This window comes from Achromobacter sp. UBA4530 (assembly GCF_002388205.1).
GTDB classification, from domain to species: domain Bacteria; phylum Pseudomonadota; class Gammaproteobacteria; order Burkholderiales; family Burkholderiaceae_B; genus Achromobacter; species Achromobacter animicus.
Genome location: NZ_DGMA01000002.1, coordinates 56,118 through 169,725, shown reverse-complemented (window position 1 = coordinate 169,725; position 113,608 = coordinate 56,118). Strand labels below are relative to the sequence as shown.

The following is a 113,608-nucleotide window of genomic DNA, read 5'->3' as shown; positions in this document are numbered from 1 at the left end:
AGGCCTTGCTGACCGCGGAGTCCAAGCGCTGGGCCGACGTCGTGAAGGCGACGGGGTTCCGCGCCGACTGAAGCATGGAGGGATCTGGCCGGCCATACGTCGCCGGCCACAGCGATTGCTATAGTCTCGCGCTCATCAATCTTCGCGCTTCACTGGAGACCCGCTGCATGTCCGATCCCACGTTCGATCACGTTCTGTCCCACCCGCCACGCTGTCTGGATGGCGTGCGCGTGACACCCGCGCCCTTGATCGTGGAAGACCGTGGCGAGGTTGCGGTCGCATTCCGCCTGCTAGGCGCCGGCGGCGCGCAGACGGGCGAAATCCTGGGCTTTGACCTGCGCGACTACAACGAACACGTCCAGGACTACGAATTCGTGTCGCCGCTGGCCGTGAAATGGGACGGCGCATCGGAGGATGTCGTGGTGTTCGACAGCGACATCCACGGCTATCACGGCGAGCTGGATTGCTCAGCCAAGATCCGCGGCGAGGGGGCGGCGCAGGCCTTTGCCTGCCCCGCCTGCCAGGGCACGCGGTTCAGCGTCTTCGCCCAGTTCGACTACGACGGCACGGACGAACTCTGGGACGAAGATCCGGACACCGTGCAGAACTTCTTCAGCAATCTCATCGTGGCGGGCCAATGCACGTCCTGCGACACGGTGACGCGCGTCCTGGACATGGACCTCTGACCAAATCAAACGTTTGAACGCGGCCGTCTGGAGGCGGCCGATTGCTCGCGCGGATCGCACCTTACAGCCCCTTTGGCACCATCAGTGGAACAGTATGTTCCAGCCAAAGTGCGTTTGAACGGGTATTCGCGTCATGGTCGAGCCGGTAGAATGCCTCCCATCGTCATCTCTATCTACTGGTCGAAAGGTCAAATAATGAGCAACGCATATCTCGAAGCGCTCAAGCAGCGCCGCACGCAGTATTCGCTGGGCCGCAACCTGTCGGCCTCCAAGGAAGAACTGACCACGCTGATCCAGGAAGCGATCAAGCACAGCCCGTCCTCCTTCAACTCGCAAAGCTCGCGCGCCGTGATCCTGTTTGGCGCCGAAAGCGACAAGCTCTGGAACCTGGCTACGGAAGAAGTGCGCAAGGTTGCGCCCGCCGAAGGTTTCGACAAGACCGAAGCCAAGCTCAAGAGCTTTGCCGCCGGCGTGGGCACCATCCTGTTCTTTGAAGACCAGGACGTCGTGCGCAGCCTGCAGGAAAAGTTTGCGCTGTACGCCGACAACTTCCCGGTCTGGTCCGAGCAATCGGGCGGCATGGCCCAGTTGTCCGTGTGGACCGCGCTGGCCAACGCCGGTGTCGGTGCCAGCCTGCAGCACTACAACCCGCTGATCGACGCCGCCGTCGCGCGCGAATGGAACGTTCCCGCCTACTGGAAGCTGCGCGCGCAGATGCCGTTTGGCTCGAACGAAGCCGGTTTCGGCGACAAGGCTTTCATGGACGACGCCGAGCGCTTCCGCGTGTTTGGCTGATCGAATCCGGGGGCGTGCCGCGCACACCCCGCATGACCGCTGTATTCAGGCCCGCATTGCCCCACACGGCAATGCGGGCCTTGTCATTGGCGGGCGGGCTGAATGGGCAAGCCGGCAATGCATCCCGGTGGTATCCGTTTGACCGAGCCCCCATATCGCCTGCAGCGGATGGCGCTATAGTCGACCGATCCCCACCAGGAAGGAGATGTCATGCAGACCAACGAGATCCATCGCGGCCGTCTGATCGATCACATCCAGCTTGTCGTGCGCGATCTGCCGGCCAGTCAGCGCTTCTACCAGGCGGTGTTCGATGCCCTGGAGGTGCCGATGGGCGGCACGGCCGACGACTACTTCTGGGCGGACGAGCTCTTTGTCTCGTCGGCTGACAGCCAGGCCGCACTGGGCCAGTTGACGGGACGCCATCATCTGGCGTTCCAGGCCCGAGATCAGGCGATGGTCGACGCGTTTTACAAAGCGGCGCTGGCTCACGGCGGCAAGGACAACGGCGCGCCGGGATTCCGCGAATACCATCCCGGCTACTACGGCGCCTTCGTGCTGGATCCGGACGGCAACAACATCGAAGCCGTGTTCCATGGCGAGGCCCAGCGCAGCGCGCCGTCAGTCAAGGTGACGTTCTGACCGGAGCGTTTCCGTGCAACTGCGCCATCTCCGGTACTTCGTGAAGATCGTCGAGGCGGGCAGTTTTTCCCGCGCGGCGGCGCTCATTCCGGTGGCGCAGCCGGCGCTCAGCCAGCAGATCGCGGCATTGGAAGAAGAGCTGGGCGTGACGCTGCTGCATCGCAGTGCGCGGGGCGCGCGTCCCACGGCCGCGGGCGCCGCGCTCTACACGGAAGCCGCATCCATCCTGAGCCGCATGGAGCGCATTCCGCAGATCGTGCGCTCGCTCAGCGGCGACATCCAGGGCGTCGTGCGCATCGGCATGTCGTCGACGCTGGCGTCGTTTCTGGCGGGCGAACTGATGGAAAAATGCCGGGCGGCGCTGCCCAAGATCAGCCTGCGTTTCAGCAGCGATGCCAGCGGCCAGCTGGGCGCCCGCATCCGCGACAGCTCGCTGGATCTGGCGCTGGTGTTCGAGGACGAACCGACCACGGGTTTTGCGCGCCAAGCGCTGTTCCGGCAACGGCTTTTCGTGATCAGCCCGCGCAAGCCCGGGCGCCGGCCGTCCGCCATGCGCTTCGAGCAACTGGCCGACATGCCGCTCATCCTGCCCGCGCATCCCAACATGACACGCAATCTGCTCGACCGGCTGTTTTCCGAGGCCGGCATCGCGCCGCAGGTGGTGGCGGAAACCGAGGTCTTTTCCGGCATGCTGTCGGCGGTGCAGGCGGGCATCGGCCACACCATCCTGCCGCTGGGCGATCTCTCGGGGCAGCCGGGAAACGCGATGGTGTCCGCCGTGCTGATCGAGCCGCCCGTCTATCTGACGGCGGCAGTCATCGCGTCCAACGACGTGCCGCTGGCGCCGCCCGCCGAGGCGGTGCGCACACTGCTCAGCGAGTTCGTGATGCAGCAGGTGCAGGAAAAAGGACTGGCCGGCGCGGAGCCGCTTCCTTCCTGACGCGCCGCTAAAGGCCATATCCGCGGCCGATACCCGCATATCGACACAGTATTTTTCCAGCTTCGCCGGCAGGCGCAATCTTCACGCTCATGCAGCAACCGCAATGTCTGCGGCCTGCAGAACTGGAGAGTGATGATGGCAAAGCTGGTTTATCGCGTGGTGTCCGCGTGCGGCGCGTTGGGATATGGTTTTCCCCGTGAATCGCTGCAAAAGGCGCTGGAAGGGCGGATCGATGCCGTGATCTCGGATGCGGGATCGATGGACGCCGGCCCCTATTACCTGGGCACGGGAACCGAGTACTTCGAACGCGAGGCCGTGAAGGCGGACTTTCGCCACATGGTCGAGGCGGGCGAACGCATCGAGGGTCCGGTCATCCTGGGAAGCTGCGGCATGGCGGGCGGCAACCGCAACCTGGACTGGATGATCGACGTCGCCAAGGAAGTGTTTGACGAGCTGGGCGTGAAGGACCGCGCCGTGGCTGTCATCCGGTCCGAGCTGGACCCGGCCAGCGTGATCCGCGAATTTCGCGCGGGTGCGCTTCGGCCCACGGGCGCCGGGCCGGAGCTGGATGCAGCGGCGCTCGAAGAGAGCACCATCGTGGGTCAGATGGGCGTGCATCCGCTCATCACTGCGCTGGAAAGCGGCGCGAAGTACGTGCTGGCAGGCCGCTCGTGCGACATTGCACTGTTCGCGTCCGACATGATCCGCCGCGGTATCGATCCGGGTCTGGCGTATCACGTGGGCCACGTGCTGGAATGCGGCGCGCTGGCCTGCGATCCGGGCTCGCCGTCGGATTGCCTGATTGCCGAGATCTACGACGACGGCACGGCGCTTTTCGTGGCGCCGGACTCCGGACGGCGCTGCACGCCGTATTCGATTGCGGCGCATTCGCTGTACGAGGAAAGCCATCCGCAACTGCAGTTCTATCCCGAAGGTATCCTGGCGATGGAACACACGGAATTCTTCGCGCGCGACGCCCGCACCGCCGGTATCCGCAACAGCCAATTCGTGCATGCGGGCAAGCCTTGGCCGTGGAGCATCAAGCTGGAGGGCGCGCGGCGGCTGGGCAAGCGCAAGGTGTCGCTGGTTCATCTGGATCCCGCGGACCTGCCGCGTGTGCCTGGCGACGTGCTCGTCTATGGCCGCAACGGGGTCCAGGCCGTGCCGCTGCGCGCGGGCGAAAAGGAGCTGGGTCTGATCGTGGAAACGTGCGCGGCGACGCCGCAGGCGGCCGAAACGCTGGCCAGCCTGCTGACCCACTATCTGATTCATTACGGTTACGCGGGGCGCAAGGCCACCGCCGGCAACATTGCCTATCCGCTGTCGCCCAATCTGGTGAGCTTCCGGCGTGAAGATGGGCAGTACGGCGCGGTGGTTCCCAGCGGCACGCGCGATCCGGTGTTCCAGGCCAATTACCCGATGATCAAGGACGCAGTCATCACGCTGGTTCAGGCGGAATTTCCGGACGCGCTGCGCGCCGCCACCTGGAAAATCCATGAGGCCGACGCGAGCCATCCGGTCGCGCTTGTGCGCACCATCGACCGCGATCCCCGTGTGCTCGCCGATCGCCATCACGCCGAGCTGCAACGCCTGCTGTCGCTGGCCGCCGCGCGCGACGGCTCGCGGATGGACATGGATGCCGGCGATGCCTACGAATGGACGCTGTACCACCTGCTGCAGAACGAAGACATCATCAAGAACCGCATGTTCCCGATCACCTACTTCCGCGCCAACGGCGCAACGTGGACGGAAAGCGGATCCGGCAGGCCGCGGTACTACGACATCGGCATCACGGACTACCAGGGCAATCTGGACGACCGCACGCTGTCCCTGATCGCCGACGTGCCGCCTGAAGGCGCGCCCCAGCGCGAACAACCGCTGCTCGACATGGCCGTGGTGGTCCGCAGCAAGGACGCGGGCATCAACCGGCTGACGTTCGACATCGTGTTCAACTCGGCCGCTGATTACGAGGCCGCGTTGCGCTCGAACGTGTTCTGCCCGGCCAATGTGGCGCAGGTGCTGGGCGTGGCGCCCGAGCGCGTGGTCGGCACGTTCTTCGTGGATAGCTGCAACGCCATCAAGCTGACCATCGACCGTCCGAACATTTCTGCTTCGCCGGATGAGCGCGACGTGTTCGGGGCGCAGCAGCAGGCCGTCATCGAGCGTCTGTCGATACCGCATTACGCGGAGCGGCTGGCGATGGCCTCGGCGCTGTAGCGCGTGTTGAGGCCGCCGCCGATCGCGAACGGGAAGGGCGATCGGCGGCGTGCGTTTGTGGGGTCGTCCCCGGTTTCGTGCCAGAATTGCGGGCTGTTCAACCGCCATCGAACCCGAGAAGAAGCCGATGAAACCTGGAATTCCCGCCCTACGATTGTTGTCCCTGGCTGGCTTGTTCTCCTTGTCCGCGCCCGCGCTGGCCATCGATTGCAAGAAGGCATCCACCGGCGTCGAGAAGCTGATCTGCGCCGACCGCGGCGCGGTGTCCGCCGACGCGGAATTGAATCGCAGCTACAGCGCACTGTTGAAAGCCGCGCCCGATGCCGAGATCCGCACCATGCTGATCGACGGCCAGAAGCGTTGGCTGGCGGCGCGCGACAACGCACTGGAAAGATTGATCGAGTCGCCGGAGCTCCTGCCCGACGGCAAGACCCCCGCGCAGGCCGCGCGCAGCCTGATCCAGGCGCGCAGCGCCCAGTTCAAGGAAAAGGCCAAGGGGTCTGATACGCCGGTCCTGATCGCGCGGGCGCTGGATCAGCGCAAGTTCCGGGCGCAGTTCACCGGCGGTCCGTTTGCCGGGTTTGCGTCGTCGTGCGACGTGCTGCCGCCCGACTACAACAACTACTCCTGCTTCGCGACCCGCCACTACCAGCACAATGACCGCGTCTGCTCGGTCGACGAGTACTGGGCTTCCGGCGGCGTCTACACGAAGCGCTACGTGGCCAGCGTGGTGAACGGCAAGCCCAAGGTCATCGCGTCGTGCTCGTTCAGCAGCGCCGACGAGGCGTGCGACGACGGCAATGGCAAGACCCACTGGAACCGGTCGCCGGCAGCGCCCGATTTCAGTTATGCCGACAAGCCTCTGCCGAAGATCGACGGCGAAATCTTCGATACCGACGACTACGAATGGGCGCAGGCTTGCCTGGCAAGCCCGGTGTATCCCGCTGCCAAGTAGCGCGTTCAGGCCTGCGCGGCCGCGCGTGGGCCTGACGGGGAAGGTGTCAGACTGTAATCGCGCCCGCGCTGGCCGTGAGGGCCGGACCGCGCCCGCCGGATGAACATTTCCCATGCGGGGCACACGGCGCGCGGACGGTTCGATCACGATGCCCCGGGCTGGTCGGCCGCAAGATTTGGAAACGGACTGCGCCGCGCAGCGGTAATTTCGTCCACGGCACGGACGTAGAATCCCGCTTTTCGTCAATGCCACGCGGCCGTCAGGAACCAATCATGAAAAAAGCCATCCTTCTTGCATCCGTCTGCGCGGCGCTGCTGTCTGCCTGCGCGCCCACGACCTCACCCCGCGAAGGATCGTCCATGCCTGATTCCGCCACCATGTCCGCCGAAACTCAGGCCGGCCTGAGCGCCTACCACTGGCGCCTGACCGCCGCCACCGATGCCGCGGGCAAGTCCATCGCGGCGCTGCAAAAGGGCGTCGAGCATCAGGTGCGCCTGACCTTCAAGGACGACGGCGTGAACATCCGCGGCGGCTGCAATGCGCAATTTGGCGGGTACACGTACAAGAACGGCGTGCTGACCATCGCGAATCTCGCGTCGACGATGAAGGCCTGCGAACAAAGCCTGATGCAACTCGATGCCGAGATCGCCCAGCGCCTGAAGGGCGATCTGCGCGTGACGATGTCGGGCGACAAGGCCGAGCCGACGCTGGACCTCACGACGCAGGACGGCAGCGTGCTGAAGTTCGTCGGCGAACCCACGCCGGAAACGCTGTACGGCAGCGCGGGCCAGATCATGTTCCTGGAAGTGGCGGCCAAGCGCGCCGAATGCAGCCATCCGATGATTCCGCACTATCAGTGCCTGATGGTGCGCGAACGCAAGTTCAATGACGCGGGCATCGCGCTGCCGGCGCCGGACAAGTGGCAGCCGCTGTACCAGTCGATCGAAGGGTTTGAGCATCAGGAGGGCGTGCGCACCGTGCTGCGCGTCAAGCGTTACGACTGGAAGAACCCGCCCGCCGATGCGCCCTCCAAGGTCTACGTGCTGGACATGGTGGTGGAGCAGGACGCCTCGGGCAAGCGCAAGTAAACGGTGAGGTTCGCGTGGAGGGGCGTTAGCGCGATCCGCGCGGTTATCGCCCTGTTCGCGGTCAGCGCCCTTGGCCCGGTCACCAGGTGACGTAGAACATCGCCTTGGCCAGCACGACGATGGCCAGCATGTGGCAGAACACGCTCAGGTGCAGACGCCCTTGCAGCGCACCGGTGAGCTTGCGCTGCCTGGCCAGCACTAGCGCGGTCGCCACATGAATCAGCACGCTGATGGCCAGCGCGATCTTGATGGACAGCAGCAGGCCGAACGATGAGGCCAGCGGCGCGGACAGCGCGCCGCGGTGCTGCCACGCCAGCCCCAATCCCGCCAGATACAGCACCACCACCGACCACGGCACCACCGAACGCACGCGCGGCCCAAGCTGGCTACCCAGCGCCTTGCGCACCTCGGGCGGCAGGCGGCGGTGCACTGGTTCAAGGAACAGCACCTCAAAAGTGACCGTGCCGACAAACAGGAAGGCCGCAAGCAGGTGCACGATGAGCAGCACGGGATAGAGGGTCATGACGGCATTCTCCGCCCGCAGATGACGGCGCGAAATGACAAACATCAACCGCGCCATCGCAGGGTTGAATCGCCCCAACAACCGGCGCCCGTCGAACCTTGGTGTCAGACACCCGTTGTGACGCCGCCACACGCTCGGCCGTTGGTGTCAGACACCCGTTGTGAAGCCGCCACAAGCTCGGACCCTTGGTGTCAGACACCCGTTGTGATGCCGCCACATGCTGACGACATCTTCGGCGGGTGTCTGACACCGACCCAAGCAAACCGCCCGGCAAACCAGCCGGGAACTCAGGTCACTTGCCCGCCGGCTGCAGCGTCAGCGTATCCGACCGCTGGCTATCCACCTTGGCCCGGCTGAAGGCCATCGGGAAATACTCGCCCGTCGCCCAGCCCTTGATCAGGTCCTGGTAATGCGGGCTGCGCGGATCCGCCGATTGGCCCGGCACGTTCTGCACGCGCGAGTTGTCCCAGTCGGACACGTCGATCACCTGGCGGTACGACGCGCCGCTGGTCACGCGGTAGTCGCTCTTGCGGAACGTCGCGCGATGCACCGTGTCGTTGTCGCCGCCGACCGGATAGCGCGGCGTGCCCCACGCCTTGGCGGTGTCGGGCGGCAGCAGGCTGGCCAGGCTGTGATCGAACTGGATGTGGTGCAGCTTGCCCCACTGCCACTGCTTCGAGTCCGGCCCCATCTTCGCGGTGAGCTTCGTGAGGCCATCGGCCAGCGCCTGCAACAGCAGGGCGTCGCGGCCCTGGTCCGGACGAGGACCAAAGGCGGCATCGGGCGTGGCCAGCTTTTCCAGTGTCTTGCGGGTGGAAAGCTCGCCGAATGCCGCGCGCCCGTTTGCCGGCACATACAGGTCGGTTACGCGTTTGACGACCTCGGGCAGCCAGAACGCATAGACGGTGGCGGCCCGGGAGTCGGTGGCCATGCGGTAGTCCCAGTCCTTCAGCAGGCTCAGCGCTTCGCCGACCTTCGCGTCCGCCGAATTCAACGACTTGGCGTAGCCGCCCAGCGTGCGGGCAGGAATCGACAGATTGTCGAACTGCAGGTCCTGCGACTGCTGCACGGTCAGCCCCTTGCCGTCAGCCACCACCTCGCGGATTCGCTGGATGCGGAAGGGCTCGGCCCAGGTGCGCGCCGACTTGTCCTTGTACGGATAGTTGGCGGGCAGGTTGTACTCGTTGGCCGTGGCGACATAGCCTTCCGGCGGATTGAAGACGCGGGGCAGGGCGTTGCCGGGCAGCACGCCGCGCCATTCGAAGTCGCCATTGCCCGGCACGGGCAGCATGCCGGACCAGTCGTTGCGCGGACGGATGGGCGCGATGCTGCCGCCGAACCAGCCGATGTTGCCGTCCACGTCCGCGTAGACCATGTTCTCGCTGGGCGTGTAGTGCTTTTCCATGCCGGCCACGAACTCGTTCCAGTTCTGGGCCTGATTCAAGCGCAGGCTGGCCAGATAGGCGGCCGTACCCGGGAATTCCAGGTAGGCGGCGCGCAGGGCGTAGGCCTTGCGGCGCACCGGGTCTTCGTGGATAACCGGACCATGACGCGTGAACTTCAGGCTGCGCATGGCAGGCGACGCGCCGCGCACCGGAATGCTCTCGTCGATCTGGCGCATCTTTTCCCAGCGGCCCTGGTAGCGGTATTCGCCGGGGTTCGCGGGGTTGGTGTCGTAGACGTACAGGTCTTCCTCGTCGCCGAACGCGAAGATCGTCAGGCCGAACGCGATGCGGTCGTTGTGGCCCATCGACACCCCGGGCAATGCCGGTTCGCCCGCGCCGATCACGTTCCAGCCCGGCGCATTCAGGTGGACCATGTAGCGCAGCGACGGCATCGTGATGGACCGGTGCGGGTCGCCTGCCAGGATGGGCTTGCCGGTGGCGGTGCGCTCACCGCTGAGCGTCCAGTTGTTGCTTTCGTAGCGCGGCGCCAGCGGATCGAAGGCCGGGTCCAGCGACGCAAGCCGCCCCTCGGACAACGCGCTCGCCAGCTTGGCGCGTTCATCCGCGGCAAGCGGGCTGCGCGGGAAGTCGCCCGCCTCGAACTTCTGGCCGTCACGCGCCAGCCGGTAGGTGGCCAGGACGGACTTGTTGATCTGGCGCACGTCCAGGCCGGCAGGCACCTGCAGCGCCAACGGCGGCTCGAAGGTGCTCAGCCCCTGCACGTTGTTCAGGCCCAATGCGGCGATCTGCTCGGACATCCGCACTTCCTCGCTGACGTTGCGCGTCAGGCCGTAAATGCGGATCAGGGACGTCTCCGGACTCCAGTAGCCCGGCTCGGTGCCGGTCAGCTTGAACTCCGGCGGAAGCTGGTCGGGATTGGCCTTGACCCAGTTCACGTAGGCATTGATGCCGTTGGCGAATGCGGTGAGGATGGCCTGACCTTCGGGGTGGTAGCTGGCGAATTCCGCCTGCATGTCGCCGCGGTACAGGAAGAGGCGCGCGGCGCGATCCTGCTCGATGAAGCGCGGGCCGAACTGTTCGGCCATCTTGCCTTCGCCCTGGCGGCGCCACAGGTCCAGTTGCCACAGACGGTCGCGCGCGGCCGAAAAGCCCTGGGCAAAGAACAGGTCCGCCTGGTTCTTGGCGTAGATGTGAGACACGCCGTGCTTGTCCCTGACGATTTCCACGGGCTGAGAGAGCCCCGGCATGGCAATCGTGTCCTTCTTGCCGCCTGGCGAGGCGCAACCCGCCAGCACTGCGATCAGGCCGCTTGCCAGGAATGCGGCGGCCCTGCGCTTGAACGTACGCATAGACTTCTCCTCCGGTTATTGATCTTTTCTTTGCCGGCAGTACGTCAAACGCTGGAAGCCGCGCCGAACGCAACACCATGCAGCGACTAGAACTAAAGCAGAAGCGTGGGGAGAACTGTTTTATTTGATTAGATCTGGCAGCACTTGTAACGCTTCGTTGAAGTCTGGTCACTAGGGGAAAGCGCACCTGGCTGACATCACGTCGTCTAATGACGCGATCAGGCATGAAATTTTTGGTCACGACATCGCGCGCCGGCCGGTAAACTCGGGCGCCCTGAATACCGCGGGCGCGCTTGCTGTTCGCCGTCCTCACCCATTGCCGTACCTCATGCCGATCTCCGACCTCGCACGCAGCCTGTCCCGTCCCATCCTCGCCGCCGATGACCTGGAGTCGATGGAGCAGTTCTTCAGTCGGCCCGAGGTTGGCGCCTTCCTGACCCATGCCCGCAACCCGGCGAACACTGCTGCGGCCCTGCGGGATTGCGCCCTTCTTCTGCCGCAACTGCATCCTTCCCATGCTGCGGCGCTTGCGCTGATGGGCGGATCGCTGGTGGAGGGCGGCGCCGATCCCGCCATTCTGTTTCCCACGCTGCACGCACTGCTGCGCGATTGGCTGCAACGCCTGCGACCGTTCTGCGCGCAGGAAGTCGAAGAGGACGACGAGGAGGTCGAAGAGACCGACCGCCAGGCTTGGACGGACGCGCAGGCCAGGTTGGCAGCGGTGCCGCAGGACGCATTCTGGGAGGTTGAAGCCCTGCAAGCGGCCGTGGACGTGCTGGTGCTGCCGATGATGACCATGCTCTTGCGCCACCGTGGCAATCATCAGGCGTTCATCGCCGACGACGCGCTGATGGCCTTGCTGTATGCCATGACCTCGCTCAACGACAGCCTGCCGTTCGACCAGCTGCATTTCCTGTGGCTGGCATCGCGCGTCAGCTACGAAGACGAACTGGTAGTCGTGCTGCCGGCGTCCGGAACGGGTTTCATCGCCGAGGCCCACGCCATCAACAACACCTTTCACGCCCTCACGCTGCTGCAGATCCTGATCGGCGAACACGCGCAGGCGCTGCGCGTGCAGCGGGACATCGCCTCGCGCACGCCGGACATGGATGGCGACACGGCCGACTTCCAGTGGTTGCAGGCCGGCGCGTATGCCGGAGGCGAGCTGAAGAACATGCTGAAGTGGGCATGGGGCGAAGCCGCGCTGCGCGACCATCCGTCCCGCCACGGAAAGCGCGTGCTGATCGCGTTGGAAACGGACGAGGGCACCAAGCGCAACTGGTCGGGTTTCAACGGCGCGATCCACGAGGCGCAGCAGCCGTCGATGACGTTCAAGCGCTATCTGACGCCGGAGGAAGTGGCGTCGTATCTGGCGTGAACCGGCGCAGGTTCAGCTGCGTCCGAACAACCCGTCCACGCTGTCCTGCAGGTCGAAGACGTCCGACACGGCATACAGGCCCACCGGCTTGCCCAGTCGGCTGGTGTCCGGCGGCGTTTCCACGCAGGCCTTGATCAGCACGAACTGGCCGGCCGGATCCGGCATGAACTTCATGCCGGCGACCGACATCCGTTCGATCTGTACGCTGCCATCGTTGTAGCGGCGGCCGCGCGCGGGCTTGTCGCGTACTTCGTCGATGGCGGGCACATGGTCGAAGACGGCGTCATAGAACTCGATGACCGGGCTTTGGTTGGTCTGCGCGCAGTGGTGGACATACGCTGCGTGATAGCGGCCGTCGAGCTGGTATGACACCACATCGCCCGCCCGGTAGAACGTCAGGCTGTCGGGCAGGCCGGGCGCGCGCTTGAGCGGTGCGGGCGGCGTGTGCAGGAAGGCGGCCTTGATCGCGGCGGTCTTGCGATGAAAATCGTCGCTCAGGGCTACGGCCTCGTTCAGGGCGTCGATGGCGGCATCCGCGCGGTCGGCGATACCGGCTTCGGCGATGCCGTACTTGTGCAGCAGGATGGCCAGCGCCACGGCGGTTTTGTGGCGATACAGCGGCGAGGCCGCGTCGTCGCTCGCCTGCAGCACGCAGTTCCAACGGCGCAGCAGGCGCGTCAGTACGCTGTCCGATGGGTTGGCCGCAATGGCGGAGTCATGGCGGGCGCGCGCCATGGTGTCTGCCAGCAGGCGCGCAAGGTCTTCGTCCAGCGTCTGGACCAGGATGTCGGCGGCGAGTTTCTTCAGCGCCTGGGCGTGGGTAATGGCGGTCATGGTGTCGGTCGTGGCCGCGCCGCAGGAGCCGGCGCGGGCCGAGCGGGCGGCGGAGGATCAGGCCCGCAGCGTGTCCCGCAGAGGATAAAGGGGGATGGTATCCCCCTCGTTACCAGATGCAAACCGATCCGCCGATCATTTGCCAAATGGCGTCGCGCGGCGGGGCAGGCAGCCCCGTTGCCGCGCGAGGTCATCGTGTTGCAGACATCACCACCTGCGCTCCGACCCGCTTGTGGGCTGCGCTGCCGACTGGCCCATGCCGCCGGTCCGGACGGTGGATTCGTATTTCTTGTAGTCCTCAATGTACGTGGACGAGTTGACGTTCGGGCTTTCCTCGCCAGCCCATTGTTCTTCCAGCCCGGCTTCGCGCCATGCGGCCAGGTCGCGTTCGACGTCGGCCCGGGTGGGCGTGAAGTCCGAGGAAGGCGCCGCGGTGGCCGGCGCGGTTGAGGCGGATTGCGCACCCGCGGGGCTGGACAGCAGGGCAAATGCCGCCAGCGCAGCGGGGATAAGGGCGCGGAATGGCAGGACAGGGTTCATGAAGGGCTCCTTGGGGGTGCGTGGGGGCGCAGCGTTGGGACCGGTGCCGTTCGGGGCGCGCGCGATAGCGCCACGCGGCCGAGGGCAGCTGCGGGACCGGATGGGCGGAGTCATGGTCCGGCGGGCTCAGGCGCCGGTTTGCGGGCCTGCAGATCGCGAGCGCAGACGGGGTGGTGACCCGACAGGCGCTTGGAGGCCCGGGTCTCATGCCTTCGTGCTCATCGTAGAGCCGCATGGGTGCAGGCCGCATACTCAAATCTGAGTACACCAAGCGGCGCACAGGCCTACAACAACGACGCCAGGCGGACCAGTTCGGATTGGCGGCTGCACTCCATCTTGGTCAGCAGAGACGCCACCTGCTTGCGCACCGTCAGGACCGAGGCGTGGCGCAGCGTGGCCACTTCCTCGACGCTGTGACCGGCGGCCAGTCCGGCCAGCACCGCGGCTTCGGCATGCGTGATGGAGAACACCGATTGGAGCTTGGTGACGTCGGGCATCGCGAACGCGCTCTTCTTGCGCATTCGCATCAGCAGCATCCGGCCGCCGATGAGGCTGAGCGCAGGCGGCGCGGCGCTGATGTCGACCCAGAACAGCTCGCCCCAACCCGAGGCCGTGGCCATCGACCGCATCTGGCCGTCACGCGCCACGGCGGCACAGTGCGCATCCAACAGCCGTTGCACCTTGGCTTCCGCATGGCGCAGCCGGCGGCCGTGCAGCGTCCAGCCGTTGACGTCGTCCAGAAAGCCCACGGCCAACGGCGACAGTTTGTCGACGATGCAATCCACGCTGATCAGCAGCACGGCTTCGTTGACATCGGAAAACGCGCTTTCCAGCGACTTCCATCCGATTGCGCGGTTGCGCTCGCGTTGCGACAAGTGGTGGCGCAGCGCGCGGAAATAGCGGGCGTAGTCGCCGGATTGCAGCCGGTCGCTGGCCTTCGCGTCGATGGACGAACGCTGAAAGCCGATCGCGGCGTGCAGCACGGTGTTCGATTCGATGATGAGCGACAGCACCTGCGCCATGCGATGCCGGGCCATGAAGTCCGCATAGAACTCGGTGCGCTGCAACTGCGCGGGTTCGTACATCCGCGTGGTGTCCAACCAGGTGCCGGCGGGTGCATTGCGCCCCTCCTGCTCAACGATGTCGCAGTTGCAGTAGTGCTCCTGGTAATCCGAGACGCACGCGTCGGAAAAACCGATGGCGGTCAGGGTCAGCAGCTTGTTCCTGGCGTCGAACACGATGAGCGCGCCGCTGTCGGCCCCGACAAAATCGCGGGCGGTGCCCAGGATGTCGCGCCACGGCGGTTCGGGGTCGGTCAGGTGGTCGACGGCCTCGACGGCGCGGCGCAATGCGATTCGATGATCGGGCATGGCGAGCCTCCAACTCTGGTTCAAACGTAATCGCTGCTACGTGTCACAGATGGTGGTAGGTGGCGCCGGCCGGCAAGACATGGCGGCGCACCGCTGCTGCGGATCAAAGCGGAGAGCGCGTCGCAGGGAGCGTACAGGGATAGCGGCGGGCCCAGCGCAGATTATCGTCGCAAATTTGCGGGCGATGATGATTTTGCTGTGCTTTCCCGCAAGGAAAATGGCGTGTTGATGCGGCGATACCAGGAAAATTCAACTGGCGCGAAACCCCTGCATATCGCCGCGTGACACCGCCGCGCTTATTGCGCCAGCAGTTGCAGCAGCAGCGCCTTTTTCGGTTCGTCCGCCTTGCGCGCCAGTGCCGCCAGCTTCTTGTCGGATCCGAACAGCCGTTCGCGCACATGCGCCCTCAGGTGCTCGGGCAGTGCGGCCAGTGCGTCAGCCAGCAGCGCAAGCAATGGCGCATCTTCAATCGTGAACCCCGCGGGCGGTTTGAAGGCGTCGGTGCAGACGCACAGGCATGCCACGACGGTGGCAAGGGTCTGCGGCGTCAGCCCATGCTGTTCGAGAAACACGGTGGTGTAGCGGTCCTGCACTGACTGATGTTCGTCGTCCACCAGATCCATGTAGTGGCGCAGCAGCGCAAAGTGGCCGGCGTCGGCCAGACCCAGCGCAAACGTCGCATACGTGCCGGACAGGCAGGCCTTTTCGGCCTCCGCATCCGAATACCATTCGTAGGGCTGGATGGCGGCGTGCGCATAGCGCGCCAGCGCATCGTGCGCCTCGGGATGCTGCGCGGCGTTGGCAAAAAAGCGATGCGTGTCGGACTTGGCCAGGCCCTTGATGGGCAGGTAGTGGCGTGCACGGCTTTTCAGTTCGATGCGGTAGCCGGCCGGAAAGCCCGCGCGCAACAGGCTGGCGAGGAAGTCCAGCGCCAGGCAGTAGGCCGCCGGCGACTCCTGCCGGATCGCAATGGACACGGTGGCCAGTACGTCGTTGGCGGCGCAGGTGACGGTGTCGGTCGCCAGGCGCGTGCAATCGGCGGGAATGGCGCCGCTGCCGCTGGCCAGCATGGTTTCGGCGCGCGCGCTGCCGACATCGCGCGCCAGTTCCAGAAAGGTCAGGCCGAGCGGCCGCGCATAGCCGGGTTCAAAGCGCAGGATCAGCGTTGCCGCATACAGCAGCAGGTCGATGCCGCGGTCGTTGGCATCCAGCGTTGCGCCGGGCTTGAGCTTGTAGGTGTTCGTGCGGAAGGCGTTCTGCGACACGTCGAAATAACGCGGCAGATACTGTTCCTCGGACCAGCGGCGCAGCGCGTGGATGATGGAGCCCCGCTGCTCGGCCAGCGACTCCTGGCCCGCGTTCAGCGCCAGCACGCGCGTGAAGACGGCAATCAGCCAGGGGTAATCGAACTTGGGAAACAGGCGTTCGTTCAGCAGATGGCGGCACAGCAGGCTGATGTGCAGGCGGCCGGTGGATTGGGCGCCGTTCAGCACTTCCTGGTCTACGTATTGCGCAACGCGTTCGCGCAGGCCTTGCTGCTTGGCCTCGTCGGTGTGGTCCACCAGCGTCAGGCGCAGCCGGCCCTCGGTGGTGGGAAACTGCGCGCGAAAGCGGAAGTGGTGGTCCAGGTGCGGTTTGCCGGCAAGCCGGGCGATGCGTTCAAGCACGGCCTCGCGCAGCACGGGCGCCAGCGATTCGTGGACTTCATCGGGACTGAGCGGGCCGTTACGGCCTTCGGCGCGCAGGCCGTCTTCGTCGTCGGGCTCCCAGCTGGGCATGACGTCGAACATGATGCGCGAGGGCTCGTACTCCAGCAGGATCTCGCTGTGGATGCCGGCCTGCAGCGGTGTGCGGGCCACGATCGCGTCGATGTCGTCGCGCGCTTCCAGCTTGTCGAACCAGCCATGAATGGCGGCAAGCGTTTCATCCTGGATCTGCTGGGCGGTCTTGTGATGCAGGCCAATGGCGCGGGACTCGTGGGACATCGTGATTCGTGAGGGTGGCAACAGGTGCGCCGAATGCTACACGATGAGGCGCCGCGCCCGCGTCAGTGCCGGGACGCGAAATCGCCGATGGCGGCCGCGGGCGACAGCGCGAACGACGCCTTCATATCGCGCACTTCCTCCACAGGCGTGCGGCCAAAGAATCGCTTGAACTCGCGGCTGAATTGCGATGCGCTTTCGTAGCCGACGCGGGCCGAGGCCGACGCGGCGGTCAGGCCGTCGCGGATCATCATGAGCCTGGCCTGATGCAGCCGCGTGGACTTGATGTACTGAATGGGCGATGTCTGCGTCACCGCCTTGAAATTGACGTGAAACGCGGGGACGCTCATGCCGGCTTCCTGCGCCAGGTGTGTGACGTCCAGCGGCTGGGAATAGTCAGTATGGATGCGGCGCAGCGCGCGGGCAACGCGGCCGAAGCGGCCCGGATGCGCCAGGGCGGCGCGCAGGGCGCCGCCTTGCTCGCCGCTCAGGACGCGAAAGCAGATTTCGCGCACCAGCGCCGGGCCGAGGATTTCGGCATCGAGCGGATGGCACAGCGCGCGCAAGAGGCGCACGGTGGCGTCGGCCAGTTCATGGGACAGGGGGGTCGAGGCGATGCCGAGCGGCGCGTCGCCGTCGCGGGCGCCCGCTGCGGCTTCGGAACCTTCGCCCGATCGGTTATCGATCGCCACCACCAGATCGGCCACGGTCGCCAGATCCATCCGTATCGATACCGCGAGCATGGGCTCTTCCTTGCTGGCCTGCGTCTCCGTGGAAAAGGGCAGGGGTACGGACAGCACGAGAAAGTGCTGCGCGTCGTAGACGTAGGTCTCGTCGCCCAGAAAGCCGAGCTTGCGGCCCTGGCACACGATGACGATGCCGGGCTCGTAAAGCACCGGCGTTCGGCCCAGCGGCCGGTCCGAGCGCATGAAGCGCACGCCGTCCAGCGCGGACAGGCTGTAGCCCTCGTTGGGCGCCAGGCGGTCGATGAGGGCAATCATTTCGCGCGACAGCGGGTTGGACGGCAGCGTCATGGGGCATCCGTGGTTCGTTTCCGGTGGGGGACATTCTACCGGCGCCCATCGGGGCGGAACAGGGTGCGCAATAGGAATGGGCAAGGGTGCGATAGACGCAGGTATTCGCGCGCGCGGCCGCAATCCTTAGCATTTCAGTCACGTCAACGACTTGGAGAAATGACCATGACTGCAACACAGAACCGGCAATCCAAAGTGGTGCTGATCACCGGCGCCAGCAGCGGCATCGGCGAGGCCACGGCGCGGCTGCTGGCCGCGCAGGGCCACCGCGTGTACGTCGGGGCGCGCCGCACGGACCGGCTGGAAACACTGGTGCAAGAGATTCGGGCAAACGGCGGTACGGCAGCGTTTCGCGCGCTGGACGTCACGTCGGCCGAGGACATGCGGGACTTCGTGCGCGGCGCCGAGGCGGCCTACGGGCAGGTGGACGTGATCGTCAACAACGCGGGCGTGATGCCGCTGTCGCCGCTGAATTCTCTGAAGGTGGACGAGTGGGACCGGATGATCGACGTGAACATCCGCGGCGTGCTGCACGGCATAGCCGCCGTGTTGCCGGGCATGGAGCGCCAGGGGCACGGACAGGTGATCAACGTGTCTTCCATCGGCGGACTCGCCGTGTCGCCGACGGCGGCGGTGTACTGCGCGACCAAGTTTGCGGTGCGCGCGATCTCGGACGGCTTGCGCCAGGAGACCAACAAGATTCGCGTGACGGTGGTTTGCCCCGGCGTCGTTGAATCGGAGTTGGCCGACACGATTACCGACGACACCGCGCGCGTGGCGATGCAGTCGTTCCGCCGCGTGGCCCTGCACCCGGACGCCATCGCCCGCGCCATTGCCTACGCCATCGAACAGCCTGACGACGTGGACGTCAGCGAAGTGGTGGTGCGCCCGACGGCCAGCCCGCATTGAACCTACCACCATAAGGAATCGAACCATGACGGCAACGACTATTTCTGACCAACCCTTTTCAGACCAACCCTTTTCCGGCCGGACGGCCATCGTGACCGGCGCCGCCAGCGGCATCGGCCTGGCCACCCTGGAACTCCTGCACGCGCAGGGCGCCCGCGTCGTGGCGGTGGACCGGGACGAAGCCGTGCGCGCGCTGGCGCGGCCCGGCGTCGAGCCCCTGGTGGCCGATATCTCGCGGGAAGACAGCGCCGAACGGGCGGTCAAGACCGCGATGGACTGCTTCGGCAGGCTGGACATCCTGGTGAACAACGCGGGCGTCATCATCAACAAGCCGGTGATCGACATGACGCTGGACGACTGGGAAGGCATTCTTGCCGTGAACGCCACGGGCGCCTTCCTGTTTTCCCGTGAAGCGATGCGCGTGATGGTGCCGGCGGGCCGTGGCGCGATCGTCAACGTCGGCTCGTACGCCTGCTACCAGGCCTTTCCGACCATCGCGGCCTACGCGGCTTCCAAAGGTGCGCTGGCGCAGCTGACGCGCGCGTTGTCGCTGGAGGCCATCGAGCACGGCATCCGGGTGAACGCCGTGGGGTCGGGCGACGTGGTCACCAACATCACCAACCACATCCATGCGGACGGTCCGGGCTTCCTGGCCGAGCACGGCAAGAACGCGCCGATCCGGCGCGCGGCCGAGCCGCGCGAGATCGCGGAGGTGATTGCGTTCCTGGCATCCGACAAAGCCAGCTATATCGTCGGCGCGGTGGTGATGGCCGACGGCGGCATGAGCGTGGCGCTGCGCTAGGCGCAGAGTGCGTGCGGCCTTAGCGCGGCGGAAAGATCGCCGCGCGCCACAGGTCCAGGAAGTGGCGCTTTTTCAGCGGGTCCAGATACACCAGCAGGCCGACGCCCAATGCCACGGGCCGCACGCCGGCTGCGGGCACGACCGATGCGCTGACCGGCCGCATGCCGGACTCGCGTGCCAGCGCATCCTGCCCGCGCGCCGACAGCAGATAGTCCAGGAACAGCGCGCCCAGGTCGCCGCGCAGCGCCTGCTTCGGAATGATGGCCGAGCGCGACAGCATCAGCGTGTAGTCCTGCGGGTAGATGATGGCGAGCGGCGCGCCGTTGTCGATGCGGTGCCGGGTATAGGACTCCAGCAGGTTGTAGGCCAGCGTGACGTCGCCGCTTTCCAGCTTGTCCAGCGCGTGTTCGGTGGACTCGTGGATGGACACGCCGTTGCGGCCGAAGGCGCCAAGCAGCGCGCCCGCCATGCTGTCCAGCCGCGTGTCCTGCGTAGCCGCCAGATAGCCGATGCCGCTGCCCTGCACGTCGTAGGTGGAGATGCGGCCGGCGAGCGGCTGGTCGGGCGCCTGCAGCAGCGACAGCAGTTCGCGGCGGGTGTGCGGCACGCGCGCCGCATCGAGCTTGCGCGTGTTGTAGACCATCACGATGGGGTCGGTGCCGATGCTGAAGACCTCATCGCGCCAGTTGGCCCAGCCGGGCAGGGCGCGCGTCTGCGGCGATATGTGCACGCGCGCGTAGCCGTCGTTGACCAGCTTGGTCTGCAGGTCCATGGCGCTGCTGATGACGATGTCCGGCCCTGACGGGACGGCGGGCGCTGTGGCTGCGCGGGCCACGGTGTCGCTGTAGAGATCCTGCGTCGACAGCTCGGTGTATTCCAGCCGGACAGATGGGTTCAACCTGCTGAAGTCTTCCAGCACGCCGCGAAACACCTGCACGCTGTTGGACGCGTGCACGACCAGCACGTTGCTGCTGTCGGCCGGTCCCAGCGTGAGGCCGCTGCCGCTCAGTTCGGCGGCGTGGCTGATCGCGGACAGCGTCAGCGCGGCGATCGCGGCCAGGCCGCGCAGGATGGAGCGGGCGTCACGCATGATCGGCTTTCGCGGGCAAAGCGGTTGCGGGCAACGTGATGACGGCGTCCAGCCCGCCGCCCACGCGGTTGCTCAGGCTGAGCGTGCCGCCGTGGATGTCGACGACGCGCTTGATGATGGACAGACCCAGGCCGGCGCCTGGCGAGCGGGGATTGGGGCCGCGCGCAAACCGTTCGAATGCTGTGTTGGCCAGCGCCGGCGGAATCCCCGGCCCCTGATCGGACACCGTGACGCGCCAGCCACCGTCGTGCGGATCCAGCCGCACGTCGATGTGGCCATCGTCATTGGCACCGTGCCGCAAGGCGTTGTCGATGAGGTTCTTGAAGGCCTCGCGCAGCATCAGGTTGTCGCCCATGACGCGCGGCGGATTGCCGCCGTTGGCGGACGGCAGATGCAGCCGGACATCAGGCTGCGGGTCCGCCTGCGGGACGGTGTCGTACACGGCCTGGCTCAGCAGCTCGGCCACGTCGACGGGCTGGAACTGCCGGACGTTGCTGCGATGGATGACGCTGGCGTCGCTGAGCAGCTGATTGACCAGGCGCGACAGCTTTTCGGCGTTGCGCAGCACGGCCAGCAGGCTGCGCCGCTGCTCGGCCGGATCGTCTTCGTCCAGTGCAAGCTCCATCTGCGCGTGCAGCGCGGCCAGCGGGGTGCGCAGCTGGTGCGCGGCCTCGGCGATGAACAGGCGCAGGGTGTCCAGGTTTTCCGACAGCCGCCCCATGAAGCCATCCAGCGAGTGAACCAGCATGTCCAGTTCCTCGGGCACCGGCGCAGCAATGGGATGCAGGTCCGATGCGGTGCGCCCGGCCAGTTCGCGCTCGACCCGCTGGATGGGCGACAGCGACCGCTGCAATCCCCAATACGCCAGCGCCAGCGCGGCGGCGGTAAAACCGATCAACGCCAGCGTGCCTTGCCACAGGATGCGGTCGGCCAGCGCGTTGCGCGCCTCGCGCGTCTGGGCGACCTGGATGATCGCGGTCTCGGTCTCTTGCGGGCCGGCCACCTTGCGTTCCATCCAGGCGACGCGCACCGGTTCGCCCTGGTATTCGGTTGCATAGAGCTGCGGCGTGCTGGCGTCGGCGTTGCCGCGCGCGGGCGGCGCGGGCAGGTCACCGTACCCCGAGATAAGCGCCCCGCGCGCCGAGGCCACCCGGTAGAACACGCGGTCGCGCGGCGCCTGTTCCAGCAGCGCAAGCGCCGCGTAGGGCATGTCCATCTGCCACTCGCCCTGCACGAGCTGCAGGCTGTCGGCCATGGACAGCACGGACGCGCGCAGTAGCTGATCGTAGGTGGTGTCGGCGGTCTGGTGCGCGTAGCCGCGCACCAGCAGGTAGATCGCGCCCAGTCCCACCGCGAACAGCGCGCCGAGCACGGTCAGCAGGCGGCGGCGCACGGAAATGCGGCGAGGCTGCTCGGAACGCGGCAGGTTCATGGCGTGGCGGGCCGCTACGGAAGCGGCGGTGCCGAGGACTCGCCGTCCGCGCCGTCGGCCGCCGTCAGCAGGTAGCCGGTGCCGCGCTGCGTCTCGATGCGCAGCGGCGAGCCTTCCAGCTTGCGGCGCAGCCGGGCGATGTAGACCTCGATGGCGTTGGGCGCGGCGTCGTCGTCAAACGCGAACAGCTTGTTTGCGATCTCCGACTTGCTGACGGCGCGGTTCATGCCGGCCAGCAAAATTTCGAGCAGGCTGAATTCGCGCTTGGGCAGGTCGATGCGCCGGCCGGCCAGCGTGACCTGCCGCGCCGCGCTGTCGATGACCAGGTCGCCAAACCGCAGGATGCCGGTGGCTTGCGGGCTGGGACGGCGCAGCAGCGCGCGGCAGCGGGCTTCCAGTTCACGGAAATCGAAGGGCTTGGCCAGGTAGTCGTCCGCGCCGGTATCCAGGGCGTGCACGCGGTCTTCGATGTCGATGCGCGCGGTCAGCGCCAGGACGGGCGTCTTGCTGCCGCGATCGCGCAGCCGGTGCAGGATGTCAAAGCCCGACATGCGCGGCAGGCCGATGTCCAGGATGACGAGATCGAAGGTCTCGTACTGCAGCACGCCGTCGGCGTTCAGCCCGTCGTTCTGGCTGTCGACGGCATGGCCGAGACGGCGCAGCCGGCGCACAAGTGCGTCGGACAAATCCTCATCGTCTTCGATTACCAGGATGCGCATAGCGCCGATTGTCGCATGATGGACAGCCCCCACGCCGCGCGCGCTTCGCACGCTAGCTGCCCCCCGGGGGGGCGCTTTTCCCTTGGGGCGGCCCGGCGGGAAAAGGACTTCCGAAGCGGCGAATGTCTCGCCGCGGCCAACAAAAACGACAGGTTCCAGACAGCTTTTCTTCCTAGTCTTGCGTACCCGCTTCCCCAGCCGGAGGCAGGCACACATAACAACGACTAACTGGAGATAACCCTCATGCTTCTGACCCTGCTTGGCTTCGGCATGGTGATCACGTTCATGACGCTGATCATGACCAAGCGCCTGTCGCCGCTTGTCGCCCTCATCCTTGTCCCCATTATCTTTGCGCTGCTGGGCGGTTTTGGCGCAGGCATCGACAAGATGATGCTGGACGGCATCCGCAAGATCGCGCCGACCGGCGTGATGCTGATGTTCGCCATCCTGTATTTCGGCGTGATGATCGACGCGGGCCTGTTCGACCCCATCGTCGGCCGCATCCTGCGCGCGGTGAAGGGTGATCCGCTGAAGATCGTGGTGGGCACGACCGTGCTGGCGCTGGTGATCTCGCTGGACGGCGACGGCTCCACTACCTACATGATCGTGGTGGCGTCGATGCTGCCGCTGTACCGCCGCCTGAAGATGAACGCGCTGTCCATGACCTGCCTGGCGATGCTGGCCAGCGGCGTCATGAATCTGACGCCGTGGGGCGGACCCACGGCGCGCGCCGCCAGCGCCCTGCACGTGGACGCGGGCGACATCTTCGTGCCGCTGGTGCCGGTGATGGGCGTGTCCATCGTGGCGATCCTGATCCTGGCGTTCTTCCTGGGCCTGCGCGAGCGCCGCCGTCTGGGCGTGCTGGCGCTGCCGGAGGGCGCGTCGCTGCATGCGGGCTACGACGAAGATGGTCCGAAGAACCTGCCCGAGATCGAGGTCGACCACGACCTGCGCCGCCCCAAGCTGCTGTGGGTGAACGCCGGCCTGACGCTGGCGCTGATGGTGAGCCTGGTGCTGGGCGTGCTGCCGCTGCCCGTGCTGTTCATGATCGCCTTCGCGATTGCGCTGATCATCAACTACCCGAACCTGGCCGAGCAGCGCCGCCGCGTGGCGCAGCATGCCGGCAACGTGCTGTCGGTGGTGTCGCTGATCTTCGCGGCGGGCATCTTCACCGGCATCCTGTCCGGCACCGGCATGGTCGAAGCCATGTCGCGCAGCCTGCTTGCCGTTATTCCCGACGCGCTGGGACCGTATCTGGCGGGCATCACCGCGCTGGTCAGCCTGCCGTTCACGTTCTTCATGTCGAACGACGCCTTCTACTTCGGCGTGCTGCCCATCCTGAGCGAAGCCGCGCAAGGCTACGGCATCACGCCCGTCGAGATGGCGCGCGCCTCGCTGATCGGCCAGCCGGTCCACCTGCTCAGCCCGCTCGTGCCGTCCACCTACTTGCTCGTCGGCCTGGCCGGCGTGGAGTTCGGCGACCACCAGCGTTATGCGCTGAAGTGGGCCACGATGGTCTGCATGGTGATGCTGGCGGCCGCCCTGGCGTTCGGCCTGTTCCCCCTGGTGGGCGCGGCCGCCTGATTCCCCGCGGCGCCAGCCGCATGACTTTGAAAGGAAGCACCATGGCTTTGCGCATCGCTTACGTCACCAGCGGCATGGGCCACACCGGCACCGCGATCTGCCAGGCGCTGCATCGCGCCGGCCATCGCGTGGTCGCCGGCTGCGGTCCGCGCTCGTCCCGCAAGGACCACTGGCTGAAGGAACAGAAGTCGCTGGGTTACGACTTCATCGCCTCGGAAGGCGACGCCACCGACTGGGCGTCGACCGAGGCTGCCTTTGCCAAGGTCCGGCGCGAAGTCGGCCAGATCGACGTGCTGGTCAACAACGCCGGTTCGATGCTGGACATGCGTTTTCGGCAGATGAGCCACGCCGACTGGTCGGCCGTCCTGCGCAGCAATCTGGATACGCTCTTCAACAGCACCAAGCAGGTCGTCGACAGCATGGCGGACCGCGGCTGGGGGCGCATCATCAACATCGGATCGGTGGCAGCCGAGAAAGGCCAGATCGGCCAGATCAACTTTGCGACCGCCAAGGGTGCAGTCATTGGTTTCACGCGCTCGCTCGCGCAGGAAGTGGCGGCGCGCGGCGTGACGGTGAACCTGGTGTCGCCGGGCTTCATCGCCGACGACACGGTCCGCGCGTTCCCGCCGGCGCTGCTGGACCGCATCGTGGAAAGCGTGCCGGTGGGCAGGCTGGGCACCGCGCAGGACCTGGCCGGGTTGTGCGTGTGGCTGGCGTCTGACGAGGCCGCGTTTGTCACCGGCGCCAACTACGCCATCAACGGTGGCGTGTACATGAGCTGATGCCGAGGCGTCAGGCCCGCGCAGGTCAGACGCTGCGGCTTTTCAGGAAGTCGGCGATGGAGGTCGCGGTGCGCTTGCTGTCGGCCAGCCATTCCACGCGCCATTCGGTGATGCGTTCTGCGGTGTGGTGTTCAAAGACGCCCGGCGTAGGCTCGTTGATGGACTCCAGCTGCCGCACCAGCACCAATGGTTGTTCCGCGCCCGGCGTGTCTTGCGAAAACGCCGCGGCGTCTTCGAAGGTGTCAAAGGCGTAGTAGTAATCGTCGCCCTCATGCAGGTCTTCGCCGCCCGCATGCGGGTGCACCCACACGCGATATTCCAGGACGTCGTCGTAGAAATAGCCGCCGCCCGATTTGGTCATGGCGGGGTATTCGCCCACCTGATCAGGATCGATGGCGACGGGGTGGGCGGAGGAAAGAGGTGGCGTCATGGTGAGCGGCGGATAAGGTTGAAGCGCTGCGGATTGTGGCAGGCCGACACCTTAGCGCATTCAGGCGCCACGCCGCTCAATTCGCCAGCTTCACCGCGCCGCTGTCGATCAGGGCCTTCCATTTGGCGTTGTCCGCCTGGATGAATTTCAGCAGGTCTTCCCGCGAACCGCCGCCGGCCAGCATGCCGGCGTTGTCGACCGCCGCCTTGAACGCGGGCGTGGCGACGGCGGCGCGCAGCGCGGCGTTGATGGGTTCAAGCTGGTCGCTCGTGATGGCATTGCTGGCCGCCACCGAAAACCATTGCGTCGCGGCGTAGCCTTTGAATCCTGATTCTTCCACCGTGGGCACGTCGGGCAGGCTGTCCAGGCGATAGGGCGTGGTCACGGCGTAAGCCTTCAGTGCGCCGGACTTGATCTGCGGCATGACCGGCGCGGATCCCAGGATGGCCAGCGGAATCTGTCCGCCGGCAACGTCCGCCACCGCCTGGCCGCCGCCCTTGTACGGCACATGCACGATGCGGGTGCCGGCGTATTGATTCAGCAACTCGCCCGCCAGGTTCTGCGACGTGCCGTTGCCCGAGCTGCCATAGCTCCAGGCTTCGGGTTGGCGGCGGGCATCGGCCAGCACGTCCTGCAGGCTGTTCTTGGCGTTGCGGGCAGGGCCCACGATGACCATGGGGCCCTGCGCCATCAGCATCACGGGGGCCAGCTCGCGGCCGATGTCGGGTTGCGGCGTCGGGTAGATGAGCGGTCCCGGCACGGTGAGCAGATAGCCGTCGGCGGCCTTGCTGCGCGCGACCAGTTGAAGGGCGATCGCACCCGAGGCCCCGGGACGGTTCTCCACGATGACGTTCAGGCCGGTCTGGCGCGCCAGCTCCTGCGCCGCGATGCGGGTCAGCACGTCCGCCGTGCCGCCGGGCACGAAGCCCACCACCCACGTGATCTGTTTGGCCGGCCATTGAGAATTGCTGTCGGCCGCCGTGGCGGCCGCGGCGGGCATGGCGATGCTTAGAAGCATCGCGCAGCATTGGATAGCGAATTTCATGTTTTCCCCTTGATTTCTGCTATCGGTGATTCGTCTTTCGCTCAGCCGGGATCCCGCTTGCCGGGCGGCGTGTTCGGATGTTCGGCGCACGACTGGTTGAACGCCTGCACCATTTTCAGGATGGGGCCGAGCACCCACGTATTGAAAATGAGAATGTCGCTCTCCTCCTTGGGGTCCTGTAGCAGATTGAACAGGTACGGGGATTCCAGTTTGCCCTTGCCCTCGTTGACCTCGGGCTCCCAGTAGAAGTGCAGCTTCCAGTCGCGCCATTTCACGGCACGCAGGTCGCCCTTGATGTAGAACAGGAATCCCTCACGCAGGGATTTCGCGCTGGCTCCGGTAAAGAAGTCGGTCTGGTCGATGCCGTCGATGGGCCGGTCCCGCGGAATGTCGGCGCCGCCGATGCGGGACAGCGTGGTGTACAGATCGGTCACGTGGACCATCTCGTTGGATACTTGCCCCGGCTGCACGCGGCCGGGCCAGCGGATGATGAAGGGCACGCGCAGGCTGCCTTCCATGGCGGTATGGTAGGTGCCGCTCCAGGGACCCGCCGTGCCGCGGTACGGTTTGCGGTATTCGGGGCCGTTGTCGCTGCAGAAGATGAACACGGTGTCCTCGCGCAGGTTCAGCTCGTCTACGGCCTGCACGATCTGGCCGACGCGATGGTCCATTTCGACCATGGAGTCCGCGAAGTCGCCCGCGCCCGTGCGCCCGGCAAAGTCGGGGTGCGGCAGGGTGGGAAAGTGCAGATGCACCAGCGGCAGATACAGGAAGAACGGGCGCGCCGCCTCGGCATGCTTGCGCATGAATCCGATGGACCGGTCCACCAGTTCGGCGTCGATGCCGCGCCGCGTGTCCAGATCGTAGACCTTGACGTTCTCCGACGGCCCGCCGGCTTCGCCTTGCATGATGTGCGGAATGTCCGCCACCGTGGGATCGAAGCCGATCGACGACGTGAACTGGCTTTCGTCGGTGGTGCGCGGGATGCCGTACCACTCGTCAAAACCCCGGTCGCTGGGATACCGGCCGGGGATGTCGCCCAGATGCCATTTGCCGAAATGCGCGGTGGCGTAGCCCTGGCCCGACAGTTGTTGCGCCAGCGTGATCTCGTCGCGCGTAAGCCCTTGCGGCAGGCCGGGCGGGACGGATTGCAGGCAGCCCGTGCGGATGGGGTGACGCCCGCTCATCAGCGCCGAGCGCGTGGGCACGCAGTCGCTTTCCACGTTGAAGTTCTGCAGCAGCAGGCCCTCGGTTGCCAGGCGGTCGATGTTCGGGGTGGGTGCGCCGCGCAGGGCGCCGCCGCCGTAACAGCCAAGTTCTCCCCATCCCAGATTGTCGGCCACGATCAAGACGATGTTCGGCTTGTGTTCCATTGTGCTCTCGCCTCGGTGAATGCTCGGGTTGATCCCAGGATTCTAGGAGGGCGAGGCCGCCGTTATATTCCCGAAAGTACATAAATGAATGAACTTCGGTTATGAATCTGTCGCTGCGGGATATTGAATATTTCCTCGCCGCCGTCGAGTACGGCAACCTGGAACGCGCCGCGGCGTCGTTCGGCGTCAGCCAGCCGGCATTGTCGAAATCGCTGCAGCGGCTGGAGGCCGATACGGGGCTGGCGTTGCTGGACCGCAGCGGCCGTGGGCTGCGCCTGACGTCCGCCGGGCTGGTGTTCCTGGAGCATGCCAAACGGCTTTGGGCCGAGTACCGGGACGCCATGCGCCACGCGGCGGAATTGCGGGTGGGCCAGGCGGGATTGCTGCGCGTGGGGGTAACGGGCGCGACCGTCAACAGCGTGGCGATGCCCGCGATGCGGCACCTGCTGCCGCGCCGACCGGCGCTGCGGGTGCAATTGACGCAGGGGTTATCGGATGACCTGAACGAGCAGGTCGCCAGCGGCAAGCTGGACCTGGCCGTGACGCCCATCTATGCGGACGTGCCTTCGACCCTGCACCATGAACCGATCATGGAAGACCGCCTTTGCGTGGCGGCCAGCCGCCACCATCCGCTGGCCACGCGCCGCAAACTGGCATTGCGCGATCTGGCGGACCTGCGGTGGATTCTGCCCAAGCCTTCCTCGATTGCCCGCAAGGCCCTGGATTCGCGGTACGCGGAAAGCAGCCTGCCGTTGCCCGCCGCGGCGCTGGAGGTCGAGCACTTTTCCAAGGGCACGCTGGAGCTGCTGGCGCAGACGGATCTGCTGGCGCTGCTGCCGCAAAGCGCGCTTGAGACTGAGGCGGACGTCGTCGCGCTACCTGTGGCGCTTGGCCGGCCGCTGCCGCGCGCCATTGCACTGATTTCCCGGCAGGGGACCGCCTGGTCGCCGCTGATGCATGAATTCCGGCGCGCCATTCTGGATTGCGCAGCGGGCATGGCCTGAGCACGGCGACTGGCGCAACGGCGGTTTTCGGCTGTGCCACAATGGTCCGCTTTCAAATCATCAGGAGCGGGGTTCATGGCTGGAACGTCATTGCGGGTTGCGACGGGCGTGGGGCTGCTGTCGCTGGCGGCGCTTGCCGCGTGCGGCAAGAAAGACGCCTATCCGCCCGAGGTCCAGCGCGAGACCTACAGCTCGTGCGTCGCCGGTTTTAAATCCAGGGTCCAGGCGTCGCCGGAAGTCGACGCGAAGGCCGCCAGTTATTGCAATTGCATGGTCGACGGCTTGCAGAAGTCCGTGCCCTACGAGGAATTCAAGCAGTTGGATCAGCTGCTGGCGACCAAGAGCGCCACGCCGGACAGCGAAAGGCTGAGCAAGGGCGTGACCGATGTGGTCAATGCCTGCTTGAAGCGCGAAATGCCCAAGGGCTGACGGCCCTAATGCGGAATGCAGTTGCCGAGCGCGCGTCAGGTGCACTGCCAGAGGTGCCCGCTGACGCGGCAGGCGGCGCACCAGAAGGTGTAGTTGCAGCCGCCGCTGCCCCACAGCCATTCACCACCGTCCTCTTGCGGCAGGCCGGAGTCCAACTGCATGGCCAGAGGCATGTCCTCGCCGCAGTCGGGACACGCCGGGTAGTCGGCGGATTGCACCCAGCTCGGTGCGCCGCCGACCCGGCTGAGGTTCTGGCGGCCATTGGACTCGCCCCAGTCCTGCCAATGCCAGCGCGCCGGCGCCTTGAACAGCGTCACGCCGGCTTCCAGCAGCGGACTCGCGACGAAGTCCGGCGTCAAGGGGGCGTCGCGCTGCTGGCTGGGGTGCATAAGCGGCGCGCCGTCCTCGGCGTGGCGAAAGAAAAGGGCGCCGTCGGTTTCCCAACCCTGGCACGACAGGCAGGTCGCGAATTCGATGGCGCTGTGATTATCGATGCCTGCTGCGGCGGCATCCTGAATCGCCAGCAGCCGGTGCAAGGGGCCGTGGCACAGGCCGCAGCGGTTTGCCGACGTGCCGCCCATGCGCGCTTGCGCGCGGTCCGTTGATTCGGGGTTCCAGGTGGGATGCGCGCGCTGCATCTCGCGCCGCCATGCCGGCTGTTGCGCCAGCATGGATTTTCTTTGCGCAGCGCTAAAACCGATGTGCAGCGGCTGTTCGCCGTGCAACGCGCGCAAGCCCCCTCCGTGTTCCGCATAGCCCGCTTGCTGCAACCACGATGCGGCATCGGGGGCGTCGGCCTCGGGAAACAGGCGACGCCAGGCCGCGTATACCGTCTGCGGCCGGCGCGACCGCAGCAACGCGACTGCGCGCGCGCGTCCTGGACTGCCTTCGGCGAGGTCGTCGTCCAGCCGGTGCAGCCAGTCGAGCAGCGTGGCGTCGTCCAGGGCGCGCCATGCGAGATCGGCCGCGTATTCCGGACCGCCGTCGTCGTCCTGCACGGCGGTCAGCAGCCGCTCCCAGTCTCGGGCAAAGGCTTCAGGGTGCTGGACCGCTGCGGAATCCAGGACCGCGCGCGCCAGTTCGGAATCCGCGCCGCGCCGCCAGACTTCGCCAACCGTGGCCACGTAGGCCGCGTCGTCCATCAGGTCGAGCGCGGCGTCAATGAAGGTGGCGTGCTTGATCGGCCTGTCCAGTGCCTGCAGGACCAGATCGGCCAACGCGGCGGGCGCATCCCGCCGCAATTGCAGCATTTGCGCCATGGGGTCGTTGTTCTTCCAGCCCAGGCGCTCATAGGCGTCAAGAATCTCGGTGGCGGTTTTCATCGGCCGGTCCAGAATTGATCGAGCGGGGAGGATATCCGATGGCATCGCTTGCCGCGGACCGGAGGCGCAGGCCGCGGCCGGACCCAGGGGCGCTGTGCCGGGCCCGCGCTATCGTGACAGCTTCGTCGACACGTCCGTGTGCGTGCCGCGGTCCAGATCCGCGCCAAGCGGCCTGTCCCATGCGGGCAGGGTCCGCAACTCCTGGTTGACTTCGCCCGCTTCGATACGCCGCGCAATGTCGTCCAGCAATTGCGTTCGCGTGGCGAATCCCCGGCCCTGCAGGTCGCGCGCGAACAGCCGGTAACGCAGATTGGGTTCAGCGCCTTTCATAACGCCCAAATTCAGGATGTGGCCTTGCTCGTTGCGCAGTAGCAGATGGCCGGGGCGGGCATAAATGCGGTAAATGCGCCATGGCGACGAAATGGCGGCGTGAATGGGATAGGGATCGCACCCGGGGTCGCAACCCGGGGTGCTCCGGGGATCGCGCCGGATGTCGCCGTGGCCTCCGGGCGGCCGTGGCTTCGAAGGAAGGCGCTTGATGCACGCATTGGCGAATCGGGCGATGGATCTGCTGAAAACGCTCACGCAGCGCCCGCCGTTATCGCGGGAAGATCGACGGGGCGGGGGGCTGGCGGCCGGGGTTGGCGCTGAATGACCACGAGTTGTTCCTCATATGGCGATACGGCGAGGCGACGCGCGTTCAAGCACCAAGCGGCCAGCATACGCGCTTTTGTCAGCCGGCTTGCGCGCTGAGTGGATTGGTTACTCATTAAGCACAAAGCGCGTTGACTTCCCCCCGCACGCCGCCCATAGTGACCTGGAGTCTTTTCGAGCATCGTGATTTTCGTCCGGTCTTGCACCCTCCGCGGGGCGCCTAATTGTTCGCGATCCTTTCCTTGACTGGCCTCATTTCGCGGGTTTGCCCGCATTTAAAGGAAAGCGTCAATGGAAACCGGAATTGTGAAGTGGTTCAACGATGCCAAGGGTTTTGGCTTCATCATGCCCGAGGACGGCGGCAAGGATCTGTTTGCGCACTTCTCGGAGATCGTCAGTGACGGTCACAAGGTGCTCGTTGAGAATCAGCGCGTCAGCTACGTGACCGCGCAAGGCGCCAAGGGTCCGCACGCAACGCAGATCCGCGCATTGTGACCGGTGGCCGCAAGGCCTTTCGGTCAGATATTGGAGGTCCCATGTTTCATAACAATATGGTCTACAAGGGTTATCGGCTGACGGCGAGCGTGTCCCGGGTTCCGGTCGGCAATGCGCGCCGTCCGGCCTTTACCGCAACCGTGGCCGTGGAATTGGCGGGTGATCGGGACCGGCTCGGCGAGCTGCATCCCGTGCCGCTTTTCGTGTCCGGCGGGTTCGTCGCCACGCCCGGCATGGCGGTCGATGCCGCGATCACGCACGGCCGCCTGATGGTGGATGCGCATTCCCGGGTAGATTGACGGCGCGATGCGCGCCGCCGGGCAGCGCGAATCGTTGCCCATGATCGGCGCAATAGCCAGACCGGGCCGCCCGCGTTACGCGAGGCGGCCCATTTCATTTTGGGTAGCGCTGGTTTCACGAATTTCTGATCGGCATACCGGCTGCAGCACAACATTCCGGTGAACCGCCTCAGGCTTTCAGTCCCAGCCGTCTTGCCAACTTATGCAGGTTGCTCGGATCCACATCCAGCGCCCGCGCCGCCACCGCCCAGTTGCCCTGATTGACATCCAGCGCGCGCCGGATGACCTGACGCTGGCAGGCGTCCACCGCGTCCCGCAGCGATTGCAAGGGTGCGCTTGCATCGGGCGCCTCGGCCGCATCATCCTCCAGCGACGCGGGCATGTCGCCATCGGACAAATCCAGCAGCTTGGCCCCCAGCGTGACAATTTCGTTGCGGCTGGCGCCGTGGCTGACGGCCTTGATGGCGGCGCGGCTGATGACGTGTTCCAGTTCGCGCACGTTGCCCGGCCAGCGGTAGCGCCGCATCATTTCCTCGGCCTCGGGCGATAGCCGCAGGCTGCGCAGACCGAGCCGCGCGCGGTTCAGTTCCAGATAACGTCCGGCCAGCAGCAGGATGTCGTTGCCGCGGTCGCGCAGTGGCGGGATGGGAATGGGATAGACCGACAGCCGGTGATAGAGGTCGGCGCGGAAGTCGCCCGCGCGCACCAGGTCGCGCAGGCTGCGGTTGGTGGCCGCCACGATGCGCACGTCCACGGTGCGCGGGCGGTCGTCGCCCAGCCGCTGGATCTCGCCGTTCTGCAGGGTGCGCAGCAGCTTGGCCTGCACCAGCAGCGGGAGTTCGCCGACTTCGTCCAGGAACAGGGTGCCGCCATTGGCGGCTTCGAAGCGGCCGGGGCGGTCGGCGACGGCGCCTGAAAAGGCGCCTTTCGCGTGGCCGAACAGTTCGCTTTCGGCCAGGGATTCCGGGAGTGCGGCGCAGTTCACATGCACCAGGGGCCGGTCGCGGCGGCGCGACAACCCGTGCACGCGATGCGCGAACAGCTCCTTGCCCACACCGGTCTCGCCCAGCAGCAGGATGGGCAGCTCTGAATCGGCCACGACTTCGATCTCGTGCAGCAGCCGGCCGATGGATTCGCTTTGGCCCAGGATGTCGCTGCTGGCCGGAGCGGCGCTGTCCGCCGGCGCCTGCCCGCGCGCCACGCGCAGGGCACGGATCTCGGCTTCAAGGCGCGTGGTGCGGAGCGCCGCTTCGAGCAGCACGATGTAATCGCGCAGGTCGGCCTGCGCCTCCATGTCGAACGTGCCGACCTCCAGCGCGTCCAGCGTCAGCACGCCCCAGGTCTTGCCCTCGATGTGCAGGCTGGTGCCCATGCAGTCGTGCACCGGCAGCGGTTCGCCCGCCATGCCATTGATGAGTCCATCGTAGGGATCCGGCAACGTGCTGTCGTGGTGAAAGCAGGTGACGCCGCGCCGTCCCAGGATGGCCGCCAGCCGCGGATGCTGCTGCACGGCGAAGCGGCGGCCCAGCGCGTCCTGGGTCAGGCCGTCCACCGCGATGGGGCGCAGATGGTCCTCTTCAAGCTGCAAGAGTGCGACCGCGCCGCAACGGAAATGGGTGCGAAGGCTGGAGACCAGTCGCTGAAGCCGGATGGCGGGCGGCAGGTCGGCGACCAGGTCCGCGAGCAGGAGATTTTGCATGGGGTGAATTCTACCGTTGCAAGGTGAATAGAACCCTCCTGTTGAAGGGTGATATCTACCCTTTAAATCGCAGGTGGTTGATAAATCGCAAGTTTTTCCTGGCACGGATTTCGCAAGTAGAGAAGCACCGCAATGATCTTTGGAGAGACGCGATGAGCATGGTTGAGCAATCCCTGGGCCAGTTGGCCCGCAGCATTCCCGGCGCCACGCAGGTGTTTCACGAGTTCGATCTGGACTTCTGCTGTGGCGGCAAGAAGAGCCTGGCCGAGGCGGCGGCCCAGCGTTCGCTGGACCCAGCGCAGATCGAGGCCCGTCTGGAGGCCCTGGCGCAGAATCCGCAACACGAAACCGACTGGGGGCTGGCTTCGCCGGCAGAACTGGTCGACCACATCCTGGCGCGCTACCACGAGGTGCATCGCCAGCAATTTCCGGAACTCATCCGCCTGGCCCTGAAGGTTGAACAGGTGCATGCCGACAGCCCGGACTGCCCGGCCGGCCTGGCCGACCACCTGCGCACCATGCAGCAGGAACTGGAAAGCCACATGCAGAAAGAGGAACAGGTGCTATTCCCCATGCTGGCCCGCGGTCACGGCGCCATGGCGACCATGCCGATCATGGTGATGCGCATGGAACACGACGACCACGGCGTCGCGCTCGAACGCCTGATGGCGCTGACAAACAACGTGACGCTGCCGCGCGCCGCCTGCAATACCTGGCGCGCGCTGTACCTGGGCATCCGGCAGTTCAAGGAAGACCTGATGGCGCACATCCACCTGGAGAACAACATCCTCTTTGAAAACGCAGGCGCGCGCGCGCCGGCCTGACGGGCGCGGCAAGGAAGGGCGGGGCCTGCCGGCCCCGCGGCATCAGCAGGAAAGGTTTGTATGAACATCGACAAATTCAAGCAGCAGCACGTGGATATCCTGGAAGGCATCGCGACGCTGCGCAGGCTGGCCCTGGCGGGCGTGGCGCGCAACGCGGCCGAAATCGCCCAGGGCATCGTGGCCATGAGCGCCACCATCAAGCTGCATCTGGCGGTCGAGGACCGGGCGCTGTATCCGGCCGTGGCGCGCAGCGCCGACGCCGAACTGGCGCGCAAGGGGCGGGAATTCCAGGAAGAGATGGACGCCATCGCCGCCGCCTATGAAGGCTTTGCCAAGCGCTGGAACAACGCGCGCAACCTGGAACTGGACGAGCGCGGTTTCCGGGACGACGCCAACACCGTGCTGCGCCGCGTCCACGAGCGCATGCAGCGCGAAAACCGCGATCTTTACCCGCGCATCGAGGCGATGTAGCAAACCGGCCCGGGCCGGACACAAAAGGAATGAAAAGCGCCATCTCCGTTGCATGAAACCGGCGACCGCCGCCTGTACACTCGGAACACCTTACAGGGCGACAGGGGTTCTTGATGGCCGGAAGCAGTTTCTTCGCGTTGTTCGACGATATCGCCACCATCCTGGATGACGTTTCCGTCATGACGAAGGTGGCCGCCAAGAAGACGGCGGGCGTGCTGGGCGACGACTTGGCGCTCAATGCCCAGCAGGTCAGCGGCGTGCCGGTCAACCGCGAGCTTCCCGTGGTCTGGGCGGTGGCCAAGGGCTCTTTCATCAACAAGCTGATCCTCGTGCCCGCGGCGCTGCTCATCAGCGCATTCGCACCCTGGGCCATCACGCCGCTCCTGATGCTGGGCGGCGCGTTCCTCTGCTACGAGGGCGTCGAGAAACTGGCGCACAAGTACCTGTCTCACGGCGAATCCCCTGAAGGCCACCACGCCGCGCGCGCCGAGGCGCTGCAGAACCAGTCGGTCGACATGGTGGCGTTCGAAAAGACCAAGATCAAAGGCGCGGTGCGCACCGACTTCATCCTGTCGGCGGAAATCATCGTCATCAGCCTGGGTGCCGTGGCCGGCGCCGACTTCACGCGGCAGGTCGCGGTGCTGTCGATCATTGCCATCGGGATGACGGTGGGCGTCTACGGCCTGGTTGCTGGCATCGTCAAGCTGGATGACCTGGGCCTGTACCTCCGCCAGAAATCGTCGCGCGCGCTGGCCTGGATGGGCGAGCGCATCGTGGCCGCGGCGCCTTATCTGATGAAGACGTTGTCGGTGGTGGGCACGGCCGCGATGTTCATGGTCGGCGGCGCCATCCTGACCCACGGCATCCCGCCGGTGCATGCGGCAGTCGAACACGCCGCTGCGGCGGTTGGCGGGGGCGGCGTCGTTCACGCGCTGGTGTCCACGCTGCTCAATGCCTTGTTCGGCATCGTCGCCGGCGCGGTGGTGCTGGGCGTGGTCAGCCTCGTCAAGCGCCTGTTCAAGAAGGGCTGACAGGCAGCGGGGTCCGGCGCGCCGGGCAGGCGGGCGTGACCGGGCAACGGGGGGCGCCCGGAAGACCGCCACGCCGAAAAGGCCCTGGCGTACCGCTACGGCTACCGCGACCGCTACTGCTGCGGCGCGGCGCTCGCCGGCGAGCCCATCGCCTGGAACAACGCCGCCGTTTCCGTCATGCGGGCATTGGCATATTCCAGTTCACGCAGGCGCGCCGCCACGTAATGCTGTTCGGACGCGTACTGGGTGTAAGGCGCCAGCGCACCCAGCCGAACGCGCTTGGCCGTGTTCTGATAGGACAGCTCCGCCGAGCGCCGCGAGGCTTCGGCTGATGCCAGCGCCTGACCGCCGGCATCCAGACGTGACAGCGTGTCGGCCACATCGCGGAATGCGGTCAGCACGGTTTGCTTGTACTGCAACACGGCAGCCTCATAACGCGCCTTGGCGGCGCTGCGCTCGGCAAGCAACTGCCCGCCGTGGAAGATCGGCTGCGTCAGCGACGCGCCGATGGCCCAGATGGAGCCGGCGCCCGACAAGGCATCCGCCCACGCAAACCCACCCTTGCCCATGGAGGCCGTCAGCGACAGGCTCGGAAAGAGCTGCGCGGTCGCCAGGCCCACGTCGGCGGCGGCCGCCACCAGCGCCGCCTCGGCAACCAGCACGTCCGGGCGGGAAGCCAGGAGTTCCGACGGCACCACTACCGGCACCGTATCGGGCACGGCGATCGTGCTGAAGGCCAGATCCGGCGGCGCCTGATCGGGGCTGCGGCCCAGCAGCACGGCCAGCGCGTGACGCGTCGCATGCCACCGCGCGCGCAGGCCGGGCAGCGATGCCTCCAGCGTGGCGGCATCCTGATCCGCGTCCAGCGCGTCGTTCTGCGACGCCGCGCCCAGTTCGTACCGGCGCTGCGTATCGCGCGCGACCTGCCGCAACAGCACCACCTGCTTTTCCGTCAGCGCCACCTGTTCGGCCAGCGAGGCCGAGGTGATCGCACCCGTGACGATGTTGGCCGCCAGCGAACGCCGCGCGGCTTCCAGCTGATAGGCCTGCTGTTCCACCTGCGCGGCGAGCGACGTGTTGGCAAAGCGCGCCGCGCCAAAGAGGTCCAGGTTGTAGCTGGCCTGCACCTGACCTGTGAAGACATTGAAGAGCGCAGTGGGCTGCGGCAGGTTGGGCATCGTCAGCGCACGGTTGCGCGTGGCGCTGACGCCCGCGTCCACCGTGGGCAGCAGCGACGAATTGACCTGTCCGCGCAATTGCTCGCGCGCACCGGCCAGATTGCGTTCGGCGGCGGCCAGGTCCGGGCTGTTGGCCAGGCCTTCTTCGACCAGCGCATTCAGCGCGTCGGACTGGTAACGCGTCCACCATTGCGGGACCGGGTGCGCGCCGCGTTCGAAGCGTTGCGCCACGCCCTGCGCGGCGGCGCCGGCGGCAGGGGCGGCCTCGACCCCGTATTGCGCGGGTTCGGCCATCGCGGGCGGCCTGCTGTCCGGCGCAAAAGCGCAGGCGCCCAGCGCCAGCACCAGCGGCAGCGCGGCAAATCGCAGGCAGACGGAAGGGATGGAATGTTGCATCGTCAGGCTCCTCGTTCCACCGTGTCGCCCGCGTTGGCGCCGGGCGGCACGCCTTCAGGTTCGTCGCGCTCGTCGTGCTTCACGCGGAACCACGCGGCATACAGGGCCGGCAGGAAGAACAGCGTCAGCACCGTGGCGCTGGTGATGCCGCCCATCAGGGCCGTCGCCATGGGGCCGAAGAAGTTGCTGCGCAACAGCGGAATCAGCGCCAGCACGGCGGCAGCCGCCGTCAGCGTGATCGGCCGGAAGCGCCGGACCGTGGCGCCGACGATGGCGTCCACGCGTTTGTGGCCCGCGCTGATGTCCTGATCGATCTGATCCACCAGGATGACCGAGTTGCGCATGATGATGCCGAACATGGCAATCACGCCCAGCATCGCGACAAAGCCGAAGGGCTTGCCGAACAGCAGCAGGGCGGCCACCACGCCGATCAGCCCCAGCGGCGCGGTCAGCACCACCATCAGCACGCGGGCGAAGCTTTGCAGCTGCACCATCAGCAGCGTCAGCACGGCCACCGCCATCAGCGGCATCTGCGCGTTGATGGACGTCTGGCCCTTGGCGCTTTCCTCCACCGGGCCGCCGACTTCGATGCGGAAACCGACCGGCAGCTCGGCGCGCAGCGTGTCCAGCTTCTTGTCGATGGCGCGCGTGACGTCGATGCCTTGCGCGCCGCCGATCACGTCGGCCTGGACGGTGATCGTGGGTTGGCGGTCGCGTTCCCAGATGACGCCGTACTCCAGGTCGTACTTCACCTGGCCGATGCTGCCCAGCGGCACGGGACCGTTCGCCGTGGGCATTGCCAGCGTGGCAAGGCGGGCGGGGTCGACGCGCTCTTCGCGCGGGGCGCGCAGGCTGACGTTGATGAGCTTGTCGCGTTCGCGGTACTGCGTCACGGTGTAGCCCGACAGCGTCATCGCCAGGAAGTCCGAGATGTCGCTGGAGCTGATGCCCAGTTCGCGCGCCTTCTGCTGGTCGACTTCGAAGCGGACCGAGCGCTCGGAAGGCTCGTCCCAGTCGAACTGCACGTTGGCCGAACGTGTGTCGGCGCGGACTTCGGCGGCCACCTTCTCGGTCACCGCTCGCACGTCCGGGATCTTGTCGCCGCTGACGCGGAACTGCACCTGATAGCCGACCGGCGGTCCGTTCTCCAGCCGCGACAGGCGGCTGCGGATGGCGGGGAAGTCGCTGCGCAGCATCGGCTCCATCCACTGCGCAAGCTTTTCGCGATCTTCCACCGAATGTGTCGTGATGACGAGCTGGGCGAAGTTGGGCGTCGCCAACTGCTGGTCCAGCGGCAGGTAGAAGCGCGGGGCGCCCGTGCCCACAAAGCTGACCGAATGCGCGATTTCGGGCCGGCCCTCGATCGCCTTTTCCAGACGCTCGACCTGGCGCAGCGTCGCCGCAAACGACGCGCCTTCCTGCAGCCGCACGTCGACCAGCAGCTCGCTGCGGTCCGAGCTCGGAAAGAACTGCTGCGGCACGAACTTGAAGCCCGCCATGGCCACGGCAAAAACAATTACCGTGCCGGTCAGCACCAGAAAGCGGCGGTCCACGCACCACGCCACCCAGCCGCGCAGGCGCTGGTAGAAGCGTGTGTTGTAGATGTCGTGTTCGTGGTCGTGCGGCAGATGCGCCTCGCGCTTGCGCTCGGGCAAGAGGCGGTAGCCCAGCAACGGAATCAGCACCACGGCCGCGAACCACGAGGTGATCAGCGCAATGGCGGACACCTGGAAGATCGAGCGCGTGTATTCGCCCGTGGCGGACTTGGCCAGCGCAATCGGCAGAAAGCCCGCCACGGTGACCAGCGTGCCGGTCAGCATCGGAAACGCCGTGCTGGTGTAGGCGAACGCGGCAGCGCGTGTGCGGTTCCAGCCTTGTTCCAGCTTCACCGACATCATCTCGACCGCAATGATGGCGTCGTCCACGAGCAGGCCCAGCGCCAGCACCAGCGTGCCCAGCGACACCTTGTGCAGGCCGATGCCGAACATCTCCATGAACAGCGCCGTGATGGCCAGCACCACGGGGATGGAAATCACCACCACCATGCCCGTGCGCAAGCCCAGCGACACCAGGCTCACGGCCAGCACGATCGCCACGGCTTCCGCGACGGAGCGCAGGAATTCGTCAACCGAATGCGACACCGCCGTGGGCATGCTGGAGACTTCCTTCAGCGTGAGGCCCGCAGGCAGTTGGGCCTGCAATTCCTTGAACTTCGCGTCCAGCGACTTGCCCAGGCGCACCACGTCCTGATTCGGCTGCATGGTGATGCCGATGCCCAGCACGGTTTCCCCGCTGAACCGCATCTGCTGCGCGGGCGGATCGTCATAGCCGCGATGAATGGTGGCGATGTCGCCCAGCCGGATCGACTTGTCGTTCACGCGGATCAGCGTGTCCGCCAGCGCCCGGCTGTTGGGAAACTGCCCAGAAGGCCGCACGAAGATGCGGTCGTCGGCCGTGGTCAGCGTGCCCGCGCCCTGCACGGCGTTCTGGCTGTTGATGGCCTGCGCGATCTGTTGCGGCGACACGCCCAGCCGGGTGAGCTGCGTGTTCGTGATCTCGATGTAGATGTGTTCGGGCTGATCCCCGAAGTAATCCACCTTGGCCACGCCGGGCACGCGCAGCAGCACTGTGCGCAGCTTGTCCGCATAGTCGTGCAGCTGCGCCGGCGAAAAGCCGTCGCCCTGCAAGGTATAGATGTTGGTGTAGACGTCGCCGAACTCGTCATTGAAGAACGGCCCCTGCACGCCTTGCGGCAGCGTGGCCCGCATGTCGCCCACCTTCTTGCGCACCTGGTACCACTGGTCCGCCACCGTGTTGGCGGGGGCCGAGTCCTTCATCGTGTAGAAGATCAGCGATTCGCCGGGCCGCGAGTAGCTGCGCAGGAAGTCCGTATTGGCGGTTTCCTGGAGTTTCTTGGCGATGCGGTCGGTGACCTGCTCCTGCACCTGCTGCGCGGTGGCGCCCGGCCACAGGGTCTGGATCACCATGACACGGAAGGTGAAGGGCGGGTCTTCGGACTGCGCCAGCCGCGAATACGACAGCACGCCGAACAGCGTGACGAGCGTGATGATGAAGATCACCAGCGGCTGATGCCGCAGCGCCCAGGCCGACAGGTTGAACCGGCCTTCCTCGTGGCGGTGGGCGTCCTGGCCGGCTTGCTTGCCCCCTTCCTGGCCGGGGGCGCTCATGACGCGAAGTCCTCGGGATGCAGCGGCGGCACCGGGCGCACCTTCTCGCCCGCCGACACGGTGTGCACGCCTTGCCACACCACGCGCTCGCCGGCCTGCAGGCCTTGCGACAGCGTGACGGTGCGCGCGTCGTATCGAAGCACCTGCACGCGGCGCAGTTCCAGCGTGTCGGCATCGGGCTTGACGATCCACACCGCGGGCTCCCGGCCTTCATGGAACAGGGCGGTGGCCGGCACGGTAAAGGTGGTCTGCCCGTTGGCCGAGCGGTTGTCGAAGCTGATGTTGGCCGTCATGCCCAGCCGGACGTCGGGCGAGGGCGATTCCAGCGTGAGCTTGGCGCGGTAGGTGCGGCTTTGCGGATCGGCGGCCGGCGCAATCTCGCGCAGCACTGCCGTGAAGGTCTGGCCGGGCAACGGACCCAGCGTGACGCTGGCGCGTTGGCCGATCGCCAATCCCGCCAGCACGCTTTCGGGCACGTCGCACAGTGCGTCGATGTCGCCCGACCAGGCCAGTTGGTAGACCGGGGTGCCCGCCGCCACGTTCTGTCCGGTGTCGGCCTGTTCTGCCGTGATCACGCCAGCGTGGTCGGCCGTGAGGGTGGTGTAGTTGAGCTGGTCGGCCGCCAGCGCCGCCTGCTGCGCGGCCTGGTCCCGCTGCGCAAGCGCGGAGGCATAGGCGTTGCGGGTTTGTTCAAGCTGCGTCGCGGCAATCAGGTTTTCACGTGCCTGGGCGCGGTCGCGGTCCAACTGCTGCCGCGCGTAGTCCAGCTGGTGCTGCGCCGCGGACAGCGACGCGCGCGCCGCCGCGGCGTTCTTGGCCGCGTCGGCCGGATCCAGCTTGGCGAGGACCTGGCCGGGCGCGACGGTGTCGCCCAGCCGCACCTTGCGTTCGATGATCTTGCCGCCCACGCGGAACGACAGCGGCGTGCTGTAGCGGGCCTGGACTTCGCCGGGCAATGTCCAGGCGGGCAGGGCTTCGTCCGCCTGCGCGGGCATGGCGACCACGGGACGCGGCGCCGGGGCGGGCGCCTCCTCGCGGCCGCAGCCGGCCACGGCGGCAGCCAGGGCAAGCACGGCAGACATTGCCATCAGGCGTGTCAGGCGGTGGGGCAGGGAAACGGGAGGTAGCGGCGCTGCATCCGCAGCGGCGTGGCGCGCGGTGGAACGCACGGCCGGGCCAAGACAATTCACGAAACACCTCGCGGCGCGGAAAAGGGCAGGAAAAGGGCGAGTCGGACTCGATACGGACTGGATTCTAATACAGTAATGTATCCGGATTCAATGTTGAATCTGAAACCGTCGCCGATGCTAAACTCCGCCCATGTCAAAAGTCCGCCTAACCCGAGAGCAGAGCCGTGACCAGACGCGTCAGCGCCTGCTCGACGCTGCCCAGTCGATTTTTCTGTCCAAGGGTTTCGTGGCGGCCAGCGTCGAAGACATCGCCGAGCAGGCGGGCTATACGCGCGGGGCGTTCTACAGCAACTTCGGCAGCAAGTCCGAACTGTTTCTGCAACTGCTCAAGCGCGACCATGAAAACGTCATGGCCGACATGCGCGCCATCTTCGAAGCCGGCGAGACCCGGCAACAGATGGAAGCGCGCGTGCTCGATTACTACAGCACGCACTATCGCGAAAACGACTGTTTCCTGCTGTGGATGGAAGGCAAGCTGCAGGCCGCGCGCGATCCGGACTTCCGCGTGGGGTTCATCGCCTGTCTGCGCGAACTGCGCGCCGCCACCACCGAATACATCCGCCAGTTTTCGGCTCTCGTCGGCACACCGCTGCCGCTGCCGGCCGAGCAGCTTGCGCTGGGCCTCCTGGCTCTGTCCGACGGCATGCAGTTCAGCTATGCCTTCGATCCCCAGGCCGTCACGCCCGAGATGACCGAGGCCGTGCTGGCCGGGTTCTTCCGCCGCGTGGTCTTCGGCGACGCAAAGCCCGAATAAGACCGCGGCGCCGATCTGAAAACTTCCGATTCCTGACTCAGGTGATTGTCAGCTTGGGTGCGCCCGTGATAGTAATACCGGCGGTGCACCGGTCGTGCTGAGGGGGCCAGCGCCATGTTCCGCGACCCTCGGGCGCAAGGAGTGCATCCATGACTTCGGAATCCCGACCCGGCACAACCATCCATCGGCCCGTCTTCTTTTCCGCAGCCCTATTCACCGTGCTCCTTGTCGCCTTCGCCATCATTGCGCCCAAGGCGGCGCAGGACCTCTTCGGCGCGATGCAGGCCTGGATCATCAGCAACGCCAGCTGGTTCTACATCCTGGTCGTCGCGATCATTCTGCTCTCGGTCGCGTTCCTGGCCATCAGCCGGTACGGCGACATCAAGCTGGGCCCGGACCACAGCGAGCCCGATTACCGAAATTTCACCTGGTTCGCCATGCTGTTCTCCGCCGGCATGGGCATCGGGCTGATGTTCTTCGGCGTGGCCGAGCCCGTCATGCACTTCGTGTCGCCACCGGTGGGCGAGGGCGGCACGGTCGAGGCGGCGCGCGAGTCCATGAAGATCACCTTCTTCCATTGGGGCCTGCACGCCTGGGCGATCTACGCGGCGGTGGCGTTAACGCTCGCATTCTTCAGTTTCCGTCACGGACTGCCGCTGACCCTGCGGTCCGCGCTGTATCCGCTGATTGGCAACCGCATCCATGGCCCGATCGGCCATGCGGTGGACATCTTCGCCATCATCGGCACCGTGCTGGGCGTCGCGACGTCGCTGGGCCTGGGCGTGGCGCAGATGAATAGCGGGCTGAATCACCTGTTCGGCATTCCGGTCGGCGTGGTGCCGCAGATCATCCTGATCGTCATCACCTGCAGCCTGGCGACGATGTCGGTGGCCAGCGGGCTGGACAAGGGCATCCGCATCCTGTCGGAAGCCAACATGGTGCTGGCCGTGATCCTGCTGCTGTTCGTGCTGATTGCCGGCCCCACGGTGTTCCTGTTCCAGACCTTTGTGCAGAACACCGGCGCCTACCTGTCCGACATCGTCAACAAGACCTTCAACCTGTACGCCTACGAACCGACCGATTGGCTGGGCGGCTGGACGCTGTTTTATTGGGGCTGGTGGATCGCGTGGTCGCCCTTCGTGGGGCTGTTCATCGCCCGCATCTCGCGCGGCCGCACCATCCGTGAGTTCGTCTGCGGCGTGCTGCTGGTCCCAGCCGGCTTCACGCTGTTCTGGATGACGGTGTTTGGCGACACGGCCATCTATTACATACTGGTTGGCGGCGACCAGGGCCTGGCGCAGGCGGTGGATAAGGACAGTTCGCTGGCGCTCTTCGCATTTCTTGAGTTATTGCCCTGGAGCAGCGTGATATCGGTCTTTGCCATCGCAATGGTGGCCGTGTTCTTCGTCACGTCCGCCGACTCCGGAGCGCTGGTCGTGGACCTGCTGGCCTCGGGCGGCGCGGACCGCACGCCGGTGTGGCAGCGGATCTTCTGGTCGCTGTCCATGGGGGCGGTGGCGATTGCGCTGCTGCTGGCCGACGGCCTGACCGCGCTGCAGACCGCCACCATCGCCAGCGCGCTGCCGTTCTCGATCATCCTGCTGCTGTCGCTATGGGGGCTGTTCAAGGCGCTCAAGCTTGACGCGACCAAGCGGGGCATCCGCTACCAGTCGCTCACGCTTTCCCGGCCGGCGCGCGGCGGCCAGTCCTGGGAACGCCGCCTGCGCAACATGGTCATGATGCCGCGCCGCGCCCACGTGCTGCGCTTCATCTCGGACGTGGTGCGGCCGGCCCTGGAAGACGTGGCCGATGAATTGCGCAAGCAGGGCTACGCGGTTGAGGTGCGCGAAGACGAAGTTGACGGCGGCGCGATCCTGGAAGTCTCGCACGGCGAACATCTGGACTTTTCCTACGCCGTCCAGCCGCAGGCCTTCGTGCGGCCCAGCCTGACGCCAGACGAGGCGGCCGACGAAGACGAGCGCAAGTATTTCCGCGCCGAGGTCCATCTGCGCGAAGGCGGCCAGGACTACGACATCATGGGTTGGAGCCGCGACGCGGTGATCGGTGACATCCTGGATCAATACGAGCGGCATCGCCATTACCTGCACATGGTGCGCGGGTGAGCCGATTGCGCTGATCCGCCCGTTCCGTTTTCCCCTTAGGCCGCGCGCATTGCGTGGCCTTTTTTTCGCCCATAGGCCGACGCTATCCCCTTCATTGCTTTCGCTGCTTTGACGAATCACCGCGATTCGTGGATTATCCAAGCAAATTCTTGTTTAAATAAAAAGTGAGCGAAAAATGAAGGCGAAGGCAGGAGCATGGGCGGTTGTCGCCCTGGCCGTGGCGGCGGCATTGGCCGGCGGGGCGATGTACTGGAAATCCAAAGCGGCAACGCAGGGCGGCGGATGGTCGATGCCGCCCGCCAAGGTCGCCGTGGCCGCCGCAGTGCAGGCGGATTTTCCGGTCGTCCTCGCCGGCATCGGCTCGCTGGAGGCCACGCGCCAGGTGCTGGTGCCCGCAGAGGTGGACGGTCGTGTCGCGCAGATCCTGTTCACGCCGGGCGAGTCCGTGAAGGCCGGGCAGTTGCTCGTGCAGTTGAATGACGCGCCCGAGCAGGGCGAGCTGGCGCGGCTGCAAGCGCAGGCGCGCAACGCGCGGGCCTTGCTGGACCGCACGCGCCGGCTGGTGCCGCTGCAGGCCGCAACGCGCGAACAGCTCGATCAGGCGCAGGCCGATCATGAGCAGGCCGCCGCCGATGTGCGGCGCGTGCAGGCGCTGATCGACCAGAAGCGCATCAAGGCGCCATTCGATGGGGTGCTGGGCGTGCGCCGCGTGAACCTGGGCCAGTTTGCCCGCGCCGGCGATCCGCTGGTGTCGCTGACGGATGCGTCCTCCATGTTCGCCAATCTCACGCTGCCCGAGCAGGCGCTGGGCACGCTGCGCGTGGGCCAGCCGGTGGCCGTGACGGTGGACGCCCACGCCGGCCGTGTCTTCCAGGGCAAGGTCACCACCGTGGAACCGCAGGTCGACCCGGGCACGCGCACGGTCCGCGTGCAGGCGTTGCTGGCCAATCCGGACGGCGCGCTGTCCGCCGGCATGTATGCGCAGGGCAGGATCAGCCTGCCCGACCGCCCGAACGTCATCACCGTGCCGGAGACGGCCGTGAGCTACAGCGCCTATGGCGATTCGGTCTATGTCGTGGCCGCGCCGGAATCCGGCACGGCCGGCGCGGCACCCACCGTCCGCCAGGCCTATGTGAAGACGGGCGAACGCCTGCGGGGCCGCGTGGTGGTGACCGAAGGGCTCAAGGCCGGCGACCAGGTCGTCACGTCGGGCCAACTGAGGCTGCATAACGGCGCGGCCGTCGAGATCCTGCCGGACGACACCGTGGCGCTGACCGCGCCGGGGCAGACCGTGGCGCAAGCCCGGTAAGGCACGGAGGCTCCCATGAAGTTCACCGATCTTTTCGTGCGCCGCCCCGTGCTGGCGCTGGTGGTCAGCACGCTCATCCTGCTGCTGGGCGTCAAGGCGCTGAGCGGGCTGCCCGTCCGGCAGTACCCGCTGACCGAAAGCACCACCATCACCATCACCACGCAGTACCCGGGCGCCTCGCCCGACCTGATGCAGGGCTTCGTGACCCAGCCGATCGCGCAGTCCGTCGCCACGGTCGAAGGCATCGATTACCTGTCGTCGTCGTCCACGCAGGGCCGCAGCGTGATTACCGTGCGGATGAAGCTGAACGCCGATTCCAACAAGGCCATGACCGAGGTGATGGCCAAGGTCAACGAGGTCAAGTACCGCCTGCCGCAGGACGTCTACGATCCGGTGCTGGTCAAGTCCGCGGGCGAGGCGACGGCCGTGGCCTACGTGGGCTTTTCCAGCACGAACCTGTCGCTGGCCGCGCTGACCGACTATCTGTCGCGCGTGGTGCAGCCGCAGCTCTCGTCCATCGACGGCGTCGCAAGTGTCGAGCTGTACGGCGGGCAGAAGCTGGCGATGCGCGTGTGGCTGGACCCGGACCGCATGGCGGCGCGCGGCATTTCCGCCGGCGAGCTGGCCGACGCGCTGCGCCAGAACAACGTGCAGGCGGCGCCCGGACAGGCAAAGGGCCTGTACGTGGTGTCCAACATCCAGGTCAACACCGATCTCGTCAATGTGGCCGAATTCCGCGATCTCGTCATCAAGCAGGAGGGCGGCGCCATTGTCCGGCTGGGCGACGTGGCCACGGTGGAACTGGGCGCGGCGTCCACGGATTCAAGCGGTCTGATGGACGGCGAACCGGCCGTGTACTTCGGCCTGAACGCCACGCCCGTCGGCAATCCGCTGGTCATCGTGAAGCGCCTGAACGAGCTGTTGCCCAACATCAAGCAGAATCTGCCGCCCGGCACCAGCGTGCAGGTGCCGTTCGAGCTGGCCCGCTTCATCAGCGCGTCCATCGACGGCGTGACGCAGACGCTGCTGGAGGCCATCGTCATCGTGGTGGCGGTGATCTTCCTGTGTCTGGGCTCGCTGCGCGCAGTGCTGATTCCGGTGGTGACCATACCGCTGTCGATGCTGGGCGGCGCGGCCATCATGGCCCTGTTCGGCTTCAGCGTGAACCTCTTGACGCTGCTGGCGATGGTGCTGGCCATCGGCCTGGTGGTGGACGACGCCATCGTCGTGGTCGAGAACGTGCACCGCCATATTGAAGAGGGCAAGTCGCCCGTGCGAGCGGCGCTGATCGGCGCGCGCGAGGTCGCGGGGCCGGTGATCGCCATGACTATCACGCTGGCGGCGGTCTATGCGCCGATCGGGCTGATGGGCGGACTGACCGGCTCGCTCTTCAAGGAGTTCGCATTCACGCTGGCCGGCGCGGTGGTGGTGTCGGGCGTGATCGCGCTGACGCTGTCGCCGGTGATGAGTTCGTTTCTCTTGAACGGCCGGGTGGCCGACGGCTGGATGGCCCGCAAGGCGGAACACTTCTTCGGCCGCTTGGGCGATGCCTATGGCCGCGTGCTGGACGTGTCGCTGCATCATCGCTGGGTCACCGGCGTGCTGGCCGTGGCCGTATTGGCCAGCCTGCCCTTCCTGTACAACGCCGCGCAGCAGGAACTGGCGCCGGTCGAGGACCAGTCCACGGTGCTCACCGCCATCAAGTCGCCGCAGCAGGCCAACATCGACTACGTCGAGAAGTTCGGCAAGAAGTGGGACGACGTCATGAAGACGCTGCCCGAGCAGAACGGACGCTGGCTGATCAATGGTTCCGACGGCGTGTCCAACAGCATCGGCGGCGTGAACTTTGTTGACTGGCAGGACCGCAAGCGCTCGGCCGACGAGATCCAGGCCGACATGCAGGCGATGGCGAATGGCGTGGAAGGCAGCAACATCTTCGCGTTCCAGCTGCCGTCCTTGCCCGGCTCCACCGGCGGGCTGCCCGTGCAGATGGTGCTGATGAGCGCGTCGGACTATGCCGTGGTCTATGACGCCATGGAGAGCCTGAAGAAGGCCGCGCGCGAAAGCGGCCTTTTCATGGTGGTGGACAGCGACCTGGACTATAACAATCCGGTTGTGCAGTTGAAGGTGGACCGCAGCAAGGCGAACAGTTTGGGCGTCACCATGAAGGCCATCGGCGACACGCTGGCGGTGCTGGTGGGCGAAAACTACGTCAACCGCTTCGGCATGGACGGGCGTTCGTATGACGTCATTCCGCAAAGCCTGCGCGAGCAGCGCATCTCGCCGCAGGCGCTGGCGCAATACCACGTGAAGAGCGCCTCGGGCGCGCAGGTGCCGCTGTCCAATCTGGTGTCGGTATCGATGGGCGTGGAGCCCAACAAGCTCACGCAGTTCAACCAGTTGAACGCCGCCACGTTCCAGGCCATTCCCATGCCGGGCGTCACCATGGGCGATGCGGTGCGGTTCCTGACGCGCGAGGCGCAATCGCTGCCGGCGGGCTTCAGCTATGACTGGCAGTCCGACGCGCGCCAGTTCACGCAGGAAGGCTCGGCGCTGATGATCACCTTCATCTTCGCCATCATCGTCATCTACCTGGTGCTGGCCGCGCAGTACGAAAGCCTGCGCGATCCCTTCATCATCCTGGTGAGCGTGCCCATGTCGATCTGCGGCGCGCTGATTCCGCTGGCGCTGGGCATGGCCACCGTCAACATCTACACGCAGATCGGGCTGGTGACGCTGATCGGGCTGATCAGCAAACACGGCATCCTGATGGTGGAGTTTGCCAACGAGATGCAGGTCAGCCATGGGCTGGACCGGCGGGCGGCCATGGAGCAGGCCGCGCGCATCCGCCTGCGTCCCATCCTGATGACCACCGCCGCCATGGTCATGGGGCTGATCCCGCTGCTGTTCGCCACCGGCGCCGGCGCGCACAGCCGCTACAGCCTGGGGCTGGTCATCGTGGTGGGCCTGCTGGTCGGCACGCTGTTCACGCTGTTCGTGCTGCCCACCGTCTACACCGTGTTTGCCCGCGATCACCGGGCGGCCAACGACACGCCGCGTGCCCGTGAACTGGCGCAGGCTGACGCCGAGGACGCGCGCGCCGCGGCCTCGCATTGAGGAATCGAACATGAATAAGCTGCACCGCTATCCCCGGCTGAGCCGCAGTGCCGTCGTGCTGCTGGCGGCCCTGGCCTTGGCCGGCTGCGCCGTCGGGCCGGATTACCAACAGCCGAACCCGGCGCCCGTCGTCCTGGCCAGCCCCGAGCAGGCGCTCTTTTCCACCGACCAGGTCCAGCGCGACTGGTGGAAGCAATTGCAGGACCCGCAGCTCGATCGCTTGATCGACATGGCGCTCGCCCGCAACCTGGATATCCGCATCGCCCAGGCGCGCCTTGCCGAATCGCGCGCGGTACTGGACGAAAGGGAACTGGACAAGCTGCCCGCCGTGACCCTGGGCGGCGGTTACGCGCGCAGCCTGTCGCAGGCGAACCCCGGCGTCGCCGGCCAGCGCAATCTGGCCGAAAGCTATCGCGCGGGCTTCGACGCGACCTGGGAGCTGGATCTGTTTGGCCGGCTGCGCCGCGCGGCCGAGGGCGCGGCGGCCCGCAGCGAGGCGCAGGCGGCCGACCTGGCGCAGGCGCGCATCGTGGTCGCGGCCGAGGTCGCGCGCAACTATTTCGAGCTGCGCGGCGCCGAGCAGCGGCTGGCCGTGGCGCGCGCCAACCTCGCCAGCCAAGAGGACAGCCTGCGCGTGACTCAGGCCATGGTGTCGGCTGGCCGCGGTGACGAAGGCGACCTGGCCAGCGCGCGGGCGGAGCTGGAGACCGTGCAGGCCAGCATCCCCGTGCAGGAGACCGCGCGCCAGTTGGCCCTGTACCGGATCGCGGTGCTGGCGGCCCTGCGCCCGGTGGAACTGGGTGCGCTGGATGCCGCGACGCCGCTCGCGCCGTTGACGGCGCGGCTGCCCATCGGCGATGTGGGCGCCTTGCTGTCGCGGCGTCCGGACGTGCTGGCCGCCGAACGCAACCTGGCCGCCGCCAATGCCGACGTGGGCGTGGCCACGGCCGAGCTCTACCCGCGCATCGACCTGGGCGGATTCCTGGGATTCGTCGCGCTACGCGGCGCGGACTTCGGCTCGGCGGCCAGCCGCGGGTTCAGCGTGGCGGCCGACGCGGGCTGGCCCGCCTTCCATCTGCCTACGGCGCTGGCCCGCAAGCGCGGCGCCCAGGCGCGTCTCGAAGGCGAGGCGGCGCGCTACGAGCAGGCGGTGCTGCGGGCGGTGCAGGAGGTGGAGGAGGCCCTGGCCGAGTACGGGCAGACGCAGCAGCGCCTGGGCAGCCTGGCGCAGGCCGCCGCGCACAGCGGACGGGCCGCGGAACTGGCCCGGCTGCGCTACCGCGAAGGCAGCACGCCTTATTTGACCGTGCTGGACGCGCAGCGTACGCTTTTGCGCGCCCAGGACGCCGTGGCCGTCGCCGAAGCCGAGTCCTACACGCGCCTCATTGCGCTGTACAAGGCGCTGGGGGGCGGATGGCAGGCCCAGCCCGCCGACGCCGTGGCGGCAAGCCAGCCCGGCGCCGGCTGACCACCGCGAGCCGTCCGTGGCACCATAGGAACCTTCTTCCGGAGCATCGATACCTCTCATGTCTGACAGCTTGTCCCACCCGGCCGCCGCGACACCGCACCAGCCTGCGGACCGCGTGCTCATGACCCTGAAGACGCGCGGACCGCAATCCATCGCGGTCATCGCGCGCGCCATGGACGTGACGGCCGAGGCGGTGCGCCAGCAGATGACGCGCCTGCATGCCGACGGGCTGGTCGACTTCGAAAGCCAAAGCGCGGGCCGCGGCCGGCCCACCCAGATATGGTTCCTGACCCAGGCCGGCCATGGGCGCTTCCCGGACACGCACGCCGAGATGACGGTGCAGATGATCGCGGCCGTGCGCCAGGTGTTCGGCGATGACGGCATCGACAAGCTGGTGCAGGTGCGCGAAGGCGCCATGCTGAATGTCTACCAGCAGGCGATGCAGGACGCGCCGGACTTGAAGACACGGCTCGCGCGCCTGGTCGACGTGCGCAGCGCCGAGGGCTACATGGCGGAACTGCGTGAAGACGGCGCGGATTTCGTCTTCATCGAGAACCACTGCCCCATCTGTTTCGCGGCCAAGGCCTGTATGGGCTTTTGCCGCAGCGAGCTGGAACTCTTCCGCAAGGTGCTGGGCGAGGGCGTGCAGGTCGACCGCGAAGAACACATCCTGGCCGGCGCGCGGCGCTGCGCCTACCGCGTCAGCCAGCGGCCATGACGCTCAAGCAGCTCGAGGCCTTCTACTGGGCCGCCACCTGCGCCAGTTTTGCCGTGGCGGCCGAGCGGCTGCATCTGTCGGTGTCTTCGCTGTCCAAGCGCATCACGGAACTGGAAGAAGGGCTGGGCCAGCCCCTCTTTGACCGCAGCGGCCACAAGGCCGTGCTGACCGACGCAGGCCAGCGCCTGCTGCCGCAAGCGCGCGGGCTGCTTGCCACGGCCGACCAGATCCGCGCCTCCATGACCGAAATGCCGGGTCTGCGCGGCCGTTGCCGCTTCGGCGTCGGCGAGCTGACGGCGTTGACCTGGCTGCCGGGGTTGATACGCGCCGTGCGCGCGGCCTACCCGGAGCTGGTGCTGGAGCCGTACGTGGACATCGGCCAGGTGCTGGAACAGCGCGTCGCGGACGGCGAGCTGGATTTTGCCGTGATCGCCGGCCGGTCTTCCCGCGCCGGCATTGCGTCATCGCCCATCGGCGAGGCGCACTTCTCCTGGGTCGCCGCGCCCTCGGTGCTGCAACCGGCCGACACCGGCATGACGATGGCCTTGCTGGCCCGGCTGCCGCTCGTGACCTTGCCCGAAGGCGCGGGCACCACGCGCATCATCGACGACTGGCTCGGCGGACGCGAATCCGCGGGCGAGCGCCTGTGCTGCAACAACTGGGGCGCCATCGTCGGGCTGCTGATCGAGGGCACGGGCGTGGGGTTGCTGCCCAGCCATTGGGCCGAAAAGCTCCAGGCCGAAGGCAGCCTGCGCGTCCTGCACGGCGAGCCCGAACTGGCCGCCTTGCCCTACGCCTTCCAGTACCGGCGCGACGACGCCCGGCCGCTGGTCGCCATGCTGCGCGACACGGTCGCCGCGTCGGCCGATTTCTCGGCCCCTTGCCGCCTGCCCTGAGCCATTCGTCCGCAAGGCGGCCGCCACGGGCGTATAGTGGGCGGCGCGTCACCCGCCGGTCTATACAATCGCCGCGCGCCTGGCGCAGAATCCAACAACAAACAGCGTGCGCACGAGGGGGATGGGCCCGGCGATGCGGCGCGTCCCGGGGTCTGTTGCTCCCAGCCAGGCGGTGCCTCCGCGCACGAGACGACAGATCCTGACGGAATCGACGGAGATCATTCATGCGTAAACTTTGCCTCGCCATGGCCATGGCGGGAATGCTGGCCACCGGATTGGCGAACGCCCAGTCCACGCTGCGTATCGGTCTGCAGGACGACCCGGACGTGCTGGACCCGGCGCGCGCCCGCACCTTTGTCGGCCGCATCGTGTTCGCCTCGTTGTGCGACAGGCTGGTCGACATCACCCCCGACCTGAAGATCGTGCCGCAGCTTGCGCAATCCTGGACCGTCGGCCCGGACAACAAGACGCTGACCTTCAAGCTGCGCACGGATGCCGTGTTCCACGATGGCACCCCCATCAACGCCGCCGCCGTCAAGGCCAACCTCGACCGCGCCCGCACGCTGCCCGACAGCAACCGCAAGAGCGAGCTGGCCACCGTTGCCAGCGTGGACGCGCCCGACGAGCACACCGTGGTGCTGAACCTGTCGGAGCCGGATGCCTCGCTGCTGTCGCAGCTGTCCGACCGCGCCGGCATGATGATTTCGCCTGCCAGCTTCGACAAGGACCCCGGCGGCAAGCCCGTGTGCTCGGGCCCGTACCAATTCAAGGAGCGCGTGCAGAACGATCGCATCGTGCTCGAGAAATTCCCCAAGTACTGGGACGCGGCCAACTACCACTTCGACCGCCTCGTCTACACGCCGATTCCGGACAACACCGTGCGCCTGAACAACCTGCGCGCCGGGGACCTGGACATCATCGAACGCGTGGCGCCCAGCGACGCCAAGGCCGTCAAGGATGACGCCAGCCTGCGTCTGGCGCCGGTCACGGGCCTGGGCTTCCAGTCCATCTCCGTGAACCTGGCCAACGGCGCGCGCGCCGATCATCCGCTCGCCAAGGACAAGCGCGTGCGCCAGGCGCTGGATCTGGCCATCGATCGCGACGTCCTGAACCAGGTGATCGGCGAAGGCATGTTCCAGCCCGCCCACCAGCCGTTCCCGCCCGCCAGCTTTGCGTACAACAAGTCCTTCGACCGCCCGGGCCGCGACCCCAAGAAGGCGCAGGCGCTGCTGAAGGAAGCCGGCTACGACCGCGTGAAGGTCGAAATCACCTTCGGCAACAACACCACCATGCAGCAGGTCTTCGAACTGGTGCAGGCCATGGGCGCCGAAGCAGGCTTCGACATCTCGCTGCGCCCAGTCGAGTTCGCCTCGCTGCAATCCTCGCTGGCCCGCGGCGACTTCCAGATCGGCCAGAGCGGCTGGTCGGGCCGTGTCGATCCCAGCGGCAACATCCACCAGTACCTGAGCTGCAAGGGCAACCTGAACGACGGCAAATTCTGCGACCCCGCCGTCGACAAACTGCTCAACGACGCCCGCGCCGAAGCCGACACGACCAAGCGCCGCGCCATGTACGACCAGGTCCTGGCCGCGATGCAGGACCAGCGTCCGATTATCTATTTGTTCTACCTGCCCTGGACGTTCGGCGTGCAGGCCAAGGTGGACGGTTTCGTCCCGTACCCCGACGGTCTGATCCGTCTAAAGGGCGTAAAGAAATAAGCCCACCCCGTACCCGCTGACGCGGGCCCCCTCAAGGGGGCGACACCAGCGGACCGGCGGAGCCGGATCCGCGGTGTCCCGGATGGCGTCACTTGCTGCTGTGGGGCGTCTCGGTGTCAGACACCCGAATCGGTCTTACATCCCAACATCAGGACCCACCATGTTTACGACTCGCCCGGAAATCCTCGGCACCTTCGGTGTCGTGACGTCCACCCATTGGCTGGCCAGTTCGGCCGGCATGTCGCTGCTGGAGCGCGGCGGCAATGCGTTCGATGCCTGCGTCGCCTCGGCGTTCGTGCTGCAGGTGGTCGAACCCCATCTGGTCGGCCCGGCCGGCGAAGTGCCGGCCGTGTTCTATTCGGCCCGCACCGGCAAGGTCGAGGTCTTGTGCGGGCAGGGCACCACGCCCGCCGCGGCCACGCTGGAACGCTACCGCGCCGAAGGCCTGAAGCTCATTCCCGGCAACGGCCTGCTCGCCACCGTGATCCCCGGCGCGTTCGATGCCTGGATGCTGCTACTGCGCGACCACGGCACGATGCGCGTGCGCGACGTGCTCGAACCCGCCATCTATTACGCGGAACACGGCCATGCGCTGATGCCGCGCATCTCCAACACCATTGCCGGCCTGAAGGACTTCTTCGAAACCCACTGGCCGACGACCGCCCAGGTCTACGTGCCGGGTGGGCAGGTGCCGCAGGCCCGCAAGCTGTTCCGGAATCCGGCATTGGCCCGCACCTGGACCCGCGTGCTGCAAGCCGCCGAAGGCGCCGGCGCCGACCGCGAGCGCCAGATCGAGGCCGCGCGCGACGCGTTCTACCGAGGTTTCATCGCCGACGAGATCGACCGCTTCGCCCGCAACACCGACGTCATGGACGAAAGCGGCGCCACCCATCGCGGCGTCATCACGGCCGACGACCTGGCCGGCTGGTCCGCCAGCTACGACGAACCGCTGACCTATGACTATCACGGCTACACGGTCGCCAAGGCCGGCGCCTGGAGCCAGGGCCCGGTCTTCCTGCAGACACTCGCCATCCTGAGAGACATGGACCTGGCGGGCGTCAGTCCCACCAGCGCCGAATTCATCCACCGGGTGACCGAGGCCATGAAGCTCGCCTTTGCCGACCGCGAAGCCTATTACGGCGACCCCGCCTTCATCGACGTGCCGCTCGCCCATCTGCTGTCCGACGCTTACAACGCCGAACGCCGCCAACTGATCGGGGAGGGCGCGTCGCACGACCTGCTGCCCGGCCAGGTGCCCGGCTTCGAGGCGCAGGTCGCGCGCGTCATGGACACGCTCGAGCGCCTGTCGCCCGTCACCGCGCCCGGCAGCGCCACGAACGAACCGACCCTTGCCGATATGCGCGCGTCGGCCAAGCGCGGCGACACCACACACGTGGACGTGATCGACCGCTGGGGCAACATGATCTCGGCCACGCCGTCCGGCGGCTGGTTCCAGTCCTCGCCGGTCATTCCGGAATTGGGCTTCGGCCTGAACACCCGGGCCCAGATGTTCTGGCTTGAAGAAGGCCTGCCCGGCACGCTGGCGCCGGGCAAGCGCCCGCGCACCACGCTGACCCCGTCGCTCGCGCTGCGCGACGGCAAGCCGTACCTGGCCTTCGGCACGCCGGGCGGCGACCAGCAGGAACAATGGCAACTGCTGTTCTTCCTGCGTCACGTGCACCACGGCCTGAATCTGCAGGAAGCCATTGACCTGCCCATGTCGCACACCATGCACTTTCCCACTTCCTTCTACCCGCGCGACCGCAAACCCGGTCATCTGGCGCTGGAGGCCAGCTTCGGCGCCGAGGTCATTGCGGCGCTGCGCCAGCGCGGCCACCAGATCGAAGAACTGCCCGAGTGGTCGGCCGGCCGGCTGACCGCCGCCTCGCGTGACGCGGACGGACTGCTGCATGCGGCCGCCACGCCGCGCCTGATGCAGGCGTACGCCGTCGGCCGTTGAACGGACGGCGCACGCTTTCTTACAAAGCGTGCGCCGTGCGGCGTCTTGCGGCGGTTTACCCGCTTAGGGTATGTTTGTCGCATGACGCCATCCGAGCAGAGCCCGGCAACAGCGGCTCGACCCCTTACGGGAAAAGAACCCTTATTCATCGTCCTCAATAAAGGATCGGGGCGCGGCGACGCGCAGGTCTTGCAGGACACCATCCGGACAATCCTTAACGAGGCCGGGCGGCGCTACGAACTCATGCCGGTCGGCGATCCGTCGCGGCTGACGGACGTGGCGCGCCAGGCGGTCAAGCGCGCCCAGGACGAGCAGGGCGTCGTCATCGCCGCGGGCGGCGACGGCACGCTCAATGCCGTTGCGTCCACGGTGCTGGGACAGGGCGTGCCGTTCGGCATCCTGCCGCAAGGCACCTTCAACTACTTCGGCCGCACCTACGGCATTTCGCAAGAAACCGAGGTGGCGCTGCGCGGCTTCCTGCAAGGCACCATCCGGCCCGTTCAGGTCGGCCTGCTGAACGGCCGACTGTTTCTCGTTAACGCCAGCCTCGGCCTGTATCCGCAACTGCTCGAAGACCGCGAGGCCTACAAGCAACGCTACGGGCGCAGGCGCTGGGTTGCGCTGTGGTCAGGCCTGGTCACGCTCTGGCGCCAACCGCGCCAGCTCGGGTTGCAGCTCGAATTCGAGGGCAAGTCGCGCAGTCTGCGGTCGCCGACGCTGGTCGTGGGCAACAACAAGCTGCAACTGGAACACATCGGCATCGAGAACGACGAGCTCGACCGCAATCGGCTGATCGCCATGGCGGCGCGGCCGGTGGGCACGCTGGCCCTGTACGGTCTGCTGGTGCGCGGTTTGCTCAGCCGGATGGGCGACGCCGAGAACGTCATCAGCTTCGCCTTCGACAAGCTGACGGTCGGTGTGCGCGGGCGCCGCCGGGTCAAGGTGGCGATGGACGGCGAGATATCCTGGATGGACACGCCGCTTGAATTCAAGGTGGCGAGCGATCGCCTGCCCCTGGTGGTGCCGGCGGACCCCGAGCTTCTGGATCGCTCATGACGCGGATCCTGCATTTGTCGGACACCCATTTCGGCACGGAACGCAAGGCGGTCGTCGAAGCCGTGCTGGACCTGGCGCGGCAGTTGTCGCCCGATCTGGTGGTGCTCAGCGGCGACATCACCCAGCGCGCGCGCCGCAGCCAATTCGCCGCCGCACGCCGGTTCATCGAGCGTCTGGCGCTGCCCGTGCTGGCGGTACCCGGCAATCACGACATCCCGCTGTACAACGTATTCGCACGCGCCCTCAATCCCTACGGCAACTACAAGCGCGCGCTGGGCCCGATCCTCGAGCCCGTGTTCGAAAACGATGGCGTGCTCGCCATCGGGGTGAACACCACGCGGCCAAAACGCCACAAGGATGGCGAGATCTCCGATGCGCAGATCGCTCGCGTCGCCCAGCGGCTGCGCCAGGCCCGGCCGGGCCAGTTGCGCCTCGTCGTGGCACACCACCCGGTGCGCGCCAAGGTCGAATCGGACCTGTCCAATCTGCTGATCGGCCGGGAGCGTGCGCTGTCGGCCTGGGCCCAGGCGGGTGTCGACCTGGTGCTGGGCGGTCACATACACTTGCCCTACGTGCTGCCGCTGACCGCGCCCACCGGACCGGCCGGCTGGATCGTCCAGGCCGGGACGACCTGCTCGCACCGGGTGCGGGGCACCGTGCCCAACTCGCTGGGCGTGATCACCCGCTCTGAAGAGGAAGGCCAGCAGGTCTGCCACGTCGAGCGGTGGGATTACGCGGCGGGCGCGCATGCCTTCGCGCCGGTCGACAAGACCCTGGTCTCGTTGTAGCAGGGGGCGCGGCCCCCGCGCACCTTTCTTTTTGATGGCGCATACATGACCGATGTCTACGCGGCATGGGCCGCAGCCCATGCCCTCTCTTTGTTTGTCGCGCTGCCGCTGGTCGCGGGCGGCGTGGCGCTGCTCTTCATGCGCTGCCATGGCCGCCTGTCCGGCAACGGCCGTGCCGCGCTCTTCGCCGCGACGGCGGGCATATCCTTTGCGTTGTTTCTGGCGCTGGCCCTGGCCGTCGAAAGCCGCGGGACGATCGTGGCGTTCGACAGCGCGCTCGCCAATGCGCTCAGCATGTCCATGTCGACGTCCATGCTTTGGCTGCTGTCCTGGATCACGTATCTAGGTGACCGCAACCTGCTCACGGTCGTCGCCGTGTTGATGACGCTTGCGCTGCTATGGAGCGGGTCGTGGCAGCTCGCGCTCTTCTGCGCGGTCGCGACCGGCCTGAACGGCGCGCTGAACTGGCTGTTCAAACACACGTTCGAGCGCGTGCGGCCCGACCACGATCACGGCTACGCCATGGCGACCGGTTGGAGCTTCCCCAGCGGCCACTCTTCGGCGGCAATGGCTGTGTACGGCACGGCCTGCTACCTGATGTGGCGATTCGCGCCACCCGCGTGGCGTCTGCCCTGCGTGGCGTTCATGGCCGCGCTCATCATGGCCATCGGTCTCAGCCGCATCCTGCTGCAGGTGCATTTTGCGAGCGATGTCGTAGCCGGGTTCGCGGTCAGCCTGGGATGGCTGGTCCTGTGCGTGGCGGCCGTCGAACGGCTGCACGTGTCAGGCAGGACGGTTCAGCGCGTCCAGTAGGCGCGCCTCGATGCCGTCCGCGGCGGGCGCCTGCATGGGCGCGCAGGTGTAGCGCCCGCCCGCGCAGGCGATCGCGCGGTCAAGCTGCCGCATCCGGTCGGCGGGTGGCGGGTCCAGATCGATGATCAACTTGCCGGCAATGGGCGCAGTGACCTGTCCGTCGCTGAAGCGTTCCAGCGTGCGATCGATCTCGCGCTCCCGGGGCAGGGCCAGCACGATGGTGTCTGACTCCGCCAGGGCTTCGCGCGCCGAGGTCGCCAGCGTCGCGTTGCCACGGAAATCTTCGCACCGCTCCGCCTCGATGTCATAGAGGGTCAGCGCAATGTCGGGCTCGGCGGCCAGCAGCCGCCGCGCGGCCATCGTGCCGATCCTGCCCATGCCGACGATGCTGACGCGCGGACTCATGGCTTGGGCACCGACCACGTGCTCACGATATGCGCGACCGGCTCGTCCGAGCCTTCGCCGGTCAGCACGACTTCGCCCGCGGAAAGCCGGCCCACCTTGAGCAGCCGGGCATGCGCATGGATGGCGCCTGCCGGACTTTTGCGCAGGAAATTGATGGTCAGGCTGGCCGTGACCGCGTGGGCCTGCCCGGTGGCGCCCACGACTGCCGCATACATGGCCAGGTCGGCCAGTCCCATCAGCATTGGTCCGGCAACAATGCCGCCCAGCCGCTGGTGCGCGTCGCGGGCGGGCAACACGGCGTGCGCCGAGCCGTGGCCGATGTGCAGCACATCGATCCCCAGCAGCATCGAGAACGGATGCTGGTCGGCAAGCAGCACGTGAAAGTCGGCAAGGCTGATCTGCGGCGCGCGCGCATCGGCGGCGAGGGCGGTTGCGGTCATCGTTGTTCCAGGGCGTGGCAATAGTTGTCCAGCAGCGCATCGGCCTGCTGGCCCAGCGACTTGAGGCGGCGGGTGTGCACCAGCAGCAACAGTCCCATCAAATAGGTGAACACGTTCATCTGCTCGGCCTGAACGGTCTCGTCCCGCCAGCCTTTTGTGCGCGACAGCGCCTGGCCGATCAGATCGATACATTGCCGCAACCGGCCATTGAGCTTTTCGTCCATGTCCCGGCCCAGCCCCCGCGGACCCAGTCCCTGGAACAGATACATCCCCAGCGAAAAATCCGTGCGCCGATGCGCGTAGTACGCAAAAAACGCCCCGATCACGCCGCGCGCGGCCGACTGCGGCGTCTCGGCATTGCCCGCCTGCGCCAGATGCGCGTGCAGCCGTTGCAGCGATCCGTCCAGCAGTTCCCCGTAAAGCGCCTCCTTGCCGGCGAACCAGGGATAAATGGCGCCCGTCGTGCAACCTGCCTCTTTGGCGATGGCCCGGATCGTCGTCTTTTCCAGACCATCCCGTTCAAACACGCGCTGCGCGGCGTCCAGGATGATCTGCCTGCGCAGGGCGCTCAGGCGTTCGTTGCGGTCGGCACGAGGGGAAGGGGTGGACATGGCGCTCAGCGGCTATACGGTGCCAACGATCATATCGACGATTTTTATTAATAACAACGTTATTAGCGCCGCACGTGATTACGATGATCTTCAGTGCCGGCATCATCCCGGCCGCTCCGGTTTAGCGCTGCATGGCAGCCGGAGCCGCGAAGAAAGTAGCGTGATAAATGGGTTTTGGAATTGCCCGGAAAATTGGGGGCAGGGCCGAAAGTCGCATGGTTGCGCGCTCGGGCAGTTCGGTAAGGGAAAGCCCTAGCGTTGCGCGGCAAGCATCAGCGGGATGTTGCAACTTCCCAACAAGCCTGTCGCAAACCAGCACTTTTCTGATGCCGACCATAGCCAGTCCCCCCGATTTTTGATGCAATAGCGTCAACTTCCCTTCGCGGAGTTAGGGGGGCGGCAGGCTGGTTTGCTGGATTGCTGCTCTTGTCACTCAAATCAACGGAGATTTCTTAAATGAAAAAGACTCTGCTCGCTGCCGCCCTGCTCGCCGGTTTCGCCGGTGTCGCCCAGGCAGAAACGTCTGTCACCCTGTACGGTATCATCGACACGGGCCTCGGCTACAACCGTATCAGCGGTGCTGGCGATGCTGTTAACGGCAGCCGCTTCGGCATGATCAACGGCGTCCAAAACGGTTCGCGCTGGGGTCTGCGTGGTTCGGAAGATCTGGGTGACGGCCTGCGCGCTGTTTTCCAACTGGAATCGGGCTTTGACTCGGGTAACGGCCGTTCGGCTCAAGGTGGCCGTCTGTTCGGTCGTCAAGCCACCGTCGGTCTGGCCAGCGACAGCTGGGGCCAACTGGACTTCGGTCGTCAAACCAACATCGCTTCGAAGTACTTCGGTTCGATCGATCCGTTCGGCGCTGGCTTCGGTCAAGCTAACATCGGTACCGGTCTGAGCGCCGCCAACACGCAGCGCTACGACAACATGGTCATGTACCAAACCCCGTCGTTCAGCGGCTTCCAATTCGGCGCCGGCTACTCGTTCAGCGCCGACGACACGAAGACGACCGAAACCGGCTTCAAGACCGCCGACAACACCCGCGCCATCACCGCTGGTCTGCGCTACGTCAACGGCCCGTTGAACGTCGCTCTGTCGTACGACCAACTGAACGCCTCGAACCGTCTGACGACCGAAGCTACCGACGCCACCCCGCGTTCGTACATGATCGGTGGTTCGTATGACTTCGAAGTGGTCAAGCTGGCCCTGGTCTACGGCCGCACCACCGACGGCTGGTTCGCTGGCCCCGGCGTGAACGGCAACTCGATCCTGTCGGCAACCGCCAGCGGCATCAGCAACGTGTTCGCTGACGGCTTCAAGGCCAACTCCTACCTGGTCGGCCTGTCGGCCCCCATCGGTGGCGCTTCGAACGTCTTCGGTTCGTGGCAGCGTGTTGACCCGTCGAACGACAAGCTGACGGGCGACGATGCCAATATGAACATCTACTCGCTGGGCTACACCTACGACCTGTCCAAGCGTACCAACCTGTACGCCTACGGTTCGTACGCCACCAACTACGCCTTCCTGGACGACGTCAAGTCGACCGCCGTCGGCATCGGTGTGCGTCACCGCTTCTAATCCAATGCAGGGCGCAAGCCCTGTGTGGATTTAAAGCAAAAGCGAACGGGCCTCGGCCCGTTCGCATGAACCACCCCTTTGGGGGTGGTTTTTTTTCGTCTGCGCACTGAATTCAGGCATACTACGGCTTCGTGTCGTTCGAGCCGCACATGCTCGACATGCACCGACGAAAGCTGCAATTGTTCCATTTGAGGAATGCAGTCTTTCGCCTGCTATTCAAGCTACAGAGTTCAGCCGGAAGTAACCGCGCGAATGCTACAATCCTAAGGTTTGCGCATTTGACGGACGCCTGAATGAACCTGCAACAGTATTTTCCCGTCCTGCTGTTTATCGTAGTGGCCACCCTTATCGGGTTCGCGCTTCTAACGGCCGGCTCCCTCCTTGGCCCGCGGCGTCCTTACGCTGAGAAGCTCTCGCCTTACGAGTGCGGCTTCGAAGCGTTTGAAGATGCACGCATGAAGTTTGACGTGCGCTACTACCTCGTGGCGATTCTGTTCATTCTTTTCGACCTGGAAATCGCGTTCCTGTTCCCGTGGGCCATTGCCCAGGGCACCGTCGGACTCGTCGGTTTCTGGACGGTCATGGTTTTCCTCGCCGTGTTGACCGTCGGCTTCATCTACGAATGGAAAAAGGGCGCGCTGGATTGGGAGTGACCTTCGGGTTCATTTCACAGCACGTTATCAGAGACGAATATGGCTATAGACGGCATTCTCAAGCAAGGGTTCATCACCACCAGCGCCGACAAGTTCCTGAACTGGGCGAAGACCGGTTCGATGTGGCCCATGACCTTCGGTCTGGCCTGTTGCGCGGTTGAGATGATGCACGCGGGCGCAGCCCGCTATGACCTGGACCAATTCGGCATCATCTTCCGGCCCAGCCCGCGCCAGTCCGATCTTATGATCGTTGCCGGCACGCTGTGCAACAAGATGGCGCCCGCGCTGCGCAAGGTCTACGACCAGATGCCCGAGCCGCGCTGGGTGGTTTCCATGGGCTCCTGTGCCAATGGCGGCGGCTACTACCACTACTCGTATTCGGTGGTGCGTGGCTGTGATCGCATCGTACCGGTAGACGTCTACGTGCCGGGCTGCCCGCCCACGGCCGAGGCGCTGGTCTACGGCTTGCTGCAAATGCAGAACAAGATCCGTCTGACCAACACGATTGCGCGCTGATGCTTCGTCAGGTCCGATGGCAGGCCTCAGCCGCCTCGAACCTGCGAAACCAGCGTATCGGTTCACCTAAGCGTACAAGATGATGACCAGGCTCGAATCCCTGAAAAACAATTTGCAGACCACCCTCGGCGCGGACATTGCGCTGACCGAGGCGCTGGGCGAGCTGACGCTCGAAGTGCCCGCGGAGCAGTGGTTCTCCGTCTGCAACAAGCTGCGCACCGAAGCCGGCCTGCGCTTTGAAACCTGTATCGACCTCTGCGGCGTCGACTACCTGACCTGGGGCAACGGCACGCGCCAGATGCCCGAGGAAACCAACGTCCGCATCCACCGCTCGCGTTATGCCGTGGTGGCGCACCTGCTCTCCCTCGAGAACAACTGGCGGCTGCGCGTGCGCACGTGGGCGCCTGACGACGAGTTCCCGATGGTCGCCTCGCTGATGGAATGCTGGCCCACGGTCGGCTGGTTCGAGCGCGAAGCCTTCGATCTGTACGGCATCGTCTTTGAAGGCCATCCGGACCTGCGCCGCATCCTCACCGACTACGGCTTCATCGGCCATCCGTTCCGCAAAGACTTCCCGCTGTCGGGCACCGTCGAAATGCGCTACGACCCCGAGCAGCGGCGCGTCATTTACCAGCCGGTCACGATCGATCCGCGCGAGATCACCCCGCGCGTGGTGCGCGAAGACACCTACGGCATGGGGCGTTGAATCATGGCAGACATCAAGAACTACACCCTGAACTTCGGTCCTCAACACCCTGCCGCGCACGGTGTGCTGCGCCTGGTGCTCGAGCTTGACGGCGAAGTCATCCAGCGCGCCGATCCGCACATCGGCCTGCTGCACCGCGCCACTGAAAAACTGGCCGAACACAAGACCTACATCCAGGCGCTGCCCTACATGGACCGCCTGGACTACGTGTCCATGATGTGCAACGAGCACGCCTACGTCATGGCCATCGAAAAGCTGCTGGGCGTCGAAGCCCCGCTGCGCGCGCAGTACATCCGCGTGATGTTCGATGAAATCACGCGTCTGCTGAACCACCTGATGTCGCTGGGCTCGCACGCCCTGGACGTGGGCGCGATGGCGGTGTTCCTGTACGCCTTCCGTGAACGCGAAGACCTGATGGACTGCTACGAAGCGGTCTCGGGCGCGCGCATGCACGCGGCCTACTACCGGCCGGGTGGCGTCTATCGCGACCTGCCGGATTCCATGCCGCAGTACGGCGACTCCAGCAAGTTCCGTGGCGACAAGGAAATGCGCGTCATGAACGAAGCGCGTTCGGGTTCGCTGCTGGACTTCATCGAAGACTTCACCAACCGCTTCCCCGGCTGCGTCGACGAGTACGAAACCCTGCTCACCGACAACCGCATCTGGAAGCAGCGTCTGGTCGGCATCGGCGTGGTCGATCCCGAGCGCGCCAAGGCGCTGGGCTTTACCGGCCCGATGCTGCGCGGTTCGGGCGTCGCCTGGGACCTGCGCAAGACGCAGCCCTACGAAGTCTACGATCTGCTTGATTTCGACATCCCCGTGGGTGTCAACGGCGACTGCTACGACCGCTACCTGGTCCGCATCGCCGAGATGCGCCAAAGCAATCGCATCATCCGCCAGTGCGTGGAATGGCTGCGCAACAATCCCGGCCCGGTCATGATCGAGAACCACAAGATCGCCCCGCCGTCGCGTACCGCCATGAAGACCAACATGGAAGAGCTGATCCATCACTTCAAGCTCTTCACTGAAGGTTTCCACGTGCCCCCGGGCGAGGCGTTCGCCTCGGTGGAGCACCCGAAGGGCGAATTCGGCATCTATCTGGTGTCCGACGGCGCCAACAAGCCTTACCGCCTGAAGATTCGGGCGCCTGGCTTTGTCCACCTGCAAGCGCTGGATGAAATGTCGCGTGGCCACATGATCGCCGACGCCGTCACCATCATTGGCACGCAGGACATCGTTTTCGGCGAGATCGATCGCTGATCCGCCCAGACAGTCACGAGCACGCCCGCATAACCCGGATTCAAACTATGCTGCTTTCCGAACAGGCCTACCAGAAAATCGACCGTGAACTGGCCAAGTTCCCGGCCGACCAGCGGCAGTCCGCCATCATGGCCTCGCTTGCCATCGCGCAAGAAGAGAAGGGCTGGTTGGCTACCGAAGTCATCGAAGACGTGGCCAACTACATTGGCGTTCCGCCCATCGCGGTCCAGGAAGTCGCCACGTTCTACAACATGTTCGACGTCAAGCCCGTCGGCAAGAACAAGATCGCCGTCTGCACGAACCTGCCCTGTGCCTTGCGCGACGGCGACCGCGCCGGCGAATACCTCAAGCGCAAGCTGGGCGTCGACTATCGCCAGACCACCGAAGACGGCCAGTTCACGCTGGTCGAAGGCGAGTGCATGGGCGCCTGCGGCGACTCCCCCGTGCTGATCGTGAACAACAAGCATATGTGCGTGCGCATGACCGACGAGAAGCTGGACGCGCTGGTCGCGGCCCTCAAGCAGCAAGGAGAGTCGGCATGAACGCGCCTGACCTGTACAAGCAGTTCGCGCAGGGGCTGGATCCCAACCCCCTGAACGACCTGTCCAACTCGATGGCCCTGCACGGCCGCCACCTGCAGCCGCAGATCATGGCCGACGTCGACGGCGCCAACTGGCGCCTGGCCGACTACGTCAAGCGCGGCGGCTACGAAGCCCTGAAAAAGATCCTGACCACCGGCATGAAGCCGGAAGACGTGATCGCCGAAGTCAAGGCGTCGGGTCTGCGCGGCCGTGGCGGCGCGGGCTTCCCGACCGGTCTGAAGTGGAGCTTCATGCCGCGCGCCTTCCCGGGCCAGAAGTACCTCGTCTGCAACTCCGACGAAGGCGAGCCCGGCACGTTCAAGGACCGCGACATCCTGCGCTTCAATCCGCACATCGTGATTGAAGGCATGGCGATCGCGGCCTACGCCATGGGCATCAGCGTCGGCTACAACTACATCCACGGCGAAATCTTCGAAGTCTACGAGCGCTTCGAAGAAGCGCTGGAAGAGGCGCGTGCCGCCGGCTTCCTGGGTGACCGCCTGTTCGGTTCCGACTTCAGCTTCCAGCTCCACGCTTTCCACGGTTACGGCGCCTACATCTGCGGCGAAGAAACCGCGCTGCTGGAATCGCTGGAAGGCAAGAAGGGCCAACCGCGCTTCAAGCCGCCGTTCCCGGCCAGCTTCGGCCTGTACGGCAAGCCCACCACCATCAACAACACGGAAACGTTCGCGGCGGTGCCGTGGATCATCCGCAACGGCGGCCAGGCCTACCTGGAAGTCGGCAAGCCGAACAACGGCGGCACCAAGCTGTTCTCGATCACCGGCGACGTCGAGCGTCCCGGCAACTACGAGATCCCGCTGGGCACCCCATTCTCGACGCTGCTGGAACTGGCTGGCGGCATGCGCGGCGGCAAGAAGCTGAAGGCGGTCATCCCCGGCGGCTCGAGCGCCCCGGTCCTGCCCGCCGACATCATGATGGAATGCACGATGGACTATGACTCCATCGCCAAGGCCGGCTCGATGCTCGGCTCTGGCGCTGTGATCGTCATGGACGAGACGCGCTGCATGGTGAAGTCGCTGCTGCGTCTGTCGTACTTCTATTTCGAGGAAAGCTGCGGCCAGTGCACGCCGTGCCGCGAAGGCACCGGCTGGCTCTACCGCATGGTGCACCGCATCGAAAACGGTCAAGGCCGTCCGGAAGATCTGGAGCTGCTGGACAACGTGGCCCTCAACATCATGGGCCGCACCATCTGCGCCCTCGGTGACGCCGCCGCCATGCCCGTCCGTGGCTTCCTCAAGCATTTTCGCGACGAATTCGCGCACCACATCGAGCACAAGTCTTGTGTGGTCCCGCAATATCTGTAGGTCTCAGGAACAGCAATGGTTGAACTAACCGTCGACGGCAACAAGGTCGAAGTGCCCGAAGGCAGCATGGTCATGCATGCCGCCCAGAAAGTCGGGCTTTACGTGCCGCATTTCTGCTACCACAAGAAACTGTCCATCGCGGCCAACTGCCGGATGTGCCTGGTTGAAGTGGAAAAAGCGCCCAAGGCGCTGCCCGCCTGCGCCACGCCCGTGACCAACGGCATGGTCGTCCACACCTGCTCTGAGAAGGCTCGCGCCGCTCAGAAGTCGGTGATGGAATTCTTGCTCATCAATCACCCCCTCGACTGCCCGATCTGCGATCAGGGCGGCGAATGCCAGCTGCAGGATCTGGCCGTGGGCTACGGCGGATCTTCCTCGCGTTACCAGGAAGAAAAGCGCGTCGTGTTCCACAAGGACCTGGGCCCGCTGGTTTCCGCCGAGGAAATGTCGCGCTGCATCCACTGCACCCGCTGTGTGCGCTTCGGCCAGGAAATCGCCGGCGTCATGGAACTGGGCATGCTGGGCCGTGGCGAGCACTCCGAAATCACCACCTTCGTGGGCCGTTCGATCGAGTCCGAACTGTCGGGCAACATGATCGACATCTGTCCGGTGGGCGCGCTGACCTCCAAGCCCTTCCGCTACAGCGCCCGCACCTGGGAACTGGCTCGCCGCCGTTCGGTCAGCCCGCACGACAGCCTGGGCGCCAACCTTGTCGTCCAGGTCAAGGGCGACCGCGTGATGCGCGTGGTCCCGTTCGAAGACGAAGCCGTCAACGAATGCTGGATCAGCGACCGCGACCGCTTCTCGTACGAAGGCCTGAACAGCGACGACCGCCTGTCCGCCCCGATGATCAAGGGCACCGATGGCAAGTGGCAGGAAGCCTCGTGGGCCGACGCCCTGCAAGCCGTGGCCCAAGGCCTGTCGCGCGTGCGTGACAGCTTCGGCGCCGGCCAGATCGGCGCGCTGGCGTCCGAATACGCCACCACCGAGGAATACGCGCTGCTGGGCCGCCTGGTCCGCTCGCTGGGTTCCGAGAACATCGACTTCCGTCTGCGCCAGACCGACCCGGCCTTTGACGCCGCGCTGACCGGCGCGCCGTGGCTGGGCATGCCCATCGCCGAACTCGACAACCTGGACCGCGTCCTGGTCGTCGGCTCGTTCCTGCGCAAGGACCATCCGCTGATGGCTCAGCGTCTGCGTCAAGCCGCCAAGCGTGGCACGCAGATCCTGATGGTCGACAGCGCCGCCGACGATCCTCTGATGCCCGTCACGGCGCGCATCACCGTGGCCCCGTCGGAACTGGCGCGCGCGCTGGCCGAAGTGGTCGTCGCGCTGGCCCAGGCCAAGGAACAGGCCGTGCCGGCCGAGTTCGCCTCGGTCACGCCGGGCGAAAACGCCAAGCTCATCGCCGCCAGCCTTGCGTCGGGCGCCAACACCGCCGTGCTGATGGGCAACCTGGCTGTCGCCAGCGTCCAGGCCACCACGCTGGCCGCCAACGGCCGCGCCGTGGCTGACCTGTCCGGCGGCAAGTTCGGCTTCCTGACCTCGGGCGGCAACACGGTCGGCGGTTACCTCGCCGGCGCCATCCCGGGCAAGGGCGGCAAGACCGCCGCGGCCATGCTCGCCGAACCGCTCAAGGCCTACATCGTCCTGCACGCCGAACCGCTGCTCGACGCCGACAACGGCCAGCAAGCCATCGCCGCGCTGCGCGGCGCGCAGTTCGCCGTTGCGCTCACGCCTTACCGTTCGGCCGCCGCTGAATGGGCCGACGTGATGCTGCCGGTGTCGCCGTTCACGGAAACCTCGGGCACGTTCGTCAACGCCCAAGGCCTGGCCCAGAGCTTCAAGGGCACGGTCACGCCGTTCGGCCAGACCCGCCCGGGCTGGAAGGTCCTGCGCGTGCTGGGCAACGTCCTGCACCTGGCCGGCTTCGATGACGAGACCTCCGAGTCCGTGCGCGACGCCGTGCTGGCCAGCGGCGTCGAAGGCCGTCTGTCCAACGACGTCAAGGCCCCGCTGGGTCTGGGCCAGGCGCTCACCGGCCTGGAACGCGTCGCCGATGTGCCGATCTACCGCACGGACGCCATGGTGCGCCGTTCGGAACCGCTGCAGGCCGCGCCGGCTTCGAAGAAGCCCGCCGCCGCCATGAACGGCCGCACCCTCACCAGCCTGGGCCTGACGGCCGGGGTCAAGGTGCGCGTGTCGGCCGGGCAGGGCGCCGTCGAACTGGAAACCGTGCAGGATGATGCCGTGGCCGATCGCGCCGTGCGCATTTCCGCCGCCTTCGAAACTACCGCTGCCCTGGGTGGCGCATTTGGTCAAATCAGCGTGGAGCGTGCCTGATGGAATGGCTCAATGTTCTTGAAAGCCACGGTCAGGCATTGCTGGGTCCGACGGTCTGGATGGTCCTCTGGACCCTCGTGAAGATCGTCATCATTGCGGTGCCCATCATCCTGTGCGTGGCCTACCTGACGTACTGGGAACGCAAGATGATCGGCGCCATGCACGTGCGCATGGGCCCGAACCGCGTCGGTTTCAAGGGGCTGCTGCAGCCGTTTGCCGACGTGTTCAAGCTGCTGACAAAGGAAGTCGTGGTCCCCAGCCAGGCCAACAAGGTGCTGTTCATCGTGGCCCCCGTGGTCACGCTGATGCCGGCGCTGGCGGCCTGGGCTGTCGTGCCCTTCGGTCCCGACGTCGTGCTGGCCAACGTCAACGCCGGCCTGCTGTACATCATGGCCATCACGTCCATCGGCGTGTACGGCGTGATCGTCGCCGGCTGGGCATCCAACTCCAAGTACGCGTTCCTGGGCGCACTGCGCGCCTCGGCCCAGATGCTGTCGTATGAACTGGCCATCGGCTTCGTGCTGGTGACGGTGCTGCTGGTGTCGGGCAGCCTGAACATGTCCGAGATCGTGCACGTGCAGAACCGCGGCTGGTTTGCCGAAAAGGGTCTGACGTTCATGTCCTGGAACTGGCTGCCGCTGCTGCCGCTGTTCGTCATCTACGTGATCTCGGCCGTTGCCGAAACCAACCGTCACCCGTTCGACGTCGTGGAAGGCGAATCCGAAATCGTGGCCGGCCACATGGTCGAATACTCGGGCATGGCCTTCGCGCTGTTCTTCCTGGGCGAATACGCCAACATGATCCTGCTGTCGTGCATGGCATCGATCATGTTCCTGGGCGGCTGGGCTTCCCCGATCGATATCGCGCCGCTGACCTGGATTCCGGGTTGGATCTGGCTGGGTCTCAAGACGTTCTTCGTGGTCTCGTTGTTCGTGTGGTTCCGGGCCTCGTTCCCGCGCTACCGTTATGACCAGATCATGCGCTTGGGTTGGAAAATCTTCATCCCGCTGACCGGCGTCTGGCTGGTCGTGGTGGCGATCTGGATGCAGACGCCCTGGAACATTTGGCGCTAAGCGCCAAGCAGAGGCAGGATATGGAAGCGATCAAGGATTTCTTCGGCAGCCTGATGCTGACCGAGTTGCTCAAGGGCATGCGCCTCACGGGCAAGTATTTTTTCAAGCGCAAGGTCACCTTGCGCTACCCCCAGGAAAAGACCCCTGCGTCGCCGCGTTTCCGCGGCCTGCACGCGCTGCGCCGCTACCCCAACGGGGAAGAGCGCTGCATCGCGTGCAAGCTGTGCGAAGCCGTGTGCCCGGCGCTGGCGATCACGATCGAGTCCGACCAGCGCGACGACGGCACCCGCCGCACGACGCGCTACGACATCGATCTGACCAAATGCATTTTCTGCGGCTTCTGTGAGGAAAGCTGCCCCGTGGACTCCATCGTGGAAACGCACATCCACGAATACCACGGCGAAAAGCGCGGCGACCTGTATTTCACCAAAGACATGCTGCTCGCCGTGGGCGACCGCTACGAAGCCGACATCGCCCGCCGCCGGGCCGAAGACGCGCCTTACCGCTGAAGCCCAGGGTCTGATCCATGACTTTTACCACTGTCCTTTTCTACATACTGGCCGCCGTGCTGGTGATCGCGGCGTTCCGCGTGATCACCGCGCGCAGCGCGGTCACCGCCGTTCTGCATCTGATCCTGGCGTTCGCCAACGCGGCCATGCTGTGGATGCTGCTGGGCGCCGAGTTCCTGGCGCTGCTGCTGGTGCTGGTGTACGTGGGCGCCGTGATGGTGCTCTTCCTCTTTGTCGTGATGATGCTCGACATCCGCATGGACACCCTGCGCCAGGGCATGAAGACCTACCTGCCGCTCGGCCTGGTCATCGGCGTCGTGCTCGTGCTGGAAGTGTCCTTCGTGCTGGGCACCATCTGGTACGGTTCCGGTCCCCAGGCGCAACTGCCCGCCGACTACAACAACGCCCGCGCGCTCGGCGAAGCGATGTACACGCAATACATCTACGCCATTGAAGTCGGCGCTGCGTTGCTGCTGGTTGGCATGGTTGCCGCGATTGCGCTGACCCTGCGCCGCCGCCGCGACGTCAAGTACAACGACCCGGTCGCCGCTGTCCGCGTGCGTTCGAAGGACCGCTTCCGCATGGTGAGCATGCCCGCCCAGAGCGAGCGCGCCCAGGCCAAGCGTGACGCCTCGAACGGTGCCGCGCCCCAAGGAGAAAAACAATGACGCTGACGCTGGCCCACTATCTGATCCTTGGCGCGATCCTGTTCGCGATCGGGATCTTCGGCATCTTCCTGAACCGCCGCAACCTGATCATTCTCCTGATGTCCATCGAGCTGGTGCTCCTGGCCGTCAACATGAACTTCGTGGCGTTCTCCAGCTGGTTCGGCGACACCGCCGGCCAGGTGTTCGTGTTCTTCATCCTGACCGTGGCCGCCGCTGAAGCGGCGATCGGCCTGGCCATTTTGGTGCTGCTGTTCCGCAACCTGAACACGATCAACGTTGACGAACTCGATCGCCTGAAGGGCTGACGGGGTATTGGAAGAAAATGTCTAGCTCACCCAATCTCTACCTGCTCATCGCGCTGGCGCCGCTGGCCGGAGCAATTCTCGCGGGCCTCTTCGGCACCGGCTTCCTCGGCCGGCCCATCGGCCGCCGCGCCTCGCACGTCATCACCATTCTGGGCGTGCTCATCTCCGCCATCGGTTCGGTGGTGGTGCTGGGCGACGTGCTGAACGGTCTGCGTTTCGACGGCGCCGTCTACACCTGGAGCCTCATCGGCCAGACCAAGCTGGAAATCGGCTTCCTGATCGATCCGCTGTCGGCCATGATGATGGTCGTGGTGACTTCCGTGTCGCTGATGGTGCACATCTACACCATCGGCTACATGGCTGACGATCCCGGCTACCAGCGCTTCTTCTCGTACATCTCGCTGTTCACGTTCTCCATGCTGATGCTGGTGATGTCGAACAACATGGTGCAGCTGTTCTTCGGCTGGGAAGCGGTGGGTCTGGTGTCCTACCTCCTGATCGGTTTCTGGTACACCCGTCCGACGGCGATCTTCGCCAACATGAAGGCGTTCCTGATCAACCGCGTCGGCGACTTCGGCTTCGTGCTCGGCATCGGCCTGCTGTTCGCCTACGCCGGCACCATGCACTACGGTGAAGTCTTCGCGCAGGCCGACAAGCTGGCCGCCATGACGCTGCCCGGTTCCGACTGGATGCTGCTGACCGTCGCGTGTATCTGCCTGTTCATCGGCGCCATGGGTAAATCGGCCCAGGTTCCGCTGCACGCCTGGCTGCCCGACTCGATGGAAGGCCCGACCCCGATCTCCGCGCTGATCCACGCCGCCACCATGGTGACGGCCGGCATCTTCATGGTCGCGCGTTTCTCGCCGCTGTTCGAACTGTCGGACACCGCGCTGTCGTTCATCATCGTGATCGGGGCCATCGGCGCGCTGTTCCTGGGCATCCTGGGCATCATCCAGAACGACATCAAGCGCGTCGTCGCGTACTCCACGCTGTCGCAGCTGGGTTACATGACCGTGGCACTGGGTGCGTCGGCCTACTCGGTCGCGATCTTCCACCTGATGACCCACGCGTTCTTCAAGGCGCTGCTGTTCCTGGGCGCGGGTTCGGTCATCATCGGCATGCACCACGACCAGGACATCCGCAACATGGGCGGCCTGCGCAAGTACATGCCCATCACCTGGATCACCTTCCTGCTGGGTACGCTGGCGCTCGTCGGCACGCCGTTCTTCTCGGGTTTCTACTCGAAGGAAAACATCATCGAAGCCGCCGGCCAGGCCAACGTCTGGGGCGCGAGCTTTGCCTACTATGCCGTCCTGATCGGCGTGTTCGTCACCTCGCTGTATTCGTTCCGCGTGTACTTCCTGGTCTTCCACGGCAAGGAACGCTTCGACACCAGCGATCACGGCCACGGCCACGGTCACGACGCGCATGGCCATGACGACCATGGTCACGACGACCACGGTCACGGCCATCACGGCGGCAAGCCGCACGAGTCGGCCTGGGTGGTCACGCTGCCGCTGATCCTGCTGGCGATTCCGTCGGTGTTCATCGGCGCCTGGGCGGTCGATCCCATGCTGTTCGGCAAGTTCTTCGACGGCGTGATCAAGGTCCTGCCGCAGCAGCATCCCGCGATGCACGTGCTGAGCGAGGAATGGCACGGCTGGGTCGCCTATGGCCTGCATGCCTTCCAGACCCTGCCGTTCTGGCTGGTCGTGGCTGGTTTCGTGATCTCCTGGTACTGCTACCTGATCAATCCGAAGGTGCCGGCCGCCATCAAGGCCAACCTGTCGGGCGTGAACAAGATCCTCGAGAACAAGTACTACGTGGATTGGGTGAACGAGCAGATCATTGCGCGTGGTCTGCGCTGCCTGGGCCGTGGCCTGTGGCAGACCGGTGACCGCGGCATCATCGACGGCATCCTGATCAACGGCAGTGCCCGCGTCGTGGGCTGGGTGGCAGCCATCAGCCGCCACCTGCAGTCCGGCTTCATCTATCACTACGCGTTCGCAATGATCATCGGCGTCATGGCGCTGGTGACTTTCTTTGTGCTGATTCCCCAATGATGGCAAGCGAGATGGCATCCAACACTTTTCCCTGGCTCACGCTTGCGATCTTTGTCCCGATCGTATTCGGCCTGCTGGTGCTGGCGGTGGGCCGTGACGACCGTCCCGGCCTGACGCGCGGCCTGTCGCTCGTCGGCTCGATCGCCGGCTTCCTGGTCACGATTCCGCTCTACACCGGTTTTGATTCCTCCACGGCCGCCATGCAGTTCGTGGAGAAGGCCTCCTGGATCGAAGCCTTCAACGTCAACTACCACCTGGGCATCGACGGCATCTCGATGTGGTTCGTGCTCCTGACCGCGTTCATCACCATCATCGTGGTGCTGGCCGGCTGGGAAGTCATCACGAGCCGCGTCGCGCAATACATGGCCGCCTTCCTGATCCTGTCGGGTCTTATGGTTGGCGTGTTCTGCGCGCTGGACGGCATGCTGTTCTACGTGTTCTTCGAAGCCACGCTGATCCCGATGTACATCATCATCGGCGTCTGGGGCGGCGGAAACCGCGTGTACGCGGCGTTCAAGTTCTTCCTGTACACCCTGATGGGTTCGCTGCTGACGCTGATCGCGTTCGTCTACCTCTGGAATGTGTCGGGCGGTTCGTTCGACATCCTGACCTGGCAGCAGACCAAGCTGGGCTACACGCCGCAGATCCTGATCTTCGTGGCGCTGCTGGCTGCGTTTGCCGTCAAGGTGCCGATGTGGCCGGTCCACACGTGGTTGCCGGACGCCCACGTTGAAGCGCCCACGGGCGGCTCCATCGTGCTGGCCGCGATCATGCTGAAGCTGGGCGCCTACGGTTTCCTGCGCTTCTCGCTGCCCATCGCGCCTGACGCCTCGCACAGCCTGGCCGGCATGATGATCACGCTGTCGCTGATCGCCGTGATCTACATCGGTCTGGTCGCGATCGTCCAGGAAGACATGAAGAAGCTGGTGGCCTATTCGTCGGTCGCGCACATGGGCTTCGTCACGCTGGGCTTCTTCATCTTCAACACGGCCGGCGTCGAAGGCGCCATCGTGCAGATGATCTCGCACGGCTTCGTGTCGGGCGCCATGTTCATGTGTATTGGCGTTCTCTATGACCGCATGCACTCGCGCCGCATCGCCGACTACGGCGGCGTGGTCAACGTGATGCCGCGTTTTGCCACGTTCTTCATCCTGTTCTCGATGGCCAACAGCGGCCTGCCGGCCACCAGCGGCTTCGTCGGCGAATTCATGGTGATCATGGGCGCGGTCGAGCACAACTTCTGGATCGGCCTGCTTGCAGCCACTGCCCTGATCCTGGGCGCGGCGTACTCGCTGTGGATGGTCAAGCGCGTCGTCCTGGGCGATGTCGCCAACGACCACGTGCGCGAGCTGACCGATATCAATCGCCGCGAATTCGTGATTCTTGGCGTGATGGCGATCGCCGTGTTGTACATGGGGATCTATCCCAAGCCCTTCACCGACGTGATGCACGTGTCGGTCGAGGCCCTGCTGCAACACGTTGCCGTCTCGAAACTGTAAGACAAGACAATGATGCAATCCCAAATCGATTTCGCCCTGGCGACACCGGAAATCCTTCTGCTGATTTTCGGCCTGGCTATTTTGCTCATCGACGCGGTCAGCAATCACCCCGAGCGCAAGCCGACGTTCCTGCTGACCATGCTTGCCCTGGGCGTGCTGACCGTCGTGTCGGCCGTGCAGTGGAAGAATGGCGTGGCTGGCTCGACGTTCAACGGCCTGTACGTCACGGACGAGCTGTCGCACCTGCTCAAGATCGCCTCGTATCTTGCCGTCGGCGTAACGCTGATCTATGGCCGCGTGTATGCGCAGGTCCGCGACATGATGCGCGGCGGTGAACTCTACGTGCTGACGCTGTTCGCGCTGCTGGGTCAGATGGTCATGATTTCCTCCGGGAATCTGATCTCGATCTACCTGGGCCTGGAACTGATGTCGCTGGCGCTGTACGCGCTGATCGCCCTGCGCCGTGACAACGTCGTGGCCACCGAAGCCGCCATGAAGTACTTCGTGCTGGGCGCGCTGGCCTCGGGTTTCCTGCTGTACGGCATGTCCATGATCTACGGCGCCACGGGTCACCTCGACCTGACCGAAGTGTCCAACGTCATCGCCGCCGGCAAGGCCGAGAAGATGGCGCTGGTGTTCGGCATCGTGTTCCTCGTGTCGGGTCTGGCGTTCAAGCTGGGCGCCGTGCCGTTCCACATGTGGGTGCCGGATGTCTACCAGGGCTCGCCGACCGCCGTCACGCTGATCCTGGGCGGCGCGCCCAAGCTGGCCGCCTTTGCGATCACGCTGCGTCTGCTGGTTGATGGTCTGCACGGCCTGGCCACGGATTGGCAGCCGATGTTGATGATCCTGGCGGTGCTGTCGCTGGCCATCGGCAACCTGACCGCCATTGCCCAGACCAACTTCAAGCGCATGCTGGCTTACTCGACCATCTCGCACATGGGCTTCGTGCTTCTGGGCCTGATGTCGGGCTCGGTGGCCGGCAAGCCGGAACTGTCGTCGGCCGCCTACGGCGCCTCGCTGTTCTACATGCTGACCTACGTGCTGACCACGCTCGCCAGCTTCGGCATCGTGCTGCTGCTGTCGCGCCAGGGCTTCGAGTGCGAGCACATCGACGACCTGAAGGGCCTGAACCGCCGCAGCCCGTGGCATGCCGCCATCGTGCTGCTGCTGATGTTCTCGCTGGCCGGCATCCCGCCGCTGGTGGGCTTCTACGCCAAGCTGGCCGTGCTGCAGGCGCTGGTTTCCGCCGGCCACGTGACGCTGGCGGTGGTCGCGGTACTGTTCTCGCTGATCGGCGCGTTCTACTACCTGCGCGTGGTCAAGGTCGTCTACTTCGACGAACCGGCGGCCGACGCCGCCCCGATGGTGGCCACGGCCGGTCAGCGCGGCGTGCTGTCGATCAACGGCGCCTTGATCCTGGTGCTGGGTCTGTTGCCGGGTGGCCTGATGGCCCTGTGCGTGCAGGCCATCCGCTCGTCGCTGAGCCTCTAAGGAACGGATAACAGCCATGAACCAGACGCTGGCGGTGTGGCTGTTGATCGCGCTGGCGCTTGTCAGCGCGAATCTTCCTTTCCTGACCGAGCGCGTCTTCGCCGTGCTGCCCTGGAAGCAGGGTGGGGCGGTGGCGGTCAAGCCGTTCTGGTTGCGGCTGGTCGAGGTGCTGGTGTTCTACGCCATCGTCGGCGCGCTGGGCTTTGCGTTCGAGTCCACGCTGGGCAACCGCTTCGCCCAAACCTGGGAGTTCTACGCGATCACGCTCAGCCTGTTTCTGGTGCTGGCGTATCCCGGGTTTGTGTACCGGTATCTCTTCAAGCGGCATCCGCGTCTGCGGACCTGACGACGCAGCAGCCTGCCTGCATATGGACGCACCAAGACGCCCCGATCGGGGCGTTTTTTATGTGTGCAGCAACCTCCGCGTCGACTTTGCCTCGCGCAAAATCCGGCCGCAATCCGCCCCTTTTTTGATCTCCAATCCGTTCAGGATTTTGAGCAAGATCAAAGCTGTTGTTTTTTTATCCTTTTGATTTGGAAGGGGCTTTCATTCAGGTTTCATTCAGCGCCTCCGTTCAGAATCGCAAACAACAAAAAAACAAGAATCGTTGTTATTTACGTTCTGGAGAAGTCTGCTTGAAGCCCCAAGATTCGTATTCGCTGAATACGCTCGCCACCTCGCTGGCCGCTGCCATTGCCGCGCCCGCGTTGTTCGTCAGCCCCTATGCCGCAGCCCAGTCCGCCGACACCGGCGTGACGCAGTTGTCGCCTGTCCGCGTCGAGGGCGAAAGCTCGTCCTATCAGACCTCGACCGCGCAGTCGCCGAAGATGACCGCGCCTTTGCTGGACACGCCGCGGACGGTGCAGGTTGTGCCGCAGCAGGTGATCCAGGATCAGGCCGCGTCGACCTTGCAGGACGTGCTGCGCAACTCGCCGGGCATCACGTTCGGCGCCGGCGAAGGCGGCCGTCCGGGCGGCGACTTGCCGATCATCCGCGGCCAGAACTCCGCCGGCAGCATTTTCCTGGACGGCATCCGCGACAGCAGCACCCAGGTGCGCGATACGTTCAATCTGGAGCAGGTCGAAATCATCAAGGGGCCGGACTCGGTGTACTCGGGCCGGGGCGGCGCGGGCGGCAGCATCAACATGGTCAGCAAGGCGCCCAAGACCACGGACTTCACCGAAGCCACGGCGCAGATCGGCACGGACAACAACTACCGCGCCACCATCGACAGCAACTGGCGCCTGGGCGACAAGGCGGCGTTCCGCCTGAACGTGATGGGCAACAAGGGCGACACGCCGGGCCGCGATGATGCCGTGGACTTCGAGCGCTGGGGCGTTGCGCCGTCGCTGATGCTGGGCGTGGGCACGCCGACCCGCATCACGCTGAGCTACTACCACTATCAAGACGACAGCATGCCCGACTACTCCATTCCGTATGACCCGAAGTCGGGCCAGCCGGTGACGGAGACGATGGGCGTGAGCCGCAAGTCGTTCTACGGCCTGACCGGGCGCGACTTCATGAAGACGCGCGATGACGTCGCCACGGTGGACTTCCAGCACGACTTTTCCGACAAGCTGCAACTGCGCAACGTGACGCGCTATGGCCGCGGCACGACCGACTTTGCTGCGACCAATCCCGACGACAGCAAGGGCAACATCCCGAACGGCCTGGTGTACCGTGCGCTCAAGTCCGGCTACTACGTCACCAAGACCTTCGCCAACCAGACGGACCTGACGGGTGAATTCGAGACCGGCAGCCTGAAGCACTCGTTCGACCTGGGATTTGAGTACAGCAACATCAAGCAGGACAAGGACAGCTACACCCAGACGATCGCCCGCGGCCCGATGGACTGCAAGGTCAGCGCAACCGACCTGTCGAACCCGGCGCTGTGCACGTCGCTGTGGGATCCGAATCCCCACGACGACTACACCGGCAAGCTGACGCGCAACAACAATCCCGCCGTCTACAACACGGACACGCTGGCGCTCTACGGCTTTGACACCATCAAGTTCAACGAGCAATGGCAGGCGAGCCTGGGCGCGCGCTGGGACAACTACCGCACCAGCGGCAGCAACATCGCGCGCGGCCGCAGCGATCCGGCGAGCACGCCCGCGTTCTACAGCACGAGCCGCGAGGACAACCTCTTCAACTACCAGGTCGGCCTGGCGTACAAGCCGGTGCCCAACGGCACCATTTACGCCACGTACGGCACCTCGTCCACGCCGTCCGCCATTGCCGGCGGCGCAATCAGCGATGCGACGTCACTGTCGACGTCTTCGCTGGAACCGGAAAAGAGCCGCACGGTGGAGCTGGGCACGAAGTGGCAGGTGTTCGACGACAAGCTGACGCTGTCGGCCGCGGCGTTCCAGGACATCCGCAAGAACACCAGCGTTGCCGTGTCCGCGACCGAAGTGGCGCAGGTGGGCGAAGCCAAGGTGCGCGGCATCGAACTGGGATTCTCGGGCGCCATCACGCCCAAGTGGAACGTGTTCGGCGGCTACACCTTCATGGACAGCGAAATGACCAAGGGCGCGTACAACAGCGGCGCCGTCGGCCAGGACCTGCCCAACACGCCGCGCAACGCCTTCAGCCTGTGGACGACCTACAAGGTCCTGCCCAAGCTGACGGTCGGCGGCGGCGCGTATTACGTCGACAAGGTGTACGGCAACTCGGACGCCACGAAGAACGCCGACGGTACGCCCAAGGCGCGCTGGGTGCCTTCGTACTGGCGCTTCGACGCGATGGCCGGCTACGAATTCAACGAGCACTTCTCGGCGCAGTTGAACGTGCTGAACATCTTTGATGAGACGTACTACACGAAGGCCTATGCCGCGCACTATGCGGCGCTGGGCACGGGCCGGGCGGCGCTGCTGTCGCTGCGCGTGCGGTACTGATCAAGGGGCGCCGCGTCCGTGGCGCCGACTTGCATGAAAAAAGCCACCTCATTTACTGAGGTGGCTTTTGCTTTGGCGAAGGGGGCCGGTGTCAGACACCCTGTCGCAGGATCAGCTTTCAAACCAGTTCAGCACGCCGTCCAGCCCCGAGACATTGAGCGCATAGCGCGTCTGCTGACGCACCAGCGGCTTGGCGTGGTAGGCCACCGGGAAGCCGGCGTTGGCCAGCATCTTCAGGTCGTTGGCGCCGTCGCCCATGGCGATGATCTGGTCCGTCGAGGCGCCGTGCGTGCGCGCGAACTCGCGCAGGTGCGTGGCCTTGGCGTCGGCGTCCAGGATGTCGCCCAGCACGCGGCCGGTCAGCACGCCATTTTCGATCTCGAGCGTGTTGGCATGAGCGCTGTCCAGGTTCAGCCGGGCGCGCAGGCGCTCGGTGAAGAAGGTGAAGCCGCCCGACACCAGCAGCACCTTGATGCCGGCGGCCTGGGCCGTGGTGATCAGACGCTCGGCGCCCGGATTCAGGCGCAGCTTTTCCTCGTAGACCTCGTCCAGCGCGCCAGCGGGCGCGCCCTTGAGCAGCGCAACCCGGCGGCGCAGGCTTTCCGCGAAATCCTTGATCTCGCCGCGCATGGCGGCTTCGGTGATCTCCGACACCTTGTCCTTCACGCCCACCACGCCCGCGATCTCGTCGATGCACTCGATGTTGATCAGGGTCGAGTCCATGTCCATGGCCAGGATCTTGCAGTGGGCCAGCTTCAGGCCGGCGGGCACGAAGGCAGCGTCGACGCCGCGCGCTTCGGCCCAGGCGCCCACCACGGCGCGCGTCTCGTCGTCGTGTTGCACGTCGAGCAGGCGGGCGGCGGTGTTGCTGATGCGCGCCACGCCCTGGGCCTGGGCCAGCGCGGCAAGCTGCTCCGCATGTTCGATGGCGAGGCCGGGGGATTGGACGACGAGATTGTGGGTAGTCATGGCGGATGGGTAAGGGTGTCGGGAATTACTTCAGGGCGCGCAGAACGGCGCGCACGGCGTCGGCACGGGCCGGGAGTTGAGGCGCCTTGATCTCGACGCGCAACTTGTCCTGCCCGGCCAGCTTGATGTGCCGCTGCCGCTGGACAAGCTCGATGATGCGGGCCGGATCGACCGAGGTCTTGGGGCCGAACTGGATCAGCGCCTGCGCTTCGCTGGCATCGATCTTGACGATGCCCAGCGGTTGGGCGGCGAGGCGCAGGCGGTGCGTGGCCAGCAGCGTCTGCGCCGCCTCCGGCAGTTTGCCGAAACGGTCGATCAATTCTTCCTGGATGTGGATCAGGTCGTCTTCGTCGGCCGCGTGCGCCAATCGCTTGTAGATGGCCAGGCGCGCGTGCACGTCGGCGCAGTAGTCGGACGGCAGCAGCGCCGGGGCGTGCAGATTGACTTCGCACGCCAGGTTGAAGGGCGCGTCCAGGTCGGGCTCTTCGCCCGCGCGCAGGGCGCGCACGGCCTCGTTGAGCATCTCGTTGTACATCGAGAAGCCGACTTCCTGGATGTTGCCCGACTGCGAGTCGCCCAGGACTTCGCCGGTGCCGCGGATTTCGAGGTCGTGCATGGCCAGGTAAAAGCCCGAGCCCAGCTCTTCCATGGCCTGGATGGCTTCCAGCCGCTTCTTGGCGTTGCTGGTGATCGCGTCCTCGCCCGGGGTCAGCAGGTAGGCGTAGGCCTGGTGGTGCGATCGCCCGACGCGGCCGCGCAGCTGGTGCAGCTGCGCCAGACCGAAGCGGTCAGCGCGGTGGATCACGATGGTGTTGGCGCTGGGCACGTCGATGCCGGTTTCGATGATGGTGGTGCACAGCAGGACGTTGTAGCGCTGCTGGTAGAAGCCCTTCATCACCTGTTCGAGTTCGCGCTCGGGCATCTGGCCGTGCGCGACGGCGATCCGGGCCTCGGGCACCAGCTCTTCCAGGCGCGCGCGGCGGTTATGGATGGTTTCTACCTCGTTGTGCAGGAAGTAGCACTGGCCGCCGCGCTTGAGCTCGCGCAGCAGGGCTTCGCGCAACGTGCTGCCGTCCTCGCGCCGCACGAAGGTCTTGATGGCCAGGCGCTTTTGCGGCGCTGTGGCAATGACGGAGAAGTCGCGGATGCCTTCGAGCGACATGCCGAGCGTGCGCGGGATGGGCGTCGCGGTCAGTGTCAGCACGTCGACTTCGGCGCGCAGCGACTTGAGCGCTTCTTTCTGGCGCACGCCGAAACGGTGTTCCTCGTCGATGATGACCAGGCCCAGGCGCTTGAATTTCACGTCCTTAGACAGGATCTTGTGCGTGCCGATGACGATGTCGACCCGGCCGTCGTTGATGCCTTCGATGGCGCTGGAGACTTCCTTGGCCGAGCGGAAGCGCGACAGTTCCACGACGCGCACGGGCCAGTCGGCAAAGCGGTCGGTAAAAGTCTGCGCGTGCTGTTCGGCGAGCAGGGTGGTGGGGCATAGCAGCGCCACCTGTTTGCCGTTGGCGACGGCCAGGAAGGCGGCGCGCAGCGCGACTTCGGTCTTGCCGAAACCGACGTCGCCGCAGACGAGCCGGTCCATGGGGCGGCCGGAGGTCATGTCGCTGATCACGGCCTGGATGGCGGCAGCCTGGTCGGCCGTCTCTTCAAAACCGAAGCCCTCGGCAAACGCCTCGTAATCGTTCAGCGGCAGGTTGAACGCAAAGCCTTCGCGCGCGGCGCGCTGCGCATACAGCGCCAGCAATTCGGCGGCGGTGTCGCGAACCTGCTTGGCGGCCTTGCGGCGCGCCTTGTCCCATTGGCCTGAACCCAGCTGGTGCAACGGTGCGGCTTCCGGGTCGGCGCCGCTGTAGCGCGCGATCACGTGCAGTTGCGACACCGGCACGTACAGCGTGCTGCCGTTGGCGTATTCAAGATGGAGGAACTCCATCTCGCCTTCGCCCATGTCCATGTTGACCAGGCCGTGATAGCGGCCGATGCCGTGCTGGGCGTGGACGACGGGGTCGCCCTCGCGCAGCTCGGACAGGTCGCGCACCATGGCTTCGACGTTGCTGGCGCGTTCCTGGTCGCGCTTGCCGCGGCGGCCGGTGGTCGCCAGTCCGGGGTAGAGATCGTTCTCTGTCAGGAAGGCAAGGTTGGCGTCGGGCAGTTCGAACCCGATGCCCAGCGGCGAAGCGACAATGCCGAAATGCGCGTCCGACGCCAGGAAGCTCTCGATGGTGTCAGGCTGCGCATCGGGCGTGACGCCGAATTCGTTCAGCATCTGCACCAGGGTTTCGCGCCGGCCGGCCGAATCGGCGCACAGCAGCACGCGGGTGTGCCGCCTTTCTACCAGCGTGCGCAGCTTGGCGATGGGATCTTCGGCGCGCCGCGCCACGCTGATGTCGGGCGCGGCCCGGAAGTCCGGATGCGGCTGGCCCGCAGTCAGCGACAGGCGGCGGAATGCCTTGAGGCGGCCATAGAGCGATTCGCTGTCCAGGAACAGGGCGGACGGCGGCAGCACGGGGCGTTCGCGGTCGCTTTTCAGGAAGCCGTAGCGGCTGGTCGTGTCCTGGTTGAAGCGCTGGATCGCGTCGTCGATGTCGCCGACGGTGACCATGACCGTGCCGTCGGCCACGTAGTCGAACAGCGTGGCGGTTTCTTCAAAGAAGAGCGGCAGGTAGTACTCGACGCCGGCAAACGGGATGCCGTTGCCGATGTCTTTATAGGGCAGGGCGCGGGAAGGATCGCCTTCGAAGACTTCGCGAAAGCGCGCCCGGAAGCGGTTGCGCGAGTCTTCGTCCATCGGGAATTCGCGGCCGGGCAGAAGCTGCACCTCGCGCACGGGGTACAGGCTGCGCTGGGTGTCGACGTCGAAACTGCGGATGGTTTCGATCTCGTCGTCGAACAGGTCCAGCCGGTACGGCACCACCGAGCCCATCGGGAACAGATCGATCAGGCCACCCCGCAGGCAGAATTCGCCCGGCGAGGTTACCTGGGTGACGTGGTTGTAATTGGCCAGCGTCAGTTGGGCGCGCAGCGCCGCTTCGTTCAGCCTGTCTTTCTGCTTGAACGAGAACGTGTAGGCGGCCAGGAACGAGGGCGGTGCGACGCGGTACAGCGCCGTGGTGATGGGCACCGTCAGCACGTCCACCGTCTTCATCATCAGCGAGTGCAGCGTGTTCAGGCGCTCGGAGATCAGGTCCTGGTGCGGCGAGAATGCGTCGTAGGGCAGCGTTTCCCAGTCGGGCAGCTGCCGCACGCGCAGGCTGGGCGCAAACAGCTGGATTTCCTCGGCCAGCCGCTGCGCTTCAAGGGGCTCGGCGGTCAGGATGACCAGCGGCGCGCTGGCCTGGCGCGCCAGATCGGCCAGCAGCCAGGCGTCGCCGGAGCCCGGCGGCCGGGGCTGCGCATAGCGCGTGCCGGGCTTCAGCGCGGACAGGGTGGGGACCGTGGCGGGGACGGGCGGTGCGGCCGTGGCGGAGGAGGAAGGGGCGGGCATCAGGCTGGAAGCGGACATCAAGCGAACGATTATAAAATCTCCGCACCATGTCTGACTCAATCATCGCAATCGTGCCCGCCGCCGGCGTCGGCGCCCGCGCCAGCGGGCCCGGGCACGAGGCCGTTCCGAAGCAATACCGTCCATTGGCCGGACAGCCCATGCTGCGCCACGCAGTAAGCGCGCTGCTGGCCGATGAACGCGTATCGCAGGTGCGCGTGGCGGTCACGCCGGGCGACGGCTGGGTTGACGCCGCGCTGGCGGGCTTGCCGCGCACCGTCTGGCGTGCCTGCGGCGGCGCCACGCGCGCCGATACGGTCGCGGGCGCGCTGGCCGACAGCGAGGTCACGGATGATGCCTGGGTGCTGGTGCATGACGCGGCCCGCCCGGGCTTGCCCGCCGCGGCGCTGGGGCGGCTGATCGACGCGTGCCTGGCCGACCCGGTCGGCGGGCTGCTGGCCCTGCCGGTGGCCGACACGGTCAAGGGCGGCCACGATCGCGTGGAACGCACGCTCGACCGCAATGGCCTTTGGCTGGCGCAGACGCCGCAGATGTTCCGCGCGGGCGTGCTGCGCGATGCGCTGACCGCCGCGTCCGTGAACGGCATCACCGTCACCGACGAGGCCTCGGCCATCGAGGCCGCCGGCTATGCGCCGCTGCTGGTCACCGGTTCGATGCGCAACTTCAAGGTGACGTGGCCGGACGATTTTGAACTGATGGAAAAATGGCTATGAGCATTCCTTTTCGCGTCGGGCAGGGCTTTGACGTGCACGCGCTGGTCGAAGGCCGGCCGCTGATCATCGGCGGGGTCACGATTCCCCATACCCATGGCCTCTTGGGCCATTCCGATGCGGACGTGCTGCTGCACGCGATCACCGACGCGCTGCTGGGCGCGGCGGGCCTGGGCGACATCGGCCGGCACTTTCCGGATACCGATCCGGCGTTCAAGGGCGCCGACAGCCGTGTGCTGCTGCGCGAGGCCATGGCACGCGTGCGCAAAGCGGGGTGGACACCGGTCAATATCGACGCCACGCTGCACGCCCAAGCGCCCAAGATCGGTCCGCACGCCCCTGCCATGGTGAAGAACATCGCCGACGACACCGGCCTGGCCGAATCCGAGGTCAACATCAAGGCCAAGACCAACGAGGGCCTGGGTTATCTGGGCCGCAAGGAAGGCATCGCGGCCACCGTGGTCGCCTTGCTGGCGCGCGCGGACCCCTGACCCGCGGGCCGCGCTGCGTGGCGTTCGCGCCACGCTTATCCGGTATTCCAAAGCCGCCCGAGCCGCCAGGCCGGGCGGCTTTTACGTTGGCATACATCTTTAACAAATGAATAAGCGGACCGCATTGTTCTGACTTACGCTCCGCGACTTGAAATCTGACTAATCAGGGACACTCAGATGCGATTACGTGGCGCGGGGCTACTTTTTGTGCTGGCCGCTTTTGCTACCTCCGCCCACGCGGCCTACGAGAAGCAGCTCGGTCCACTGGCCGGCACGGTCAAGCAGCAGCTTTTGCAAGGCTGGCATGTCGGCGAGCAGGACGGCTGGTTCACCCTGCGCAACAGCGATGTCCCGGGCGGCGAGCAGACGTTCTACATCAACCCGGGACCTGCCCCGGAAAGCGGACGCATCACCGACGTCAACGTGATGGTCAACTCGAAGAGTCCCAAGGCGTCCATCGGCATTGCGCTGAACAACAACGCGCGCAAGGGCCTGTGCCTGCTGGAGATCCGGGCGGACCGCAACATTCTGCTGTTCTGTCTGGAAGGCCAGAAGCGCCGCGATATCGCGTCCGTGCCCAACGTCGCCAAGCTGGACGGCACCGACCGCATCCGCGTGGTGGAGGTGCCGGGCGCCGCGCGTTTCCTGGTCAATGGTCAGAAGATCGGCGATATCGAGGACGAGGCCGCGCTGGGCAGCGAGATCGGCATCATGGCCTATGACGAAGGCACGTTCGGCATTGCGGATTTCATGATCGTCTCGGACGTGGCCGGCAAGCCGGTCGGGGTAGGAGCGCAAGGGACCGCCGGACAGGGCAGCGCCGGACGGGGTAGTGCCGCACAGGGTAGTGCCGGCCAGGGTAGTGCCGGCCAGGGTAGTGCCGGCCAGGGTAGTGCCGGCGCGCCGCGCGTGCCGTCGGCCGCGTCGCCCCCCGCCCAAGCCCCCGCCGACAACAGCCCGGCGCTGGCCGGCGCCGGCCCATATCCCCGTTTCGGCGGGGACACCTTGCGCATCGTCGCGGTCTACATCGGCATCATGCGCAGCATCTTCCTGCACGAGTTCGGGCACGCCCTGATCGGCGAGCTGGAACTGCCGTCGACGGGTGCGGAAGAAGACGCGGTCGACATGTATTCGGCCTTGCGGATCGTCGAGCCCACCATCTACCCGTCCGACAACGAGGACGTGAACGTCATGGCCCGCGAGGCCGCCACGTATGCGGCCCTGCAGTGGTACTACAGCGGCATGCTGGCGGAAAAGCGGGGCGCGTCGGCGAACTCGGCCTGGCAGGACGAGCACACCGGCGACCTGAAACGCTTCCGCAACATGCTCTGCATCATGTATGGCGGCAATCCCGCCGTCTTCGAGAACGTGGTCAAGCACGTCGGTTTCGAGGACCGGACCAAGTCGCGTTGCACCGACGAATTCAACAAGCAGAACCGGGCCTGGCGCCACCTGTTGGCGCCCCATACCCGCGTGGGCACCTGGACGCCGGACGGCCAGCAACCGGCCAACGCGCCCGGCGCGCCGGTCAACGTGGTGCTGGAACCCTCCAAGCGCAAGATCGGCAACCTGTTCGCGACGGCCCTTTCCAACGCTGTCGCCAACAGCGTCAAGGATCTGGGCAACACCTACGTCCTGCCGCGGCCGATCAATGTGACGTTCAAGGATTGCGGCCAGTTGAACGCCTGGTACAACCCGCGCGAAGGCTCGATCACGATGTGCTACGAGCTGATCGAGAACATCGCGGTGATGATTTCCGACATTGAAATGGGCACGGTCGGTGGCGAGGTCGTCGCCAACAAGGGTGGCGGGGCGCAGACGGCGCCGCGGCAAGCCTCCTCGGCGGGGCAGGGCATGCCCGCGCTGCCCGCCGGCGCCTTCGACGAACTGAAGGACTTCGGCGTGCCGCCGACCAGCCTGCTGTTCTCGTCCCCCTACCGGGGCCCGACGCCTGTCAAGCACACACGCGCCGATGTCATCACCACGGCCGACCTGGTCAAGCTGATCAATAACGAGAAGAACATCCTGATCATCGACACCAGCGCGGGGCGGGACACGCTGCCCATCGCCTATCCGCTGCCCGATGCCGGGTCGGACGGCAGCGTCGCAGACCATCTGCAAGGCGCGCTGGACGACTGGCTGAAGAAGAAGACGGGCGGGCAGCGCAACGCGCCCATCGTGTTCATGGGCGCGGGCATGAATGACCGCTCGGCCTACAACGGCGCGTTGCGCGCCGGGTCGCTCGGCTGGCGCGCCTACTGGTATCGCGGCGGCATGGAGGCCTGGACCGCCAACGGTCTGCCCACTGCGCCGGTGAAACCCGCCGCGGGCAAGTAATCCGGCGGTGACTCGCCGGGCAGCGGCAACGTGCCCGGCGCCGGCCAGAACCGCGTCATCGGAAACGACGCAACGTCGCCGCCAAAAGAAAAGCCCGCCTGCATGATGCAGGCGGGCTTTTTTGCGGTCGGCGAATCGCTTACTTGCCTTGCGCGGCCAGCGCCAGCGCGGCGGCGTTGACGACGGCGGCGATACGGCCGGCATCGCGCAGCTGTTCGGTCGACAGGCCGTCGTTCTTAAGGTTTTCATAATGCGAGGCCACGCAGAAGTGGCACTTGCCGATGATGGAGGCCACGAGGGCGAACAGCTCGAAGCGCTTCTTGTCCACGCCGCCATGGGTGGCGTAGGCATTCATGCGCAGCTGGGCCGGCAGGCTTTTGAGCTGGGCGTCGCCGGTCATCTCCACGTAGGGATACCAGGTGTTGTTCATGCCCATGAGGGCGGAAGCGGTCAGGGCGGCGTTCGCGTCGCCTTCGGACAGGCCGCTCTTGAAGGCTTCAACCAGCACCGGGCTGCGCGCGGCATAGGCGGCGGACAGGGCGGCGCCCACGGCGTCTTCGGGAGCCAGCGTCGAGCGGGCGATCACGGCGTCCAGATTCAGGCGGATGTCCTTGGCCCAATCCGGCAGCTGTTCCTTAATGGTCGTAAGAAATTCCATAGTTTTTACCTATAATCTAGCGCAGTTAAAGCCCGGCGCGGGCCCCTGCAGGGCAGGGTCCGGACCGGGCTGGAAATTACAGCGTGGCGCCGCCAACCGTACGGTTGCACGGGCACAGTTCGTCGGTTTGCAGACCGTCGAGCAGACGCAGAACTTCTTCCGGGTTACGGCCGACGTTCAGGTTGTTCACCGAAACGTGCTGGATCGTGTTGTCCGGGTCAACGATGAAGGTGGCGCGCAGCGCAACGCCAGCACCCTTTTCACGCACGCCCAGTTGGTCGATCAGGGCGCCGGTGGTGTCGCCGAATTGGTAGTGACCCAGCTTGTTCAGGTCCGGGTGCTCACGGCGCCAGGCCAGCTTGACGAATTCGTTGTCGGTCGAACCGCCCAGCAGGACGGCGTCGCGGTCTTCGAAATCCTTGGCCAGCTTGTTGAAGCCGACGATTTCGGTCGGGCACACAAACGTGAAGTCTTTCGGGTAGAAGTAGATCACCTTCCACTTGCCGGGGAACGAGCTTTCGGTGATGTCTTCGAACGCCGACACGCCGTTTTCTTCGTGCTGATTGAAGCCGGGCTTGACGCCGGTGACCTTGAAGGGTTCGAGTTTGTCGCCAACAGTTTTCATGTTTACTCCCGTAGTTGTTGGGTGGAGATGAGGCCAAGCCTCAAAACCATAAATTCTACGCTATGGATTATCGTTGTCTAATTGATAATTCCTAAACTTGGCTTTGGGCAGCTCTATCCTCGCGGTCAGTCCGCCGCCCTCTCGGGGCAGCATTCGGAGCGACCCGCCGACGTGTTTGAGCAGGCGTTCGACGATGGCCAGTCCCAGTCCCGCGCCGCTGACGCCGGTGCGCGCCGCCTCGCCGCGGGAGAACGGGCGAAGCAGGCGATCCACGTCTTCGGGTGCGATGCCGGGGCCGCGATCGGAGACCTCGATGACGATCATGCTGCCTTCGGCCTGCAGTGTCATGTTCAGGTGCGCCATGCCGTCATCGGGTGAGCGGCCGTAGCGGCGCGCGTTCTCGATCAGGTTGCTGACGATACGCTTCAGGTCCAGCGCGGTGATGCGGGCGCGCAGGCCAGGTTCCAGCGCGGCGTCCAGCTCGCCGCCCAGCGAGGCGGTGTGGCTGCGTTCGCGTTCGTACAGTTCGGCCAGCACGGCGGAAATGTCGGTGGCGAGCTGCGGCAGGGTGCCGGCGGGACGGGCGTACTCCATGAGCTGCCCGATGCTGTGGTCGATCTGGCCCAGGTCTTCGTCGATGGCCTGCCGCGCGTCTTCCGACACGCCGCTCAGCTCGATTTCCAGACGCATCCGGGCAAGTGGCGTGCGCAGGTCATGTGAGATGCCCGCCAGCATGAGCTCGCGGTCGGCCTCCGCCTGGCGTAAGTCCTTGGCCATGCGGTTGAACGACGCGTTCAGATCGCGGATCTCGAGCGGGCCTTGTTCGGGCAGGGCCGCGGGCGTTTCGCCGCGCGACAGCACCTGGGCGGCCCGCGCCAACCTGGATAGCGGCCGGTTGACGAAGCCCACGCTGACCGCCGCGCCGACCAATGACAGCAGCAGCGCCGTCGCGCCCCAGCCCAGCCACTCGATTCCGCCTGTAAGACCGATCTGCTCACGCTCGAACACCAGCCAATACAGATCTTTTTCTATCTGGAAACTGACCCAGAAGCCAGGTACCTGGTTCACGCCCCAGGCAATCTGCGTTTCCGGGCCAAAACGCGTGCGGATATGCTGCGCCACACGCTGCCAGTAGTCGTCGTCGGGGAGGGCTTCGGCGAAGTCGGTGACCTCGCGCGGATAGACCTGGATGCCTTCGTTGGTGGCCAGGTCGAGGAGGAGCTTGCTGCGTTCGCCGTTATGCGAATAGATCAGCGCGGTGCGCGTGATATTGACGGCCGTGATCACCCGCTGCGCCATTTGATTGGCGCGCGGTCCCAGCTCCATGCTGAAAAATACTTGAAGCCACGCGCCCAGGCTGACCAGCATCAGCGCGGCGAGCAAAAGGAACGTGCGGCCGAACAAGCCGAGCCGCAAACGGGATGTCAGGTTCCTGAATGTTCTGCGCAAGCGCGGCACGACGCTGCGCTCCTGCACCGGGCGGGCCAGCCGATCAGCTACCACCGTCCGGAACGAACACGTACCCCAGACCCCAGACGGTCTGGATGAATACGGGCTTGGACGGGTTCGGCTCGATCAGCTTGCGCAGACGCGAGATCTGGACGTCGAGGCTGCGATCGAAGGCTTCGTATTCGCGGCCGCGGGCCAGTTCCATGAGCTTGTCGCGCGACAGGGGAATCTTCGGATGGCGCGCAAAGACCTTGAGCACCGAGAATTCACCCGTGGTGATGGGCACCTGTTCGCCGTTGCGCGTGAGCGTGCGGGTGGACAGATTCAGCACGTAGGGGCCGAAGGCGATGGACTCGTTTTCCTGGCTGGGCGCGCCGGGGTGTTCCTCGGTGCCGCGGCGGCGCAGAATCGCATTGATGCGCGCCAGCAGTTCGCGAGGATTGAACGGCTTGGACAGGTAATCGTCCGCGCCCATCTCAAGGCCGACGATGCGGTCGATTTCTTCCGCCTTGGCCGTGAGCATGATGATGGGGGTATTGTCGTGGCCACCGCGCAGCCGGCGGCAGATGGACAGGCCATCTTCGCCGGGCAGCATCAGGTCCAGCACGAGCAGGTCAAAATGCTCTCGTTGCCAGAGTTTGCCCATCTCTTTCGCGTCTTCGGCAACGAAAACGTTGAAACCCTGTTCGGACAAGTACCGGCGAAGCAGATCGCGCAAGCGCGGATCGTCGTCAACGACGAGGATTTTTCGGGTGGGGGTGGTGTTTTGCGTATTCATGGCCGGAAATGTAACAGTGACAAGAACCGGGGGCTAGAGGGCGTTCACAAGATATTACACATTGCGATCCCTGGTTGAAATCCCCCTTACACACGGGGGTAACAGCGGCTTATTTCGTACAATCTGCATCTATGGAACTAAACCTGCTGGCACTGGAAACTTCGTCGTCACGTTGTGGCGTGGCCCTTTTACGGGCGGTCGACGGCCGTCTGGAGATCAGCGTCCGCGAACACGAAGGATCCCAGGAACACGCTGAGCGCCTACTGCCTATGGCCGATGCGCTGCTCGCCGAGGCCGGCATCACGCCGTCCGGGTTGCATGCCGTGGCGTTCGGGCAGGGGCCCGGCGGCTTCACCGGGCTGCGCGTGGCATGCGGCGTCGCGCAGGGCATGGCCCTGGGGCTGGGGATCCCGGTGTTGCCTATTGTTTCGCACCAGGCCGTGGCGGCCGACGTCGATGGCACCCCCGCCGACGCTGTCGTCGTGGCCCTGGACGCCCGCATGAACGAGGTCTATCTGGCAGTCTACCGCCGCGGCGACGCCGCGGGCGAGGAATCTGTCTGGGAAACGCTTCAAGCTCCGATGCTGATTGCCGCCGCCGAGGTCGTGCCCTGGACGGCGCACCATCTGCCCAACTGGTCGGCCCGCGCCGGGCAGCCGCTGACGCCGCTACTGGCTGGCGATGCCTGGGAAGCCTATGCCGCCGACATGGCCGCGCCCGCCGAATGGCGCCGGGCCACCGAAGCCCAGCGGCCGCAGGCCGCCAGCGTGGCGCGGCTTGCCCGCCAGGGCTGGCTGCGCGGCGAAACCCTGGCGCCCGAGCTGGCCGCGCCGCTCTATGTGCGCGACAAGGTGGCGTTCACCACCGCCGAGCGCCTGCGCGGCGAGGGCGGCAATCCCAAGGCGCAGCCGTCGCTTGCCGCGCCGGTCCCGCAGCCCATGACGGATGCCGATCTGGACGAGGTCGTGGCGCTGGAGGCGCAAGTGCAGGCCTTCCCCTGGACCCGCGGAAACTTCGCGGACGCGCTGGCGTCGGGCTATGGCGCCTGGACGTTGCGGCGGGAGGGCAAGCTGGCGGGATTCTGCATTCTGATGTTTGCGCCGGACGTGGCGCATCTGCTGGTGATCGCGGTGGCCCAAGACCTGCATCGGCAGGGACTGGGCGGCGTGATGCTCGACTGGTGCGAGCAGCAGGCGCGCGAACGCGGCCTCGAAGGCCTGCTCCTGGAAGTGCGGCCGTCCAACACGTCCGCCATCAGTTTCTATAAGGGCCACGGCTATCTGCAGATCGGCATGCGCCGGGCCTACTACCCAGCCGAGAAGGGCGGTCGCGAGGACGCCATCGTCATGCAGAAACGCTTCGGCGAACCCGACGGAGCACCGGCATGAGCCCGATGGACGCCGCGCCGCGCCCGGCGCCGCCCCGCATCAACCCGTTGCAGCGCATCTGGTTGCGCGAGCTTGGCATGGAGCGGCTATGGCTGCGCACGCCGCCTGCCGTGCCGGTGGCCAAGGCGGGTTCCGTGGCGTCTGGAGCCACTCCCGGCCAGACGCCGGCTGCCGCGTCTCCTGGCGGTCCGAGTACCGCACCACATTCCCCCATTGTTGCGCCGACTCCCGTCGAAGCGCGGCTCGATGCCCCGACAGCTGCTCCGGTGGCCGACGCCGCGCCGGTCGCCGCGCCCGCCGTTGCGCGCACTGCCCCGGCAGAGCCGGCTTCTGGCCGCGCATCGGCTATTCCGGCTTCGATCCTGAACCGCACCGGCCCCCCGCCGCGTCCCGCGCCGAAGGTCGAGGTCCAGGAAGAGGCGCCGCCGCCCATTCCGGTGGCCGAGGCCGTCAAGGATGCCAATCTGGAGCAGTTGGCGGCGCAGGTCGTGGCGTGCGCCGCGTGCGGCCTGTGCAAGGGACGCCGTCACGCGGTGGTCGGGCAGGGCGCCCAGCCCACCCGCTGGCTCGTCGTGGGCGAAGCGCCGGGCGAACAGGAAGACCGCCAGGGCCAGCCTTTCGTGGGACGGTCCGGCCAGTTGCTGGACGCCATGCTGGCCGCGGTGGGCATGAGCCGCGAGCGCGATGTTTTCATCACCAATGTCATCAAGTGCCGTCCCCCGGGCAACCGCAATCCCAAGCCCGAGGAAATCGCGGCCTGCAGCCCGTACCTGATGCGGCAGATTGCGTTGCTGAAACCCGAGCGCATCCTGGTGCTGGGCCGGTTCGCGGCGCAGACGCTGCTGGGCACCGACGCCACCATCGGCAACCTGCGTGGCCGCGTCCATCATCTGAAGACGGACGAAGGCGTGCAGATCCCGGTCATCGTGAGCTACCACCCCGCCTACCTGCTGCGCAGCCCGTCCGAGAAGGCGCGCGCCTGGCAGGACCTGAAGCTGGCCGCCCGCGAGCTATAGCGCGCAGGGGTCAAAGAAAAACCGGGCAATTGCCCGGTTTTTTGTTGCTGCATCAAGCACTTGGCGCGTTTGTCCTAGTGCGTCGAATCCAGCGCGCGGCCGTGGCCTTCCTGGCCGATCTGGTCATGCAGGTCGGGGTTGGCCTGCATGTTGCGCTTGCTCCAGCGCATGAACACCACCATCAGCACGGCCACCACGGTGCCGAAGATGACGATGATCACGTTGATCGGCAGTTCCAGCCACAGCAGCAGCGTGTACATGGCCACCATGAGCAGGATGTTGAGCTGTTCGTTGAAGTTCTGCACGGCGATCGAATGGCCGGCCGACAGAAGGACGTGACCGCGGTGCTGGAGCAGGGCGTTCATGGGCACCACGAAGAAACCGGCCAGGCCGCCCGTCAGCAGCAGGAGAAGATAGACGCTCCAGGGCTGGTAGACCAGCGGCATCAGCAGCACGACGAGACCCATCATGGCGCCGACCGGCAGCACGGCAAGCGCGCGGCGCAGCGGAATGCGCCCGGCCAGGATCGACCCCACCACCGTGCCCAGCGCGGCCACGCCCATCAGCATCGACGCCTTGTCGAGCTGGTAACCCAGATGGCTGCGGCCCCATTCGATGACGATCAGCTGCAGCGTGGCGCCGGCGCCCCAGAAGAGCGTGGTGACAGCGAGGGAAATCTGGCCCAGCTTGTCCTTCCACAGCACGCAGACGTAGCCCCAGAACGTGCGGATCAGGCGAACGGGGTTCTTCTGCTGCGGCGGATAGCGCACGTGCGTGCGCGGAATCATCAGGTTGCACAGCGCGGCCAGCAGGTACACGAAGGCGATGACCAGGATGGCTGCTTCGGCCGGCGTGTGGACCAGGCTGCCTATGAAGGAGTGGCTGAGCAGGGCGGTGGACACCGACGAGGAAATCAGGAGGCCGCCCAGAACCGTGCCCAGGATGATGGAGAAGACGGTCAGGCCCTCGATCCAGCTATTGCCCTTGACCAGCATGGTCGGCGGCAGCATTTCCGTCACGATGCCGTACTTGGCGGGGGAGTAGGCGGCGGCGCCGATGCCCACCACGCCGTAGGCGGCGCAGACCAGCCAGGTTTGATATTCGGGGGCGACGCCAATGCTGGCGTACGAGAACATCAGCAGACAGCCCGCCACCTTCAGGGCATTGGTGGAAAACATCACGCGGCCCTTGGGGTAGGAGTCCGCGATGGCGCCGACGAATGCGGCCAGCACGACATAGGCCAACGCGAACGACCACTTCATCATGGGGGCCAGCCAGTCAGGGCCGTGCAACTCCTGAATCAAGGCGATCGCTGCGATGAACAACGCGTTGTCCGCCAATGACGAGAAGGCCTGCGCCGCCATGACCAGATAGAAACCACGTTTCAAGAATGTCCCCGTTCTTCGGCCAGAGCCTGGCCAGTCCGCGTGAAAATTATGTGTCGTGCCAAAAAGTGTCAGGGAGTATAGCCGGAGCAATGCGGCCAGCCATTGCGCGTTTGCCCGCGGGTTGTCCGGCCCCAACGTCTGGGTAAAGACCGCCTGCGGTATCATACGACCCATATGAGAGCCGGCCCTTCTTGGGCCGGTTTGCAATCTGTGCGGCAGGTCCGTTAACGCCTTTCGTTCAACCCACCCCGTCGTCATCGTACTGTGCGCCTTACTCAGCTCAAACTCGCCGGCTTCAAGTCCTTCGTCGATCCCACCGTCATCCCCGTGCCCAGCCAGCTGGTCGGCGTGGTGGGGCCCAATGGCTGCGGCAAGTCGAACATCATCGACGCCGTGCGCTGGGTGCTGGGCGAGGCCAAGGCGTCGGAACTGCGCGGCGAGTCCATGCAGGACGTCATTTTCAACGGGTCGGGCAACCGCAAGCCGGCTGCCCGGGCGTCGGTCGAAATGGTGTTCGACAACAGCGAGGGGCGCGCCGCCGGCCAGTGGAGCACCTACGCCGAAATCGCGGTGCGCCGGGTCCTGACCCGGGACGGCACCAGCAGCTATTTCGTCAACAACCAGCAGGTCCGCCGCCGCGACATCCACGACATCTTCCTGGGCACCGGCCTGGGCGCCCGTGGCTACGCCATCATCGGGCAGGGCATGATCAACCGCCTGATCGAAGCCCGCCCTGAAGAACTGCGTGTCTTCCTGGAAGAGGCGGCCGGCGTGTCGCGCTACAAGGAACGCCGCCGCGAGACCGAAAACCGCCTGTCCGACACGCGCGAGAACCTGACCCGCGTCGAAGACATCCTGCGCGAACTGAACAGCCAGCTAGAAAAGCTGGAAGCCCAGGCCGAGGTGGCCACGCGCTACCGCGAGCTTCAGGCCGACGGCGAAAAGAAGCAGCATTCGCTGTGGTTCCTGAAGGAAACCGGGGCGCGCGAAGAACGCGCCAAGAAGACGCAGGAAATGGCGCAGGCCCAGAACGAACTGGAAGCCGCCATTGCCGGACTGCGCGCGGGCGAGGCCGCGCTGGAATCCCGGCGCCAGGCCCACTACGCCGCCAGCGACGCCGTCCACACCGCCCAGGGCGCGCTGTACGAGGCAAATGCCCAGGTCAGCCGCCTCGAAGCCGAGATCCGGCACGTGGTCGATTCCCGCAACCGCCTGCAGGCGCGCCGCGACCAGCTCCAGCAGCAGATCGCGGAATGGACCAGCCAGCGCGAACACTGCACCGAACAGATCGCCCAGGCCGAAGACGACCTGGCCGCCGCCGCCGCCCGCACCGAAGAGGCGCGCGCCACCGCTGAGGACGCCCAGGCCGGCCTGCCCTCAGTCGAGCAGCGCGTGCGCGAAGCCGCCGCCGGCCGCGACGAGATGCGCGCGGCGCTCGCCCGCGTCGAGCAGAACCTGGCGCTGGTCGCGCAGACGCAGCGCGACGCCGACCGGCAGATGCAGACCCTGGACCAGCGCCGCGAGCGCCTCCAGCAGGAACTGCGCGAACTGCACAGCCCCGATCCCGAGCGCCTGGAACAGTTGGCTGGCGACCGCGCCGCGGGCGAAGACCAGCTTGAAGCCGCCCAGGAAGAACTGGCCACCCTGGAAGGCCGTGTGCCAGAGGCCGACGCCGAGCGCAGCCGCGCTCAGGGCGCCGCCCAGACCGAAGCCCAGAACCTGGCCCGCCTGGAAGCCCGCCTGTCCGCGCTCGTGAAGCTGCAGGAAGACGTGCAGAAGCAGGGCGCGCTGGAACCGTGGCTGGCCAAGCACGAACTGGCTGGGCTGTCGCGCCTGTGGCAAAAGCTGCACGTCGAGCCGGGCTGGGAAACCGCCCTGGAATCGGCGCTGCGCGAACGCATGGCGTCGATGGAAGTGCGCAACCTGGACTGGGCGCGCGCCTTTGCCGACGACGCACCGCCCGCGCGGCTGGCGTTCTACCAATTGCCCGTCGCGGCGCCCGCGCCGACGGCGCCTGCCGGCTTCACGCCGCTGGCCAGCCTGCTGCGCATCACCGACCCCGACCTGCGCACGCTGCTCAACGAATGGCTGGCCGGCGTCTATACGGCCAATGACCTGACCCAGGCCCTGGCCTTGCGCGCGACCCTGCCCGCCGGCGCCGCCTGCGTGGTCAAGGCCGGTCACCTGATCGACGCGCACAGCGTGCGTTTCTACGCGCCCGATTCCGAACAGGCCGGCCTGCTGGCCCGCCAGCAGGAAATCGAAAACCTGCAACGCGAAATCAAGGCCCAGCAACTGATCGCCGACCAGGCCCGCGCCGCAGTCGCCCGCGCGGAAGCGGCGTGGCAGCAGGTGTCGCAGGCCATCTCCCCGGCGCGCACCCGCGTGGCCGAGGTCACGCGCCGCGTGCACGACATCCAGCTGGAACACTCGCGGCTGCAGCAACAGGCCGAACAGTCCGGCGAGCGCGCCTCGCGCCTGCGCCAGGACCTAGAAGAAATCAAGGCGCACGAGGAAGATCTGCGAGCCACCCGCGAAGAGGCCGAGGCCCGCTTCGAGGCGTTGGACGAAGAGCTGGCCGAGCATCAATCCAAGTTTGCCGACGCTGAAATGGATGGCGAGACGCTGGCGGCGCAAGCCGAGGCGGCCCGCACCCGCCTGCGCGAACTCGAACGCGCCGCCCAGGAAGCTGAATTCGCCGAACGCGGCATCCAGGTGCGCATCACCGACCTGCAACGCAACCAGCAACTGGCCGCCGACCAGAGCCAGCGCGGCGCGGTGGAACTTGAACAACTGATGGGCGACCTGACCGAGCTGGACGCATCCGCGTCGCAGGCCGGCCTGCAGGATGCCCTGGAAGCGCGCGCCGAACGCGAGGAAGCGCTGTCGCGCGCCCGCCAGGAACTCGAAAACCTGGCCGCGCTGCTGCGCGGCGCCGACGAAGACCGCCAGCAACAGGAGCAGACCCTGGAGCCGCGCCGCGCGCGCATCATGGAACTGCAACTGCAGGAGCAGGCCGCGCGCCTGGCCGAAGAGCAGTTCACCGAACAGCTCAATGCACGCGAAGTCGACCGCGAGGAACTCGCCCAGTTCCTGGCCAACCAGCCCGACGAATGGCGCCGCGCAAGCTGGCTGCAACAGGAAGTCGGCCGCATCTCGCGCCAGATCGAAGCGCTGGGTTCGGTCAACCTGGCCGCGCTCGACGAACTGAACACCTCGCGCGAACGCAAGGGCTTCCTCGATTCGCAGCACGCCGACCTGATGACCGCCATCGAGACCCTCGAAGACGCCATCCGCAAGATCGACCGCGAGACGCGCGAACTGCTGCAAGAGACGTTCAACATCGTCAACGGCCACTTCGGCGAGCTCTTCCCCAAGCTTTTTGGCGGGGGCGAAGCCAAGCTCAGCATGACGGGCGAGGAAATCCTCGATGCCGGCGTGCAGGTGATGGCGCAGCCGCCGGGCAAGCGCAACAGCACGATCCATCTGCTGTCGGGCGGCGAAAAGGCGCTGACCGCGACTGCGCTGGTGTTCGCGCTGTTCAAGCTGAACCCTGCGCCGTTCTGCCTGCTGGACGAGGTGGACGCGCCGCTGGACGACGCCAACACCGAACGTTACGCGAACCTGGTCGCCAACATGAGCGAGCAGACGCAGTTCCTCTTCATCTCGCACAACAAGATCGCGATGCAGATGGCAAAGCAATTGATCGGCGTAACCATGCAAGAGCAAGGGGTTTCGCGTATCGTTGCGGTAGACATAGATTCGGCCGTCCAGATGATGGCCTCCGAAGCGGCATAAACCCAATATTGAGAAAGGCGCCGCCTTCCAGGCGCGGGATTTACACATGAGTGATTTGCAGATCGGGCTGATTGCCCTGGGCGTCTTGCTGATACTGCTGGTGTTGGGATTCAACTGGTGGCAGGACCGTCGCGTCCGTCGCAAGATGCAGAGCCATTTCCCCACCTCCGAACAGGATCCGCTGCTGGGCGCGGGTGTGGCGGGCGCCAGCGCCGCCACCGCCGGTGCTTCCCGGCGCGAACCCGGCATGGGCGGCGACTCTGCGCGCGTCCAGCCCGGCCAGCCCGCGCCGGTGGATCCCGGCAGCGATGCCGACGACGCCGAAGAACCCGATCCCGCCTGCGAAGTGGTCATCGAAGTCAACTTCGCCGAGCCCGTGCGCGGCGCGGATCTGTTGCCGTACATGCAAAGCCTGCGCAACGTGGGCCGCAAGCCCATGCGCGTGTTCGCCGAAACCGACCAGCGCCGCCACCGCGCGCGCGTCCATGCCGGCGAGTCCTATGCGTCCATGCAGCTTGCCGTGCTGCTGGCCAACCGCAGCGGTCCGCTGACCGCGATCGAATGGTCGCAGGCCTGGGCCCGCGCCCAGGACATGGCCGAACGCTTCGACGCCACCATTGAAGGTCCCGACCAGCAGGCCGTGCTGGAGCAGGGCGCCCGCCTGGACGACACCTGCGCGGCTCTGGACACCCAGGTCGGCCTGACCCTGCTGCTCGGCTCGGCCCAGCCGGCGGCCGAAGTCATGGCCGTGGCGCGCGACGTGGGATTCGTCGCCGACGGCAACCGACTGGCCTGGCCTAACGAGAACGGCGTGGCCCGCTTCACGCTGGCCCGTGCGGACGGTGCTGCTTTCGATGCGGGCATGGGCGGCATCGAGCGCCTGTACCTGCTGCTGGACGTGCCTTGCAGCCCGGCCGACACCCGCGCGTTTGGCCGCATGGTCGACGTGGGCCGCGACCTGGCCTCGCGCCTGCGCGCTGAACTTGTCGACGATCAGGGCAAGCCCCTGGCCGACGGCTCCGAGACCGTCATCGACGAGCGCCTGCAGGTCCTGTTCGGCCAGCTTGAACAAGCGGGCCTGCCCGCCGGCAGCGAGCGCGCCCAGCGCGTGTTTGCCTGATGGCCAGCGGGTCCGGCGAAAATCCGGCGCAAGCCGCCGCGCGGCTGCGCGCCGAGATCGAGCAGCACAACGTCCGCTATTACGTCTACGACGAGCCCTCCGTCTCGGATGCCGAGTACGACGGGCTGATGCGGGATTTGCAGGCCCTGGAGGCCGAGCACCCGGAACTGGTGACACCCGAGTCCCCCACGCAACGCGTGGGCGCGGCGCCGGTGTCCGCGTTTGGCAGCGTGCGCCACGTGGTGCCGATGCTGTCGCTGAACAACGCGTTTTCCGAAGAAGAGGTTGCCGCATTCGACCGTCGTGTCACCGACACGCTGCGCGGTGCTGGCCTGCTGGGTCCGGCGCAGCAGCCGGACTACTTCTGTGAACTCAAGCTCGACGGCCTGGCGATCAGCCTGCGCTACGAGGACGGCCGCCTGGTGCAGGCCGCCACGCGGGGCGACGGCCAGACGGGCGAGGACGTCACGTCCAACATCCGCACGATCAAGGCGATTCCGCTGCAACTGAAGGGCGCGGCTCCGAAGGTGCTGGAGGTGCGCGGCGAGGTGCTGATGAATCGCGCCGACTTCGAAAAGCTGAATGCGGCGCAGGCCAAGCGCGACGAGAAGATTTTCGTGAACCCCCGCAATGCGGCGGCGGGCAGCCTGCGCCAGCTCGATCCGCGCATTACCGCCAAGCGGCCGCTGCGTTTCTTTGCCTACGGTTGGGGCGAGGTCCAGGGCCTGCCCGGTTCGCAAAGCGGGCTGTTCGACGAAGCCTCGGCCGGCGCGGACCAGGCCTCGCAATTGCCCGAAAAATCCCACGGCGCCATGCTGGAATGGCTGGCCTCGTTAGGGCTGCCGGTCAATGTCGTGCACAACCACCGGGCAAGCGGCGCCGAAGGCCTGATGGCGTTCTACGCCAAGGTCGGCGCCTTGCGCGCGAACCTGCCCTACGACATCGACGGCGTGGTCTACAAGGTGGACTCGCTGCCGGCGCAGAAGGTGCTGGGTTTCGTAGCGCGCGCGCCGCGCTTTGCATTGGCGCACAAGTTTGCCGCCGAAGAGGCCACCACGACGCTGGTGGACATCGAAGTGCAGGTGGGCCGCACGGGCGCCATCACCCCGGTCGCACGGCTCAAGCCGGTGTTCGTGGGCGGCGTCACCGTCACCAACGCCACGTTGCACAACGAAGACGAGATCCGCCGCAAGGACGTGCGCATCGGCGACACGGTCATCGTGCGGCGTGCGGGCGACGTGATTCCCGAGGTGCTGGGCCCGGTCCCGGAAAAGCGGCCCGAGGACGCACGCGAATTCGTCATGCCGACGGAATGCCCGGTCTGCGGATCGGCCATTGAACGCCTGGAAGGCGAAACCATCGCGCGCTGCACCGGGGGCCTTTTCTGCGGCGCCCAGCGCAAGCAGACGCTGTGGCATGCCGCCAGCCGCAAGGCGCTGGATATCGAAGGCCTGGGCGAAAAGCTCGTGGACCAGCTGGTGGACAGCGGCCGCGTCAAGACGCTGGCCGACCTGTACAGCCTGCGTCCGCTGGAACTCGTGGGCCTGGACCGCATGGGCCAGAAGTCCGCCGACAATCTGGTGGCCGCCATTGAGAAGGCGCGCTCGCCGAATCTGTCCCGCCTGCTGTTCGCGCTAGGGATCCGGCACGTGGGCGAGACCACGGCCCGCGACGTTGCACGGCACTTCGGCAGCATCGACGCCATCATGGATGCGGATGAAGACGCCTTGTCGTCGGTGCCCGACGTGGGGCCTGTCGTGGCCGCGTCGATCCGCCATTTCTTTGCCGAACAGCACAACCGCGACGTGATCGGGCAGCTCAAGGCGCAGGGCGTGAACCCGGTGGCCGAAGCCGCCCCGCAAGCCGACACGCTGGCCGGCAAGACCTTCGTGCTGACGGGCACGCTGCCGAACTGGACGCGCGAAGAGGCCTCGATGCACATCCAGGCGGCCGGCGGCAAGGTCAGCGGCTCGGTGTCCAAGAAGACCGCCTATCTGGTGGCGGGCGAGGATTCGGGCAGCAAGCTGACCAAGGCCCAGGAATTGGGCGTGCCGGTGCTGGACGAAGACGGGCTGAAGGCGCTGTTGGGCGTTTCCTAGTCAGGACGTTGCCGCGGTTGAACGAAGGGCTGCACGCCATCGGCGCGCAGCCCTTTTTGTTGCTGGCTTCGGACGGTGCCGGACTCCCGGTGAAGATCGTCTTCAGCCTGCGCGGCCGTCTAAAGGGGGCGGACACCTGAGCGCGTTGCCGAGCGCGCAAAAAAAAACTGCCCGCGTTCGGCGGGCAGTTTTCTGAGCGATGCGGGCCTTATTGAATCTTGGCCTTTTCGCGCAGTTGCTTCTGGTAGTCGGCCAGGGTTTGCTGGCGCAGCATTTCTTCCAGTTGCGGACGCACTTGATCCATCGGCGGGAATTCGACCGGACGGGTGTCGTCGACCATGATGATGTGCCAGCCGAATTGGGTCTGGACCGGCTTGTCGACCAGTTGGCCCTTCTTCAGTTGCGTCACGGCTTGCGCGAACGGCTGCACGTAGTTGGTCGGGGGAGCCCAACCCAGATCGCCACCCTTTTCGGCGCTGCCGGGGTCCTTGGAGTTCTTCTTGGCCAGTTCGTCGAACTTGCCCTTGTTCTTCTGCAACTGTGCCAGCAGGTCGTTCGCCTTCTTCTCGTCTTCGACGAGGATGTGGCGGACCTTGTATTCCATCTTGCCGGCCTGTTCCTTCTTGATCTTTTCGTATTCAGCGGTGACTTGGGCGTCGGTGACCGGGTGCTTGGCCAGGTAGTCGGCCATCAGCGCACGAACCAGGATGCCTTGGCGGGCCAGTTCGATTTCGGTCTGGACGTCAGCCTGCTTGGCGATGCCGCTGGATTCGGCGGCCTGCACGAAGATCTGACGGTTGATCATTTCCTGCTTGACCTGTTCGCGCAGTTGCGGCGAATCGGTGGCGCCTTGGCCGACCAGGAGCTTGACGAATTGATCCAGGCTCTTTTGCGGAATGGCTTTACCGTTGACGGTAGCCACGTTCTGCGCAAAAGCAGGCACGGCGATGACGCAGGCCGCAGCCAGCATGACGATGCGTTTCATGAATATCCTTTGACTTTCTATTTGGGAGCCTGGGCGTCAAGCGCAAGCGCATGAATCGGATAGGGGATCAAATCTTGCAAATGATGATACACCAGCCGGTGTCGCGCAACGGCGGAGAGCCCCGCAAAGCAAGGCGCTACGATGATTACGCGATAGTGGCCGGCGCCGTTTTTACTGCCTTCGTGGCCGGCATGCAAATGGGAGTCGTCCAGGATGTCCAGACTGACGGGTTCCAGGGCGGCAAGACGTTCCCGGATCAGGGCGATGCGGTCGGTGTTTTCTGACATGAGTTCAGGGCTTGCCGGGCGGCGTGGCGCCCGGATTGGCCGGCGTGTTTTCTTCGGTCTGGATGTGCTTGCCCAGCCACAGCGACTGGCCAATGACGAAGACGATCATCAGTCCCATCAGGCCGAAGGCCTTGAAACTGACCCACTGCGACTCGGTGAAGTGGCCCGAGAACGCGACGTACAGATTGAGCGCGCCGGCGATCAGGAAGAAGGCGGCCCAGATCAGGTTGAGCTTGTCCCACGCCGCATCCGGCAGCTGGATCTGCTTTTCCATCAGGCGGCGGATCAGGTTGCGCTTGAACAACAGGCGGGCAAAGACCAGCGCGCCGCCGAACATCCAGTACAGCACCGTGGGCTTCCATTTGATGAAGACGTCGCTGTGCAGCCAGATGGTCGCGCCGCCGAACACCAGGATGACCGTCAGGTTGATCCAGTGCATGGCTTCGGTGGGGCGGCCGGTGGCCTTTAGCCAGACGATCTGCGCCACGGCAGCCGCCATGGCGACGCCCGTGGCCGTGAAGATGTCCGTGTACCTGTAGGCGATGAAGAACAGGAGCAGCGGAAAGAGGTCGAACAGGAACTTCTTCATCAGTCTTCTAGGGGCTCAAACGTCATCGACAGGGAATTGATGCAGTAGCGCAGTCCGGTGGGCTCGGGGCCGTCGGGAAAGACGTGGCCCAGGTGCGCGTCGCAGACGTTGCACAGGACTTCGGTGCGCACCATGCCGTGCGTGGTGTCGCGTTCTTCGCGGACGAGTTCGGGGTCCAGCGCCTGGAAGTAGCTGGGCCAGCCGCAGCCGGCGTCGAATTTGGTGTCGGATGCGAACAGCGCCGTGCCACAGCCGACGCAACGGTAGATGCCAGGGGTGAACGTATCCCAGTAGCGCCCGGTGAATGCGCGTTCGGTACCTTTTTGACGGGTGACCACGTATTCTTCGGGGGAAAGCTGGGCGCGCCATTCGGCGTCGGTTTTGCGTACTTTTTCCATATGAGCTCTTGGAGTCGCGATGCCCGAAATGGTTCGGGCATAATCCCGCCCCATGTTAATCGAGTTTGACCAGGCGGTAGTGTCGACGCCCCAGGCGGAAGTGTTGCGCGGGGTGAGCGTCACCCTGGCCGAACGCCGCATCGGCATCGTGGGCCCCAATGGCGCCGGCAAGAGCACGTTGGCGCGTCTGGTCAACGGCCTGGTGATGCCGTCTTCCGGCAGTGTGCACGTGGACGGGCTGGATACGCGCCAGGATCTGAAAGCCGTGCGTGCGCGCGTCGGCTTCGTGTTCCAGAACCCCGAAAACCAGATCGTCTTTCCCATCGTCCGCGAAGACCTGGCGTTTGGCCTGAAGCGCCTGGCGCCCGACCGCCAGCAGCGCGAGGCGCGCATCGACAGCCAACTGGCCCGCCTGGGCGTGGGCCACCTGGCCGACCGCAGCAGCCACACGCTGTCCGGCGGTGAGCGCCAGTTGGTGGCGCTGGCCGCCGTGCTGGTCATGGAGCCGGCCCTCATCGTCTTTGACGAACCCACCACCCAGCTCGACCTGCGCAACCGCAACCGGGTGCGCGCCGCCATCGATGGGCTGCCCCACGACGCCATCGTCGTCAGCCATGACCTGGAATTGCTCGAAGACTTCGACCGCGTGCTGGTCGTGCGCGACGGCGCGATCGCGGCCGACGACACGCCCGCCGCGGCGTTGCGCTGGTACCGGGAACACTGCGGATGATGGAGCCCCTGTACGTTGCGGGCAACACGCCGCTGCATCGGCTGCCAGCGTGGGTGAAACTGCTGGCGCTGATGGCGGCCGGCGCAGGTCTGTTCGTGCTGCGCGATCCGCTCTGGCTGGCGTTCGCCTTTGGCTTTTCGGTGGCGTTGGTCTGGTCCACGGGCGTCGCCGCCGCGGCTGTCTGGCGTCAGGTGCGCGGACTGCTCTGGGTGCTGCTGGCCGTCGCGCTCTTCACCGGCTGGTTTCAGGGGCCGCTTGAGGCGCTGGCGGTCGTGCTGCGCGTGGCGGCGATGGTGGGTCTGGCCCTGGCCGTCACGCTGGCGACCCGCACGTCGGACCTGATTGCCGTCTGCGAGCGGACATTGCGGCCGCTGGAACGCACCGGGCTGGTCGATGCCGAAAAGGTGGCGCTGGCGCTCGCGCTGACGCTGCGCTTCGTGCCCGAGATCTGGCGCAATTTCCAGGAGATCCGCGAGGCGCAGGCCGCGCGCGGGCTGGGGGCGAATCCGGTCGCGCTGATCGTGCCGCTGATCGTGCTGACGTTGAAGCGGGCCCAGGAAGTCTCTGAAGCGATCGACGCGCGCAGCGTCTGAAGGCCGCGCGCCCTGAACTCATTCAAAAGGGGAGACCATGAAATCGAACAATACGGTGCTGGTGGCGCTGTTTGCGGCGCTGATCGTCGTGCTCAGCCTGATGCCGCCCATTCCGATGCCCGGCATTCCGGTGCCCATCACCTTGCAGACGCTCGGCGTCATGCTGGCCGGCGCCATGCTTGGCCCCGTGCGCGGCGCGCTGGCGTGCCTGCTGTATCTGGCGCTCGCGGCGATCGGCCTGCCGGTGCTGCCGGGCGGGCGCGGCGGGCTGGGGGCGTTTTTTGGCCCGACCGGCGGGTTTCTCATCGGCATGGTGGCAGGCGCATTCGTGACGGGCTGGTTGGCGCGCCGCCTGGCCGCGCGCGGAACCGGCACGTGGGTGGGGCTGGCGGGGTATGTGGCGGCCTGCGTCGTTGGCGGCGTTGCGGTGGTGTATGCCTTCGGTGTGCCCTGGCTGTCGGCGGTGACGAAGATGGGCATGGCGAAGGCCGCCGGCGCGGTCGTGGTGTTCCTGCCGGGTGACCTCGTCAAGGCCGTGGTGGCGGCGTGGGTCGCTTCGCGCGTCGAGCGGGTGTGGCCCATGCTTGGCCGTTGATCACGGCGGGCCGCAGACCGTACGGCGAAAGACCCCAATCGCCCCAAGGGAATCCCCCAACATGACGCCTGCGACCCTTTCAAGTACAAGTTCGCCATTAACAAATGCGTTCGCCAAATCACGATTTACGTAGCACATCAGGGAATTACCGTAGTTGCGCTACGTCATCTGATACTGTTTTAACCATATAATATTTTTTTCTGTATAACTTTAAACAGGCTCGCTTCGCCTCGTTCGAGGCACATAAGAGCCAACCACAGGAGACAAAAACATGCGCAAGCACTTCGGCTTGTCCGCGGCCGCCGCCGCTGTAGCCCTGACTCTGCCGCTTCTGGCGAGCGCACAGGTCAAGGTTGGCGTGACGGTGTCCAGCACCGGCCCCGCCGCCTCGCTGGGCATCCCCGAGCGCAACACCGTGGCCTTGCTGCCCAAGGAAGTTGCCGGCCAGAAGATCGAATGGATCGTGCTGGACGACGCCACGGACACCACGCAGGCCGTCAAGAACTCGCGCAAGCTGGCTTCCGACGACAAGGTCGACGTGCTGATCGGCACGTCCATCACGCCGGGCTCGCTGGCAATGGTCGACGTGGCTGCCGAAGCCAAGGTGCCGATGATCAGCGTGGCCGCGAGCGCCAAGATCGTCGAACCCGTGGACGACAAGCGCCGCTGGGTCTTCAAGACCCCGCAGAACGACGCGCTGATGGCTGGCGCCCTGGCCGACGCGATGGCCAAGTCCAAGGTCAAGACGCTGGGCTTCATCGGCTTTGCCGACGCCTACGGCGACGGCTGGCTCGACGTGATGCAGAAGGCCGCCAAGGCCAAGGGCATCGAGATCGTCGCTATCGAAAAGTATGGCCGCACCGACACCAGCGTGACGGGCCAGGTGCTCAAGCTGGTCGGCGCCAAGCCCGACGCCATCCTGATCGCCGGCGCCGGCACCCCGTCCGCGCTGCCGCAAAAGGAACTGAAGGCCCGCAACTACGGCGGAACCATCTATCAAACCCACGGCGCCGCCAACAACGACGTGCTGCGCGTTTGCGGCAAGGACTGCAACGGCATGTACCTGCCGGCCGGCCCGCTGCTGGTCGCGGCGCAACTGCCCGACAGCAATCCGGTCAAGAAGTCGGCGCTGGCCTACGTGGAGACCTATGAGAAGGCCAACGGCGCCGGTTCGACCAACACGTTCGGCGGCCACATGTGGGATGCCGGCCAACTGGTCGTCGCCGCGCTGCCCGTGGCGCTGAAGTCGGGCGCCAAGCCCGGCACGCCTGAGTTCCGTGCCGCGATGCGCGATGCGCTGGAAGGCGTGAAGGACCTGGCCGTGTCGCAAGGCGTGTTCAACATGTCGCCTACGGACCACGCCGGCTTTGACGAGCGCTCGCGCGTCATCGTCAAGGTGGAAAACGGCAAGTGGGTCTACCAGCCCGATCTGTAAATCCCCTGGATCGCCCGAGCGCGGGCCGCCCGATGACGGGCGCCCGATCGCGCGGGGGGCGGCTCTCCGCCCGCCGCGCCGCGCCCGGCAGGACTTCGCACCGGCCTTTCCGGCCGGTGTGTCGTATCAGTGTTCCGGATGGGGTCGGGACACCAAGAAACCACAAGGTAGTTGTTAGATGGATTCCTCAATTGCGCTGATCCTGCTGCAAGACGGTGTCGTCAACGGCGCCATCTATGCCCTCCTGGGCATGGCTCTGGTGCTGGTTTTCGCCGTCACGCGCGTCATTTTCATTCCCCAGGGCGAGTTTGTGGCGTTCGGCGCCCTGACCCTGGCCATGCTGGTGGACGGCAAAGTGCCGGGCACCGCCTATCTGCTGCCGTTGCTGGGCCTGGTGTGCCTGGCGCTTGAGCTGGTGCGCGCCGTGCGCACGCGCAGCGCCGCGGCCCTGCCCAAGACCATCGCCGCGTGCGTCGTGCTGCCGCTGGCGCTGTTCTGGCTGACCAAGAGCTACACCGGTCCCGAGAACTCGCTGTGGCTGAACATGCTGCTGACGCTGTTCCTGGTGATTCCGATGGGTCCGATGGTCTATCGCATCGTCTACCAGCCGCTCGCCGAAGCCACCGTGCTGGTGCTGCTGATCGTATCGGTCGCCGTGCACTTTGCGCTCATGGGCCTGGCGCTCGTGTTCTTTGGCGCCGAAGGCTGGCGCACCCCGGCATTCGTGAGCGGGCAGGTCGACCTGGGCTTCATGACGTGGTCCGCGCAGAGCTTGTTCGTGGTCGCCACGTGCGCGCTGCTCATCATTGCCTTGTGGGTTTTCTTCGGCAAGACGCTGTATGGCCGCGCGCTGCGCGCCACCGCCGTTAACCGCCGTGGCGCGCGCCTGGTGGGCATCAGCACCAACATGTCGGGCTCGCTGACGTTCACGCTGGCCGTGGGCATCGGCGCCATGTCCGGCATGCTGATCGCGCCCATCACCACGGTCTATTACGACACCGGCTTTTTGATCGGCCTGAAGGGCTTCGTCGGCGCCATCATCGGCGGCCTGGCCAGCTATCCCATCGCCGCGGCCGGCTCGCTGCTGGTCGGCGTGCTGGAATCCTTCTCGTCGTTCTGGGCCAGCGCATACAAGGAAGTGATCGTCTTCACCCTGATCATCCCGGTTCTGGTCTGGCGTTCGTTCAGCACCCATCACGCGGACGAAGAGGAATAAGCCATGAACCGCATTCTGCTTGCCGTTTTTCTCGTCCTCCTGGCGGGCCTGCCGATGGTGTCGGCCACGCCCGAGTTCTGGGTGACGCAACTGAACTACATCGGCCTGGCCAGCCTGGTCGTGCTGGGCCTCGTGCTGCTGACCGGTGTCGGCGGCCTGACGTCCTTCGGCCAGGCGGCGTTCGTCGGCCTGGGCGCCTACACCACCGCCTACCTGACGACGCAGTACGACGTGTCGCCCTGGCTGGCGCTGCCTGCGGGGCTGATCCTGACCGCCGTCGTGGCCTATCTGCTGGGCGCGATCACGCTGCGCCTGTCGGGCCACTACCTGCCGCTGGGCACCATCGCCTGGGGCCTGTCGCTGTATTACCTGTTCGGCAATATCGACTGGCTGGGCAAGCATGACGGCATCGCCGGCATCGAGCCCATCAGCATCTTCGGTATCTCGCTGGCCAACGGCCGCCACATCTATTACCTGATCTGGGTCTGCGTCCTGTTGGCGCTGTGGGCCACGCGCAACCTGCTCAACTCGCGTCCCGGCCGCGCCATCCGCGCGCTCAAGAGCGGGGCGGGCATGGCCGAGTCCATGGGCGTCAACACCGCTGCCTACAAGATCGTGATCTTCGTGTGGGCGGCCCTGCTGGCCTGCGTGTCGGGCTGGCTGTATGCGCACATGCAGCGCGCCGTCAGCCCCAGCCCGTTCGGCCTGAACTACGGCATCGAGTACCTGTTCATGGCGGTGGTCGGCGGCGCGGGTTACGTGTGGGGCGCCTTGCTGGGCTCCAGCGTCATCCTGGTGCTGAAGGATCAGTTGCAGAACCTCCTGCCCAAGCTGCTGGACACCAACGCCAACTTCGAGATGATCGTCTTCGGCGTGCTGCTGATCCTGATGCTGCAATACGCGCGTAACGGCCTGTGGCCGATCCTGGCGGGCTGGTGGGGCAACATCACGGGCGCCAATGGTTCGCGCCGCAACCTGGCGCCGCCTGCCGCGGCCCCGGCCCTGCCGACGCGCGAGCGTCCGCAGCCTGGTCAGGTCGTGCTGGAAGTGGATGCCATCCGCAAGGAATTCGGCGGCCTGGTCGCCGTGAACGACATCACCTTCAAGGTCAGCTCCGGCGAAATCATGGGCCTCATCGGCCCCAACGGCGCCGGCAAGAGCACGACCTTCAACCTGATCAGCGGCGTGCTGCCAGTGACGCGCGGCCAGGTCACGTTCATGGGTCAGCGCATCGACAACCGCTCGGCGCGCGAGATTGCCAAGATGGGCGTGGGCCGCACGTTCCAGCACGTGCAACTGCTGCCGGGCATGACGGTGCTGGAAAACGTGGCGCTGGGCGCGCACCTGCGTTCGGACGTGGGCGTGCTGTCGGGCGCGCTGCATTCGGACCGCGCCCGCGAAGCGCAGCTCCTGCATGAAGCGGCCGAGCAGCTCAAGCGCGTGGGCCTTGGCGAATACCTGTACGAACAGGCAGGCAACCTGGCCCTGGGCCAGCAGCGCATCCTGGAAATCGCCCGCGCGCTGGCGTGCGATCCCGTGCTGCTGCTGCTGGACGAACCGGCCGCCGGCCTGCGCTACAAGGAAAAGCAGGACCTGGCGCGCGTACTGGAACAGCTGCGCGCGGAAGGCATGAGCATTCTGCTCGTTGAACACGACATGGATTTTGTGATGCGCCTGACCAACCACCTCGTGGTGATGGATTTCGGCACGAAGCTGGCCGAAGGCGTGCCGGCCGACGTGCAAAAGAACCCGGCGGTGCTCGAAGCCTACCTGGGCGGCATCGACGACGACCTGCCCGAAGCGGACCAGGCCAAGCCCGTGTCGGCGGGGCGCGTGTGATGAGCACAACGAATTCCCCCGTTCTTGAAGTCAGCAACCTGTCGGCCCACTACGGCAAGGTCGGCGCACTGGCCGGCGCCACGCTCAGCGTGCCGGCCGGCAGCATCGTCACTGTGATCGGCGCCAACGGCGCCGGCAAGTCCACGATGCTCAACGCCATCATGGGGTCGCTGCCGCAGACCGGCCACGCCGCCGGCACCGTGCATTACGCCGGGTCGGACGTGTCGGGCTGGATGGTCGAACGCCGCGTGGCGGCGGGCATGTCACTGGTGCCCGAGCGCCGCGAGCTGTTCGGCACCATGTCCGTCGAAGACAACCTGCTGCTGGGCGGCTTCCGGCGGTATCGTGCCCGCGAAAGCGGCTGGCGCGACACACTGAATGAAGTGTTCGATCTGTTCCCGCGGCTGCGCGAGCGCCGCGCCCAGCAGGCCGGCACCTTGTCCGGCGGCGAGCGCCAGATGCTGGCCGTGGGCCGCGCGCTCATGGCCAAACCGACGCTGCTGATGCTGGACGAGCCCAGCCTGGGTCTGGCGCCGCGCATCGTGCGCGAGATCTTCCACATCATTGCGCGCCTGCGCGAGACCGGCGTGGCGATCCTGCTGGTCGAGCAGAACGCCCGCGCGGCCTTGCAGGTGGCCGATTACGGCTATGTGCTGGAAACCGGCGAGGTCATCCTGCACGGCCCGGCGCGCGAATTGGCTGGCGATCCGAAGGTGATTGAGAGCTATCTGGGTCTGGGCAAGGGCGCCGAGGCGGCCTGAATTACCCACCCGATGGGACAAAAAAACGCCGGCGGCCGATAAGGCCCCGGCGTTTTGCGTTGGCGCGGCTGCTGACGCAAGCTGGCCAGTTCCGGCAAATCAACGACGCGTACTTTCCGCGTATTCCATGTACAGCTGATGCGCACGGCGCGCGATCGGGCCGTATTCCAGCGGGCGGTCTTCAACGCGGTTCACGTGCACCACCTTGCCGTAGTTGCCCGACGAAAACACTTCGTCGGCCGCTTCGACGTCGGCTCGGGTCAGGCTGCGTTCCTGCACTTCAATGCCGTCGGCCTTCAGCAGCGCCAGCACGCGGCGGCGCGTGATGCCGTTCAGGAAGGTGCCGTTGTCCACGGGCGTGGAGACGACGCCGTCCTTGGCCAGCCACAGGTTGCTGGTGGCGAACTCGGCCAGGTTGCCTGCGCCGTCCAGCATGATGGCGTTGTCAAAGCCCTTTTCGGCGGCTTCGCGGATGGCGCGTTGGCCGTTGGGGTACAGGCACGAGGCCTTGGCGTCGGTGGGCGCCATGTTCGGCCACGAGCGCGCAAAGCTGGAGAAGCAGGCGGAAAAGCCCTGGTCGCCCGGCATCGGCACCTTGAACACGTGCAGTACGAATTGCGTCTTTTCGGCGTCGGGCAGCAGGAAGCCATCGGCGCAGAAGAACATCGGCTTGATGTAGAGCTCGGAGCCCTCGGGGAAGCGCGCCACGGCCTGCAGGCACAGGTCCTGGATTTCTTCCCAGGCCAGTTGCGGCTTCATCAGCATCTTTTCCGCCGAGCGCACGACGCGCTGGCAATGCAGGTCCAGGTCGGGCGTCAGACCGCGGAACGCGCGTGCGCCGTCGAAGACCATGCTGGCCATCCAGAAGGCGTGGTCGGCCGGGCCGAGCAGTTTGGGGTTTTCAGTGGTCCAGTGACCGTTGTGCCAGAACAAGGCATCCATGATTGTTTTCCTTGGCTTGAATCGGGTTGGCGATCGGGCGCGGAGCGGGTCCGGAACGCCGAATCGCCAGAATACATGAGCGGGGCTGTTATTCCTTGGCCAGCGCTGCCTGCACGCGGTCGGCGACATCCGCAGGCACCCACTGCCGCCACACAGACGCGTACTGCTTGAGGAAGTATCGCGCGGCGTCCTCGGGTTCCTTGCCCTCGTTTTCCAGCCAGCCCAGCGTGGCATCGATGGCGTCGTCCGGCACCGTCAGCTTGGTCAGGAACTCGGTCACGCGCGGCGCCTGTTTGGCGAATTCAGCATTCATGCCGGTGACGACCGGGTTGGGCTTGAACTGCGTGGCCACGGGATTGGCGCACTTGGGGTCGGTCATGCACGTGTAGGCAGCCTGGTCGAACGCAGGCAGTTCCAGCTTGACCAGGTCCAGCGCGCCAACCAGCGACGTGGGCGTCCAGTAGTAGAAGACGATATCGCGCTTGCGCTTGTAGGCCGACACGATCGCCGCCTTTTGCGCGGCGCCGGAGCCGGGGGCGAACAGGGAGTAATCCTTGTCCAGCTTCAGGGCGCGCAGCAGGTTGTCGTTCAGCGTGCCGCAGGCCCAGCCCGCCGGGCAGCCATAGATGCGGCCGCGGCCCGGGTCTTCGGGGTCGGCAAACACTTCCTTGAAGCGCGCCAGGTCGGCGGCGGACTTGAGCTCGGGATGCCGTTCCACGGTGTAGCGGGGCACATACCAGCCTTCGCCTGCGTCATAGACGTGACCCACGCCCAGCACCTTGCCGCTGGCCAGCGCCTTCTTCCAGGCGCCTTCGATCTGACCGGGCCAGACTTCGGGCGTGATGTCGACGTCGCCGCGCTGCAAGGCGGCCAGCATGGGCAGGGTTTCGCCGATTTCGACAGATGTTTTGCAGCCGTAGCCGTGTTCGAGCACGTAGCGCTCGATGCCGGCAAGCACCAGGTTGGATTCCCAGTTCAGGCCGCTGAAACGGATAGGCCGGTCGACTTCGCAAGCCGGGGCGGCGGGGGCGGCCTGGGCCGCGGCGGGGGACAGCAGGGCGGCGGCCAGCGCGAGCGCGCCGAGGCCGGGAACGAGATGCGTGATGCGCATGGTCGGCACCTGTGTAGTGGGGTGCCTGCCATTGTACGAGGCGATGGCGCGTCCCAATGCAACG

Annotated in this window: 99 protein-coding genes (1 of these 99 running past the window's edge); 64 read left to right on the top strand and 35 right to left on the bottom strand. The window is 65.9% G+C overall.

The window, feature by feature from the left end:
- The 8 genes from B2W22_RS01365 to B2W22_RS01330 form a co-directional block, all read left to right on the top strand.
- Positions 1-71, top strand: the 3' end of a protein-coding gene (locus tag B2W22_RS01365; RefSeq protein ID WP_175184184.1) for a Bug family tripartite tricarboxylate transporter substrate binding protein. It extends 895 nt beyond the left edge of the window; only the last 71 of its 966 coding nucleotides appear in the window; the start codon falls outside the window, past its left edge; its stop codon occupies positions 69-71.
- A 96-nt stretch (positions 72-167) separates the two neighbouring features.
- Positions 168-686 carry a hypothetical protein gene (locus B2W22_RS01360; RefSeq protein ID WP_286935979.1) on the top strand — a complete coding sequence of 173 codons (519 nt, stop codon included), beginning with the start codon at positions 168-170 and terminating at the stop codon, positions 684-686.
- Positions 687-881: 195 nt separating this feature from the next.
- The gene (locus B2W22_RS01355) at positions 882-1,481 is read left to right on the top strand and encodes a nitroreductase family protein (RefSeq protein ID WP_175123067.1); all 600 of its coding nucleotides are present in this window, start codon (positions 882-884) and stop codon (positions 1,479-1,481) included.
- Positions 1,482-1,691: 210 nt separating this feature from the next.
- Positions 1,692-2,120 (top strand): VOC family protein, encoded by a 429-nt coding sequence (locus B2W22_RS01350; protein ID WP_175184186.1) that lies wholly within the window; start codon positions 1,692-1,694, stop codon positions 2,118-2,120.
- 13 nt (positions 2,121-2,133) lie between these two features.
- Positions 2,134-3,060 (top strand): LysR substrate-binding domain-containing protein, encoded by a 927-nt coding sequence (locus tag B2W22_RS01345; protein ID WP_286935978.1) that lies wholly within the window; start codon positions 2,134-2,136, stop codon positions 3,058-3,060.
- Positions 3,061-3,195: 135 nt separating this feature from the next.
- On the top strand, positions 3,196-5,277 hold the full coding sequence (locus tag B2W22_RS01340) for a DUF4387 family protein (protein ID WP_286935977.1): 2,082 nt from the start codon (positions 3,196-3,198) through the stop codon (positions 5,275-5,277).
- 127 nt (positions 5,278-5,404) lie between these two features.
- Entirely contained in the window at positions 5,405-6,232 is an 828-nt protein-coding gene (locus tag B2W22_RS01335; protein WP_286935976.1) for a lysozyme inhibitor LprI family protein, read from the top strand.
- Positions 6,233-6,591: 359 nt separating this feature from the next.
- Positions 6,592-7,320 (top strand): META and DUF4377 domain-containing protein, encoded by a 729-nt coding sequence (locus tag B2W22_RS01330; protein ID WP_217467847.1) that lies wholly within the window; start codon positions 6,592-6,594, stop codon positions 7,318-7,320.
- A gap of 79 nt (positions 7,321-7,399) precedes the next feature.
- Here B2W22_RS01330 and B2W22_RS01325 read toward each other — a convergent pair whose 3' ends face one another.
- The gene (locus B2W22_RS01325) at positions 7,400-7,843 is read right to left on the bottom strand and encodes a CopD family copper resistance protein (RefSeq protein WP_286935975.1); all 444 of its coding nucleotides are present in this window, start codon (positions 7,841-7,843) and stop codon (positions 7,400-7,402) included.
- A gap of 292 nt (positions 7,844-8,135) precedes the next feature.
- Positions 8,136-10,598 carry a penicillin acylase family protein gene (locus B2W22_RS01320; RefSeq protein WP_286935974.1) on the bottom strand — a complete coding sequence of 821 codons (2,463 nt, stop codon included), beginning with the start codon at positions 10,596-10,598 and terminating at the stop codon, positions 8,136-8,138.
- Positions 10,599-10,926: 328 nt separating this feature from the next.
- Between B2W22_RS01320 and B2W22_RS01315 the strand changes: the two genes are divergently transcribed.
- Positions 10,927-11,976 (top strand): hypothetical protein, encoded by a 1,050-nt coding sequence (locus B2W22_RS01315; RefSeq protein WP_286935973.1) that lies wholly within the window; start codon positions 10,927-10,929, stop codon positions 11,974-11,976.
- Between the two features lie 12 nt (positions 11,977-11,988).
- Here B2W22_RS01315 and B2W22_RS01310 read toward each other — a convergent pair whose 3' ends face one another.
- From B2W22_RS01310 to B2W22_RS01290, 5 genes are all read right to left on the bottom strand, one after another.
- Complete coding sequence (locus tag B2W22_RS01310; RefSeq protein WP_286935972.1) at positions 11,989-12,810, bottom strand: hypothetical protein; 822 nt, start codon at positions 12,808-12,810, stop codon at positions 11,989-11,991.
- Positions 12,811-13,017: 207 nt separating this feature from the next.
- Positions 13,018-13,350, bottom strand: a complete 333-nt coding sequence (locus B2W22_RS01305) for a DUF4148 domain-containing protein (RefSeq protein WP_286935971.1) — start codon at positions 13,348-13,350, stop codon at positions 13,018-13,020.
- Between the two features lie 284 nt (positions 13,351-13,634).
- A complete protein-coding gene (locus B2W22_RS01300) occupies positions 13,635-14,720 on the bottom strand; it encodes a LuxR family transcriptional regulator (RefSeq protein ID WP_286935970.1) in 1,086 nt (361 codons plus the stop codon).
- Between the two features lie 296 nt (positions 14,721-15,016).
- Positions 15,017-16,705: a DUF6138 family protein gene (locus tag B2W22_RS01295; protein ID WP_286935969.1), complete on the bottom strand. Its 1,689-nt coding sequence runs from the start codon at positions 16,703-16,705 to the stop codon at positions 15,017-15,019.
- Between the two features lie 62 nt (positions 16,706-16,767).
- The gene (locus tag B2W22_RS01290; protein ID WP_175184193.1) at positions 16,768-17,736 is read right to left on the bottom strand and encodes an AraC family transcriptional regulator; all 969 of its coding nucleotides are present in this window, start codon (positions 17,734-17,736) and stop codon (positions 16,768-16,770) included.
- Between the two features lie 165 nt (positions 17,737-17,901).
- Here B2W22_RS01290 and B2W22_RS01285 point away from each other — a divergent pair, with 165 nt between their 5' ends.
- Together B2W22_RS01285 and B2W22_RS01280 are read left to right on the top strand one after the other, a co-directional pair.
- Entirely contained in the window at positions 17,902-18,645 is a 744-nt protein-coding gene (locus tag B2W22_RS01285) for an SDR family oxidoreductase (RefSeq protein ID WP_286935968.1), read from the top strand.
- 25 nt (positions 18,646-18,670) lie between these two features.
- Positions 18,671-19,447 carry an SDR family NAD(P)-dependent oxidoreductase gene (locus B2W22_RS01280; protein WP_286935967.1) on the top strand — a complete coding sequence of 259 codons (777 nt, stop codon included), beginning with the start codon at positions 18,671-18,673 and terminating at the stop codon, positions 19,445-19,447.
- Between the two features lie 19 nt (positions 19,448-19,466).
- Here B2W22_RS01280 and B2W22_RS01275 read toward each other — a convergent pair whose 3' ends face one another.
- From B2W22_RS01275 to B2W22_RS01265, 3 genes are read right to left on the bottom strand one after another with little or no spacing between them, the layout of a single operon-like run.
- Positions 19,467-20,537, bottom strand: coding sequence for an ABC transporter substrate-binding protein (locus B2W22_RS01275; protein ID WP_286935966.1), 1,071 nt, complete (start codon positions 20,535-20,537; stop codon positions 19,467-19,469).
- Positions 20,530-21,969, bottom strand: coding sequence for a sensor histidine kinase (locus B2W22_RS01270; protein ID WP_286935965.1), 1,440 nt, complete (start codon positions 21,967-21,969; stop codon positions 20,530-20,532). The genes B2W22_RS01275 and B2W22_RS01270 overlap by 8 nt, the downstream gene beginning before the upstream one ends.
- Positions 21,970-21,983: 14 nt before the next feature.
- Positions 21,984-22,688 (bottom strand): response regulator transcription factor, encoded by a 705-nt coding sequence (locus B2W22_RS01265; protein ID WP_175184198.1) that lies wholly within the window; start codon positions 22,686-22,688, stop codon positions 21,984-21,986.
- Between the two features lie 243 nt (positions 22,689-22,931).
- Here B2W22_RS01265 and B2W22_RS01260 point away from each other — a divergent pair, with 243 nt between their 5' ends.
- Together B2W22_RS01260 and B2W22_RS01255 are read left to right on the top strand one after the other, a co-directional pair.
- On the top strand, positions 22,932-24,272 hold the full coding sequence (locus tag B2W22_RS01260; RefSeq protein WP_175123048.1) for a CitMHS family transporter: 1,341 nt from the start codon (positions 22,932-22,934) through the stop codon (positions 24,270-24,272).
- 41 nt (positions 24,273-24,313) lie between these two features.
- On the top strand, positions 24,314-25,054 hold the full coding sequence (locus B2W22_RS01255; protein ID WP_175123047.1) for an SDR family oxidoreductase: 741 nt from the start codon (positions 24,314-24,316) through the stop codon (positions 25,052-25,054).
- A gap of 25 nt (positions 25,055-25,079) precedes the next feature.
- Here B2W22_RS01255 and B2W22_RS01250 read toward each other — a convergent pair whose 3' ends face one another.
- The 3 genes from B2W22_RS01250 to B2W22_RS01240 form a co-directional block, all read right to left on the bottom strand.
- Positions 25,080-25,484, bottom strand: a complete 405-nt coding sequence (locus B2W22_RS01250) for a GCN5 family acetyltransferase (RefSeq protein ID WP_175123046.1) — start codon at positions 25,482-25,484, stop codon at positions 25,080-25,082.
- Positions 25,485-25,560: 76 nt separating this feature from the next.
- The gene (locus B2W22_RS01245) at positions 25,561-26,529 is read right to left on the bottom strand and encodes a tripartite tricarboxylate transporter substrate binding protein (RefSeq protein WP_175137286.1); all 969 of its coding nucleotides are present in this window, start codon (positions 26,527-26,529) and stop codon (positions 25,561-25,563) included.
- A 41-nt stretch (positions 26,530-26,570) separates the two neighbouring features.
- Positions 26,571-27,902: an arylsulfatase gene (locus B2W22_RS01240; RefSeq protein ID WP_175123044.1), complete on the bottom strand. Its 1,332-nt coding sequence runs from the start codon at positions 27,900-27,902 to the stop codon at positions 26,571-26,573.
- A 101-nt stretch (positions 27,903-28,003) separates the two neighbouring features.
- On the opposite strand from B2W22_RS01240, the gene B2W22_RS01235 reads away from it, so the two are divergent.
- Together B2W22_RS01235 and B2W22_RS01230 are read left to right on the top strand one after the other, a co-directional pair.
- Entirely contained in the window at positions 28,004-28,906 is a 903-nt protein-coding gene (locus B2W22_RS01235; RefSeq protein ID WP_286935963.1) for a LysR family transcriptional regulator, read from the top strand.
- Between the two features lie 75 nt (positions 28,907-28,981).
- Positions 28,982-29,335, top strand: a complete 354-nt coding sequence (locus B2W22_RS01230; protein ID WP_286935962.1) for a hypothetical protein — start codon at positions 28,982-28,984, stop codon at positions 29,333-29,335.
- 35 nt (positions 29,336-29,370) lie between these two features.
- Here B2W22_RS01230 and B2W22_RS01225 read toward each other — a convergent pair whose 3' ends face one another.
- Both B2W22_RS01225 and B2W22_RS01220 read right to left on the bottom strand, forming a co-directional pair.
- Positions 29,371-30,657, bottom strand: coding sequence for a hypothetical protein (locus B2W22_RS01225; protein WP_286935961.1), 1,287 nt, complete (start codon positions 30,655-30,657; stop codon positions 29,371-29,373).
- A 108-nt stretch (positions 30,658-30,765) separates the two neighbouring features.
- Positions 30,766-31,242, bottom strand: a complete 477-nt coding sequence (locus B2W22_RS01220) for a hypothetical protein (protein ID WP_175123041.1) — start codon at positions 31,240-31,242, stop codon at positions 30,766-30,768.
- A gap of 360 nt (positions 31,243-31,602) precedes the next feature.
- On the opposite strand from B2W22_RS01220, the gene B2W22_RS01215 reads away from it, so the two are divergent.
- Together B2W22_RS01215 and B2W22_RS01210 are read left to right on the top strand one after the other, a co-directional pair.
- Positions 31,603-31,806 carry a cold-shock protein gene (locus B2W22_RS01215; RefSeq protein ID WP_129242965.1) on the top strand — a complete coding sequence of 68 codons (204 nt, stop codon included), beginning with the start codon at positions 31,603-31,605 and terminating at the stop codon, positions 31,804-31,806.
- A 41-nt stretch (positions 31,807-31,847) separates the two neighbouring features.
- A complete protein-coding gene (locus B2W22_RS01210; protein ID WP_175123040.1) occupies positions 31,848-32,105 on the top strand; it encodes a hypothetical protein in 258 nt (85 codons plus the stop codon).
- Between the two features lie 169 nt (positions 32,106-32,274).
- On the opposite strand, the gene norR is transcribed toward B2W22_RS01210, so the two are convergent.
- Positions 32,275-33,804, bottom strand: a complete 1,530-nt coding sequence (gene norR / locus B2W22_RS01205; protein WP_175123039.1) for a nitric oxide reductase transcriptional regulator NorR — start codon at positions 33,802-33,804, stop codon at positions 32,275-32,277.
- A 152-nt stretch (positions 33,805-33,956) separates the two neighbouring features.
- Here norR and ytfE point away from each other — a divergent pair, with 152 nt between their 5' ends.
- The 3 genes from ytfE (at position 33,957) to B2W22_RS01190 (ending at position 36,130) form a co-directional block, all read left to right on the top strand.
- A complete protein-coding gene (gene ytfE / locus B2W22_RS01200; RefSeq protein WP_175123038.1) occupies positions 33,957-34,628 on the top strand; it encodes an iron-sulfur cluster repair protein YtfE in 672 nt (223 codons plus the stop codon).
- Between the two features lie 60 nt (positions 34,629-34,688).
- Positions 34,689-35,099 (top strand): hemerythrin domain-containing protein, encoded by a 411-nt coding sequence (locus B2W22_RS01195; RefSeq protein ID WP_175123037.1) that lies wholly within the window; start codon positions 34,689-34,691, stop codon positions 35,097-35,099.
- 113 nt (positions 35,100-35,212) lie between these two features.
- Positions 35,213-36,130, top strand: coding sequence for a DUF808 domain-containing protein (locus tag B2W22_RS01190; RefSeq protein WP_191576815.1), 918 nt, complete (start codon positions 35,213-35,215; stop codon positions 36,128-36,130).
- A gap of 113 nt (positions 36,131-36,243) precedes the next feature.
- Here B2W22_RS01190 and B2W22_RS01185 read toward each other — a convergent pair whose 3' ends face one another.
- The 3 genes from B2W22_RS01185 to B2W22_RS01175 are packed head-to-tail and all read right to left on the bottom strand — an operon-like array spanning position 36,244 to position 41,980.
- A complete protein-coding gene (locus B2W22_RS01185; protein ID WP_218344821.1) occupies positions 36,244-37,704 on the bottom strand; it encodes an efflux transporter outer membrane subunit in 1,461 nt (486 codons plus the stop codon).
- Between the two features lie 2 nt (positions 37,705-37,706).
- A complete protein-coding gene (locus tag B2W22_RS01180; protein ID WP_286935960.1) occupies positions 37,707-40,892 on the bottom strand; it encodes an efflux RND transporter permease subunit in 3,186 nt (1,061 codons plus the stop codon).
- Positions 40,889-41,980 (bottom strand): efflux RND transporter periplasmic adaptor subunit, encoded by a 1,092-nt coding sequence (locus tag B2W22_RS01175; protein ID WP_175123033.1) that lies wholly within the window; start codon positions 41,978-41,980, stop codon positions 40,889-40,891. The genes B2W22_RS01180 and B2W22_RS01175 overlap by 4 nt, the downstream gene beginning before the upstream one ends.
- A gap of 232 nt (positions 41,981-42,212) precedes the next feature.
- Between B2W22_RS01175 and B2W22_RS01170 the strand changes: the two genes are divergently transcribed.
- From B2W22_RS01170 to B2W22_RS01115, 12 genes are all read left to right on the top strand, one after another.
- A complete protein-coding gene (locus B2W22_RS01170) occupies positions 42,213-42,836 on the top strand; it encodes a TetR/AcrR family transcriptional regulator (protein WP_175123032.1) in 624 nt (207 codons plus the stop codon).
- 149 nt (positions 42,837-42,985) lie between these two features.
- Entirely contained in the window at positions 42,986-44,959 is a 1,974-nt protein-coding gene (locus B2W22_RS01165; RefSeq protein ID WP_175123031.1) for a BCCT family transporter, read from the top strand.
- A gap of 175 nt (positions 44,960-45,134) precedes the next feature.
- The gene (locus B2W22_RS01160; RefSeq protein ID WP_286935959.1) at positions 45,135-46,268 is read left to right on the top strand and encodes an efflux RND transporter periplasmic adaptor subunit; all 1,134 of its coding nucleotides are present in this window, start codon (positions 45,135-45,137) and stop codon (positions 46,266-46,268) included.
- A gap of 15 nt (positions 46,269-46,283) precedes the next feature.
- A complete protein-coding gene (locus tag B2W22_RS01155; RefSeq protein WP_286935958.1) occupies positions 46,284-49,385 on the top strand; it encodes a MexW/MexI family multidrug efflux RND transporter permease subunit in 3,102 nt (1,033 codons plus the stop codon).
- 10 nt (positions 49,386-49,395) lie between these two features.
- Entirely contained in the window at positions 49,396-50,853 is a 1,458-nt protein-coding gene (locus B2W22_RS01150; RefSeq protein ID WP_286935957.1) for an efflux transporter outer membrane subunit, read from the top strand.
- A gap of 58 nt (positions 50,854-50,911) precedes the next feature.
- On the top strand, positions 50,912-51,571 hold the full coding sequence (locus B2W22_RS01145; protein ID WP_175123027.1) for a helix-turn-helix transcriptional regulator: 660 nt from the start codon (positions 50,912-50,914) through the stop codon (positions 51,569-51,571).
- Positions 51,568-52,467, top strand: coding sequence for a LysR family transcriptional regulator (locus B2W22_RS01140; protein ID WP_175123026.1), 900 nt, complete (start codon positions 51,568-51,570; stop codon positions 52,465-52,467). The genes B2W22_RS01145 and B2W22_RS01140 overlap by 4 nt, the downstream gene beginning before the upstream one ends.
- A gap of 224 nt (positions 52,468-52,691) precedes the next feature.
- Positions 52,692-54,185, top strand: a complete 1,494-nt coding sequence (locus B2W22_RS01135) for an ABC transporter substrate-binding protein (protein ID WP_175123025.1) — start codon at positions 52,692-52,694, stop codon at positions 54,183-54,185.
- Positions 54,186-54,345: 160 nt separating this feature from the next.
- The gene (locus B2W22_RS01130; RefSeq protein ID WP_175184210.1) at positions 54,346-56,145 is read left to right on the top strand and encodes a gamma-glutamyltransferase family protein; all 1,800 of its coding nucleotides are present in this window, start codon (positions 54,346-54,348) and stop codon (positions 56,143-56,145) included.
- An 81-nt stretch (positions 56,146-56,226) separates the two neighbouring features.
- Entirely contained in the window at positions 56,227-57,201 is a 975-nt protein-coding gene (locus B2W22_RS01125; protein ID WP_286935955.1) for a diacylglycerol/lipid kinase family protein, read from the top strand.
- On the top strand, positions 57,198-57,989 hold the full coding sequence (locus B2W22_RS01120) for a metallophosphoesterase family protein (protein WP_175123022.1): 792 nt from the start codon (positions 57,198-57,200) through the stop codon (positions 57,987-57,989). Before B2W22_RS01125 ends, B2W22_RS01120 begins: the two co-directional genes overlap by 4 nt.
- A 45-nt stretch (positions 57,990-58,034) precedes the next feature.
- Complete coding sequence (locus B2W22_RS01115; protein WP_175123021.1) at positions 58,035-58,802, top strand: phosphatase PAP2 family protein; 768 nt, start codon at positions 58,035-58,037, stop codon at positions 58,800-58,802.
- Here the strand turns inward: B2W22_RS01115 and B2W22_RS01110 are convergent.
- The 3 genes from B2W22_RS01110 to B2W22_RS01100 are packed head-to-tail and all read right to left on the bottom strand — an operon-like array spanning position 58,773 to position 60,258.
- Entirely contained in the window at positions 58,773-59,207 is a 435-nt protein-coding gene (locus tag B2W22_RS01110; RefSeq protein WP_175123020.1) for an NAD(P)-binding domain-containing protein, read from the bottom strand. The two genes, B2W22_RS01115 and B2W22_RS01110, sit on opposite strands and share 30 nt — an antisense overlap.
- On the bottom strand, positions 59,204-59,647 hold the full coding sequence (locus tag B2W22_RS01105; RefSeq protein WP_286935954.1) for a PaaI family thioesterase: 444 nt from the start codon (positions 59,645-59,647) through the stop codon (positions 59,204-59,206). Before B2W22_RS01105 ends, B2W22_RS01110 begins: the two co-directional genes overlap by 4 nt.
- Positions 59,644-60,258, bottom strand: coding sequence for a TetR/AcrR family transcriptional regulator (locus B2W22_RS01100; protein ID WP_286935953.1), 615 nt, complete (start codon positions 60,256-60,258; stop codon positions 59,644-59,646). The genes B2W22_RS01105 and B2W22_RS01100 overlap by 4 nt, the downstream gene beginning before the upstream one ends.
- Before the next feature lie 456 nt (positions 60,259-60,714).
- Between B2W22_RS01100 and B2W22_RS01095 the strand changes: the two genes are divergently transcribed.
- The 17 genes from B2W22_RS01095 to B2W22_RS01015 all read left to right on the top strand — a co-directional run bounded on the left by B2W22_RS01095 (position 60,715) and on the right by B2W22_RS01015 (position 79,729).
- Positions 60,715-61,836: a porin gene (locus B2W22_RS01095; RefSeq protein ID WP_175123017.1), complete on the top strand. Its 1,122-nt coding sequence runs from the start codon at positions 60,715-60,717 to the stop codon at positions 61,834-61,836.
- A gap of 293 nt (positions 61,837-62,129) precedes the next feature.
- Positions 62,130-62,489, top strand: a complete 360-nt coding sequence (locus B2W22_RS01090; RefSeq protein ID WP_006217959.1) for an NADH-quinone oxidoreductase subunit A — start codon at positions 62,130-62,132, stop codon at positions 62,487-62,489.
- Between the two features lie 39 nt (positions 62,490-62,528).
- Positions 62,529-63,005, top strand: coding sequence for a NuoB/complex I 20 kDa subunit family protein (locus B2W22_RS01085; protein ID WP_006217960.1), 477 nt, complete (start codon positions 62,529-62,531; stop codon positions 63,003-63,005).
- Between the two features lie 79 nt (positions 63,006-63,084).
- On the top strand, positions 63,085-63,711 hold the full coding sequence (locus B2W22_RS01080) for an NADH-quinone oxidoreductase subunit C (protein ID WP_175123016.1): 627 nt from the start codon (positions 63,085-63,087) through the stop codon (positions 63,709-63,711).
- Between the two features lie 3 nt (positions 63,712-63,714).
- Positions 63,715-64,971 carry an NADH-quinone oxidoreductase subunit D gene (locus B2W22_RS01075; RefSeq protein WP_175123015.1) on the top strand — a complete coding sequence of 419 codons (1,257 nt, stop codon included), beginning with the start codon at positions 63,715-63,717 and terminating at the stop codon, positions 64,969-64,971.
- Between the two features lie 47 nt (positions 64,972-65,018).
- Entirely contained in the window at positions 65,019-65,513 is a 495-nt protein-coding gene (nuoE, locus tag B2W22_RS01070) for an NADH-quinone oxidoreductase subunit NuoE (protein WP_056321718.1), read from the top strand.
- The gene (nuoF, locus tag B2W22_RS01065) at positions 65,510-66,877 is read left to right on the top strand and encodes an NADH-quinone oxidoreductase subunit NuoF (protein ID WP_175123014.1); all 1,368 of its coding nucleotides are present in this window, start codon (positions 65,510-65,512) and stop codon (positions 66,875-66,877) included. Before nuoE ends, nuoF begins: the two co-directional genes overlap by 4 nt.
- A gap of 15 nt (positions 66,878-66,892) precedes the next feature.
- Positions 66,893-69,220: an NADH-quinone oxidoreductase subunit NuoG gene (nuoG, locus tag B2W22_RS01060; RefSeq protein ID WP_286935951.1), complete on the top strand. Its 2,328-nt coding sequence runs from the start codon at positions 66,893-66,895 to the stop codon at positions 69,218-69,220.
- Complete coding sequence (nuoH, locus tag B2W22_RS01055; RefSeq protein ID WP_175123012.1) at positions 69,220-70,293, top strand: NADH-quinone oxidoreductase subunit NuoH; 1,074 nt, start codon at positions 69,220-69,222, stop codon at positions 70,291-70,293. Before nuoG ends, nuoH begins: the two co-directional genes overlap by 1 nt.
- A gap of 20 nt (positions 70,294-70,313) precedes the next feature.
- The gene (gene nuoI / locus B2W22_RS01050) at positions 70,314-70,802 is read left to right on the top strand and encodes an NADH-quinone oxidoreductase subunit NuoI (RefSeq protein WP_008161196.1); all 489 of its coding nucleotides are present in this window, start codon (positions 70,314-70,316) and stop codon (positions 70,800-70,802) included.
- 17 nt (positions 70,803-70,819) lie between these two features.
- Positions 70,820-71,470 carry an NADH-quinone oxidoreductase subunit J gene (locus tag B2W22_RS01045; RefSeq protein WP_175123011.1) on the top strand — a complete coding sequence of 217 codons (651 nt, stop codon included), beginning with the start codon at positions 70,820-70,822 and terminating at the stop codon, positions 71,468-71,470.
- Positions 71,467-71,775, top strand: coding sequence for an NADH-quinone oxidoreductase subunit NuoK (nuoK, locus tag B2W22_RS01040; protein ID WP_006217969.1), 309 nt, complete (start codon positions 71,467-71,469; stop codon positions 71,773-71,775). Before B2W22_RS01045 ends, nuoK begins: the two co-directional genes overlap by 4 nt.
- 17 nt (positions 71,776-71,792) lie before the next feature.
- Positions 71,793-73,838 carry an NADH-quinone oxidoreductase subunit L gene (nuoL, locus tag B2W22_RS01035; protein WP_286935950.1) on the top strand — a complete coding sequence of 682 codons (2,046 nt, stop codon included), beginning with the start codon at positions 71,793-71,795 and terminating at the stop codon, positions 73,836-73,838.
- Positions 73,835-75,337 (top strand): NADH-quinone oxidoreductase subunit M, encoded by a 1,503-nt coding sequence (locus tag B2W22_RS01030; RefSeq protein WP_175123009.1) that lies wholly within the window; start codon positions 73,835-73,837, stop codon positions 75,335-75,337. Before nuoL ends, B2W22_RS01030 begins: the two co-directional genes overlap by 4 nt.
- Positions 75,338-75,346: 9 nt before the next feature.
- Positions 75,347-76,831 (top strand): NADH-quinone oxidoreductase subunit NuoN, encoded by a 1,485-nt coding sequence (gene nuoN / locus B2W22_RS01025; RefSeq protein WP_175184219.1) that lies wholly within the window; start codon positions 75,347-75,349, stop codon positions 76,829-76,831.
- 16 nt (positions 76,832-76,847) lie between these two features.
- Positions 76,848-77,177, top strand: a complete 330-nt coding sequence (locus B2W22_RS01020; RefSeq protein WP_175184220.1) for a DUF2818 family protein — start codon at positions 76,848-76,850, stop codon at positions 77,175-77,177.
- Between the two features lie 290 nt (positions 77,178-77,467).
- Complete coding sequence (locus B2W22_RS01015) at positions 77,468-79,729, top strand: TonB-dependent receptor (protein WP_175123007.1); 2,262 nt, start codon at positions 77,468-77,470, stop codon at positions 79,727-79,729.
- A 111-nt stretch (positions 79,730-79,840) separates the two neighbouring features.
- On the opposite strand, the gene serB is transcribed toward B2W22_RS01015, so the two are convergent.
- Both serB and mfd read right to left on the bottom strand, forming a co-directional pair.
- Positions 79,841-80,698 (bottom strand): phosphoserine phosphatase SerB, encoded by an 858-nt coding sequence (gene serB / locus B2W22_RS01010; protein ID WP_175137311.1) that lies wholly within the window; start codon positions 80,696-80,698, stop codon positions 79,841-79,843.
- Positions 80,699-80,723: 25 nt separating this feature from the next.
- Positions 80,724-84,206 carry a transcription-repair coupling factor gene (gene mfd, locus B2W22_RS01005; protein WP_286935948.1) on the bottom strand — a complete coding sequence of 1,161 codons (3,483 nt, stop codon included), beginning with the start codon at positions 84,204-84,206 and terminating at the stop codon, positions 80,724-80,726.
- A 29-nt stretch (positions 84,207-84,235) separates the two neighbouring features.
- Here mfd and ispD point away from each other — a divergent pair, with 29 nt between their 5' ends.
- The 3 genes from ispD (at position 84,236) to B2W22_RS00990 (ending at position 87,744) form a co-directional block, all read left to right on the top strand.
- A complete protein-coding gene (gene ispD / locus B2W22_RS01000; protein WP_286935947.1) occupies positions 84,236-84,919 on the top strand; it encodes a 2-C-methyl-D-erythritol 4-phosphate cytidylyltransferase in 684 nt (227 codons plus the stop codon).
- Entirely contained in the window at positions 84,916-85,407 is a 492-nt protein-coding gene (gene ispF, locus B2W22_RS00995) for a 2-C-methyl-D-erythritol 2,4-cyclodiphosphate synthase (RefSeq protein WP_175137314.1), read from the top strand. The genes ispD and ispF overlap by 4 nt, the downstream gene beginning before the upstream one ends.
- A 177-nt stretch (positions 85,408-85,584) precedes the next feature.
- Positions 85,585-87,744 (top strand): DUF4344 domain-containing metallopeptidase, encoded by a 2,160-nt coding sequence (locus tag B2W22_RS00990; protein WP_286935946.1) that lies wholly within the window; start codon positions 85,585-85,587, stop codon positions 87,742-87,744.
- A gap of 139 nt (positions 87,745-87,883) precedes the next feature.
- On the opposite strand, the gene B2W22_RS00985 is transcribed toward B2W22_RS00990, so the two are convergent.
- The 4 genes from B2W22_RS00985 to ompR all read right to left on the bottom strand — a co-directional run bounded on the left by B2W22_RS00985 (position 87,884) and on the right by ompR (position 91,254).
- Positions 87,884-88,402 carry a carboxymuconolactone decarboxylase family protein gene (locus B2W22_RS00985; protein WP_013392160.1) on the bottom strand — a complete coding sequence of 173 codons (519 nt, stop codon included), beginning with the start codon at positions 88,400-88,402 and terminating at the stop codon, positions 87,884-87,886.
- Positions 88,403-88,478: 76 nt separating this feature from the next.
- Positions 88,479-89,027, bottom strand: a complete 549-nt coding sequence (locus B2W22_RS00980) for a peroxiredoxin (RefSeq protein ID WP_006217982.1) — start codon at positions 89,025-89,027, stop codon at positions 88,479-88,481.
- Positions 89,028-89,087: 60 nt separating this feature from the next.
- On the bottom strand, positions 89,088-90,515 hold the full coding sequence (locus tag B2W22_RS00975; protein WP_175123348.1) for an ATP-binding protein: 1,428 nt from the start codon (positions 90,513-90,515) through the stop codon (positions 89,088-89,090).
- 4 nt (positions 90,516-90,519) lie between these two features.
- Positions 90,520-91,254 (bottom strand): two-component system response regulator OmpR, encoded by a 735-nt coding sequence (ompR, locus tag B2W22_RS00970; RefSeq protein ID WP_003813882.1) that lies wholly within the window; start codon positions 91,252-91,254, stop codon positions 90,520-90,522.
- A 131-nt stretch (positions 91,255-91,385) separates the two neighbouring features.
- Between ompR and tsaB the strand changes: the two genes are divergently transcribed.
- Both tsaB and B2W22_RS00960 read left to right on the top strand, forming a co-directional pair.
- A complete protein-coding gene (tsaB, locus tag B2W22_RS00965; protein ID WP_175123001.1) occupies positions 91,386-92,642 on the top strand; it encodes a tRNA (adenosine(37)-N6)-threonylcarbamoyltransferase complex dimerization subunit type 1 TsaB in 1,257 nt (418 codons plus the stop codon).
- Positions 92,639-93,658: a uracil-DNA glycosylase gene (locus tag B2W22_RS00960; RefSeq protein WP_175123000.1), complete on the top strand. Its 1,020-nt coding sequence runs from the start codon at positions 92,639-92,641 to the stop codon at positions 93,656-93,658. Before tsaB ends, B2W22_RS00960 begins: the two co-directional genes overlap by 4 nt.
- Before the next feature lie 74 nt (positions 93,659-93,732).
- Here the strand turns inward: B2W22_RS00960 and lplT are convergent, their stop codons facing one another.
- Positions 93,733-95,046: a lysophospholipid transporter LplT gene (gene lplT / locus B2W22_RS00955; protein WP_175137318.1), complete on the bottom strand. Its 1,314-nt coding sequence runs from the start codon at positions 95,044-95,046 to the stop codon at positions 93,733-93,735.
- Positions 95,047-95,310: 264 nt separating this feature from the next.
- On the opposite strand from lplT, the gene smc reads away from it, so the two are divergent.
- Genes smc through ligA form a run of 3 tightly spaced genes read left to right on the top strand, consistent with a single transcriptional unit; the run spans position 95,311 to position 102,063 of the window.
- Entirely contained in the window at positions 95,311-98,844 is a 3,534-nt protein-coding gene (smc, locus tag B2W22_RS00950; protein WP_175137319.1) for a chromosome segregation protein SMC, read from the top strand.
- A gap of 46 nt (positions 98,845-98,890) precedes the next feature.
- Positions 98,891-99,964, top strand: coding sequence for a cell division protein ZipA C-terminal FtsZ-binding domain-containing protein (locus B2W22_RS00945; RefSeq protein ID WP_175122997.1), 1,074 nt, complete (start codon positions 98,891-98,893; stop codon positions 99,962-99,964).
- Positions 99,964-102,063, top strand: a complete 2,100-nt coding sequence (gene ligA / locus B2W22_RS00940) for an NAD-dependent DNA ligase LigA (protein ID WP_175122996.1) — start codon at positions 99,964-99,966, stop codon at positions 102,061-102,063. The genes B2W22_RS00945 and ligA overlap by 1 nt, the downstream gene beginning before the upstream one ends.
- Before the next feature lie 208 nt (positions 102,064-102,271).
- Here ligA and B2W22_RS00935 read toward each other — a convergent pair whose 3' ends face one another.
- From B2W22_RS00935 to msrB, 4 genes are read right to left on the bottom strand one after another with little or no spacing between them, the layout of a single operon-like run.
- A complete protein-coding gene (locus tag B2W22_RS00935; RefSeq protein WP_175122995.1) occupies positions 102,272-103,048 on the bottom strand; it encodes a peptidylprolyl isomerase in 777 nt (258 codons plus the stop codon).
- Positions 103,049-103,065: 17 nt separating this feature from the next.
- The gene (locus B2W22_RS00930; protein ID WP_175122994.1) at positions 103,066-103,335 is read right to left on the bottom strand and encodes a BolA family protein; all 270 of its coding nucleotides are present in this window, start codon (positions 103,333-103,335) and stop codon (positions 103,066-103,068) included.
- 4 nt (positions 103,336-103,339) lie between these two features.
- Complete coding sequence (locus B2W22_RS00925) at positions 103,340-103,924, bottom strand: septation protein A (RefSeq protein WP_175122993.1); 585 nt, start codon at positions 103,922-103,924, stop codon at positions 103,340-103,342.
- Entirely contained in the window at positions 103,924-104,322 is a 399-nt protein-coding gene (msrB, locus tag B2W22_RS00920) for a peptide-methionine (R)-S-oxide reductase MsrB (RefSeq protein ID WP_056568221.1), read from the bottom strand. The genes B2W22_RS00925 and msrB overlap by 1 nt, the downstream gene beginning before the upstream one ends.
- 52 nt (positions 104,323-104,374) lie before the next feature.
- Here msrB and B2W22_RS00915 point away from each other — a divergent pair, with 52 nt between their 5' ends.
- The 7 genes from B2W22_RS00915 to B2W22_RS00885 all read left to right on the top strand — a co-directional run bounded on the left by B2W22_RS00915 (position 104,375) and on the right by B2W22_RS00885 (position 111,491).
- Positions 104,375-105,052 carry an energy-coupling factor ABC transporter ATP-binding protein gene (locus B2W22_RS00915; RefSeq protein ID WP_286935923.1) on the top strand — a complete coding sequence of 226 codons (678 nt, stop codon included), beginning with the start codon at positions 104,375-104,377 and terminating at the stop codon, positions 105,050-105,052.
- The gene (locus B2W22_RS00910) at positions 105,049-105,645 is read left to right on the top strand and encodes an energy-coupling factor transporter transmembrane component T family protein (protein WP_175122991.1); all 597 of its coding nucleotides are present in this window, start codon (positions 105,049-105,051) and stop codon (positions 105,643-105,645) included. Before B2W22_RS00915 ends, B2W22_RS00910 begins: the two co-directional genes overlap by 4 nt.
- A gap of 37 nt (positions 105,646-105,682) precedes the next feature.
- On the top strand, positions 105,683-106,240 hold the full coding sequence (locus tag B2W22_RS00905; protein ID WP_175122990.1) for a biotin transporter BioY: 558 nt from the start codon (positions 105,683-105,685) through the stop codon (positions 106,238-106,240).
- A gap of 271 nt (positions 106,241-106,511) precedes the next feature.
- Positions 106,512-107,675: an ABC transporter substrate-binding protein gene (locus B2W22_RS00900; protein ID WP_175122989.1), complete on the top strand. Its 1,164-nt coding sequence runs from the start codon at positions 106,512-106,514 to the stop codon at positions 107,673-107,675.
- Between the two features lie 178 nt (positions 107,676-107,853).
- Entirely contained in the window at positions 107,854-108,891 is a 1,038-nt protein-coding gene (locus B2W22_RS00895; protein WP_286935922.1) for a branched-chain amino acid ABC transporter permease, read from the top strand.
- A gap of 3 nt (positions 108,892-108,894) precedes the next feature.
- Positions 108,895-110,730 (top strand): ABC transporter permease subunit, encoded by a 1,836-nt coding sequence (locus tag B2W22_RS00890; RefSeq protein ID WP_286935921.1) that lies wholly within the window; start codon positions 108,895-108,897, stop codon positions 110,728-110,730.
- Positions 110,730-111,491, top strand: coding sequence for an ABC transporter ATP-binding protein (locus B2W22_RS00885; protein WP_286935920.1), 762 nt, complete (start codon positions 110,730-110,732; stop codon positions 111,489-111,491). The genes B2W22_RS00890 and B2W22_RS00885 overlap by 1 nt, the downstream gene beginning before the upstream one ends.
- A 99-nt stretch (positions 111,492-111,590) precedes the next feature.
- Here B2W22_RS00885 and B2W22_RS00880 read toward each other — a convergent pair whose 3' ends face one another.
- Positions 111,591-112,433, bottom strand: coding sequence for a branched-chain amino acid aminotransferase (locus B2W22_RS00880; protein ID WP_175122986.1), 843 nt, complete (start codon positions 112,431-112,433; stop codon positions 111,591-111,593).
- Positions 112,434-112,521: 88 nt separating this feature from the next.
- Positions 112,522-113,544 carry an ABC transporter substrate-binding protein gene (locus tag B2W22_RS00875; RefSeq protein WP_175122985.1) on the bottom strand — a complete coding sequence of 341 codons (1,023 nt, stop codon included), beginning with the start codon at positions 113,542-113,544 and terminating at the stop codon, positions 112,522-112,524.
- Between the last annotated feature and the right edge of the window lie 64 nt (positions 113,545-113,608).

What these genes read in the sequence shown, in the direction of transcription:
- B2W22_RS01165 (WP_175123031.1), top strand. Translation starts at nt 42,986, where the DNA reads ATGACTTCGGAATCCCGACCCGGCACAACCATCCATCGGCCCGTCTTC.
- B2W22_RS01150 (WP_286935957.1), top strand. Translation starts at nt 49,396, where the DNA reads ATGAATAAGCTGCACCGCTATCCCCGGCTGAGCCGCAGTGCCGTCGTG.
- B2W22_RS01210 (WP_175123040.1), top strand. Translation starts at nt 31,848, where the DNA reads ATGTTTCATAACAATATGGTCTACAAGGGTTATCGGCTGACGGCGAGC.
- B2W22_RS01095 (WP_175123017.1), top strand. Translation starts at nt 60,715, where the DNA reads ATGAAAAAGACTCTGCTCGCTGCCGCCCTGCTCGCCGGTTTCGCCGGT.
- ompR (WP_003813882.1), bottom strand. Translation starts at nt 91,254, where the DNA reads ATGAATACGCAAAACACCACCCCCACCCGAAAAATCCTCGTCGTTGAC.
- B2W22_RS00960 (WP_175123000.1), top strand. Translation starts at nt 92,639, where the DNA reads ATGAGCCCGATGGACGCCGCGCCGCGCCCGGCGCCGCCCCGCATCAAC.
- nuoE (WP_056321718.1), top strand. Translation starts at nt 65,019, where the DNA reads ATGCTGCTTTCCGAACAGGCCTACCAGAAAATCGACCGTGAACTGGCC.
- B2W22_RS00945 (WP_175122997.1), top strand. Translation starts at nt 98,891, where the DNA reads ATGAGTGATTTGCAGATCGGGCTGATTGCCCTGGGCGTCTTGCTGATA.
- B2W22_RS01295 (WP_286935969.1), bottom strand. Translation starts at nt 16,705, where the DNA reads ATGTCCCACGAGTCCCGCGCCATTGGCCTGCATCACAAGACCGCCCAG.
- ispD (WP_286935947.1), top strand. Translation starts at nt 84,236, where the DNA reads ATGTCTGACTCAATCATCGCAATCGTGCCCGCCGCCGGCGTCGGCGCC.
- B2W22_RS01030 (WP_175123009.1), top strand. Translation starts at nt 73,835, where the DNA reads ATGATGGCAAGCGAGATGGCATCCAACACTTTTCCCTGGCTCACGCTT.
- B2W22_RS01300 (WP_286935970.1), bottom strand. Translation starts at nt 14,720, where the DNA reads ATGCCCGATCATCGAATCGCATTGCGCCGCGCCGTCGAGGCCGTCGAC.
- nuoH (WP_175123012.1), top strand. Translation starts at nt 69,220, where the DNA reads ATGGAATGGCTCAATGTTCTTGAAAGCCACGGTCAGGCATTGCTGGGT.
- B2W22_RS00985 (WP_013392160.1), bottom strand. Translation starts at nt 88,402, where the DNA reads ATGGAATTTCTTACGACCATTAAGGAACAGCTGCCGGATTGGGCCAAG.
- nuoI (WP_008161196.1), top strand. Translation starts at nt 70,314, where the DNA reads ATGGAAGCGATCAAGGATTTCTTCGGCAGCCTGATGCTGACCGAGTTG.
- B2W22_RS01075 (WP_175123015.1), top strand. Translation starts at nt 63,715, where the DNA reads ATGGCAGACATCAAGAACTACACCCTGAACTTCGGTCCTCAACACCCT.
- B2W22_RS01155 (WP_286935958.1), top strand. Translation starts at nt 46,284, where the DNA reads ATGAAGTTCACCGATCTTTTCGTGCGCCGCCCCGTGCTGGCGCTGGTG.
- B2W22_RS01280 (WP_286935967.1), top strand. Translation starts at nt 18,671, where the DNA reads ATGACGGCAACGACTATTTCTGACCAACCCTTTTCAGACCAACCCTTT.
- norR (WP_175123039.1), bottom strand. Translation starts at nt 33,804, where the DNA reads ATGCAAAATCTCCTGCTCGCGGACCTGGTCGCCGACCTGCCGCCCGCC.
- msrB (WP_056568221.1), bottom strand. Translation starts at nt 104,322, where the DNA reads ATGGAAAAAGTACGCAAAACCGACGCCGAATGGCGCGCCCAGCTTTCC.
- B2W22_RS01120 (WP_175123022.1), top strand. Translation starts at nt 57,198, where the DNA reads ATGACGCGGATCCTGCATTTGTCGGACACCCATTTCGGCACGGAACGC.
- B2W22_RS01145 (WP_175123027.1), top strand. Translation starts at nt 50,912, where the DNA reads ATGTCTGACAGCTTGTCCCACCCGGCCGCCGCGACACCGCACCAGCCT.
- B2W22_RS01240 (WP_175123044.1), bottom strand. Translation starts at nt 27,902, where the DNA reads ATGGAACACAAGCCGAACATCGTCTTGATCGTGGCCGACAATCTGGGA.
- B2W22_RS00925 (WP_175122993.1), bottom strand. Translation starts at nt 103,924, where the DNA reads ATGAAGAAGTTCCTGTTCGACCTCTTTCCGCTGCTCCTGTTCTTCATC.
- ispF (WP_175137314.1), top strand. Translation starts at nt 84,916, where the DNA reads ATGAGCATTCCTTTTCGCGTCGGGCAGGGCTTTGACGTGCACGCGCTG.
- serB (WP_175137311.1), bottom strand. Translation starts at nt 80,698, where the DNA reads ATGACTACCCACAATCTCGTCGTCCAATCCCCCGGCCTCGCCATCGAA.
- B2W22_RS01360 (WP_286935979.1), top strand. Translation starts at nt 168, where the DNA reads ATGTCCGATCCCACGTTCGATCACGTTCTGTCCCACCCGCCACGCTGT.
- B2W22_RS00930 (WP_175122994.1), bottom strand. Translation starts at nt 103,335, where the DNA reads ATGTCAGAAAACACCGACCGCATCGCCCTGATCCGGGAACGTCTTGCC.
- B2W22_RS00880 (WP_175122986.1), bottom strand. Translation starts at nt 112,433, where the DNA reads ATGGATGCCTTGTTCTGGCACAACGGTCACTGGACCACTGAAAACCCC.
- B2W22_RS00935 (WP_175122995.1), bottom strand. Translation starts at nt 103,048, where the DNA reads ATGAAACGCATCGTCATGCTGGCTGCGGCCTGCGTCATCGCCGTGCCT.
- B2W22_RS00890 (WP_286935921.1), top strand. Translation starts at nt 108,895, where the DNA reads ATGAACCGCATTCTGCTTGCCGTTTTTCTCGTCCTCCTGGCGGGCCTG.
- B2W22_RS01350 (WP_175184186.1), top strand. Translation starts at nt 1,692, where the DNA reads ATGCAGACCAACGAGATCCATCGCGGCCGTCTGATCGATCACATCCAG.
- B2W22_RS00895 (WP_286935922.1), top strand. Translation starts at nt 107,854, where the DNA reads ATGGATTCCTCAATTGCGCTGATCCTGCTGCAAGACGGTGTCGTCAAC.
- B2W22_RS01255 (WP_175123047.1), top strand. Translation starts at nt 24,314, where the DNA reads ATGGCTTTGCGCATCGCTTACGTCACCAGCGGCATGGGCCACACCGGC.
- B2W22_RS01215 (WP_129242965.1), top strand. Translation starts at nt 31,603, where the DNA reads ATGGAAACCGGAATTGTGAAGTGGTTCAACGATGCCAAGGGTTTTGGC.
- B2W22_RS01100 (WP_286935953.1), bottom strand. Translation starts at nt 60,258, where the DNA reads ATGTCCACCCCTTCCCCTCGTGCCGACCGCAACGAACGCCTGAGCGCC.
- B2W22_RS01325 (WP_286935975.1), bottom strand. Translation starts at nt 7,843, where the DNA reads ATGACCCTCTATCCCGTGCTGCTCATCGTGCACCTGCTTGCGGCCTTC.
- B2W22_RS01235 (WP_286935963.1), top strand. Translation starts at nt 28,004, where the DNA reads ATGAATCTGTCGCTGCGGGATATTGAATATTTCCTCGCCGCCGTCGAG.
- B2W22_RS01045 (WP_175123011.1), top strand. Translation starts at nt 70,820, where the DNA reads ATGACTTTTACCACTGTCCTTTTCTACATACTGGCCGCCGTGCTGGTG.
- B2W22_RS01170 (WP_175123032.1), top strand. Translation starts at nt 42,213, where the DNA reads ATGTCAAAAGTCCGCCTAACCCGAGAGCAGAGCCGTGACCAGACGCGT.
- B2W22_RS01020 (WP_175184220.1), top strand. Translation starts at nt 76,848, where the DNA reads ATGAACCAGACGCTGGCGGTGTGGCTGTTGATCGCGCTGGCGCTTGTC.
- B2W22_RS01310 (WP_286935972.1), bottom strand. Translation starts at nt 12,810, where the DNA reads ATGACCGCCATTACCCACGCCCAGGCGCTGAAGAAACTCGCCGCCGAC.
- B2W22_RS01225 (WP_286935961.1), bottom strand. Translation starts at nt 30,657, where the DNA reads ATGAAAACCGCCACCGAGATTCTTGACGCCTATGAGCGCCTGGGCTGG.
- B2W22_RS01290 (WP_175184193.1), bottom strand. Translation starts at nt 17,736, where the DNA reads ATGACGCTGCCGTCCAACCCGCTGTCGCGCGAAATGATTGCCCTCATC.
- B2W22_RS01115 (WP_175123021.1), top strand. Translation starts at nt 58,035, where the DNA reads ATGACCGATGTCTACGCGGCATGGGCCGCAGCCCATGCCCTCTCTTTG.
- nuoF (WP_175123014.1), top strand. Translation starts at nt 65,510, where the DNA reads ATGAACGCGCCTGACCTGTACAAGCAGTTCGCGCAGGGGCTGGATCCC.
- B2W22_RS01320 (WP_286935974.1), bottom strand. Translation starts at nt 10,598, where the DNA reads ATGCGTACGTTCAAGCGCAGGGCCGCCGCATTCCTGGCAAGCGGCCTG.
- mfd (WP_286935948.1), bottom strand. Translation starts at nt 84,206, where the DNA reads ATGTCCGCTTCCAGCCTGATGCCCGCCCCTTCCTCCTCCGCCACGGCC.
- B2W22_RS01315 (WP_286935973.1), top strand. Translation starts at nt 10,927, where the DNA reads ATGCCGATCTCCGACCTCGCACGCAGCCTGTCCCGTCCCATCCTCGCC.
- B2W22_RS01085 (WP_006217960.1), top strand. Translation starts at nt 62,529, where the DNA reads ATGGCTATAGACGGCATTCTCAAGCAAGGGTTCATCACCACCAGCGCC.
- B2W22_RS01125 (WP_286935955.1), top strand. Translation starts at nt 56,227, where the DNA reads ATGACGCCATCCGAGCAGAGCCCGGCAACAGCGGCTCGACCCCTTACG.
- B2W22_RS01340 (WP_286935977.1), top strand. Translation starts at nt 3,196, where the DNA reads ATGGCAAAGCTGGTTTATCGCGTGGTGTCCGCGTGCGGCGCGTTGGGA.
- B2W22_RS01110 (WP_175123020.1), bottom strand. Translation starts at nt 59,207, where the DNA reads ATGAGTCCGCGCGTCAGCATCGTCGGCATGGGCAGGATCGGCACGATG.
- B2W22_RS01355 (WP_175123067.1), top strand. Translation starts at nt 882, where the DNA reads ATGAGCAACGCATATCTCGAAGCGCTCAAGCAGCGCCGCACGCAGTAT.
- B2W22_RS01160 (WP_286935959.1), top strand. Translation starts at nt 45,135, where the DNA reads ATGAAGGCGAAGGCAGGAGCATGGGCGGTTGTCGCCCTGGCCGTGGCG.
- B2W22_RS01270 (WP_286935965.1), bottom strand. Translation starts at nt 21,969, where the DNA reads ATGAACCTGCCGCGTTCCGAGCAGCCTCGCCGCATTTCCGTGCGCCGC.
- B2W22_RS00885 (WP_286935920.1), top strand. Translation starts at nt 110,730, where the DNA reads ATGAGCACAACGAATTCCCCCGTTCTTGAAGTCAGCAACCTGTCGGCC.
- B2W22_RS01175 (WP_175123033.1), bottom strand. Translation starts at nt 41,980, where the DNA reads ATGGCAATGTCTGCCGTGCTTGCCCTGGCTGCCGCCGTGGCCGGCTGC.
- B2W22_RS01260 (WP_175123048.1), top strand. Translation starts at nt 22,932, where the DNA reads ATGCTTCTGACCCTGCTTGGCTTCGGCATGGTGATCACGTTCATGACG.
- B2W22_RS00990 (WP_286935946.1), top strand. Translation starts at nt 85,585, where the DNA reads ATGCGATTACGTGGCGCGGGGCTACTTTTTGTGCTGGCCGCTTTTGCT.
- B2W22_RS01275 (WP_286935966.1), bottom strand. Translation starts at nt 20,537, where the DNA reads ATGCGTGACGCCCGCTCCATCCTGCGCGGCCTGGCCGCGATCGCCGCG.
- B2W22_RS00875 (WP_175122985.1), bottom strand. Translation starts at nt 113,544, where the DNA reads ATGCGCATCACGCATCTCGTTCCCGGCCTCGGCGCGCTCGCGCTGGCC.
- B2W22_RS00915 (WP_286935923.1), top strand. Translation starts at nt 104,375, where the DNA reads ATGTTAATCGAGTTTGACCAGGCGGTAGTGTCGACGCCCCAGGCGGAA.
- tsaB (WP_175123001.1), top strand. Translation starts at nt 91,386, where the DNA reads ATGGAACTAAACCTGCTGGCACTGGAAACTTCGTCGTCACGTTGTGGC.
- B2W22_RS00980 (WP_006217982.1), bottom strand. Translation starts at nt 89,027, where the DNA reads ATGAAAACTGTTGGCGACAAACTCGAACCCTTCAAGGTCACCGGCGTC.
- nuoK (WP_006217969.1), top strand. Translation starts at nt 71,467, where the DNA reads ATGACGCTGACGCTGGCCCACTATCTGATCCTTGGCGCGATCCTGTTC.
- B2W22_RS01195 (WP_175123037.1), top strand. Translation starts at nt 34,689, where the DNA reads ATGAACATCGACAAATTCAAGCAGCAGCACGTGGATATCCTGGAAGGC.
- B2W22_RS01105 (WP_286935954.1), bottom strand. Translation starts at nt 59,647, where the DNA reads ATGACCGCAACCGCCCTCGCCGCCGATGCGCGCGCGCCGCAGATCAGC.
- B2W22_RS00910 (WP_175122991.1), top strand. Translation starts at nt 105,049, where the DNA reads ATGATGGAGCCCCTGTACGTTGCGGGCAACACGCCGCTGCATCGGCTG.
- B2W22_RS01265 (WP_175184198.1), bottom strand. Translation starts at nt 22,688, where the DNA reads ATGCGCATCCTGGTAATCGAAGACGATGAGGATTTGTCCGACGCACTT.
- B2W22_RS01185 (WP_218344821.1), bottom strand. Translation starts at nt 37,704, where the DNA reads ATGCAACATTCCATCCCTTCCGTCTGCCTGCGATTTGCCGCGCTGCCG.
- B2W22_RS00905 (WP_175122990.1), top strand. Translation starts at nt 105,683, where the DNA reads ATGAAATCGAACAATACGGTGCTGGTGGCGCTGTTTGCGGCGCTGATC.
- B2W22_RS01305 (WP_286935971.1), bottom strand. Translation starts at nt 13,350, where the DNA reads ATGAACCCTGTCCTGCCATTCCGCGCCCTTATCCCCGCTGCGCTGGCG.
- B2W22_RS01135 (WP_175123025.1), top strand. Translation starts at nt 52,692, where the DNA reads ATGCGTAAACTTTGCCTCGCCATGGCCATGGCGGGAATGCTGGCCACC.
- nuoG (WP_286935951.1), top strand. Translation starts at nt 66,893, where the DNA reads ATGGTTGAACTAACCGTCGACGGCAACAAGGTCGAAGTGCCCGAAGGC.
- ligA (WP_175122996.1), top strand. Translation starts at nt 99,964, where the DNA reads ATGGCCAGCGGGTCCGGCGAAAATCCGGCGCAAGCCGCCGCGCGGCTG.
- B2W22_RS01080 (WP_175123016.1), top strand. Translation starts at nt 63,085, where the DNA reads ATGATGACCAGGCTCGAATCCCTGAAAAACAATTTGCAGACCACCCTC.
- B2W22_RS01285 (WP_286935968.1), top strand. Translation starts at nt 17,902, where the DNA reads ATGACTGCAACACAGAACCGGCAATCCAAAGTGGTGCTGATCACCGGC.
- B2W22_RS01250 (WP_175123046.1), bottom strand. Translation starts at nt 25,484, where the DNA reads ATGACGCCACCTCTTTCCTCCGCCCACCCCGTCGCCATCGATCCTGAT.
- nuoL (WP_286935950.1), top strand. Translation starts at nt 71,793, where the DNA reads ATGTCTAGCTCACCCAATCTCTACCTGCTCATCGCGCTGGCGCCGCTG.
- B2W22_RS01245 (WP_175137286.1), bottom strand. Translation starts at nt 26,529, where the DNA reads ATGAAATTCGCTATCCAATGCTGCGCGATGCTTCTAAGCATCGCCATG.
- ytfE (WP_175123038.1), top strand. Translation starts at nt 33,957, where the DNA reads ATGAGCATGGTTGAGCAATCCCTGGGCCAGTTGGCCCGCAGCATTCCC.
- B2W22_RS01330 (WP_217467847.1), top strand. Translation starts at nt 6,592, where the DNA reads ATGCCTGATTCCGCCACCATGTCCGCCGAAACTCAGGCCGGCCTGAGC.
- B2W22_RS01190 (WP_191576815.1), top strand. Translation starts at nt 35,213, where the DNA reads ATGGCCGGAAGCAGTTTCTTCGCGTTGTTCGACGATATCGCCACCATC.
- B2W22_RS01230 (WP_286935962.1), top strand. Translation starts at nt 28,982, where the DNA reads ATGGCTGGAACGTCATTGCGGGTTGCGACGGGCGTGGGGCTGCTGTCG.
- nuoN (WP_175184219.1), top strand. Translation starts at nt 75,347, where the DNA reads ATGATGCAATCCCAAATCGATTTCGCCCTGGCGACACCGGAAATCCTT.
- B2W22_RS01140 (WP_175123026.1), top strand. Translation starts at nt 51,568, where the DNA reads ATGACGCTCAAGCAGCTCGAGGCCTTCTACTGGGCCGCCACCTGCGCC.
- B2W22_RS01335 (WP_286935976.1), top strand. Translation starts at nt 5,405, where the DNA reads ATGAAACCTGGAATTCCCGCCCTACGATTGTTGTCCCTGGCTGGCTTG.
- B2W22_RS01090 (WP_006217959.1), top strand. Translation starts at nt 62,130, where the DNA reads ATGAACCTGCAACAGTATTTTCCCGTCCTGCTGTTTATCGTAGTGGCC.
- B2W22_RS01130 (WP_175184210.1), top strand. Translation starts at nt 54,346, where the DNA reads ATGTTTACGACTCGCCCGGAAATCCTCGGCACCTTCGGTGTCGTGACG.
- B2W22_RS01180 (WP_286935960.1), bottom strand. Translation starts at nt 40,892, where the DNA reads ATGAGCGCCCCCGGCCAGGAAGGGGGCAAGCAAGCCGGCCAGGACGCC.
- B2W22_RS00900 (WP_175122989.1), top strand. Translation starts at nt 106,512, where the DNA reads ATGCGCAAGCACTTCGGCTTGTCCGCGGCCGCCGCCGCTGTAGCCCTG.